90 protein-coding genes and 2 tRNA genes are annotated in these 106,943 nt (G+C 46.9%); 39 read left to right on the forward strand and 53 right to left on the reverse strand.

Annotated elements, in window-relative coordinates; translation table 11 throughout:
* Positions 1 to 17: 17 nt before the first annotated feature.
* The 5 genes from RIG68_RS27010 to RIG68_RS27030 are packed head-to-tail and all read right to left on the reverse strand — an operon-like array spanning position 18 to position 4,055.
* Positions 18 to 1,130 carry a serine hydrolase domain-containing protein gene (locus RIG68_RS27010; RefSeq protein ID WP_350129853.1) on the reverse strand — a complete coding sequence of 371 codons (1,113 nt, stop codon included), beginning with the start codon at positions 1,128 to 1,130 and terminating at the stop codon, positions 18 to 20.
* On the reverse strand, positions 1,130 to 1,747 hold the full coding sequence (locus RIG68_RS27015; protein WP_350074033.1) for a hypothetical protein: 618 nt from the start codon (positions 1,745 to 1,747) through the stop codon (positions 1,130 to 1,132). The genes RIG68_RS27010 and RIG68_RS27015 overlap by 1 nt, the downstream gene beginning before the upstream one ends.
* 32 nt (positions 1,748 to 1,779) lie before the next feature.
* Entirely contained in the window at positions 1,780 to 2,184 is a 405-nt protein-coding gene (locus RIG68_RS27020; protein ID WP_350129856.1) for a DUF2721 domain-containing protein, read from the reverse strand.
* 1 nt (position 2,185) lies between these two features.
* Positions 2,186 to 3,190 (reverse strand): oxygenase MpaB family protein, encoded by a 1,005-nt coding sequence (locus RIG68_RS27025; RefSeq protein WP_350129859.1) that lies wholly within the window; start codon positions 3,188 to 3,190, stop codon positions 2,186 to 2,188.
* 58 nt (positions 3,191 to 3,248) lie between these two features.
* Positions 3,249 to 4,055, reverse strand: a complete 807-nt coding sequence (locus RIG68_RS27030) for a hypothetical protein (protein WP_350074037.1) — start codon at positions 4,053 to 4,055, stop codon at positions 3,249 to 3,251.
* 463 nt (positions 4,056 to 4,518) lie between these two features.
* Between RIG68_RS27030 and RIG68_RS27035 the strand changes: the two genes are divergently transcribed.
* The 3 genes from RIG68_RS27035 (at position 4,519) to can (ending at position 7,272) form a co-directional block, all read left to right on the forward strand.
* Positions 4,519 to 4,962: a DUF2062 domain-containing protein gene (locus RIG68_RS27035; protein WP_193217759.1), complete on the forward strand. Its 444-nt coding sequence runs from the start codon at positions 4,519 to 4,521 to the stop codon at positions 4,960 to 4,962.
* A gap of 91 nt (positions 4,963 to 5,053) precedes the next feature.
* On the forward strand, positions 5,054 to 6,625 hold the full coding sequence (locus RIG68_RS27040; protein WP_350129862.1) for a SulP family inorganic anion transporter: 1,572 nt from the start codon (positions 5,054 to 5,056) through the stop codon (positions 6,623 to 6,625).
* A gap of 5 nt (positions 6,626 to 6,630) precedes the next feature.
* Complete coding sequence (gene can, locus RIG68_RS27045) at positions 6,631 to 7,272, forward strand: carbonate dehydratase (RefSeq protein ID WP_151996909.1); 642 nt, start codon at positions 6,631 to 6,633, stop codon at positions 7,270 to 7,272.
* Between the two features lie 204 nt (positions 7,273 to 7,476).
* Here the strand turns inward: can and RIG68_RS27050 are convergent, their stop codons facing one another.
* A complete protein-coding gene (locus RIG68_RS27050) occupies positions 7,477 to 7,740 on the reverse strand; it encodes a hypothetical protein (RefSeq protein WP_350129865.1) in 264 nt (87 codons plus the stop codon).
* A 237-nt stretch (positions 7,741 to 7,977) separates the two neighbouring features.
* Between RIG68_RS27050 and ggt the strand changes: the two genes are divergently transcribed.
* A complete protein-coding gene (ggt, locus tag RIG68_RS27055) occupies positions 7,978 to 9,684 on the forward strand; it encodes a gamma-glutamyltransferase (RefSeq protein WP_350129868.1) in 1,707 nt (568 codons plus the stop codon).
* Positions 9,685 to 9,708: 24 nt separating this feature from the next.
* Entirely contained in the window at positions 9,709 to 10,836 is a 1,128-nt protein-coding gene (locus tag RIG68_RS27060; protein ID WP_350129871.1) for a DmpA family aminopeptidase, read from the forward strand.
* A gap of 97 nt (positions 10,837 to 10,933) precedes the next feature.
* On the opposite strand, the gene RIG68_RS27065 is transcribed toward RIG68_RS27060, so the two are convergent.
* The 5 genes from RIG68_RS27065 to RIG68_RS27085 form a co-directional block, all read right to left on the reverse strand.
* Positions 10,934 to 13,123 (reverse strand): TonB-dependent receptor family protein, encoded by a 2,190-nt coding sequence (locus tag RIG68_RS27065; RefSeq protein WP_350129874.1) that lies wholly within the window; start codon positions 13,121 to 13,123, stop codon positions 10,934 to 10,936.
* A 98-nt stretch (positions 13,124 to 13,221) separates the two neighbouring features.
* Positions 13,222 to 14,763: a vanadium-dependent haloperoxidase gene (locus tag RIG68_RS27070; protein WP_350129877.1), complete on the reverse strand. Its 1,542-nt coding sequence runs from the start codon at positions 14,761 to 14,763 to the stop codon at positions 13,222 to 13,224.
* 18 nt (positions 14,764 to 14,781) lie between these two features.
* Positions 14,782 to 15,708, reverse strand: coding sequence for a transporter (locus RIG68_RS27075; RefSeq protein WP_350129879.1), 927 nt, complete (start codon positions 15,706 to 15,708; stop codon positions 14,782 to 14,784).
* Between the two features lie 209 nt (positions 15,709 to 15,917).
* Complete coding sequence (locus tag RIG68_RS27080; protein ID WP_350129882.1) at positions 15,918 to 17,054, reverse strand: transporter family protein; 1,137 nt, start codon at positions 17,052 to 17,054, stop codon at positions 15,918 to 15,920.
* A gap of 247 nt (positions 17,055 to 17,301) precedes the next feature.
* Positions 17,302 to 17,883, reverse strand: coding sequence for a hypothetical protein (locus tag RIG68_RS27085; RefSeq protein WP_350129884.1), 582 nt, complete (start codon positions 17,881 to 17,883; stop codon positions 17,302 to 17,304).
* A gap of 177 nt (positions 17,884 to 18,060) precedes the next feature.
* Between RIG68_RS27085 and RIG68_RS27090 the strand changes: the two genes are divergently transcribed.
* The 3 genes from RIG68_RS27090 to RIG68_RS27100 all read left to right on the forward strand — a co-directional run bounded on the left by RIG68_RS27090 (position 18,061) and on the right by RIG68_RS27100 (position 21,591).
* Positions 18,061 to 18,888, forward strand: a complete 828-nt coding sequence (locus RIG68_RS27090) for a VOC family protein (RefSeq protein ID WP_350129887.1) — start codon at positions 18,061 to 18,063, stop codon at positions 18,886 to 18,888.
* 57 nt (positions 18,889 to 18,945) lie between these two features.
* Positions 18,946 to 20,631, forward strand: coding sequence for an N-acyl-D-amino-acid deacylase family protein (locus RIG68_RS27095; RefSeq protein ID WP_350129888.1), 1,686 nt, complete (start codon positions 18,946 to 18,948; stop codon positions 20,629 to 20,631).
* 117 nt (positions 20,632 to 20,748) lie between these two features.
* Positions 20,749 to 21,591, forward strand: coding sequence for an SDR family NAD(P)-dependent oxidoreductase (locus tag RIG68_RS27100; protein WP_350129891.1), 843 nt, complete (start codon positions 20,749 to 20,751; stop codon positions 21,589 to 21,591).
* Here RIG68_RS27100 and RIG68_RS27105 read toward each other — a convergent pair.
* The 3 genes from RIG68_RS27105 to RIG68_RS27115 all read right to left on the reverse strand — a co-directional run bounded on the left by RIG68_RS27105 (position 21,588) and on the right by RIG68_RS27115 (position 24,879).
* Entirely contained in the window at positions 21,588 to 23,213 is a 1,626-nt protein-coding gene (locus RIG68_RS27105) for an OmpA family protein (RefSeq protein WP_350129894.1), read from the reverse strand. The two genes, RIG68_RS27100 and RIG68_RS27105, sit on opposite strands and share 4 nt — an antisense overlap.
* 133 nt (positions 23,214 to 23,346) lie before the next feature.
* Entirely contained in the window at positions 23,347 to 24,273 is a 927-nt protein-coding gene (locus tag RIG68_RS27110; protein ID WP_350129897.1) for a 2-hydroxyacid dehydrogenase, read from the reverse strand.
* 3 nt (positions 24,274 to 24,276) lie between these two features.
* Positions 24,277 to 24,879, reverse strand: coding sequence for a DNA-3-methyladenine glycosylase (locus RIG68_RS27115; RefSeq protein ID WP_350129900.1), 603 nt, complete (start codon positions 24,877 to 24,879; stop codon positions 24,277 to 24,279).
* An 89-nt stretch (positions 24,880 to 24,968) separates the two neighbouring features.
* Here RIG68_RS27115 and RIG68_RS27120 point away from each other — a divergent pair, with 89 nt between their 5' ends.
* From RIG68_RS27120 to RIG68_RS27140, 5 genes are all read left to right on the forward strand, one after another.
* On the forward strand, positions 24,969 to 25,790 hold the full coding sequence (locus RIG68_RS27120; protein ID WP_350129903.1) for a DUF2911 domain-containing protein: 822 nt from the start codon (positions 24,969 to 24,971) through the stop codon (positions 25,788 to 25,790).
* Between the two features lie 108 nt (positions 25,791 to 25,898).
* Positions 25,899 to 26,204: a hypothetical protein gene (locus RIG68_RS27125; RefSeq protein ID WP_350129906.1), complete on the forward strand. Its 306-nt coding sequence runs from the start codon at positions 25,899 to 25,901 to the stop codon at positions 26,202 to 26,204.
* Complete coding sequence (locus RIG68_RS27130) at positions 26,205 to 26,612, forward strand: GNAT family N-acetyltransferase (protein WP_350129909.1); 408 nt, start codon at positions 26,205 to 26,207, stop codon at positions 26,610 to 26,612.
* A gap of 67 nt (positions 26,613 to 26,679) precedes the next feature.
* Entirely contained in the window at positions 26,680 to 26,907 is a 228-nt protein-coding gene (locus tag RIG68_RS27135; RefSeq protein WP_350129912.1) for a type II toxin-antitoxin system HicB family antitoxin, read from the forward strand.
* A complete protein-coding gene (locus RIG68_RS27140) occupies positions 26,900 to 27,091 on the forward strand; it encodes a type II toxin-antitoxin system HicA family toxin (RefSeq protein ID WP_350129915.1) in 192 nt (63 codons plus the stop codon). Before RIG68_RS27135 ends, RIG68_RS27140 begins: the two co-directional genes overlap by 8 nt.
* A gap of 5 nt (positions 27,092 to 27,096) precedes the next feature.
* On the opposite strand, the gene RIG68_RS27145 is transcribed toward RIG68_RS27140, so the two are convergent.
* Both RIG68_RS27145 and RIG68_RS27150 read right to left on the reverse strand, forming a co-directional pair.
* Complete coding sequence (locus RIG68_RS27145; protein WP_350129918.1) at positions 27,097 to 28,302, reverse strand: hypothetical protein; 1,206 nt, start codon at positions 28,300 to 28,302, stop codon at positions 27,097 to 27,099.
* A 7-nt stretch (positions 28,303 to 28,309) separates the two neighbouring features.
* Positions 28,310 to 29,179 (reverse strand): DUF72 domain-containing protein, encoded by an 870-nt coding sequence (locus RIG68_RS27150; RefSeq protein ID WP_350129921.1) that lies wholly within the window; start codon positions 29,177 to 29,179, stop codon positions 28,310 to 28,312.
* A gap of 366 nt (positions 29,180 to 29,545) precedes the next feature.
* Between RIG68_RS27150 and RIG68_RS27155 the strand changes: the two genes are divergently transcribed.
* Both RIG68_RS27155 and RIG68_RS27160 read left to right on the forward strand, forming a co-directional pair.
* On the forward strand, positions 29,546 to 30,379 hold the full coding sequence (locus tag RIG68_RS27155) for an aldo/keto reductase (protein WP_350129924.1): 834 nt from the start codon (positions 29,546 to 29,548) through the stop codon (positions 30,377 to 30,379).
* Between the two features lie 202 nt (positions 30,380 to 30,581).
* Positions 30,582 to 33,461 (forward strand): calcium-translocating P-type ATPase, PMCA-type, encoded by a 2,880-nt coding sequence (locus tag RIG68_RS27160; RefSeq protein ID WP_350129926.1) that lies wholly within the window; start codon positions 30,582 to 30,584, stop codon positions 33,459 to 33,461.
* A 69-nt stretch (positions 33,462 to 33,530) separates the two neighbouring features.
* Here RIG68_RS27160 and RIG68_RS27165 read toward each other — a convergent pair whose 3' ends face one another.
* The 8 genes from RIG68_RS27165 to RIG68_RS27200 all read right to left on the reverse strand — a co-directional run bounded on the left by RIG68_RS27165 (position 33,531) and on the right by RIG68_RS27200 (position 45,884).
* Entirely contained in the window at positions 33,531 to 35,207 is a 1,677-nt protein-coding gene (locus tag RIG68_RS27165) for a carboxylesterase/lipase family protein (protein ID WP_350129928.1), read from the reverse strand.
* 114 nt (positions 35,208 to 35,321) lie between these two features.
* Complete coding sequence (locus tag RIG68_RS27170; RefSeq protein ID WP_350129931.1) at positions 35,322 to 37,496, reverse strand: NHL repeat-containing protein; 2,175 nt, start codon at positions 37,494 to 37,496, stop codon at positions 35,322 to 35,324.
* Positions 37,497 to 37,586: 90 nt separating this feature from the next.
* Positions 37,587 to 37,886: an AtuA-related protein gene (locus RIG68_RS27175; RefSeq protein WP_350129934.1), complete on the reverse strand. Its 300-nt coding sequence runs from the start codon at positions 37,884 to 37,886 to the stop codon at positions 37,587 to 37,589.
* Complete coding sequence (locus tag RIG68_RS27180; protein WP_350129935.1) at positions 37,883 to 39,205, reverse strand: acyclic terpene utilization AtuA family protein; 1,323 nt, start codon at positions 39,203 to 39,205, stop codon at positions 37,883 to 37,885. The genes RIG68_RS27175 and RIG68_RS27180 overlap by 4 nt, the downstream gene beginning before the upstream one ends.
* Before the next feature lie 3 nt (positions 39,206 to 39,208).
* Positions 39,209 to 40,498, reverse strand: coding sequence for a CitMHS family transporter (locus tag RIG68_RS27185; protein WP_350129938.1), 1,290 nt, complete (start codon positions 40,496 to 40,498; stop codon positions 39,209 to 39,211).
* A gap of 3 nt (positions 40,499 to 40,501) precedes the next feature.
* Positions 40,502 to 42,037, reverse strand: a complete 1,536-nt coding sequence (locus RIG68_RS27190; protein WP_502880713.1) for a carboxylesterase/lipase family protein — start codon at positions 42,035 to 42,037, stop codon at positions 40,502 to 40,504.
* Positions 42,038 to 42,042: 5 nt separating this feature from the next.
* Positions 42,043 to 42,909 (reverse strand): alpha/beta hydrolase, encoded by an 867-nt coding sequence (locus RIG68_RS27195; protein WP_350129941.1) that lies wholly within the window; start codon positions 42,907 to 42,909, stop codon positions 42,043 to 42,045.
* A gap of 137 nt (positions 42,910 to 43,046) precedes the next feature.
* Positions 43,047 to 45,884, reverse strand: a complete 2,838-nt coding sequence (locus tag RIG68_RS27200; protein ID WP_350129943.1) for a PQQ-dependent sugar dehydrogenase — start codon at positions 45,882 to 45,884, stop codon at positions 43,047 to 43,049.
* A 393-nt stretch (positions 45,885 to 46,277) separates the two neighbouring features.
* Here RIG68_RS27200 and RIG68_RS27205 point away from each other — a divergent pair, with 393 nt between their 5' ends.
* From RIG68_RS27205 to RIG68_RS27215, 3 genes are all read left to right on the forward strand, one after another.
* Positions 46,278 to 47,147: a dienelactone hydrolase family protein gene (locus tag RIG68_RS27205; protein ID WP_350129946.1), complete on the forward strand. Its 870-nt coding sequence runs from the start codon at positions 46,278 to 46,280 to the stop codon at positions 47,145 to 47,147.
* A gap of 114 nt (positions 47,148 to 47,261) precedes the next feature.
* Entirely contained in the window at positions 47,262 to 49,694 is a 2,433-nt protein-coding gene (locus RIG68_RS27210; protein WP_350129949.1) for a TonB-dependent receptor, read from the forward strand.
* 214 nt (positions 49,695 to 49,908) lie between these two features.
* Positions 49,909 to 50,796, forward strand: coding sequence for a dienelactone hydrolase family protein (locus tag RIG68_RS27215; protein WP_350129952.1), 888 nt, complete (start codon positions 49,909 to 49,911; stop codon positions 50,794 to 50,796).
* A gap of 58 nt (positions 50,797 to 50,854) precedes the next feature.
* Here RIG68_RS27215 and RIG68_RS27220 read toward each other — a convergent pair whose 3' ends face one another.
* Both RIG68_RS27220 and RIG68_RS27225 read right to left on the reverse strand, forming a co-directional pair.
* Positions 50,855 to 51,289 carry an SgcJ/EcaC family oxidoreductase gene (locus RIG68_RS27220; RefSeq protein ID WP_350129955.1) on the reverse strand — a complete coding sequence of 145 codons (435 nt, stop codon included), beginning with the start codon at positions 51,287 to 51,289 and terminating at the stop codon, positions 50,855 to 50,857.
* Positions 51,290 to 51,389: 100 nt separating this feature from the next.
* Positions 51,390 to 51,914, reverse strand: coding sequence for a DinB family protein (locus tag RIG68_RS27225; RefSeq protein ID WP_350129958.1), 525 nt, complete (start codon positions 51,912 to 51,914; stop codon positions 51,390 to 51,392).
* A 131-nt stretch (positions 51,915 to 52,045) separates the two neighbouring features.
* Here RIG68_RS27225 and RIG68_RS27230 point away from each other — a divergent pair, with 131 nt between their 5' ends.
* Positions 52,046 to 54,502 (forward strand): ABC transporter permease, encoded by a 2,457-nt coding sequence (locus RIG68_RS27230; protein ID WP_350129961.1) that lies wholly within the window; start codon positions 52,046 to 52,048, stop codon positions 54,500 to 54,502.
* 119 nt (positions 54,503 to 54,621) lie between these two features.
* Here RIG68_RS27230 and RIG68_RS27235 read toward each other — a convergent pair whose 3' ends face one another.
* Positions 54,622 to 55,545 (reverse strand): phosphatase PAP2 family protein, encoded by a 924-nt coding sequence (locus tag RIG68_RS27235; protein WP_350129964.1) that lies wholly within the window; start codon positions 55,543 to 55,545, stop codon positions 54,622 to 54,624.
* A 210-nt stretch (positions 55,546 to 55,755) separates the two neighbouring features.
* On the opposite strand from RIG68_RS27235, the gene RIG68_RS27240 reads away from it, so the two are divergent.
* From RIG68_RS27240 to RIG68_RS27265, 6 genes are all read left to right on the forward strand, one after another.
* Positions 55,756 to 56,415, forward strand: a complete 660-nt coding sequence (locus tag RIG68_RS27240; RefSeq protein ID WP_350129967.1) for a TetR/AcrR family transcriptional regulator — start codon at positions 55,756 to 55,758, stop codon at positions 56,413 to 56,415.
* A gap of 4 nt (positions 56,416 to 56,419) precedes the next feature.
* Positions 56,420 to 57,271, forward strand: coding sequence for an ABC transporter ATP-binding protein (locus RIG68_RS27245; protein ID WP_350129970.1), 852 nt, complete (start codon positions 56,420 to 56,422; stop codon positions 57,269 to 57,271).
* Complete coding sequence (locus RIG68_RS27250) at positions 57,268 to 57,966, forward strand: hypothetical protein (RefSeq protein ID WP_350129972.1); 699 nt, start codon at positions 57,268 to 57,270, stop codon at positions 57,964 to 57,966. The genes RIG68_RS27245 and RIG68_RS27250 overlap by 4 nt, the downstream gene beginning before the upstream one ends.
* A gap of 3 nt (positions 57,967 to 57,969) precedes the next feature.
* Entirely contained in the window at positions 57,970 to 58,680 is a 711-nt protein-coding gene (locus RIG68_RS27255; protein WP_350129974.1) for an Rv2686c family ABC transporter permease subunit, read from the forward strand.
* Positions 58,681 to 58,761: 81 nt separating this feature from the next.
* Positions 58,762 to 59,337, forward strand: a complete 576-nt coding sequence (sigZ, locus tag RIG68_RS27260) for an RNA polymerase sigma factor SigZ (protein WP_350129977.1) — start codon at positions 58,762 to 58,764, stop codon at positions 59,335 to 59,337.
* A 244-nt stretch (positions 59,338 to 59,581) separates the two neighbouring features.
* Positions 59,582 to 60,556, forward strand: a complete 975-nt coding sequence (locus RIG68_RS27265; RefSeq protein WP_350129980.1) for a sugar phosphate isomerase/epimerase family protein — start codon at positions 59,582 to 59,584, stop codon at positions 60,554 to 60,556.
* 75 nt (positions 60,557 to 60,631) lie between these two features.
* On the opposite strand, the gene RIG68_RS27270 is transcribed toward RIG68_RS27265, so the two are convergent.
* The 4 genes from RIG68_RS27270 to RIG68_RS27285 all read right to left on the reverse strand — a co-directional run bounded on the left by RIG68_RS27270 (position 60,632) and on the right by RIG68_RS27285 (position 69,309).
* On the reverse strand, positions 60,632 to 61,648 hold the full coding sequence (locus tag RIG68_RS27270; protein ID WP_350129983.1) for an aldo/keto reductase: 1,017 nt from the start codon (positions 61,646 to 61,648) through the stop codon (positions 60,632 to 60,634).
* Between the two features lie 171 nt (positions 61,649 to 61,819).
* Positions 61,820 to 66,052, reverse strand: coding sequence for a two-component regulator propeller domain-containing protein (locus tag RIG68_RS27275; protein ID WP_350129986.1), 4,233 nt, complete (start codon positions 66,050 to 66,052; stop codon positions 61,820 to 61,822).
* A 352-nt stretch (positions 66,053 to 66,404) separates the two neighbouring features.
* Entirely contained in the window at positions 66,405 to 67,928 is a 1,524-nt protein-coding gene (locus RIG68_RS27280) for a TolB family protein (protein WP_350129989.1), read from the reverse strand.
* Positions 67,929 to 68,397: 469 nt separating this feature from the next.
* A complete protein-coding gene (locus RIG68_RS27285; RefSeq protein ID WP_350129992.1) occupies positions 68,398 to 69,309 on the reverse strand; it encodes a sugar phosphate isomerase/epimerase family protein in 912 nt (303 codons plus the stop codon).
* A 149-nt stretch (positions 69,310 to 69,458) separates the two neighbouring features.
* On the opposite strand from RIG68_RS27285, the gene RIG68_RS27290 reads away from it, so the two are divergent.
* From RIG68_RS27290 to RIG68_RS27310, 5 genes are all read left to right on the forward strand, one after another.
* Positions 69,459 to 70,304, forward strand: coding sequence for a polysaccharide deacetylase family protein (locus tag RIG68_RS27290; RefSeq protein WP_350129995.1), 846 nt, complete (start codon positions 69,459 to 69,461; stop codon positions 70,302 to 70,304).
* Between the two features lie 64 nt (positions 70,305 to 70,368).
* Positions 70,369 to 71,943, forward strand: coding sequence for an aldehyde dehydrogenase (NADP(+)) (locus RIG68_RS27295; RefSeq protein ID WP_350129998.1), 1,575 nt, complete (start codon positions 70,369 to 70,371; stop codon positions 71,941 to 71,943).
* On the forward strand, positions 71,940 to 73,175 hold the full coding sequence (locus tag RIG68_RS27300) for a DUF6786 family protein (RefSeq protein ID WP_350130001.1): 1,236 nt from the start codon (positions 71,940 to 71,942) through the stop codon (positions 73,173 to 73,175). The genes RIG68_RS27295 and RIG68_RS27300 overlap by 4 nt, the downstream gene beginning before the upstream one ends.
* Positions 73,172 to 74,017 carry a fumarylacetoacetate hydrolase family protein gene (locus RIG68_RS27305; RefSeq protein ID WP_350130004.1) on the forward strand — a complete coding sequence of 282 codons (846 nt, stop codon included), beginning with the start codon at positions 73,172 to 73,174 and terminating at the stop codon, positions 74,015 to 74,017. Before RIG68_RS27300 ends, RIG68_RS27305 begins: the two co-directional genes overlap by 4 nt.
* Positions 74,018 to 74,155: 138 nt before the next feature.
* On the forward strand, positions 74,156 to 74,782 hold the full coding sequence (locus RIG68_RS27310) for a DUF2971 domain-containing protein (RefSeq protein ID WP_350130007.1): 627 nt from the start codon (positions 74,156 to 74,158) through the stop codon (positions 74,780 to 74,782).
* Between the two features lie 53 nt (positions 74,783 to 74,835).
* On the opposite strand, the gene arfB is transcribed toward RIG68_RS27310, so the two are convergent.
* The 8 genes from arfB to RIG68_RS27350 form a co-directional block, all read right to left on the reverse strand.
* Positions 74,836 to 75,246 (reverse strand): alternative ribosome rescue aminoacyl-tRNA hydrolase ArfB, encoded by a 411-nt coding sequence (arfB, locus tag RIG68_RS27315; protein WP_350130010.1) that lies wholly within the window; start codon positions 75,244 to 75,246, stop codon positions 74,836 to 74,838.
* Between the two features lie 11 nt (positions 75,247 to 75,257).
* Positions 75,258 to 75,947, reverse strand: a complete 690-nt coding sequence (locus tag RIG68_RS27320) for a 3-keto-disaccharide hydrolase (protein ID WP_350130013.1) — start codon at positions 75,945 to 75,947, stop codon at positions 75,258 to 75,260.
* 138 nt (positions 75,948 to 76,085) lie between these two features.
* The gene (locus tag RIG68_RS27325) at positions 76,086 to 76,373 is read right to left on the reverse strand and encodes an HPF/RaiA family ribosome-associated protein (RefSeq protein ID WP_350130016.1); all 288 of its coding nucleotides are present in this window, start codon (positions 76,371 to 76,373) and stop codon (positions 76,086 to 76,088) included.
* Between the two features lie 189 nt (positions 76,374 to 76,562).
* Entirely contained in the window at positions 76,563 to 76,757 is a 195-nt protein-coding gene (locus RIG68_RS27330; protein ID WP_350130019.1) for a hypothetical protein, read from the reverse strand.
* The gene (locus RIG68_RS27335; protein WP_350130021.1) at positions 76,747 to 78,138 is read right to left on the reverse strand and encodes a sigma-54-dependent transcriptional regulator; all 1,392 of its coding nucleotides are present in this window, start codon (positions 78,136 to 78,138) and stop codon (positions 76,747 to 76,749) included. The genes RIG68_RS27330 and RIG68_RS27335 overlap by 11 nt, the downstream gene beginning before the upstream one ends.
* 172 nt (positions 78,139 to 78,310) lie before the next feature.
* Positions 78,311 to 79,012: an energy transducer TonB gene (locus tag RIG68_RS27340; RefSeq protein WP_350130022.1), complete on the reverse strand. Its 702-nt coding sequence runs from the start codon at positions 79,010 to 79,012 to the stop codon at positions 78,311 to 78,313.
* 189 nt (positions 79,013 to 79,201) lie between these two features.
* Positions 79,202 to 79,588 (reverse strand): SpoIIAA family protein, encoded by a 387-nt coding sequence (locus RIG68_RS27345; RefSeq protein WP_350130024.1) that lies wholly within the window; start codon positions 79,586 to 79,588, stop codon positions 79,202 to 79,204.
* A 54-nt stretch (positions 79,589 to 79,642) separates the two neighbouring features.
* On the reverse strand, positions 79,643 to 79,945 hold the full coding sequence (locus RIG68_RS27350; RefSeq protein WP_350130026.1) for a sll1863 family stress response protein: 303 nt from the start codon (positions 79,943 to 79,945) through the stop codon (positions 79,643 to 79,645).
* 330 nt (positions 79,946 to 80,275) lie between these two features.
* Here RIG68_RS27350 and RIG68_RS27355 point away from each other — a divergent pair, with 330 nt between their 5' ends.
* The 5 genes from RIG68_RS27355 (at position 80,276) to RIG68_RS27375 (ending at position 87,049) form a co-directional block, all read left to right on the forward strand.
* Complete coding sequence (locus tag RIG68_RS27355) at positions 80,276 to 83,437, forward strand: PVC-type heme-binding CxxCH protein (protein ID WP_350130028.1); 3,162 nt, start codon at positions 80,276 to 80,278, stop codon at positions 83,435 to 83,437.
* Between the two features lie 106 nt (positions 83,438 to 83,543).
* Positions 83,544 to 84,428, forward strand: coding sequence for a sugar phosphate isomerase/epimerase family protein (locus RIG68_RS27360; protein WP_350130030.1), 885 nt, complete (start codon positions 83,544 to 83,546; stop codon positions 84,426 to 84,428).
* Complete coding sequence (locus RIG68_RS27365) at positions 84,425 to 85,594, forward strand: mandelate racemase/muconate lactonizing enzyme family protein (RefSeq protein ID WP_350130032.1); 1,170 nt, start codon at positions 84,425 to 84,427, stop codon at positions 85,592 to 85,594. Before RIG68_RS27360 ends, RIG68_RS27365 begins: the two co-directional genes overlap by 4 nt.
* Before the next feature lie 2 nt (positions 85,595 to 85,596).
* Positions 85,597 to 86,082 (forward strand): VOC family protein, encoded by a 486-nt coding sequence (locus RIG68_RS27370; RefSeq protein ID WP_350074125.1) that lies wholly within the window; start codon positions 85,597 to 85,599, stop codon positions 86,080 to 86,082.
* Positions 86,083 to 86,086: 4 nt separating this feature from the next.
* Positions 86,087 to 87,049, forward strand: coding sequence for a hydroxyacid dehydrogenase (locus RIG68_RS27375; RefSeq protein WP_350130034.1), 963 nt, complete (start codon positions 86,087 to 86,089; stop codon positions 87,047 to 87,049).
* A 41-nt stretch (positions 87,050 to 87,090) separates the two neighbouring features.
* Here RIG68_RS27375 and RIG68_RS27380 read toward each other — a convergent pair whose 3' ends face one another.
* The gene (locus tag RIG68_RS27380) at positions 87,091 to 87,795 is read right to left on the reverse strand and encodes a spheroidene monooxygenase (protein WP_350130036.1); all 705 of its coding nucleotides are present in this window, start codon (positions 87,793 to 87,795) and stop codon (positions 87,091 to 87,093) included.
* Between the two features lie 288 nt (positions 87,796 to 88,083).
* Between RIG68_RS27380 and RIG68_RS27385 the strand changes: the two genes are divergently transcribed.
* On the forward strand, positions 88,084 to 90,303 hold the full coding sequence (locus tag RIG68_RS27385) for a sensor histidine kinase (protein ID WP_350130037.1): 2,220 nt from the start codon (positions 88,084 to 88,086) through the stop codon (positions 90,301 to 90,303).
* 107 nt (positions 90,304 to 90,410) lie between these two features.
* On the opposite strand, the gene RIG68_RS27390 is transcribed toward RIG68_RS27385, so the two are convergent.
* The 5 genes from RIG68_RS27390 to RIG68_RS27410 all read right to left on the reverse strand — a co-directional run bounded on the left by RIG68_RS27390 (position 90,411) and on the right by RIG68_RS27410 (position 96,726).
* Entirely contained in the window at positions 90,411 to 91,412 is a 1,002-nt protein-coding gene (locus RIG68_RS27390) for an LLM class flavin-dependent oxidoreductase (protein ID WP_350130039.1), read from the reverse strand.
* 69 nt (positions 91,413 to 91,481) lie between these two features.
* The gene (locus RIG68_RS27395; RefSeq protein WP_350130041.1) at positions 91,482 to 93,140 is read right to left on the reverse strand and encodes a glycoside hydrolase family 28 protein; all 1,659 of its coding nucleotides are present in this window, start codon (positions 93,138 to 93,140) and stop codon (positions 91,482 to 91,484) included.
* Positions 93,141 to 93,377: 237 nt separating this feature from the next.
* Positions 93,378 to 93,450, reverse strand: a tRNA-Thr gene (locus tag RIG68_RS27400).
* 252 nt (positions 93,451 to 93,702) lie between these two features.
* Complete coding sequence (locus tag RIG68_RS27405) at positions 93,703 to 95,964, reverse strand: DUF349 domain-containing protein (protein ID WP_350130043.1); 2,262 nt, start codon at positions 95,962 to 95,964, stop codon at positions 93,703 to 93,705.
* Positions 95,965 to 96,147: 183 nt separating this feature from the next.
* The gene (locus RIG68_RS27410; protein ID WP_350069531.1) at positions 96,148 to 96,726 is read right to left on the reverse strand and encodes a YqgE/AlgH family protein; all 579 of its coding nucleotides are present in this window, start codon (positions 96,724 to 96,726) and stop codon (positions 96,148 to 96,150) included.
* Between the two features lie 208 nt (positions 96,727 to 96,934).
* Here RIG68_RS27410 and pdxH point away from each other — a divergent pair, with 208 nt between their 5' ends.
* Positions 96,935 to 97,576, forward strand: coding sequence for a pyridoxamine 5'-phosphate oxidase (gene pdxH / locus RIG68_RS27415; RefSeq protein ID WP_350130045.1), 642 nt, complete (start codon positions 96,935 to 96,937; stop codon positions 97,574 to 97,576).
* A gap of 20 nt (positions 97,577 to 97,596) precedes the next feature.
* On the opposite strand, the gene bshB1 is transcribed toward pdxH, so the two are convergent.
* The 8 genes from bshB1 to RIG68_RS27455 form a co-directional block, all read right to left on the reverse strand.
* The gene (bshB1, locus tag RIG68_RS27420; protein WP_350122452.1) at positions 97,597 to 98,313 is read right to left on the reverse strand and encodes a bacillithiol biosynthesis deacetylase BshB1; all 717 of its coding nucleotides are present in this window, start codon (positions 98,311 to 98,313) and stop codon (positions 97,597 to 97,599) included.
* The gene (locus RIG68_RS27425) at positions 98,314 to 99,345 is read right to left on the reverse strand and encodes a peptidoglycan DD-metalloendopeptidase family protein (RefSeq protein WP_151996973.1); all 1,032 of its coding nucleotides are present in this window, start codon (positions 99,343 to 99,345) and stop codon (positions 98,314 to 98,316) included.
* Between the two features lie 5 nt (positions 99,346 to 99,350).
* Positions 99,351 to 100,295: a thioredoxin-disulfide reductase gene (trxB, locus tag RIG68_RS27430; protein WP_151996974.1), complete on the reverse strand. Its 945-nt coding sequence runs from the start codon at positions 100,293 to 100,295 to the stop codon at positions 99,351 to 99,353.
* Between the two features lie 110 nt (positions 100,296 to 100,405).
* Positions 100,406 to 101,269, reverse strand: coding sequence for a sigma-70 family RNA polymerase sigma factor (locus RIG68_RS27435; RefSeq protein WP_151996975.1), 864 nt, complete (start codon positions 101,267 to 101,269; stop codon positions 100,406 to 100,408).
* Between the two features lie 95 nt (positions 101,270 to 101,364).
* Positions 101,365 to 103,515: a polyribonucleotide nucleotidyltransferase gene (gene pnp / locus RIG68_RS27440; protein ID WP_350069521.1), complete on the reverse strand. Its 2,151-nt coding sequence runs from the start codon at positions 103,513 to 103,515 to the stop codon at positions 101,365 to 101,367.
* 109 nt (positions 103,516 to 103,624) lie between these two features.
* On the reverse strand, positions 103,625 to 103,900 hold the full coding sequence (rpsO, locus tag RIG68_RS27445) for a 30S ribosomal protein S15 (protein WP_151996977.1): 276 nt from the start codon (positions 103,898 to 103,900) through the stop codon (positions 103,625 to 103,627).
* Between the two features lie 97 nt (positions 103,901 to 103,997).
* Complete coding sequence (locus tag RIG68_RS27450) at positions 103,998 to 105,737, reverse strand: LptF/LptG family permease (protein WP_350130047.1); 1,740 nt, start codon at positions 105,735 to 105,737, stop codon at positions 103,998 to 104,000.
* Positions 105,738 to 105,816: 79 nt separating this feature from the next.
* Positions 105,817 to 106,221: an START-like domain-containing protein gene (locus RIG68_RS27455; protein WP_350069516.1), complete on the reverse strand. Its 405-nt coding sequence runs from the start codon at positions 106,219 to 106,221 to the stop codon at positions 105,817 to 105,819.
* A 444-nt stretch (positions 106,222 to 106,665) separates the two neighbouring features.
* Here RIG68_RS27455 and RIG68_RS27460 point away from each other — a divergent pair.
* A tRNA-Met gene (locus RIG68_RS27460) sits at positions 106,666 to 106,739 on the forward strand.
* Between the two features lie 42 nt (positions 106,740 to 106,781).
* The coding region (locus RIG68_RS27465; RefSeq protein ID WP_350130053.1) for a GIY-YIG nuclease family protein at positions 106,782 to 106,943 on the forward strand (162 nt) is incomplete at its 3' end.

The raw sequence follows: 106,943 nt of genomic DNA on the forward strand, positions 1-106,943 counted from the left end.
CCTTGAGTTTAAAGACCCTAACTACCCCCAACTGGTTGTAGAGTGCTCAGCAAATAATTGGAGAGCACGTAGTAGCCTAAGTTAGTGCTGGTGGACGTTCTTCCGCTTGTCGTAAGCAAATAAACCATGTCGTATTCAGGCAATACAAACATATAGTGATCTTCGTCGCTGAGCGCATAAAAGGTTCTGTTCTCAGGAAAATAGACCGACCATGAGCTGTCATCAGAAAACCTCCACCATAAATACCCCATGTCCGAAAAGCTGGAAATTCGATGCTGAGTACTTGTCGACTCTTCTACCCAGCTGGCACTCACAATTCGTTGGCCGAGCCAGCTTCCATTGTTGAGCATAAGGTCTCCAATTTTTAACAAATCGAGCGGTTTTATGGCGAGCCCAAGTGAAAGGTCGCTCAACCCAACGTCATCTTTTCTCACCGTCCAATCGTTGATCTGCAGAGGTTTAAGTAGCCACTGATTGACAATCTCGTCGACGGAAATGCCGGTTGCAGACTCCAGCGCCTCAAGTATAATAAGGCTGCCCGCCGAATTCTGAGAAAACCTTTGACCCGGAATGCTCTCCATTGGTTTTTTAAGCAGAAACTCCACAGCACTTGGAGCCGTCTTTATCACATTCACATCATTGGACGAGGAGTTGACTCCTGACAGCGTTTCGTTCCACGAAAGCCCCGATTTCATTGTGAGAATATCCTTGAACCTGATTCTCTTTTTTAGTTGGTCAGCTTCGAAATACGACTGGCGTTCGGGCAAATATTTGTAAACAGAGTCCTCAACACTTTTAATAAAACCGCCGTCAATAGCAATACCTACCAGCAGAGAAACAATGATGTTACCCATACTTCCTATGCCCTGAAGCGAGTCTCTTGTGTAGAAACCATAGTAGTCTTCAAAAACCACCTTGTTGTCCTTCAAAACGAGCATACTGCCAATACCACCAAGGCGACCCGCATCAAAAAGGCTGTCTAATGCCAAAAGCAAAGGCTCATCGAAACCAGACACCCTTGGATCTTCGTAATCCCATGGTGAGTCATCGGGCCGTACGTCATCATTCCATTTGCAGCTCTGAGGAAGGAGCATGAAGACGGCGGCAATAAGAAGGTGGATTCGACGCATCAAAATAGTCCTATTTTAATCATGACATTCAATGTGAGTCCTGAGAAGTCATCATCGGATATTTCTGGGATATCCAATCCTTTGACCAATCGATAGCCTACCTCGCCATGCAAAATGGCAAAAGGAAGAAATTTGTAGTCGCAGCCAGCAGATGGCTGCACAAATAGCGCATAGTCTTCGAACATGTTATAGAAATTGTCCCGCCGTTCCCAAAACACCTTCCCCTGCCCCACTCTTGCATCAAATGTAAACTGAAAAGGCTTTTCCAAAGTTGTTTTGTATCCGGTCCACAAGCCTACATGGCTGTATTTCATACTGAATTCATTAGGGAAAATCAGTCTTTGATTGTAGTCTCCCATATAAACAGATCCGTAAGCTCCAACATGGTAGTGACCGTAGAACAAAAAGCCCAAACCACCGCCCAGATTAACACCGTTTGCCTGCCGGAGGTAGGCGGGTTCAACGTAGCCCGCAACCCAAACACCATATTTCCTTTCCGGTTTATTGATTTGCTTCGTTTGCAGTTTGACAGAATCAACAGCAAGCGAATCAACAGCCTGCGATAGTGCCTGCCATGTCGCTGCCATCATTATCAAAACAAAAAAGCCGATTTTCATAGTTTAGAAAACATGGTGACTCTGTTAACCCCTTATTCATCTTTCTCTAAGGTACTCAATTCAATGCTCAATGCCTTTGTAGATATTTGCGTCTCGTAAAATGAAAGCCCAAGAGAAACCAAAAGCAGAACGAGGCTAGCGACAAATAAGTAGTTTCCGAGTTGGCCATTGTGGAGGTATAAGAACAGAATCGAAAGCACACAACCCAGGAAGCTTAAAATACCGAACGCCTGCATGTTTCTGATGAGCAGAAGCCGCAAACGTAAGTTCTTAATTTGCTCCCGGATGGGCACGTTGTTTTCGCCGTGAGAATCAGCTTGTCTTTTGTGGAGCCCTCTGATCAGGCTGGCAATCGCTAAAAACCGGTTGGTATACGCCAGAAGCAACAAAGTGATGGCTGGAAACAACAATGCCGGAGTGCTTAGTTCTAGTTGCATATCACAAATTTACCCTGTCAATTTCTTGCCTTTGCCATTGAAAATTTCTCCCGATCAATTGCTGAATTTTGGTTAAGCTAACAAAAGATTTTGCAACTACCTTATCAAACGGAGCAGTTTCAATATTGAGTATTCGGCTGATCTCATCTCCAAGTAAATACTCCATAAGAGCGGAAACAGGTAAATTAACAGAGTTATTTCGCATTTCAACTTCTATATGCCTTCTAAGTGCGGTTGCTAGTTCAGTCCCCTCAACAGATTTAGCAAAGTGCCTTTTCACTATGTGCTTTTCCAGCGCCAACGCCTCCTTTGCACTACCCTTTAGTAGTTGTCTTTCAATCCCCAGCCACTGCCCTATCAGGTTCCAGTATTGTAAAAAGTCCTTACTTTCTGCGCCCTTTACGTCGACACCCAACTTTCGTAGCCCACGCAACACTATTAACGAGAACGCTAAGTTTGTTCCAGCCATGTCTTCCTGGTTAATTGGAAGTCCCCAACTGGCCTGCCAAAAAGGTTGATTCTTTATGTAATACCTGGTCAGTGCATGCATAAGCCTTACTTTGAGAATACTCCTGAAGCCCCTTCCATGGGCATCAAATGCTCCAGGCTCAGACACATCAATCACAAAGGAGCCGGTTTCGACTAGCCGCTTGCCCGGGGCTTCCCTAAGCCGTTTGGAGTGATACAAAACTTTAGCGCCGTTGGCGGCGGCATAGCAGTACGGAAGCGAATAGAGTCCCAGGCAGAGCAGAATCAGAGGTTGATGTTTGGAGAAAAATTCCTGAGCACTCTTTAAGTGCTTCGGCAGGCTATTTTGAGGTAGCGCCTCATTTTGATTGATGAAATTTATCAGCTCTTTGGGCCAGGTATCATCGGGCTGCTGGCTATTAAGAGAGAAGTTCTTCCATTTGCCCGACCCCCAAAGCTCAGGCATATCTCGTTGAATGACTTCAACAACAGCGTCGGCGGGAGGATCACCAGTGAGCCTAAATTTTTCTAAATCCATAAAAAAAGCATGCAGTTAACGGTATAACCCTGCATGCTTCCTATTAGTTAACTAAAGATCAAAAAGATTTTAACACTTTACATGAAGATCCATTCTTCACGAACGTATACTTTGCATTCTCGTATTTATAAAATTTCACACCCATCAGGAGAAATACGCCCACTTTTTCGGGAAGTCCTTTTGGGGGTACTATTGAAAGCTGGGCGGTAATCGGCTGGATAGCTATTTTTAAATCGGGAAACATGTTGCTTTCAAATGAATCGGTTAAGCCGTGGTGATCAGGATTGCACGGCCTGTAAGAAGCTTCCTCCTCATCGAAATAAAAATCTGAAATAGAGACCAACTTTGCTGTTAGTTTGAAATGAGTAGCTTCTGCCGGGAAGGAGATATTGCTTTGAGGGACAAAACCTGGGAAGTGGAGGATTACATGTCCCCGACCCTGCCCCGGATGGACAAAGTATTTCGGATAGAAAGTAGTGCCAAAAGGGAACTCCGGGTTGAATTCAAAGCCTTCTACCTGCTTGCCATATTTACTCGGCGTCAAGGGGCGTCGACCAGTCGGGCCATCAACACCTTTTACCAAGCCTCTGAATTTAGCTGTCAATTTTCCAGAGGAATAAGTTTCGCATATATCACCCAGATCGCCGGTCATAGTCATGCGCATGGTTCTGGCCATCATGCTGGCCACACCGAATTCCTTTTGATTGTTCCTAAGTTCCTGGTATGACTCTTTACTTTTGATGTCGCTGGCAGAAGGGCCTCCCTTTCTTGCTATGATTGTCCTTTCAACGCCACTTATCTTATATACTCTCCAATCTTTTGGGTTGTCAATTGCACTTTTCCTTAGCTCGAGGTTTTCATTCATCTTTTTGGTTGGTTACACAATTCTACACTGATTCCTAATACCTATAATGTAAATACCGCAAAATATTACTTTTCGAATAATCCGCTAACCAGGCCAGTCAGCTACCGATTGGAAATATTATCAAAAAAATAGCACACAAGCAAAGTTTGGTTAAAAAATATGATTCGCAATATGTAATAAAGCCAGTAGTCAACAAATTAACATGAATTATTTACCGTTTATTAAACTTGCATTCATCCAATACCCCTAGATTTACTCACCTCCTATTTAATTTAAAGTATTACTTTAAGTGTGAGCGTTATTCACTTTATTGATATTTTCAACAAAGATGTAACTTACTCACGAAGAGAATTCTTCTATCTTTTTTCCAGTCAGCCTCATGTAAGATTTAATGCAAAATCAAACAAAAACGAATCTCCGTTCCAGGCTAAAATTATTGGTAAGTACTTTTGTAACCGGAGGGATGGAACCTTCGAAGGTCTCCTTGTCAATCAGTCTTGGCTTTCTCTGGGGCGTCTTTCCACTAGTAGGCACTTCTACGATACTTTGCACCGCCAGTTCACTGTTCTTTAAGCTAAACATGGCTATTATTCAGGCAGTTAATTACATCGTTTATCCTATACAGTTGGCCCTTCTGCTTCCGTACTTTTACATCGGAGCGCCTTTCACCGGGTTTACCATCAACGGTTCGTCCATTGACAAAATTGGGGAGTTTTCTTTTTCACTCAATAGTCTGGCAGAAATTTCCGGAGATTTGCTTTTCATTGCGGTCAATATGCTTTTGGGATGGCTGCTATTGGCCCCTCTGGCATCTTTTATCATCTATTTGGTTTCAAAGCGAGTGTTGACAAGCAGGCAAAGTAAGGTCGGCGCAGTTGGCGACAACGATCACAACTCAAAAGGCTAATCAACCCCTTATCAAATCATTGCAACAAATTTTCTATATTTAAGTATTTCCTGTTGCATCTTTGCGTCATTAAAATCACAAACTCTAAACAATGTCCGATAAGAATTCTTTAAACTCAAGCCCTAACATCTTCGGGCACTTCAAATACGATGGCCCTGCCGGCCTGGTAGTTTTTCTTGTTGCTTTGCCCCTGTGTTTAGGTATTGCGCTCGCATCTGGAGCGCCGCTCTTTTCGGGTGTTATTGCTGGAATTGTTGGAGGCTTAGTGGTAGCCTCCTTCAGTGGCTCTCAACTAGCTGTCAGTGGCCCGGCTGCCGGCCTGACAATCATCGTTCTCAACGCTATAGATGACTTAGGTTCCTTCGAGTCGTTTCTTCTTGCAGTCGTCATTGCAGGCGCTATCCAGCTCTTGCTGGGCTTTCTCAAAGCTGGTGTTATTGGTAATTTCTTCCCTTCTGCAGTAATCAAAGGAATGCTTGCTGCTATAGGGCTTATATTGATACTGAAACAAATACCCCATGCTTTCGGCTACGATTCAGATCCTGAGGGTGATATTGAATTTTTCCAACCCGACGGACAAAACACCTTTACCGAGATTTTCACTGCCCTCGAAAATTTGAGTGTGGGAGCGATTGCTATCTGCCTTATTTCGCTGGCTATCATCCTTCTCTGGGACAGACCTGGTATCAAGAAAAAGGCATTCTTCTCTATCGTACCGGCACCGTTGGTGGTAGTACTCCTGGGAATAGGCGTTAATCATCTCTTCATCAAATTTCTTCCTGACATGGCTCTCGGTCAGAGCCATCTCGTTTCGTTGCCTATTATTGGTAATCTGAGTGAGTTTGCGAACGAACTCACGTTCCCGGATTTTAGCCAGCTTGGCAACCCCGAAATCTATGTCGTGGCCATTACCCTCGCCATTATTGCAAGTTTGGAAACTTTATTGAGTCTGGAAGCCACCGACAAACTCGATCCGTACAAAAGAGTTGCCCCTCAAAATCGTGAGCTCAAAGCACAGGGCATTGGCAATATGGTCTCGGGTCTCATAGGAGGTCTGCCTATTACAGCTGTTATTGTTAGAAGCTCCGCCAACATAGATTCGGGGGCACACACAAAAATGTCAGCAATTATCCATGGTGCTTTGCTCCTTCTTAGTGTGGTTGTTATTCCACATATCCTTAACCTGATACCGCTGGCTGCCCTTGCAGCTATATTAATAATGGTTGGCTTCAAACTGGCGAAGCCATCGTTGTTCAGGTCCATGTTTCAAAAGGGAATGGGGCAGTTCCTACCATTTGTTATTACAATCACAGCGATTCTGTTGTCAGATTTACTTATTGGCATCTCTATTGGAATGGCTATCGGCTTGTTCTTTGTGATCAAGAGCAATTTCCACGAAGCGATTATTGTCACTGAAGATCACGCTAACTATCTGGTGAAATTGAACAAAGATGTTACCTTTCTCAATAAGTCGGCCCTGAGAACCACCTTGCAAAATATTCCGAAGGGAGCCTATGTGATAATTGATGGCACCAAATCAATTTTTATCGACAACGACATATCTGAAGTTATTGAGGATTTCGTTGAAACATCAGAGAATAGAAACATAACGGTTGAACTAAAGAAGTCTTCGAATAGTTACAATCACTTATTTAAGAAATAGTACAAATGAAGCCTTACGAAAAACTGTTACTTGAAAATAAAGCATGGGCACGTGAACGTGTTCAATCCGACCCTAACTACTTTAACCATCTGTCTGAAATACAATCCCCGCAGTTTCTGTGGATTGGTTGTGCCGACTCCCGGGTGCCGGCCAACGAGATCACGAACACTGAACCAGGTGAGATGTTTGTTCACAGAAACATTGCCAATATGGTGGTGCACACTGACCTCAACATGTTGAGTGTTTTGCAGTATGCGGTTGAGCACCTCAAAGTCGATCACATTATTGTGACCGGCCACTACGGCTGTGGGGGGGTAAAAGCTGCCATGACCAACCAAGATTTTGGCCTGATCAATAAATGGTTGAGAAACATAAAAGAAGTGTATCGAATTCACAAAGAGGAAATAGATCAGCTACCCAATGAGGATAAAAAAGCAGACAGACTGGTGGAGCTTAATGTGATTGAACAAGTCCATAATTTAGCCAAAACGTCGATAGTGCAACACGCCTGGAAAAAGGAGCAGCGTCCGATGCTGCATGGGTGGGTATACGGATTGAAAGATGGCATTTTGAACGAAGTATTTAGGATGGATCCAAATACTCAGCTTGATCCCATCTACATGTTTGACTTTGATGACGTGAAATAAGTGTACAGAAAGGTATCACTTCTGAGGACCAGCATGTGGATGCTGGCTTTTTTTCTACTAGCACCCTCCTTTCAGGGATGCTCAAGCCATTCCTACAATATAAAAACTGTGAAGCCGAAAGTGCATCACCGCTATTACAATCCTAAAAAGGATAAACATAAAAGCAGGGTCAGGAAGGTTAAAATGAAATCGACCTAGTCGCTATTAATTGGTGCGATTGCTGGCAGTAGGCTTACCAGGGGTGTTTGATTCGCTCTTCGCAACGGCTTTCTTTCCACTATCCTCAGTGGTTGAGATTTTAGCCACTTTCACGGTGTCGTTGTTCTTCCACTGATAAAAGGTAGCTCCTCTAAATTCTCTTATTGGCGATGTGTAGTAGGCTTTTTTTGCACTCTTCTTGGGAGAAGGTGTGGCATTTACAAACCCGACCAACATTGAGAAAGAAATAACTAAAAAAACCTTTTTCACTTCGCTTTTACTTTTATTACTCTTCGAAGGTACGCATAAACCATGGCTATTGAAAGGCTCACTACCCTTATTACTACGACCAGGGCTATATATTCGATCAACCACCTGATTGGAAAGATCAACAAAGCTGAAAAACCTTACATGAATGATATTATTTTTCTGAAGTTACCCTTCTCCACAATCTGTCTTTGATTCTGCATTTCTTTTTTTACTTTGGAACTCAAAACCGTCAACTATATGAAAAGACTTACCAACCTGATCCTTATTGCTGTTCTATTGTACAGCTGCTCTCAAAAAGTAAATGAGCCTCAGCGGGTCATTGAGCGTGGACAGACGGCAAAAAATGGGATGGTCGTTTCAGCACACCCGCTGGCATCACAAGTGGGAGCTGATATACTTAAAAAAGGTGGTAATGCTGTGGACGCTGCCATTGCAGTACAGTTTGCCTTGGCTGTTGTTTATCCAGGGGCAGGTAATATCGGAGGTGGTGGTTTTATGGTTATCCGCCGAAACGACGGTTCAGTTGATGGCTTAGACTACAGAGAAGAAGCGCCTGCGGCGGCTTCGAGAAATATGTACCTCGATGAAAACGGAGAAGTTATCGAAAACCTGAGTTGGCTGGGGCACCTGGCCTCTGGCGTGCCAGGCTCGGTAGATGGGATGGTGAAGGCGCATGAAAAATATGGCAGCCTGAGCTGGGAAGAGTTGGTGCAGCCGTCTATTGACCTGGCAGCCAACGGCTTTGCTCTTACCGAAAAAGAAGCCGGCGGACTCAATCGGGGAAAAGACAATTTTATAAAGTACAATACCGTTAGTCCGGACTTTATTTTAAAGGACGGTGAGTGGATGGCAGGCGACACCATATTTTTGAAGGATCTCGCCAAAACGCTTTCGCTCATTCGTGATAAAAAAGAGGCAGGTTTCTACGAAGGCGAAACTGCCGATCTCATCGTAGCGGAAATGCAACGTGGAAAGGGCATCATTACGCTGGAAGATCTGAAAAACTATGAAGCTGTTTGGAGAACACCGGTAACTGGCTCCTACAAGGGGCACAAGATTATTTCTATGGCGCCTCCTTCCAGCGGCGGCATCGCATTGCTGCAGCTGCTACAGTCTGTAGAGCCCTACCCAATCAGTGAATGGGGCTGGAACACAACCAAAACGGTTCATTTGATCACTGAGGCCGAAAGACGTGTGTACGCTGATCGGGCGAAATATCTTGGAGATCCTGACTACTTCGATGTGCCTATGGCCGGACTGGTAGATCCTGCTTACAACAAAAAGCGAATGTCTTCCTTCAATCCTGACAAGGCCTCTTTATCCTCAGAAGTTACCGAAGGCAACCCTGTTGCTCTTTTAGAATCGGATCAGACCACACACTTTTCGGTAGTGGATGCTGAGGGCAACGCAGTATCTGTAACCACCACACTTAATGGAGGCTTCGGGAGTAAAGTGTTTGTGGCGGGTGCTGGCTTTTTGCTCAATAATGAAATGGACGACTTTAGCGTGAAACCTGGCTACGCCAACGCCTATGGCTTGGTGGGTGGTGAAGCCAATGCGATTGAGCCGGGTAAAAGGATGCTTAGCTCAATGACCCCTTCTATTGTTGAAAAAGAAGGGCAATTAATGATGGTGGTAGGTACGCCAGGCGGGTCTACCATTATTACTTCCGTATTTCAGACAATCCTCAATGTGGTTGACCACGGCATGGGCATGCAGGAAGCTGTGACTGCCAGAAGATTTCACCATCAGTGGCTACCCGACTTGATACTCACTGAAACCGATGCACTCACGTCTGAGATTACCTCTGAACTGGATAGCATGGGCCATCACTTCAGAGATACTGGAAATATTGGCAGGGTTGACGCCATTCTCGTGTTGCCTGACGGCATGCTGGAGGGCGGCGCCGATCCAAGGGGTGATGATACCGCTGTTGGCTACTAAGTACTTCATCCTCAAATAAATAGAATGAGTCGCCTGCTACTTCTACTCTTTTGCATGACTGCCCTGTTGGCTAACGCCAGACAACGAGCAGCTGAGGTAGGCGTGAAAATCGGTGTCTTGCCGAAGGGGGAATTCAATGCAATTACAGATGTGAACGGAGTAAGGGTTGGGCATTTCACCCTCATTGAAGGTGACAATGTCAGGACTGGAGTGACTTCTGTCCTACCCTATGATGGAAATATCTTTCAGTCGAAAGTACCAGCGGCTATTTACCTGGGTAACGCTTTTGGGAAACTAGCCGGATACACTCAGGTAAAAGAGCTTGGCAATATTGAAACGCCCATCCTGCTCACCAATACACTTGCGGTGGCAGATGCTTCCAAGGCGCTGGTAAAATACACTTTAGCATTGCCTGGTAATGAGAATGTAAGATCAGTGAATCCTGTTGTTGGAGAAACCAACGACAGCTACCTCAATGATATTCGCAGTTTTCCGCTCCAGCCAGAGCATTTTGCAGCGGCTATTCAGGCAGCAAAATCAGGAAAGGTTGAAGAAGGCAACGTAGGTGCTGGCACTGGCACAGTTTGCTTTGGGTACAAAGGTGGCATTGGCACCTCGAGTCGGAAACTCCCCGAAAGCTTAGGAGGATACACCGTGGGTGTGCTGGTGCAAACCAACTTTGGTGGTAACCTTACAATTGACGGCGAAGCCATTGATGAAATACTGGAGCAATACCCCTACAGGAAGCAAATCCTTGGCTCGGTGGACGGTTCGTGCATGATCGTGGTAGCCACTGATGCTCCGCTTGATGCACGAAACCTGGAGAGGCTTGCGAAAAGGGCTATTTTGGGGCTAGGAAGGACAGGTGGTATTGCATCCAATGGCAGCGGCGACTACGTGATAGCTTTCTCCACTGCTGAGGGACTGAGAGTTCCTTATGATTCCCCATCGCCTCTATTACAACAAAATGTGCTGACCAACGACAGCATGACGCCGCTATTTATGGGAGTTATTGAAGCAACGGAAGAAGCCATTGTGAATTCCCTTTGGGCCGCTACTACTATGACGGGATACCAAAACCATACCGTTGAAGCACTTCCAAAGGATAAGGTGATGGATTTGTTGAAAAAGGGAGGGAAAATCAAAAAATAGAGCAGAGGAAGAACGCCAAAAAAATGAAACTGGCCAAAAATCCGTTCTTCACTCCGCTTTGCACCAATGCCTCACCCTCTGGTGAGACCTCCCACTATTACAACTTCACTTGTAAAGTAACTGCGTAGTTTCTCCCATCAGATGTCCAAATACCTGGGCCAGGGTAGAACAATGGACGTTTGGTATAGTAGGTCTCGTTCAGCACATTGTTCAGGTTTGCTTTCAGGCTAACTTTCTCGTTCAAGTGTATGGTAGCATTGATATCCACCAGCTGGTAAGAAGGCACGAGGCCAACGGCTCCATTTGCGTCCGGTGTAACCGTGTTTTGCGGGTCGGCATAGTTTTCAGCCACATAGCTATAAAGCATTGAAAGTCTGATTGACTTCCAGGCCAGATTCAAGCCGTTGCGGCTGATCCAGGGCGGCACACTCTCTACCTGGTTCCCGCTGATGTCCACATTATCCGTCCCGAACCGAATAACGGCGTCTTGATAAGTAGCGTCCATGAATGATGTAGAGGTGAATACACTTACCTTCAGGTCCCTGCTGTTCACTACTGAAGCTTCAGCAAACAGCTCTATGCCCCTGGTAACTGAGTTTCCTATATTGGTTCTGAGAATTTCAAAAGATCCATCCACAGCCTGCTGGGCCAGGTTACCCATTCGATTGTTATAGACAATGCTGAAAAGGGAAGCATCCCATTTCAGTAATTTATGACTGCCCCGAAAGCCTATCTCCGCATTGCTTCCTGAAGCGTCCTTCAAGTCGTCATCCGATATTTCATAAACTGCCCCGGGGACTATATCCTTCAACACAACAGGTCTATACGACTGCGACCAGCCGCCATAGAATCCCATATTATTGCTGAGCCGGTAGTTAAAGCTTGAGCCAAATAAAGGAAACTTATGATTGACAGCATTGGGCAATTCTTCACCTGGATAATAGTTGGTTTCTCCTGACAGTTCGGTTCGGCCGGACTCAAGCCTGAGCCCTAAATTCCAGCTGAGCGCCGATGTCAATTGCGCTTTGTTTTCTGCAAAAAAAGCAATGTTACTCGTTTTGTAGCGCAGGTCTCTGCCCCATCCTTGCTCCACCAGAGAATAGTCGAAATCACTGCCAGTAGTTCCTTTTCCGTTTTGTCTCCTGTGAAGGTTGTTGTTCATATACTGCCCCCCTACCACAAGTGTGTTAGCGATAGTCGCCAGGTTATAGTCCTGCAAGAACCGTAATTCAGTGGTGTAGCTATGGTAGTTATCAATATCCACCTTCCGGTTGGCGTATGTTCCAGTGGAGAGGTCAATTGAATCAACCACAGTTGAAGGATTGTCGAACATTACACTACTCCTTTGCCCCAGGACTGCCGAAGAAAGCACCCGCAGCTTAGATCGCCTGGAAATATCCCAGTCGACAGTGACGGACGGCACGTGAATATCTGGGCTGTAGTAATTCCTACCCCTCGTAGACATTCTTGGGTTTGCGTGATACATGCTGTCGTTCAACTGGCCAGGAAGCTGATAAACGTATTTCGACCTTGCCCATTCGACACGTGCAGTGAGATTTCTGGTTGGAAAATAACGGAGGCCAATCGACTGCGCCTCATAATCGGTGTGCCCGTTCTCCCGATATCCGTCATTGACACGCCTGCTGGCATATGCATAGTACTCAACCTTGCCTACCCTCCCGCCAACGGAGTTAAATGTGCTGAGCAAGCCAAACGAACCGATGGTATTGCTTGTTTCTACGCTAATAGCTTTCGTCGAATCCGGCCTCTTCGTAATGTAATTAAGCATTCCTCCAAACTGCCCTCCATACTGAAGGGAACCTGTTCCCCTAACCAATTCAATTCGCTCAATCGATTCGAAAGGCATGCTAAAGTGACTTGCTGGGTACCCATACATGTCAGAATTGGTCAGTGCTCCATCCTTTCGGATATTGAACTCCCATCCACGATGGGCATCAAGTCCTCTTGTCGAAATATTTACCTGATTACCAGAGCCATCCATGTCGTACACGAACACTCCGGGAATTTTGGCAAATACCTGTCTGGATGTCTTCAGGGCTACCGTGGCATTCATCTCGTCCAGAGTGACCACCTCACTTTTCTTTCCTGAAAAGATGTAAGTACCCTGAACATCAGGAAGGCGGCCCAAATCCCTTTGGGCCTCGTCTTCGACTAATATCTCATTGAGTTCAATTACCTTTAGACTGTCTTCCTTTGTTCTAGTTTGCGCACTTAGAAGTTGTGAAATGCCAACAACAATTGCCAGACCTAATATTATACTTTTCATGTTTATTAAAAGTTTTTACTAAGACCCTGGAGTTTCCATGGCTATGCAGTTATACATTCGTCACACGAAACACCCTGTAAAGGCCGGTAGCTAAATAATCAATTTGCTCCATCGAGTTTTGCTCTTTCGATAGCATACTGAGCAACCTTCCTTCCCTGATCGGTACCAACCACAGCATCAAACCGGTAATGGATACCACCGTACACCCTGGAAATAGCTGCTTCCTCAGCCCATGTATTGACCAATTCAGCCTCCTGAGGGAAAATATACGCCAACACGGCGGCGGCGGCGGCAGAAAACACACTATGGCCCGAAGTGTAGCTTGGGAAATTTGGTGTTCCCGCTATGGTCTTATAGCCAGGAATCGTTTGAATCGGGCGTGGATAGTGATAGTAATACTTGGCATCCCAGCAACTGATTCCACCGTCCATAATGGCCATGTTCATATAGGCAAAAGTTCTTGCAGAGCGAATGGGATTTTGCTTGTATTTGATGATAAAATCCTTCGCAAAACGGTTCCAATGTCCCGGCGGTGTATAGGTTCCCAAGCCATCCTGCCAGAAATTGGCGATAGCCCGCCACTCGTCGGTCATGTTGTCGGCATAGTGTTTGAGTTCTTTCACATTTTCCTCAAACTCAGCTGAGCCCGGTGCGGGTGGAGCAATTGGCCGCACTTCCTCCACAGTAGGCACATTCCACATTTTCACTTGACCAAACAACGGAGTGAGCCCTACTGGTCGGGTGGGTAGTTCAAGGTTGTCCCATTGCCAGCCAAATCTGGCAAATGCAGCCGCTTTAATTGAGTCTGACACTGCTTTTGGTGCCTGAGCCTTTTTCATACCATCACCAGCGGCCCTTGCAAGTGCTACTTTAGCTACCTCCTCACCAATGTATTTGCCAGCATCTACGTCACTTTCTACGTTGATTCCAGCCCAAATCAAGCTCTGTAAGTGCTCCTCTGCCATGGCAGTCAGATATTCCTTTTCCAAAGGAAACATAGCTGAAAGAACATCTCTGGAGCTGGTTGCTATTACCGCCCCGTGCGACGGATACGATGGAAGACTGCTCTTTTCATAGGCGGGTGTAATCGCATTGTCGACATTGTATGGTGCCTCCCGATTGAAAGTGTACTTATAGTGCCAGGCTGTTATCAGTCCGTCGAACTGTGCCACACTCAGGTAAGCAAATGCCCTGCATGCATAAGGCGGATGGGCAAATGGAAACGCTGGAGGGCCATCAGGGCTTGCCGGATTGGGTAAAGTGTAAGTGTCGTCCTCGTTTGGCCCCGGAATGAGGTTATATTTGGCAACCAGTTCGAGGGCAATCTCATTCCAGCGAATGAGCGAGTTATTGGTCCAGTACTCCACTTTTTTACGTTGGTCAGCACTCAGGTTGGCTGAGGCAGACTTGAGATCCGTTAGCTCTGCCATATACTCATCCGAAGCAACATCTGAGGGAGCTTCAACAATAATCTGATCAGCAGCAGTTAGTAGGATAGGTGTCCACGATCCGGCTTCCTCATCAAGACCGGAGTAGGCGTAGTCAGTAAAGTTTGCCATGGTTGGCAGTTCATCGTCGCACGCAGTAATCGCCAACACCATGCAAAGGCTGGTAACTGCAATAGTTATATTCTTATTCATTGAGGTCGTTTTAAAGGTCTAGATTTTGAATTGGTAGGTGAGCCCAACACCGAAATTGTTTGACTTGGCTGTATTTTTTCCGCTTATTCTCTGGCTGTAGTATAGCAAAGCCCCCAGCCCTTTTGCAGCTTTGGGGTAATACTGAGCAGTCAATCCAACCTGACCAAAGTCAACTTTATTTGTGGGCTGTGCGGCATTGTACTTTCTGATGTCGTCGCCAGAGGTTGAAACCAGCCCCTGATAATTAGCTTCTACCTTGAGGGAATAATCCATCAGCCAGCTACCTACCACTGCCTGATAGTTCCATGCATCGGGCACGTCCATCAAAGCTGTATAGTAGCTGCCATTGTTGTAGTAGTAGTCTCTTTCGGCTTCCGTCTGCCCTCTCCATAAATGAGCTCCGGTTACCCTGGCATACATTCCCTTATCGAGTTGATAATGCACAATCGCCCTTGCTCCGAATTCCGGCGCTCCGAATCCCAGCGAATAGGGCATGTAGTCCGACAGGTAATTGCTCATTGGTGTCGAGAAGCTCACGGTACTCAGCAAAGCTAGTTTTCCAGCGCCCAGCTGTTTATTCATCAATTCTCCTTTGAGCGAAATCCCGATGTCCTGAAACCCTTTGGCTCCGGCAAACTTGCCACCATTTGGTTCGCTGGATTTCGTGTTTACGTAGGGCGTCGCCACGATGAGGTTCAGTTTGTCGTGTAGTCCTATAGCAATCATGGGCAAAACGGTGTTTCTCGTCACTGTTTCGATCGTTTGATTAACCCTTAAGAGGTCGCCCTCCCAGTAGTGATCAAAAGTGCTCATGTCGTAAATCAACGCTACACACGACTCTCTTTGTTTCATCATGATGGCGTCAGTCGGCGTTTGCGCTTTTACCTGCACAAGAGTGGCAACAAAGGCACACATGCCAAAAAGAATATATTTAATGGTTTTCATTAACTTCTAGATTAAAGTGATTAGGTAAAGGAATTTAAGACGCACTTATCCTTTCAAAAGTCGGCAACTCCCTATAAAGACACAGCATTACAGGCCACCGGATAGGGAAGTATTGACCATGGCATTTCCAACGTGCCTGTTTGGCACAACGAAGTTACCTCAGCCAAAAATGCTGTAGCTGTGTTTTGAAAGTAAGTGGCTGAAAAAAGTTAGTTTTGAGACCCCGTAAAGTCGTTTACATCAACAGTGTGCCTGGCCATTCCAAAACGATAAGTGAAACCGAAATTGATCAGGTAGTCAGCAAATGCCGCATCGCCGTTGACCAACTCCCCTGTTTCTTTGGTTCTTTGCTTGTCGGAAAAATTTTGCACCCTTGCTCTGTCTACAGCAATCGGCACAGTCAGGCTAAATGCCATGTTTCCAACGCCATAGTTGACGCCAGGCTCAAGTGACACTATATAACCGGGTCTTCTGAATCCCTCATCCCCTCCGATGAGGTCGCTAGCTGGAACACCCTCCAGTCTTGCTCCGCCATAGAGGCCAAGTCCCTGCACGGGAGTTACATACAAGGCACCCAGCCGGGCAGCGTACTGATCAGACACAGATAATTCCGATGCAGAACCCCGGAAATTAGTTGTCGAATATTTCTCCCTGGGATTCACCATGTAGTACAACAGGGCGCTCACCACCAGCTTCTCTGAAATGTTGTGGTAAGCCTGAGACTCGAAAGTTATTCCAACACCACCATCACCGGGTTGTATCGATTGATCCAGGCCGGAAGTGATCACCTGATCCCTGTTAGGCCCCTGGTTGTAGAATTTTCCCTTTGCCCGGTAATTCCCAGAAGGAAGCTTCATGCCTAAACCAAGTGAAATATTGGATCCAGCATGAGTAGCAGGATCGAGCAGCCAGTAGCTGGCACCAAATCTTATATCCGCCAGCCCGCTTGAATAAGTAAAATGCCTGTCGCCGAGGCCATTGGGTGGGTTTCCGCCATGCTCGTACATCGACGACCTGGCGTGATTAACGAAAGGAAGAACAAAATTTACTGACAGACGGTCTGAAATGCCGTAGGCAACCAGAAAGTCGAGGAAATAAGAATCGTTTATTACCTCTGTCCCATTTTCGACACGCTCAGTTTCTTCATGCTTACCACGAAAGTGCTTATATGAATGGAAATACCTGAAATTGGTTGCGGCATTCCACTGTCCTTTGCCCAGCACGGCCCCACCGCCAACGTTGACACCGGCTCCTGACCTAACTGCGATACAGCCCTGAGAAAAGGCTTCACTGATACCTATAAACAGGCAAATGAGTACTATATATTTAGTAAAAGTAAATTTCATTTTGAGATGATTTTAGTGAAAGAAAAAGTATTGGATAGACCAATTCTGAAAAGTCCTGCTAGTTACCTCTTGCTATCATCGACACCACAAAGCTTTACCTGAAAACCTGCCAGCAACTTACTGAAGCACCAAACAACTATAAACAACCTCGTTTGTAGGAAACCAGCTAAAGTTTCACAGCAAATGATTGATTTGTCGGTGATGAAGAAATAACGAGATGAAAGTTCAGAATCGGTCTGATTCTGTCTTAAACTAAAATATTCCTGGGAGGAGGACTCTGAATCGAAAGATAAAAAATGTAACTGGAGACAATGTAGCCGGTGTTCTCTACGGAATAGAAACTACCGTAGGAACCCCTTTCCATTGCCACTTTCGAAATCATGTAATCTTTGGAAAGCGATTTTGAAAGGTCAACCTGTTTAGTTGTAGAGGCATCCGGCGCTGTGAAAGTACTCACATAGTCCTCAATGGCTTCATGCAGCTTTTGCTGGTTGTAGTCGGGAAGGCAAACGATGTACAGGGTATCCCCTGCATATTTTTGTTTGACCAATCTATAGTACTTTCCTTCTACCTCTATGAGCCCGTCAACTCTTTCATAGTTGGCCTGATCAGGCATGTAGGCAAGAGACACAGCTACCTTAAACTCAACTAGCTCATCTTCATTGAAGTTATCCGAATCAAGGTCGCTAACTACCTGTTGTTCAAGGTTATATTTCAGCCCCATGAACACACCGTAAAATCCGATGATGTTCAAAAGGAACAGAAAAAGAAGCGATATGGCGGTGATCCGACGCAATGAAGTAGGTATACTTTTCCGAAATGTATGCATTTAGGTGAATTATCCCAAACCCACCCTAAAGGAATAATTTATTATATTTCGAAGGCATATCTGCAACCAACCGTAAGTTCATAAGTACTTTAAGCATTACACATCGGTCTGATTGTTCAGCCTATGTGGAACATGTGAATAGTTTTTCTTTCAAAAACTTAAACTTTTCCAACATATATGAGCTTACCATTCGATCACCTTGTGATTAAAGTCGATAACTTAGAAAAAGCCACGCAAACGTTCACCGCCAGTGGCTTCGTAGTAACAAAAGGGGGGATTCACAAGGGGGGATTCTCTGAAAATGCATTAGTGATGTTCAAAGACGGAAGTTTTCTGGAGCTGCTGTCGATCAGAAAAGGCTTCAAACCATTTCTTTTGAAGCTGTATTCGAAAACCCGGGCTTTCAGGTCTCTCAAGTACTCAAAGAAATGGGGACTTTTTCACAGGTTCTACGACAGGGCTCTTTCGCTGCCTGAAGGAGTGACCGACTTCTGCCTTTTGTCGGCTGATATTAAAGCAGATTTGGTAAGGATAAACGACGGGGGTCTTTTTGTCACCAAACCAATGGCAGCGGCCAGGAAGAGGCCAGATGGAAAAAAGATCACCTGGCAAATGGCATCGACCCTCCTCACTGAGCTTCCCTTTATTCGGGGGCCCTATTCTACTCCCTCAACTCCTGCCGAGGAAGCCACAACGCATAAAAATGGCGTTACCGGTATAAAATCAATTACTCTTCTGGCGCTTGATTTTAAGGAAATGATGCGCAACCTGACCACCCTGCTAGGCCAGGAGCCCCAACAGAATACGGCTGAAGAAGACAAAGAGGCCAGATATATTATTGGTTCAACTGCCCTCATTTTAAAGAAATCGTCGGAGAATGATGCGCTCATCAAAAAATTGAGAAGCAAGGGCTTGGGGGTGTTCGGAATCGAGTGGGAATTTGGTACAAGTGGTTCGCAAGTAGATTTCGATTTTTCTAACTTACATGGATTAGTAGTGCTTTAGTACAGCAGCCGTTTTTTTAGCTTAAAGGGTTGGCTGACGAAGACAAACCAACCTTAAATGAAGAGATTAACTTACCTCCTGCCCCTACTTGGGGCGATCATTTCATGTTCTTCGCCTGATTACGATGTGATTATCCGCAACGGCATTATCTATGACGGCTCGGGCAGTGCTCCTATTAGTGCCGACCTGGGTATCAAAGCAGATACGATTGCGTTCATAGGCGACTTAAAGGACAAGTCGGGAGCTGCCGAAATTGATGCCGAAGGCAAGGCTGTGAGCCCTGGCTTTATCAACATGCTGAGCTGGGCAACCGAAAGCATCATTACCGACCCCAGGTCAATGAGTGACATCAGGCAGGGAGTTACCCTTGAAGTATTTGGTGAGGGTGTATCTATGGGGCCCCTGAGTGATAAAATGAAGGCAGACTGGGTCAAGAATGCGGAAGAAGAAACTGATATCACCCCAGAATGGACTACACTCGGAGAGTATCTGGAGTATTTAGAAACGAGTGGAGTGACACCTAATGTGGCCTCCTTCATAGGCGCTACTACCGTTCGCATTCACACAGTTGACTATGACAACCGTCCACCAACTGAGGTAGAATTAGACAGCATGCGGTTGCTGGTAAAACAGGGTATGGAAGAAGGCGCTTTGGGTATCGGTTCATCTCTGATTTATGCTCCGGCCTTTTACGCCAGCACTGAGGAGCTGATAGAACTGTGCAAGGTGGCTGCTCCCTATGGTGGCCGGTACATCACCCACATGCGCAGCGAAGGCAACCAGCTCCTGGAAGCGGTTGACGAAACAATCAGGATCGCCAGGGAAGCTGGCCTACCTGCCGAAATTTACCACCTCAAGGTTGCCGGCACCGATAATTGGTGGAAAATGGATACACTTCTTTCCATGATAGAAGGGGCAAGAGCTGAGGGCATTCAGTTGACTACGGACATGTATACCTACACAGCTGGTGCCACCGGGCTCGATGCTTCCATGCCGCCCTGGGTGCAGGAAGGTGGCCCGGAGAAATGGAGAGAGCGTTTGCAGAATCCTGATGTTAGAAAGAAGGTGATCGAGGAAATGAGAACTGCCACCAATGAATGGGAAAACCTGCTGCTATCTGCCGGTTCACCGGAACGGGTTGTGCTGCTTGGCTTCAAGAACGATTCGCTGAAGCCAATCTACACAGGAAAGACATTGGCCGAAGCCGCTGCTATTCATGGTAAGTCTACAGAGGAAACTGCCATCGATTTGGTGATAGCCGATGAGACCCGGGTGGGCACGGCCTACTTCATGATGTCGGAAGAAAACGTTAAACGCCAGATTCAATTACCATACATGAGTTTTTGCTCTGACGCTGGATCAGTGATGCCTGAGGGCAAAGTATTGGAGTCGAGCACTCACCCACGCACCTACGGCAATTTTGCCCGACTATTGGGCAAGTATGTGAGAGAGGAGAAAGTGATTTCTCTGGAAGAGGCCATCAGAAAGCTATCTTCGATGCCAGCCGAAAACATGGGCATAAGAAAAAGAGGCAGACTTGAGCCAGGCTACTATGCTGATGTGGTGATTTTTGACCCAGCGACGATTCAGGATCACGCAACCTTCGAAAACCCTCATCAGCTTTCAACTGGCGTCACAGACGTTTGGGTGAATGGCGTGCAGGTACTTAGCAACAGTGAGCATACAGGAAGCTTTCCCGGAAGAGCAGTAAGAGGCCCTGGATGGGTAGGTTACAAAGACTGATCCGGGAGTGGATGACATTCGGTTGCAAAGTAACGTGCGAAAAAAAGATATAATCAACCGGCAATTTTACTTGCTACAGTTATTCCCTTATCTTAATGAAACTATACTGACCTGACCATGAAAACTGTAGTTATTACGGGTGCCACCGCCGGAATTGGCTTTGAGACCGCCAAACAATTGGCTCAAATGGGATACAGGGTTATTCACCTTGCCCGGAATAAAGACAAAGCCAGAAAAGCTGACAGCCTTATCAAAGCTGCCGCTGGCCACGAGAATGTTCACCATATTGTGGCTGATTTGGCCGATCTCCATTCGATCCAGGAAGCTGCTGGCAAAATCAAAGATATCTCCCACAGAATTGATGCGCTTATCAACAACGCTGGTGGTGTTATAGATGCAGATGATCGCAGTAAAGATGGCATTGAAATGAACTTTACAGTCAATCATCTTGGGCACTTCTATCTCACCAATCTTTTGCTCAATGAACTGCTGGCTTCCAAGGCAAGAGTCATCAATGTGAGTTCAGAGGCCCACAAAATTGGGTACCTGAATATTGAGAAGATAAAGGAGAATAAAGGTCTAACACCTGGCTTTAAAGGATATGGCGATGCCAAACTATGTAATCTGTTGTTCACTAAATCACTTCATGAACAATACAGTGACCGTGGGCTTACCGCCTTCTCGGTTCATCCAGGCGTTGTAAAAACCAATTTCGGTCATAACATGAAAGGTTTTGTGAGTGGCGTTATCAAATTTGCGCAGCTCTTCATGATCACACCTTCCAAAGGAGCTTCCACTTCGGTTTATCTGGCCACGAAAGAAGGAATTGAAAAAAATAGCGGTGGTTATTTCAAATCGAGGCGTTTAACCACTCCTTCCACCCAGGCCACAAGCGACGAAAACGCCGCGAATCTTTGGGCGCTAAGTGAACAAATGATAAAGGAAGCCCTGGAAAATTAGTTACCCTTCACAACAGTGAACTCAACTCTTCTGTTGAGCTTTCGAGTGTCCTCCGACGCATTGGATGCGATAGGTTTGGTTGGCCCAAAGCCTTGGCCAGTCAATCGGCTCTTGTCGACTCCTTTGCTAACCAGGTAATCTATCACAGTCTGCACCCTGCTTTCCGACAATTCGATGTTGGGTTTAATAGGCCCCTGGTTGTCGGTATGACCTGAAATGAGTATTTCCACCTCCGGGTTGTCTTCCATCATTTTCCTTACCCTTTCAAGGTCTGCCTCTGAGCCCTTGATCATATTGGCTGTGCTCTGCTCGAAAAGCACATGTGAAAGCGTTACCGTGTTGCCGACAGATAGTGGCTGCAATAACACTGTCTCGTTGATTTCCTTTCCATCAAATGTTTCGGCTACCAACTGTTCCTCCAGATACCCCTTGGAGGAAACTGTGAGGGCATAAGAATGGCCATTCTCCAGAGCAAAACTAAACGTTCCATCACTACCTGATTGGTAATTGGTATTATAATCCGACGTTTGCCCAGTGACTGCTATGTCTACAGACAGCGTTCCAAGTGTCTTGGCATCTCTCACGATTCCGGAAACCTGAGTGGTGGCCACTGTTGGGGCTGTCACTGTCGGCACAAGTTCAGGATCGACAGACGGTTTAACAACGGCACCAATGAGCGGCGTTTGTGGAATAGTATCCAGCCTTTGAGCTACTATGTCTGACTTGATTTTCACTCTTTTGATATCGCTGTAACCCTCTGAGTTCTGCGTGCTGGTGAGGTAAGCGAAATCGCCCCCCGGCTGAAACGAAAACGATAGCTCGGTACCAACAGTATTGACTTTGTCCCCGAGGCTTACAGGCTCCGACCAGTTTCTCCAGGAATCGTCAAGCCTTTCTGAATAGAACAGGTCTCTTCCTCCCTGCCCGGCAATCCCATTGGAAGCAAAAATCAGTGTTTTATAGTCTTCTGCTAAGAACGGAGTATTTTCCTGAAAGGCAGTATTGAGCATAAAGCCAAGGTTCCGGGGCGATGAGTAGCTGCCGTCTGATTCCCTGAAGCATACATAAAGGTCTTCTGTACCATAGCCGCCGGGTGCTTCTATCGAAAGCAGCAAAACCGTTCCGTCCGCTGTCACCCAGCCACTTTGATGACTGCTCTTGTTATTGAAGTACTTAACGTTCAACCTTTCCGGCTCCGTCCAGTTGCCGCCGTTTCTACGGCTGGTAGCTACGGCTTTTCTGAGTATCCCGTCTTTGTCTTTGTAGTCAGTGGAAAGATACATCAGGTTGCCGCCATCAGTAAAACCTATGATAGCATTGAGTCCGTCGCTATTCAATGGTGTGCCCAGATTTTGCGCCGGGAGCCAGCCTCCCGAAGCCGACTGCTCGCTCATCCAGATATCTCCCTTATCTCCTTTGCCTCCCACATTAGCGGGGTGTTGAACTCTGGTAAAGAACAACTTTGTGCCAGAAGGGTGCATCACAGGGTTTTCTTCAAATGAAGGGGAATTGATATTATTTCCCACTGTCTCCTGACCATCATAAACGGTTAGGTTTTGGGCGTTGACTAACACGGAACAAAACAGAAAGGCGGCAGCAATAAAAAGCGCTAAATACTTCATTAAACAGGATTTTCGGCAAAGTTAATAGAATAACGAACAATCGTGCCCGGATAAGGCAATCGGTATGGCGAAAATTGGGTGAGCGGTCGGGTGAAGATACCTTCGAAGCATGTTTACAAGCCAGACATCAAACCTAGTATCCTCGATCCCTGTCAATTGTATTCTTCAACGGCTGTCCCTCCATCATGGCTTTATAATTAGCCACAATCTGGGGAGCCGCTGCCCCAGGATTGGTGATGCTGGCTATATGTGGAGTAATGAACACTTTTGGATGGCCCCAAATTGGGTGATCCGTTTGAAGCGGTTCCTTTTCGAAAACATCCAGAAAGGCACCCGACAGCGTTCCGTTGTCAATGGCCCCGATGATATCATCTGTTACCTGATGATGGCCCCGGGCGGCATTGATCAGATAGGTGCCCCGGTTCATGCCCTCAAAAAACTTTTTGTTCAGGACGCCCTTAGTTTCCGGTGTAGCTGGCAACAAGCACACCAACACATTTATTTCCCTGAGAAAAGCACTTAGCTCACCTTCACCGGCGAAGCACTGAATTCCATCAACCTTCTTACGGCTATTCGCATATCCAAATACATCGAACCCGAGGGCTTTCAGCTTCCTGCCGGCATCCTGGCCCAGTACACCGAAGCCCATGATGCCTATCCGGCAATCGACTTCAGGCGGCGATGGCTGATCCCAAATGTGTGCTTTTTTATCGGCGAGGTATTTCTCAAACCGCCGATGATGATACAAAACCGCAGAAACGATATAGTTGCTCATCGAGAAGCTTAGGCCCTCATCGACAATGCGAACCACGGGCACACTGTCAGGCAGCTCCGGATCCTTGAGTACATGATCAACCCCTGCCCCCATGGAGCAAATAAGCTTGAGATTAGGAAAAGCTGTCAGCGACCCGGTCGGGTGGCCCCACACGACTGCGCAGGTTACTTCCGATTGGTCTCCAGTCTCAGGCCAAATTCTAACATCAAGGCTTTCATCTGCGTTATTGAATTCCCTGATCCACCGGCTTAAGTCCCTGTTTGGCGCAATAATTACTATCGACATAGACTATTTTCTGCTTATAAATGGGTTATCCTTTATATAAAAGCGCCACGGTTTCAGTGCATCTTCACCGGCGTAATCGACCCCTATTCTGGTCGTGGCAACTATTTCTTTCTCCGTCACGACAATTCCTCTTTCTTCCAGCCAGATAGAAGGCCCTAAAAGTGACTCCCCTGTGTTCGCAACTTTAATACCAAGGGCCTCACCTACCGTTCCGGGGCCAGCTGATATTCTCTTGAGTGACGTCTTTCTCCGCCGTTCCATCATTTTTTGTGCACCTTCGAGCGGCTCCACTGCCCTGATCAACACAGCGTCGGCATTGCCCTCAACGTTTGTTACCACATTGACCATGTGGTGGATTCCATAACAAAGATAAACGTAGGCCACTCCCCCTTCCTGAAACATCACTTCTGTGCGGCTCGTTTTTCCAAACCGGCAGGCATGGCAGGCCATGTCGTTTACACCACTGTAGGCCTCTGTTTCAACAATCATTCCGGCAGTCAATTCTCCATCAAAAAAAGTGCACAAGACCCTTCCCAGCAAATTCTTCGCCACGGGCACCACATCATTTCCCACATAAAAGTCTTTTGAGAGCGGTTTCGCTGGCATTTCGATCCTTGTTGTTTACCTGCTGAATATTAATCCATAACTTCGGCTGGACAATACAAAACAACGTTCAAACAAACCTTCATCAAAATATGAGAAACATTTTCGCACTTGCGGTGGCTTTGATTTTTACCGGACTGTCATCACATGCACAAATCAGTACGCCGGCGGCGAGCCCGTCCTGTAGTATCACCCAACAAATAGGATTAACGAATCTGTCGTTGGAGTATTCAAGACCAAGCGCCAGGGGGAGAGCGATTTTTGGCGACTTGCTGCCCTATGGTGTTGAATGGAGAACAGGTGCCAACTCACCTACTACCCTTACATTCGACAAGCCAGTAATGATCAGAGGACAGGAACTGGCAGCGGGAAGCTATGTGATTTCCTCAGTGCCTGGCAAAACAGAATGGACGGTCACGTTCTCGCAAAACGACCAAAAGGTGATGAGTCTCAAAATAATGCCCGTTGCCTACCCTGCTCACGTGGAAACATTGAGCATCCAGTTTGAGAAGATCACCGAGACTTCAGCCGACCTTCAAATTCTCTGGGAAAAGACACTGATCTCGATCCCGATGGCGTTCAAGACGGACGAGCAGGTAATGGCGCAAATTGAAAGTTTTGCTAAAAATCCCGAAGCAAGCCTGGCCAACTCTTACTACCAGGCCGCCAGCTACTATCTCAACACTGGCCGAGACCTGAACAAAGCATTAGAGTGGGTTAATAAGGCCATCGCTGTAAACGACGGGTTTTTCTGGCAGCACAGAACCAAGGCGCTCATCCTCGCTGGCCTGGGCAAATACAAAGAGGCTATTGCGTCAGCACAAGTGAGTACTGAGAAATCAAAAGTCGCTGGCAATGCTGACTATCCAAGGCTCAACGACAAGTCGATTGCCGAATGGCAGACTAAGAAATAATTGAAAAAGGTCGCAAGGATGTCAAATGATCTCTTTGCGACCTTAAAATCACTGCCAATCGAACTTTTAGTCTTTAAAGACTGCTTTCATATTATCAAATGACACACTATGGCACTGACTAAAGACAGTTATCTACCTGTTCCCTGGGATTTCAGAGAGGTGATGGACGAAGTAAGAAAGCAGGAAAAAGATGGCGTGATATATTACTTCACTACTGAACCGGAAATGGAAACGGCTGAAGGAAAAATTTCAGATATCATTGAGACACCCGAAGGCGAATTCCTGCTCACTTCCAAGGGTCATAAGGTGCGGTTGGATAAGATCGTCACTCTTTACGGTAAGCCAGGGCCGTCTTTCCATATCTACGATGGTTACTCCAATGTCTGTCTGAATACCCACAAAGACAATTGCTGATTGGAAATAAGAAAGATCAAAGCTGAAGACACATGGCCAGTCCGGCACAGGGTAATGTGGCCCGACCAACCCTTTGACTTTGTGAAAGTGGATGAAGACCACGAAGGCATCCATTATGGTCTTTTTGTTGACGATGAGTTGGTATCCATCGTTTCACTCTTCCTCAAAGATGGCAAAGCACAGTTCAGGAAGTTCGCTACCGAAGTTGAACATCAGGGAAGAGGCTATGGCACTTTCCTGCTCAACTACCTTTTGAAGGAAACCAAAGGTCTTCGTGTATCATCCATTTGGTGCAATGCCAGAACAGAGAAAGCCGGATACTATGAAAGGTTCGGATTTCTGAAAACGAACGCTACCTCTACGAAGGGCGGCATCGAGTTTGTGGTGATGGAGAAAGTGTTTGCTTAGGGTGCCCGGCTTTATGTCTTTTTTGAATTAATTGATACTATATTGTAGAAAGCAAAGCAAAAAAATAATGAAAGTGCTTAATTATCGAATTTTACTGAGAGAGGAGCCGGAAGGTGGGTTTACGGTACTTGTCCCAAGTCTCGAAGGTTGTATAACTTATGGTGAAACCCTCGATGAAGCAAAAAAAAATGCCAGAGAGGCGATAGAGCTCTATATAGAGTCATTGGAGGCTGATGGTACACCGATCCCATCAGATAATTTCCTAGAATATACTCTCCAGATAGAGCATGCCTGATTACAGCTCAAATGGCATTATAAAAAAGCTACTTGAAGTCGGCTTTACTCTCGATAGAGTAAAAGGTAGCCACCATATCTACAAGAATAGAGAGGGAAGACGTGTGGTTGTTCCGCATCCCAAAAAAGACTTACCCAAAGGCACTTTCAATTCTATTTTGAAGCAAGCCGGGCTCCAAAAATAGAGGTTTTAAATTTGAACACCCCTTTTCTCCCCATGCCTCCAGCCATTAATAATACCGACAGTATGGGCCATCAGTTGAGTTGGTGAAGTGTTCAATGGCAATGTTCTGTTGACATGCATATTCCGCTGTGCTGGCCCTGGTTTTGGAATCAACTCTTCACTGAAATTGGAAATCTTAAAATCGGGTAACAAACTAACACAGGAACCTGCCAGGTAGCTGGGCAATAGCATGTTGCTGCCATGCACGCCAATACAAACATGGGAAGCCGCATACACTCTCAACCATCTTTCTTCCTGTGCGGCAAACTCGGCATAGTCCAGTCTCTCATCTCTCAAATAAGGCAATGAAAGAGTCCTTCCAATGCCAATTGCCTGTACTTCTACATCAAGCTGCCTTCGAAGCTTCTTTACAAACGACCTTAGATAACTTTTTTGTCTCAGAGCAAAATACCACTTCATCTTACGAAGCCAGCCAAATTTGATGCAGGCCAGATAAAAAAACGAGTCGAAACGGCTTCGAAGCCAAAACCTGTCCTCACGAAGGATCAACGTCACCCTGAAAGGCCTGGTCTTCAATGCCTTGAAGTCAAAAGGCTGTATTTTGGTAAGTCGAGTGAAATCGAACTCTTCCAGCGGCAGATCCATCCGCACGTGCGCTAGCTCAAACGTTTGTAACCGTTCAAGCTGGCTTGTCACAAATTCATGAAAGCCTCCGATTTTGAAATCCAGCACATTAAACGGTGCTCTAACCAACCATATTTCAGACACTGAATCGGGGACAAGGTGCCTGAACGCCGGATGAATAATTACTACGGTGTCTTTTTCTGGATTATTTTCGAGCTCTAGCACATAAGCCAGCTTGTACAGGCAATGGCCATAACAGCCGTCAAGGCAATTGACAAGGATCACCGGTTTTGAGACGTGCTTGAGCACCTCTACTTCAAAGCTAGCTCCTGCTTTTGACGGAGATTTCACTGCCCGGATAAAAAGCTCAACCAGCCATTTGGGCGCTGAGCGGGTTGATGCATCGGGCTCCTCACTTTCGTTTAGCTTGACCGGATTGTTCACAAAATGTCCGGAGGGAAAGGCTTCGAGCCCATCCTCATGTCTGACTGCCACATAGTTTCCCCAAAATAACAAAGGCTTCCTGGCGACACCTATGGAAGGGCCGTCATCGATCAGGTAAATAGGAGAAGTCTGTGTAGAAGGCAACTGGCAGCTAGTCGTTCAACGTTTTCGGCACCGTCAAGCTTGTTCCCAATTGCTCATTCATCTTCTTGATAAAATAAGCAGACAGCAAAGGTGACTCCAATTCAATATTTTGATGGATAAAGAAGTAAAGCTTTTCCAACCCTTGCTCCTTCCAAGCCTTTATCCGCACGAGCCAGTCATCAAGCCTCGGGTAATCAGTGGGATGATTGGCGCCCACATAGCGAACAAATGCATGGGGGGTAGTTAGTCGCATGTGCATCATATCTCTTCTTCCGGCGGTATCCACCAGCACATTGGCTACCCCCTTGTCTTCCAGCAACTGGTAGAATTTTTCAGCTGAAGCAGAGTCGGTAAACCAGTCTTCGTTGCGCACTTCAATAGCCAGCGGAATCACTTTCGGAAACTCATCGATGAACTTGATGACCCTGTCGAAATCCTTTGGTTTGAAGTTGTCGTGCATTTGCAAAAATACCATTCCGAGCTTTTCTTCCAGGCCACTGATGGCATCACAATACTCATCCACTACCTGTTTCGTATCTATCAATCTCTTAAAATGGCTGATGGAGTTCGTAAGCTTGGGGAAGAACTTAAAGTCATCAGGCGTTTTCTCCTTCCACTTCAGCACCTGATCCTTTTTTGGAGAGTTATAAAAAGTAGCATTCAGCTCTATACTATTAAACTGTGTGCTGTAATAGCTCAGCTCGTCTTTTGTACCTTTTGGATAGAAGTTTTTCAAATCAGTCTTGTTCCACTTCGCACAACCTACAAAGGCCTCAAAACTGCCGTTTCCTTTGGAGAGCACTTTAGCAGTATCAGGATGATCAGAGGGAATTGTAAAGTCAATAATACCGGGGTCAGGAACGGAACCGAATTTCATTTATTTGAACGTTTAATTGAGCATCCAATATACGCAACTCTTCATTTTCAAAGGAAGTATTTCAGTCAATTGATTATACAGCTTACTACAACATCGTAACAGTCCGCTTCAAATCGATAGTTGCAGCGAGGAGAATTGCCGATACTTGTACAGGACGATTGGTAGTGCAATATCCTCTTACATTCAAGTCCATATATTTCATTTGTTAATCAAAACCCGCAGGCAGTTTGTCTGTGGGTTTTTCAGGTCTGAAAGACGTATGGCACAGCACTTCGATCCATCTCATTAGCATAATAACCCCCTCTTTGGTAACTTTTGAGGCAATTTGGCTGTTGCCATCCAAAAATGAACCTTCAATAAACGTCGATGACAATCACAGATATAAGAGGCACTGTTAAGCTGAACAATGGCATCCAAATGCCCTACTTCGGCCTTGGTGTGTTTAAAACCAAAGACGGGAAAGAGGTAGTTGACTCCATAAATCATGCAGTAGAGGCTGGGTACCGGCTCATAGACACTGCTGCGCTCTATGGAAATGAGCGTGGGGTTGGCGATGCTGTAAGAGCATTAGGCATCCCCAGAAAAGACATATTTGTTACCAGTAAGGTATGGAACAGTGAACAGGGTTATGAACCTACGCTGAAAGCGTTTGACCACTCGATCAAGAGATTAGGGCTTGATTATGTTGATCTTTTTCTGATCCACTGGCCTGTCAAAGGAAAGTACAAGGAAACCTGGAGAGCGCTCGAAAAATTACTGAACGAGGGCTATATACGTTCCATTGGCGTGAGCAATTTTCTCCAACACCACCTCGAAGACCTGATGACCAGCTCATCAACTGTTCCTGCTGTTAATCAAATCGAATTTCATCCACATCTGGTTCAGCAGAATCTTCTTGACTTTTGTGCGGACAAAAATATTCAAGTGGAGGCGTGGAGTCCGTTGATGCAAGGGGGCGTGTTCAAAATTGACGCCCTTAAGCAACTGGCAGAGAAATACAATAAAACCATAGCTCAGGTGGTTTTGAGGTGGAATCTTCAAAAGGGTGTGGCCACCATCCCCAAAAGTGTAACCCCGGCAAGAATTAGCGAAAATGCAGCCATTTTTGACTTTAACATAGGCCCGGAAGATATGGTCGTTATAGACCACTTGGATATGCATCATCGGGTTGGCGCCGATCCCGACAACTTTAGCTTCTGACAAGTTTCCCTGTTCTCAAAAGATCACCTCCAATCGTGTATTTTTCCACTGGCAAATATTCTTTTACGAAGAACTCTCTTAAAATCCAATGATGCCTGTTTGAAAAAATATGTTGAAATTTACGGAGTGTAGACTACCCTTTGATCATTATACCATGGTTTGATGTGTGAACCATAGGCGCTAACATTTGTAATGTTATACTATGGAGAACAAGAAGCATTTCGTCGGCCTGACGGACGAACAAGTTCAGGAAAGCAGGAAAAAGTATGGCAATAACTTACTGACTCCGCCTGAAAGGGATCCGCTGTGGAAGCTTTTTTTGGAGAAGTTTGAGGATCCCATCATTAGAATACTCCTCATTGCCGCCTTCCTATCCCTCATTATTTCTGTTGTTCATAACGACTACGCTGAAACGATAGGCATTTTCTGTGCGATATTTCTGGCTACCGGAGTCGCTTTTTGGTTCGAAATGGACGCCAACAAAAAGTTTGACATCCTCAACAAGGTCAACGATCAGGAGCTGATCAAGGTCATTAGAAATGGTAAAATTGGGGAGGTGCCCAAGACAGACGTCGTCGTTGGCGATATCATCGTGCTGGAAACCGGAGAGGAAGTTCCCGCCGATGGAGAATTGCTGGAAGCCGTTTCACTCCAAATAGATGAGTCGACGCTTACCGGCGAGCCACTCATAGACAAAACAACCAATCCAGCTCACTTTCACTCGGATTCCACTTATCCATCCAATTGGGTGATGAGGGGCACCAAGGTCATTGACGGGCACGCCACGGTGGAGGTTAAAAAAGTAGGAGACGCCACAGAGTTTGGTCAGGTAGCCAAGAAAGCCACCGAAATGACGAAGGAAGACACTCCTTTGAACAAACAGCTGGATCGGCTGGCCAAGCTCATTGGAGTAGTTGGGTTTATTCTGGCGGTGCTTACCTTTTCTGTTCTTTTCGCCAAGGACATGTTTTTTGGAGCTACCGAGGTTCCGTTGGTACAGCTTGGATCAGCAGGAATCGTCATTATAGCGATAATGGTGATTTTGGTGAAAGTTTGGCTACCTATTGTGTACGATGGTATTCAGCTGATGGGCTATGACAAAGAAGTGCCGAACAGCGTTGAGAACGGAAGCTGGTTTCGTTGGCTGGCTTATGGCCTGGTGACTTTTGCGATTCTGCTCGGTATTGGTTTCGCTGCCGGATTAGATGTAACCAGCGCTGATTCATGGGCCTCGATCGACCTGGCGAAAATCATTCTACAGCATTTCATGGTGGCAGTTACACTTATAGTCGTGGCAGTTCCTGAAGGTCTTCCAATGAGCGTTACGCTAAGCCTTGCCATGAGCATGCGGCGCATGCTGAAAACCAACAACCTGGTGCGGAAAATGCACGCCACCGAAACTATGGGGGCCACCACAGTCATTTGCACTGATAAAACAGGTACGCTCACGCAAAATCAGATGACCATTTACCAAACTGATTTCTTTGGCTTAAGAGACCAACAACCAAAGGAAAATAGTAACGCAGCCAATCTGATTAAAGAAAGTATTTCTGCCAACACAACCGCCCATCTCGACCACTCTAACCCTGACAAGAGCAAGTCACTTGGCAACCCCACGGAAGCAGCGCTGCTTTTCTGGTTGCACAAAAATGATATCGACTACCTTGAACTAAGAGAAAAGGCTGAAGTCATCGAACAATTGACGTTTTCTACAGAACGCAAGTACATGGCTACGCTCGTTGAGTCGCCTACTCTTGGAAAAAAGGTGCTGTATGTGAAAGGGGCTCCGGAAATTGTGATGTCCAAATGCAAAGATGTAGCCTCTGATGCCACGCCAAGGCTAATCAAAGAAGTAAAGAGTGATGTAGACAATAAGCTTATTGAGTATCAGGGCAAGGCGATGCGAACACTGGGCTTTGCCTACAAAATAATAGAGGATGAAACGCCAGCCAGTATCAAAGACCTGGCTGACTTCGACTTGACATTCCTCGGTATTGTGGCCATTTCCGACCCGGTGCGGGAAGAGGTACCCAGTGCTGTGAAAGATTGCCACAATGCAGGCATTGATGTAAAGATAGTTACCGGTGACACCCCCGGAACTGCCAAAGAAATTGGCAAGCAGATCGGAGTCTGGAACGACGGCGATACCGATCTTCAAATAATCACTGGTTTAGAATTCGCTGCCCTGAGCGACGAAGAGGCACTTAAAAGAGTACAAGCGCTGAAAATCATGTGCCGTGCAAGGCCTTCTGATAAGCAAAGGCTGGTGCAGTTGCTGCAACAAACTGGCTCAGTGGTGGCTGTTACCGGCGATGGCACGAACGATGCCCCTGCATTGAACTATGCCCATGTAGGGCTTTCTATGGGATCAGGCACCTCCGTCGCTAAGGAGGCCAGCGATATTACACTGCTCGACGACTCATTCAACAGCATCGCCACAGCGGTTATGTGGGGCCGATCCCTTTATCAGAATATTCAACGGTTTATCCTGTTTCAGCTTACCATCAACGTAGCTGCCCTATCAATTGTGTTTCTCGGCTCACTCATGGGCTTTGAGTTGCCGCTTACCGTCACCCAAATGCTTTGGGTCAACCTGATCATGGACACCTTTGCCGCAGCAGCCCTGGCCTCGCTCCCACCCGATCACAATGTGATGAAGAGTAAGCCCCGCCATCCGGATGATTTTATCATTACACCTGTCATGAGCAAAAACATATTGTTCGTGGGGTTCTCGTTTGTCGTGCTGTTAGTAGGAATGCTTTTCTACTTTACCAAAACAGATGGTGAAATCAGCGCCTACCACTTGTCTGTTTTCTTCACTGTGTTTGTGATGCTGCAATTCTGGAACCTGTTCAACGCTAAGGCGTATGCAACTGGCAAATCTGCCTTCCATGAGTTGGATAAAGGGGTTGGCTTTATCATCGTGGGTATTCTGATCGTCGTGGGGCAGTTTATGATCGTCGAGTTTGGCGGAGAAGTCTTCAGAACGGTACCTATCTCGCTGAAGGACTGGGGAATCATCATAGCTGCTACCTCACCAGTGCTCTGGATAGGAGAAATATCCAGGCTTATCAAAAAGTAAGTTTCGGGGTACATAAAAAAAGCCGGATTTCACCGGCTTTTTTTCATCATACTCTAACACAATAAATTCTTAGGCGGGTAAGGCTTCTCTGGCGGCTCTGTCTGGGTCGTTTTTCAATTCACAGGTGTCGTTAAGCACCATCGTTTCTCCATTCTCTTTGCTGTAGGCAGCCCAAGTCGGCAAGGCTCCAGCATTAGGATCGCCGGTGCGCATGAACGAGAGCAATGAAGCCGACATCTTCTCCGACAGCTTCCTTGGCCTGCTGCCACCTCCGGTATGTGTATACATTCTGTCAGTATTGGCGTACCAGAAACAAATGTCGATACAGTGGAAGGCCCTCATGCGGCCATCGTACAGTTGGGGCTCCCAGCCAAACCAGGCCAGGTAGACAGGCGCCTGCTGGCCAGCCTTGGCATTGGACGTGTTGATGGCTCCCTGCCGGTTGGAAACAGCAAGTGCCCATACTTCAGCCGGTTTTGCCTCCGGAAAATTCGCCTTGTAGGCGTTGACTACTTTTTCGGCATCATCACCAAATCGTGGCTTTAGCTTTTCAACTACCCCGGCAAAATCAATCGCTTCAAGCTCAGGACTTGTGCGGGTAGGTGACCACTCATGAAAAGTAGTGCATACCATCAAAGGCATGTTGGCGGCCGCTCCGTTGGGGTCGCTGAAAAACTCATCGGCTGGCAGATGAACACCATCAGCCACAGGACCGAAGCCCCCTCTGCCGCTTCCGGAATTCAGGTTGTCTTTTCTGGCTTTGTCCATGGCCCTGTTGGCAATGTCCAGGTATTCTCGCCACGGAATTTCCTGTATCTTGTCAAGTGTGGCGGGTGTGAGCCCAGCCTCCTTCATTACATACTCGCCCAACTTCCGGGAATAGCTTTGGTCAACACCTTTGAGCATGGACCCACTCAGCGCCACTCCTTTGTGCACCAGTGGCTGAGCGGCCGGCATGGCCATGACACCCGTGACCTTGGCACCACCGCCCGACTGCCCCATGATGGTAACATTGCCAGGATCGCCTCCAAAGTTAGCAATATTGTCTCGTACCCATTCCAGAGAAGCGATGATATCCAACATGCCCACATTGCCGGAAGAAGCATATTTCTCTCCACCTACACCCGAGAAGTCGGTAAACCCAATGGGCCCCAGGCGGTGGTTGATGGATACAAATACGACGTCTCCTTTTTTGCTGAAGTTTTCTCCGTGATAACCATCCTGTTCGATACCATTGCCGTTGGTAAAGCCGCCGCCATGCAGCCACACCATCACAGGACGCTTTTTGGCGTCAGTGGCTGGCGTCCACACATTGAGGCGCAGGCAGTCCTCGCTGACATCGTCGTAGTTCCAATGATCGGCAAACGAGTAGTGCACGTTGGCGTAGCGATTGTTCATGATTTGAGGAGCGGTATTACCCCACCAAATCGTTGGTTTCACGTCCGTCCAGGGTTCAGGTTTCTGCGGTGGCATAAAACGGTTTTTGCCAGCCGTATCTGCTCCGTAAGGCACACCCAGGTAGGTATAGACGCCATTCAGTATATAGCCTCTTACTTTTCCTGATGTGGTATTGGCTACCGCAATATCGTCGCCGATAAATAAAAATTGTTCGTCGTTTTTTGGCTCCTCAGCCGTTGCCTTATTGGCATTGGCATTACAGGAAGTAAGGGGCATAGCTGCAGCTAAGCCTAAGCTAGCTGTTCCAAGCCCCATTTTTTGGATAAAGTCTCTTCTTTTGGTGTTCATAGTAGGTATGTCTTTTCGTTTACTTTGCTCATTAAGTTACCTAATCCGGATGATTGTTCAATGTGTCGAACTGACGTATTACATAAATGGAAAAGGAGGTATCTGCTGATACTTTTACTTTGCCAATGGATCCGGCCGCATTTGAAACTTGAACACCTTGCTGGTGGTGCCCTTGCCGCCTTCCATATGAAAAGGCGTTCGGGTACTGATGGTAGCCCACACTCCTCTTCCTTTCCACCCAGCTTCGGGGTCGTCGATTCTGCCGTCCATCCATTTGGTAAAAAAGCCCAGTGGATATGGAACCCTCAAACGCACAAACTCACCATCTTTCAGTGCTAACAAGGCCTCTGACTCATTGCCCGTATTGATAGGTATATTTTCTCCCATCCCCAGTGTGTTGAACTGATCCACCCAGGTGTAGTAGCTGGCTTCTGCACTTCCTGATGCATCTATGTTTGAGAATTGAGGTAATGGTTCAGTGTAAAAAGTCCACCCTTCGGCGCAATGCTGACCGGTTGCCTCCGGGCCATTGAGCGGTGCCTGGCATTTACGGCGGTCAAAGCTAGCAAGGTGACCGCTGGCCAATGCTACCCAGGCTACTCCATTCCTATCAACATCCATACCTCGGGGCGAAAAGCCTTCTACAGGTTCTCCCGACTCTTTCAGAGGTAGCTCATAGTATTCCACCAATGCTGTTTCCGGCGGGTTGGTGCCCGGATCAAGGCGTACTACTGCCCCGGGGTATCCAAGCGAAGAGCCCCAAACCGATCCGTCAGGGGCTGGAGACACAGCATAGAGGCCTTTAGTGATGCGCTTGTCTTTTTTTGGGTCAACGAGTTGATCCGGCTCTACGTAATTGTCACGCTTGCCATTGCCGTTGGTATCCAGAATGAGTGCCGTCCAACCTTGCGACGACGCCTCATCTCCAGTTTCACGATATTTTTTTGTATTTAACCATCCTATCACCTGACCTCCTCCACTCGTCCATAGTGTGTGGTTGGCATCTTCGGCAAACATCAAATGGTGGGTACTGAAACAAGTCCTTATGGTAGTATATTTCTCAGTCTCTGGATCATACAACCCAAGATGGCGGTAAGAGCGATCCACCGGAAACAATCTGGCCGATGGGTGATCCGACCCCGCTTTGCAGAAATCAGGATTCTCCGGCAGCCCTACATTGGCAGTGATCCATACTTTGCCCAACTCGTCCATCATAGGATTGTGCACGTTGGTTTTGCTGTCCCAAATGGCTTCATCACCCCAATAAACCGATGGCTCCAGCACTTCACCCGACACAGACTGTGTTTCTGGATCCCTTACTGTAAGAGGCACCTGCCCGGTTGTGCTGGTCATAGGATCAAGTACGGGCAAATAGTCGGTACTCAACTCGGTGGCTCCGTAAAGCTTTCCGTTGGGGTTGATCGTCGGATCCCGCCTGTCGGTTGACACCAGGTCATGCATGTAGGCTTTGGGGTCGGCCCAATCCCATTGGCTGATCACCACGTTTCTCTCCATGCCTTGGGGACGTGCGGGTGCTTCAGGCACTTCGCCCGCAGCGATACGGTCTGTCCAGTCGGCGAACATCTTTAGGGTTCCTTCAGGCCCCATTCGATGATAGGAAGAAACCATGCTGGATCCTGCCTGGCCTGACCGCAATCGCCTCGCCCAGGCATCTACTGAGGACGGAAAAGTCCCCAAATCCGGATGAACTTCACGGGTGCCCTTGCTGCCCAACTGATGGCATGCAAGGCAAGTACCCGACTTGACGCTTGCCAGGTACTGCGCTTGTGTGAGCATACTTTTGGCTATGCCGTTTCCTTCAGGGCCAGTTCCAGGGAATTCACTTTTTACCGGCGGTTGAAGTAGTGAAAACCAATAGCCACCCGGGTAATAGGCAGCTGCAGCTTTGGCATCCGGCGCTGAGACGGCCTCTAAATCAATTGAAGAACCGGGCTTTCCCTCCTTTTTCGGTGAATCTATAAGCCCATAGCCCCTTACCCAAATGGAATAGTTAGCGTCGGGCAGGTCAGGCATCAGGTATCGTCCCTGATCATCGGTTACAACAATTTTGGCGAAGCGGGTGGGTAGATCAAACGTCTCTGCTATCACCCACACGCCCGCCTCTGGCCCGCCGGGGCCTGTAACAATGCCGCCGATGTCATCGGCGTCGACACCAGTCGCCACTTTATCCGACTGACAGGCGCTGTAAATTCCAGAAAGAAAGAATAGAACGGCAATGGTGCTGTAAGCAGACTTCTTGCCGCAGAGGGAGATTTTGAGCTGGTTCATGAGTAAGTAGGTTGGCACTTACTAAAGATAACCAGCTGACTAATAAGGGCAAAGTGTTTGAATTGATTTGTGAAGAACGGAAAATGAGACTTAAATCTCCATTTCCAACAAAGCACTACTGAGGCTCTTCCCATGTGCATCAAGTGCAAGAGAAGTGGTGACACCGCTGAGCAATGCCTTTTCGCAGACAAAGAGCAACGACGAAACGTTGGGCATTTCATACCGGATAATTTTACCGTTTACAATCCCTTCCATATGTTTGCTCACCGCCTGCACCGTTACTTTCTCGCAAAGCATCGGGTAGTCCGTCTCGTCGTAGGGTATCAGAGAAAGCGTGGAAGTATTTCCCTTGTCACCCGCCCGGCTGTGCGCTATGTCGTATAATTTCATATTTCTTTTACAGTTACCTGTGGAACAATCCGGCCTCTGTCCATTAAAACCGACACAATGCCCACAATCTCATTGACGTATTTTCTGGCCCCACCACCTCCCGCCGGGCCATTAGTGTACAAGGCCTCGACCTCCTCACCCACCAGTGCAGCTATTTCCATCTTTTGTGCTTTGCCGGCCACTCTTAATCTCACTTCAGCCGGCTCATTCTGTTGATCAAAAGCATCTCTAAAAATAGCATTCGACCCGACAATATCTACTCTAAGATCGTCCATTCGATCTTTTAGCCGCTCTTCTACAATTTGTCCTGCGAGCTTAGCCTTTTGATGCGCATTGGTGCCAGCATACGAAATTTCTCCCTCGCCCAGCCAAAATGCCTGGTATCCTACGCTCACCTTAAAAGTAGCAGGCTTTGCCATGCCACCGCCACCAGAAACATGAACCCTGTTTTTACCAATTTCCTTTAGCTTCACGCTGGTAAAGTCGGCAATCACATCTGGCGTGTAGTACCCATGAGGATTCACCACTTCGTAGAGGAGTTGCTCTTTGGCTGTCATCAGATTAACAGCACCACCAGTACCCTCCACTTTACTAATGGTGGCTGAGCCATCAGCATCTACATCAGCGAACGGGAAGCCCAGGTGGGCCGGATTGGGCACATCTTTTTTACCCGGATCCATAAAATAGCCCCCGGTGATTTGTCCTGCACACTCAAGCAGATGGCCAATTACTGTTCCTTTTCCTAATATGTCATAATCGTCCGTTTTCCAGCCAAATTCATGCACCATCGGCCCCAGAAACAGCGATGGATCGGCCACTCTGCCAGTAATAATAATGTCAGCACCGGATTGCAAGGCAGGAAGGATGGCGTCTATGCCCATATAAGCATTGGCTGAGATGAGAGAGCCGGATTCTGTGAGAGGCCGCCCAGATTCCATGGCACGCTGCCCCGGGTCTATTTGCGCAAAAACGTCGTCGCCAGTTACCGCTGCCACCTTTACTGACAGGTGGAGCTCCTTTGCTATTTCCAGCACTCGGTCGGCTGCAGCCAGCGGGTTGGCTGCACCCATATTTGTGATCAACCTTACTTTGCTTTTAACCAAATGTGGCAGCAGCAACCTCATCCTCCGCTCGAGCAGCGGGTCATATCCTTTGGCAAGGTCGGCTTGTTTTCGCTTCTGAGCAAGCGCTATTGTTCTCTCGGCCAGGCATTCCAATACCAGATAGTCGAGCTCGCCTTTTTCTGCCAGCACAACTGCCGGTTCCAACCTGTCGCCAGAAAACCCTGCTCCACCACCGATTCTTATCTTTTTCTTCATCGATTAAAAACTTATGGCTCCAATGAGCACAGACATTGTTAGCATAATCATTGTGACTAAAAAAGCCCACGGAATGGTTTTGCGTTGATGGTCACCTAAGTCCACCCCTGTGAGACCAATCAACAGAAAGGTAGCGCCTGTTAGCGGGCTTACAGGAAAGCCGGTAGTCATTTGCCCCATAATGGCTGCCCTGGCTACTTCGATGGCCTCACCATTGAAATGCTCGGCGGTGGTTCCCAGCAGGGGTAACACTCCGAAATAGAAGGAATCGGGGTCGAACAATAAACTGGCAGGCATGCTGACCACCCCTGTTATCAATGCCAGGTGATTGCCTATACCGGATGGAATATAATTGACGGCTGTTGCAGCCATGGCTTCTATCATGCCCGACCCCTTCAAAATGCCGGTAAAGCATCCGGCAGCAAACAAAATGCTGGCCATTAACAAAGCTGCTTTTGCATGGGCATCAATTCTCTCTCTTTGCTCCTTAAGGTTGGGATAATTCACCGTGATGGCTATGACAAAAGCGATCATGAAAATAATATGAGGTGGTGCAATGGCAGCAATGAGCGTAGTAATGGAAATGATGATCAACGCCATATTCAGCCAGATTAATTTCGGTCGATGGAGGCTGATGTCCTTTTCGGTCACAACCGTCGAATCACTGACCTGTCCTTGCTCATTCACCCAGCTTCTCTCCTTCATTCCCAGATACCAGGCAATTCCCAGTACAGCCAGCAATCCGCAAATGACCGGAATTAAAATGGGATTGAATAACTCTGTCACCTGTACTTCCAATGCTGAAGCAGCCCTGATGGTCGGCCCTCCCCAGGGTAAAATATTCATGGTTCCAGCAGACAGGGCAACCACCGTGGCCAGCGTCGTTCTTTTCATGCCCATGGCGTCATAAAGAGGCAACATGGCAGGCACTGTCACAAGAAAGGTGACTGCACCCGAACCGTCGAGGTGGACGATCATGGCGAGGACTGCAGTCACCACCGTAATCCGTGCCGGATCGTTACCAGCGGCTTTCAAGAGCCGTTTGATTACCGGTTCAAAAGTGCCGGCGTCCATCAGAATGCCGAAAAACAAAATAGCAAAGATGAACATCACCGCTGTGGTAGAAATCGTTTTGACACCATCTGTGATGTAGGTGACAATCTCAGTAGTAAAGCCGCCAATAAGCGCCGTGGCAATAGGCACAATGATGAGTGCCACCACCGGAGACAGTTTCTTGCTCATCACCAAAAAAAGCAAAAGCACTATGGTCAAAAGGCCGAGGAATGCCAGCATCGGTTATTTAGTTGCAGATAAAATGGCCGCCATCGTATCCAACGCTTCGCCGCCGGGGATCGGTTTTGCTTCAACTCTAGTTCCCAATAGCATCACTTGTTTGGCGTCCGGCTTGTAAATGGGCCATTCAGGCAAGTCCTTTCCATTGGGATTGCCGGTTTTAACAAAATTAGCCCAGTAACTGGACATCGTTGCTTCGAGCTCCCGGTCTACGGCCTCCCATGGACGATCCACAAACTCCAGGTTGTCGTAGGCATAGGGTACCTCCCCAGTGTGAAATGCACCATATTTAGCATACTCACCGGTGCCCGGCACTTTTCGAGTGAACCGGTACACATACACCTTAGTTTTTCCTTGTTTTGCCTGTACATTGGCCCATGCGTAGTTTTGGAAGCCAAAGATCATGTCACGTGAAAGATTGAGTTGTGATTGGGACGCCTCCGCATCATCAGACGCCGGGTAGTAGGTCAGTACTTTCCCGGCATTGTCGCCATACTGTTGGCTGATTTGTGCTTTGAAGTCGCTTGCATTTTTTACAGGCCCAAAAAGCAGGCCTTCGTCCTGGTTCCAACCGGTGAGCAAATCGACGGGGTTTTGTTTACCTACGCCAAAAATATCGGCAATGTGCTGAGGAAGTACGTAGCCGTCTATGATCGGGCCCCTGATCCCGAGCTGGCCCTTCATGAGCTCTTGTGGCGAGAATTTCCTTAGGTCTGCCAATCCCGCTGCGCCGACAGACTTCGCAAAGGCAACTCCAGCCTCTTCCGCTGGCGCCAGGCTCGGCTGATTCCTGCCAAAATTGGCTCCGCTTTCGGCAATTGCCTTAGTGAACAGCCCCTTTGCGAGAGGTGTTGCCACCATGCAGTTGACACTCATAGACCCGGCCGATTGGCCGGCTATGGTCACGTTCGCAGGATCGCCCCCAAACGCAGCAATATTCTCCTTCACCCACTTCAAAGCAGCTACCTGATCCATCAGTCCATAGTTGCCGGAGGCTTTATTTGGCGACTCCTTCGTCAGTTCGGGGTGGGCAAGAAAACCAAAAATGCCTACACGATAGTTGATACTAACAAACACAATTCCTTTTCTGGCCATGGCTTCTCCGTCGTAAATAGGCACGCCGCTGCCCCCGCTTTGGAAGCCTCCGCCGTAAATCCAAACCAACACTGGTAGTTTCTCTTTGGAGGACTTGGCCGCAGTCCAAACGTTGAGGTAGAGACAATCTTCACCGATAGGTTCATCAGGGATCAGGAACTCTTTGCTCCACATACTGAACGGCACCGGCTTGCCTTGCATAGGACTTGCGCCAAACGAGGTACATTCTTTTACTCCCTCCCACGGTTTTACAGGCTGAGGAGCCTTCCAACGCAAATCAACGACGGGCGGCGCAGCAAAAGGGATGCCTTTGTAGCTGACAACTTGACCATCGGATGTAGCGATTCCAGCTACTTTTCCTGAATTGATCTGAACAACCTGTTTTGCTGTTAGCATGGACGAGCCAAACAGCAGGGAACAAAGGATATAAAAAACCTTTTTCATATTACTTACTTGACGTACGAACCGTTTTGTTTCAAGACCTTGCTGAAAAATAGCACATGGTAGGGAAGTGAGTTTTGCCAATATTCCCAGGAATGCCCACCTGGCCTCTCAGAATAATCGTGTGGCGTTTGGTTGAAAACAAGCCTGCGATGCAATTCCCGATTAGGCTCAATAAGAAAGTCGTCGACGCCGCAATCAAAAACAAGGCTCACTCCGTTTGTTTTCATTTTGTCGGCATAGCTAAGCACCGACGCACTGATATATTCTTCGGTATTGGCTTCCAAAGGCCCTAAAATCTCGGCAAATGCTTTTTTCACCCCTTCGGTAGGCTCCGGTGGCAGCTTCCAGCCTCCCATGTCGGGGTTCAATGCTCCACTCATACTCCCGGCAGCACAATATAAATCGGGGTGTCTCGATGAAAGGTAAAGCGCTCCATAACCGCCCATCGATAAACCGGTTATCACACGGCCTTCCTTTTTCGCTATCGTCCGGTAGGTTTTGTCTATTTTCTCTATCACCTCCTTTGTCAAATACGTCTCAAACTGACTATCCTTTATCACTTTACTGTCGAGGTAATAGCTAAAGGCCTCTCCTTCAGGCATCGCAATGATCAGATTATATTGGTCAGCCAAGCGTTGTACAAGTCCCTTCTCGGGCGTTTTTAAAATCCAGTCATCGAAGTGACCAAAACCTCCGTGCAAAAGATACAATACGGGATAGGCAACTTTGCTTTGAGTGTAGGATGTCGGGAGCACAACAACTGCTTTGTACGACTTGCCCATCACCGCACTGGGAATCTCAAGGGTGTCTACTTGAGCGGCAATTGTAAGTAAAGGACTAAGCAAAAAAATCAAAACAACAAATCTGAACATAGGATGAATGTCTAAGAGTTTAAGTAACTAAACATACCTTAATTTTTTAATGTGTCAAAGGAACATAATGAATGCTTTAACTAAAAAGCCTCAGTCCGGCTGGACTGAGGCTTTTAAAAAGAAGCTTGCCGAAGGACTTACATTCCTGCGTTCAAAGGCTCAGCCTCTTCATTCAGAAACAGAATTTCCGAGATCTGAACCAATACCTGATCAGACGTTGCTTTGTCGCTTTTGAAGACAAAATAAACGTCATGTTTGCCTTCTGTTGGCTGAATTTTTGCCTGTGCCTGCGAGTTTCTCTTTCTTCTCCAGGTCACCATGTCTTCCCCTTCCGCAGGTCTGCCAAACCCAACATTTTTCTGACTTACGGTGTTAGTAGTACCTAACAACGCACCGGTTGGCGAGTCAAGATGCACTTCTACATAACCTCCGGCTGCACTTACCCTTGGAGAAGCCACTACAAACAGATCAATCTGCTTGATGCCGGTGAGATCGATGCCTTTGTAGCCTATGTAAGAACCGCTACCCACCATGTTGAACGTAGTACCTGGCGTGGTCAGCAAATTCACCCCTTTTCTGATTTCTGCCAGCTGAGGATCCAATGAAGGGTTTCTGAGTGCTACAAAGTCATCACCTGAAAGTGGCCCTACCGTGCCTGCGCCTTTGTCGGCATAGGAAGCTCTCAGCAAGTATCCGCCCTGTCCATCTTCACCTTCCGGCACGCTGGGGGTAACGGTGCCTGCCAGCGGAAGCGATTCCACCGTTGGCTTGGTCTCTAACATATTCAGAATAAACATCACCATTCTTTTGGCATCAGCCTGGCTCAGCTGTGGGTGAGCACTCATGGCATGTTCGCCCCACACCCCACTGCCGCCGTTGATCACCTTGCCTACCAACATATTGATATTGGCATCGGTTTTAGGATATTTGGCGGCCACGGCATTGTAAGCAGGGCCAATAGAAGCTTGCTCGTACTGGTGGCACGACTTACAATCGCTGGTTTCAATCAGGTTCTTGCCAATGTTCAAGGCGGCCATCGACTCAGCGCCACGCTGCTTTGAGGCCATTTCTATCGGGTCGTAACCAGAAGGGACGTAGTCAAATGTAATGGCGACTTCATTGGGCTTGATGGTGCCGTCGGCACTGCTCCCATCTTCTTTGTCGGTAACTGTGACGGCATAAGCGAGTGACTTCTCGCCGAAATAGAAGCTCTTGTTGGCTGCTTGGAGGTCGATGGATACTGCTGGCGGCTCATTGCCTGCCACTACTTCCATCGAACCCCTGTTCTTCTCCCCTTTAGTGTCCGTTACAGTCAGGCTCACCTGATAAGTCCCTGCTTGCTCAAAATCGAATGAAGGATTGGCGTCGGTCAGCGTTTGATTGACACCGCCATCTGATACTACCTTCCACTCATAGGTCAATTTTCCCTGATCGTAATCGTCGTAATCGGTTGTGCCTTCAGATGACAGCTGAGCTGTAAAAGGTACAGCGCCTGCAGTTTTATCAATTGAGGCGGCCACAATTGGCTTTCTGTTGCCCGCATTGTATTCGATTTTAACGATTCTTGAGTTGGAATTGCCCCTAAACCAGGCACTGCCATACTCCAATACATAAAGGTCGCCGCTAGGGCCGAAGTCCATATCGATGGCACTGACAAAGCTCTCGTTGGGCAGGAAGCGCTCCATGGATTGGTAGTTGCCATTTTCATCCATGGTTACTGACATGATCCAGCCACGCATAAATTCTACGATCAGCCATTTTCCTTCGAAGTAAGAAGGGAAAGGCCTTGGTGCACCGGCAAAGTCAGCTTTGCGGAAAACAGGGCCACCAGTAGCACTACGCCCTGCTGTTCCCACCAAAGGGAATGTCTCCGACGGGCCGTATGGGTAGTAGATGAAAGCCGGCACCACCGGCGTAGGCAGTTCTTTCAATCCCGTATTGTTTACCGACTCGTTGACAGGATGGTTCACATCAAAAGGCTCTCCGTAAGTGTCAGTCGCCAAATCATGGCGATTGTAAGCCCTATTGTTAGCAATAAAATACGGCCAGCCAAAAAAGCCCGGGCCTTTGGCCTGGTTGAACTCATCGTAGCCTTTTGGCCCCCAAACGGAGTCCACAGAGGCATCCGGCCCAACTTCTCCCCAGTAAAGGTAGCCTGTTTTGCTGTCCAAAGTCGGTCTCCACGGGTTTCTGTGGCCCATGGTGTATATCTCCGGCCTGGTTTTTTCTGTACCCGGAGGAAACAGGTTGCCTTCAGGAATTGTATAACTTCCGTCGGCTTCGGGATGAATGCGAAGGATTTTGCCTCTAAGGTCGTTGGTGTTTCCCGGTGCACGCTGATCATCTGAGCTTTCCATGCCGGGGCGTTCGTCAAGATTGGAAGACCCCGTTCTTGGGTTCACCGTGTTGTTTCCGACGGTCAGAAAGAGGTTCCCCTCCTTGTCGAAAACCATCCCACCGCCGGTGTGGCAGCATTCCTCTCTTTGGGTAGGCACTTCAAGCACCACCTTTTTGGTTGATGCGTAAAGCGAGTCGCCTCTCAGTTCCCAGCGGGCCAGCACGTGTTTCGGCGTGTCGGGATCGGCATAATACATGTAAATCCAGGAATTTTCTTTGTAGTTGGGGTGAGCTATTACGCCCATCAGGCCTTCCTCAGCCTCCCTAACTCTTCCTTCCTTGTTGGTGTATTTTGTGTTCACCGGAAGGGTTGCCACCAGGGTTACTTCACCGGTGTTTTCATCCAATATTTTCACACCCCCTTTTCTTTCCACAAACAGCACACGGCTGTTGGGAAGGAAGGTCATTTCCATTGGTTCATCCATCCCTTCCGTCAGCACCACTTTGGTAAAGCGGTTGTCTTCAGGTGGTTCGTTGGTGTTTTGGGTTTCTGTTTGCTTGCACGATTGCACAAGCACCAGGATTGCAGCCACCCAGGCCAAAGCTGACCGGCTTGTTGTTTTTAAAGTAAGCGCCATGTAAACGAGGTATATTGTTTTATTTATTGTCAGTTCCGCCGACTGTATAAACACTGATGCGACAGTTGCCTATCATGATCCGGCAGAACTTTATGATGGAAAGGTCATGAAAAGAGAAATGAAAGTCTAAGAAGAATAGAAAATCCGGTAGAATATCAGGATAAACTATCGGATTTTGACGTCGACTTAGTTTTGGTAAAAGTAATTCTTTGTGTCAAAACGTCACAATAGACGCCGTCACTCTTCCTGATGATGACAACTTTTTACAACGGTTCGTGTAAAAATTAGTCAAAACCACCATTTCAAATCCGATCTTTATGATAATTGCGCAGTGTGCACCAGGCGTTGGGCCACCACGACGACGCAACCCCAAACTACTTAAACGATTTCCCCATGGTGAAGCTTTTATTTACCACGAGTATCGCAATTACTAGTCTCATCAGTTACTTGTTTGCGCCTGTTGAAACGAAGACAGAGAAGCCAATTACGTTGTGCTATACCGCTTCATCGGACGATAGCATGGCTTCTTTTGCCACCGATCCGGCTTTCGTTGCCTTGCACCCTGCTCCACTCTCCCTTCAATACGACGCCATGGGAGAGAAAGTGACTTTCAAAGCACCTGATGGCACAGACGCAACGGGCTACCTTGTGAAAGCAAAGAAGAAGTCTGACAAATGGCTTTTTGTTTATCAGGAGTGGTGGGGCCTGAACGACTACATCCGCAGACAATCGGATACGTTTTACAACGACCTGAACGGAGACGTGAATGTGCTTGCGCTTGATCTTTATGACGGCAAGGTGACCGATGTGCCCGCCGAAGCAGGCAAGCTGGTGCAAGGCGCTCAGGAAGCTCGCCTGGAAGCCATCATCAAAGGTGGCCTGGCCTATGTGGGGCCCAAAGCTAAAATTGCCAATGTCGGCTGGTGCTTTGGTGGCGGCTGGTCGCTCCGGTCAGGACTGCTTGGAGGCAAGCAAACCGTTGGCACCGTTATGTACTATGGAATGCCTGTGAGGGATGTGGAAAAGCTGAAGCAGCTCAGCGGAGACGTGCTCGGCGTATTTGCCACCGAGGAGAGAATTTCTAAAGAAGTGGTTGAAGAGTTTGCCGCCAATATGAAGGCTGCCAACAAAACCCTGATGTATAAAATATACCCGGGCGTTCATGGTTTTGCCAACCCGAGCAATCCGAAGTACGACGAAGAATCGTCGAAACAGGCCTACGAAAAAGCCATTAGTTACCTGAAAGAAAGATTCAAAATATAATCATCGTTGCCGGGCCGGAGCTTTGATCTCTGGCCTGGACTTTACTCGTTCTTTTGGTAGAAAATTACCGTCTAACAATCATTACTACACACCGCCGACTACCATTTTCAGCTCATGAATTATAATTCTTCTGCATTTTACTATCGCCCAATTTTTAGTCTGTTTTTTCTGCTAGCTCTTTCAACAAGTACACTTTTTGCCCAGGGTGGAAAGAAAGTGAATATCAAGGGAAAGGTAGTCGACAGCCAATCGGGGGAAGCGATGAGTTTTGCTTCCATCCGCCTCTTTGGGCCGGACGATCAGTTTGTTGGGGGAAATGTAACTGACGACAAAGGGAATTTTGTTGTCGAGGTGCCGTCGGGTAGCTACTACGCTCTTGTGGAGTTCATGGGGTACGAAGCGCATCGCACCGGGAGTTTCCAGGCATCATCTAATACCGACATCGGCACCGTGCAGCTCAGTGCTTCGTCCAGCACCCTGGAAGAAGTGGAAGTAAGGGCTGAGAAAAGTACCATGGAGCTTTCGCTCGATAAAAAGATCTTTAACGTGGGGCAAGACCTGGCCAATGCCGGAGGAACGGCTTCTGACCTGCTGACCAATATCCCCTCTATTGCCGTCGACCCTGAGGGCAACGTAAAGCTGCGGGGCAGCGACAATGTGATGATATTGATTGATGGCAAACCTTCCGGACTGGTGAGCCTCAAAGGTGCCAGCGGTTTGCAGCAGATGCAGGCCAGCATGGTCGACAAAGTGGAGATCATTACCAACCCTTCGGCCAGGTACCAGGCAGAGGGCATGGCTGGCATTATCAACATCGTGCTAAAGAAAGATCGCAACCAGGGTTTCAACGGCTCCTTTCAGGGAATCACGGGCTATCCTTACAACTTTGGAGGTGCTGCCAACCTGAACTATCGCCACAAAAAAATCAATTGGTTTGTTAACTACGGCATTGCCTGGCGCAAGCAGCCCAATGTGGCCTCTCTCTATCAGGAGGTCTATTCAGGCGACACCACCTTCATTTCAAGACAGGACAGAGATGGCCACCTGAAGGGATTCAATAATAATATTCAGGGTGGGCTCGACTTTTTCTTTAGTGAAAAAAGCATCCTTACGGCGTCGTATCTGTTTACACGTAGCGATGGCAATCGAATAACTGACCTCACCTACAGGGATTATCTCAATGACGAAAACAATTACCTTGGCTACACGGCTCGCCGGCAAAATGAAAACGAAGCGGAACCCAACTCAGAGACTACGCTCACCTGGGAAAAATCTTTCGAGGAAAAAGGTCACAAGCTACTCACTACCCTAAAGTACATCGACTACTGGGAAAGATCGGATCAAATTTTTACGCAGCGATCTTACGACGAGAATAACGTCGCCATAGATGGCTCAAACCAGAAACAACATGCGTTGAACGATGAGTTTGAAAAGCAATACCTGCTTCAGCTTGACTATACCAAGCCTATTGGCAAGGAAGGTAAGTTCGAAACGGGGCTTAGGAGCAGCCTCCGGAACATGGAAAACAATTATGTGGTGACCAACGTGGACGAGGCTGGTGTCGAAACTGTGGATCCTGATCTGAAAAACATCTTTTTGTACGATGAGAATATCCAGGCAGCCTACGCCATTCTCGGTAACAAGAGCAATAAGTTCACCTACCAGGCCGGGCTTAGGGTAGAGTATACTGATGTGAGAACGAGGCTGGTGGAAACTAACGAACAAAACCCAAGAGACTACCTCAACTTCTTCCCTAGTGCTCACCTTACTTATACAGTTGCCAACCAAAACTCGTTTCAGTTGAGCTATAGCCGCCGGATCAGGCGACCTTTTTATAATGACCTGAGCCCTTTTGTGACCCTGGCCGATGGCAGGAACTTCTTTAGTGGCAACCCCGATCTGGATCCTGAATATACCGATGCCTACGAGATAGGGCACCTGAAGTATTTTGAAAAAGGCTCCTTAACGTCTTCGTTTTACTATAGAGACTCCAAAGAGACGATAGACCGCATCAGGGTGGTGGACGATCAGGGGAATGCCCGGACGCTGCCCCAAAACCTCATCGGCCAAAAGTCGTTCGGCCTTGAGTTTACCAGCGACTACAACCCGTACGACTGGTGGAAGCTGGATCTCAACTTCAACTTCTTTCACGCTGAAATTGACGGCACCAACATCATTGATACCTACAAACCCACCACCTACAGTTGGTTTGCCCGCCAAACCTCCCGTTTCACCTTGCCTGGCAACCTCGACATACAGCTAAGAGGCAACTTTGAAGCACCACAAAAAACAACACAAGGCACTCGCAAAGCCCTGGCGTATATCGACCTGTCGTTCGCCAAGGAAGTGCTGAAAGGCAACGGCACGCTGAACCTCAATATCATGGACGTGTTCAACAGCCGGGTAAGTCGTTACACTACCGAGGGCCCCAACTTCTTCACCGAGGGAAGCAGCCAGTTCCGGAGAAGGCAGGTGAACCTGACCCTGAACTACCGCATCAGGCAGTCGAAGTCGGCCAGGAGGAAATACGTGATTGATGAGGGGTGATGCAGTAGTAGCAGGTAAGTAGTAATCGGTAGTTGGTTGGCTTACCCTTCTCGGTCATAGCGTTTGCATATATTTAAATTACAGAAGACCATGGGCACCAGATTTGGCGCACAAAGGCGATAGCACTGTTCTGGTGGGTGTCTTCACTCGCCAGCTTCTATGATCAAAGCCCAATAAACCTTATATTGTCTACCATTCACCTACAACTACAAACATGAACGAAATAAAAAAGGAAGACATCAAGCAGGAAGTATTTGACTTGTACGACTACTATGTGCACAACAAGATCGACCGCAGGGAATTTGTCGAGAAAATATCCTTCTATGCAGTGGGCGGCCTAACGGTGCCTGCCATGCTCAACTTTTTGATGCCCAAGTACCAGCAAACCCTACAGGTGCCTGTCGATGACCCAAGGTTGAAGACAGAAACCGTGGGCTACGATTCCCCCAAAGGAGCCGGTAAAATGCAGGGGCAGCTTTCGAGGCCTGTAAAGGCTAAAGGCAAACTTCCTGGCATTGTAGTAGTACACGAAAACAGGGGGCTCAATCCTCACATTGCGGATGTAGGCCGCAGGGCGGCACTGGAAGGCTTTGTCTCTATTTCTCCTGATGCGCTCTTTCCTTTGGGTGGCTACCCAGGCAACGATGACGATGGCAGAGAACTTCAGCGCAAAAGAGATCGTGACGAAATGCTGGAAGACTTTGTCGGTGCCTATGATTACCTGAAAAGTCACCCTGAGTGCAATGGCAAAATCGGCGTGGTGGGCTTTTGCTTCGGTGGCTGGATTTCTAACATGATGGCCGTGAAGATTCCGACACTAAATGCTTCTGTGCCTTTCTACGGCGGACAACCAACTGCGGAAGAAACAGCGCAGATCAAAGCGTCTATGCTTATACAATATGCAGGTTTAGATACCCGAGTGAATGAAGGCTGGCCTGCTTACGAAACAGCCTTGAAAGCCAACAAAGTGGACTACCAGGTATACATATACCCTGATGTGAACCACGGCTTCCACAACGACTCAACACCGAGGTATGACAAGGAGGCCGCTGTGCTGGCCTGGGGACGGACGGTGGAGTTTTTTAAGAAGAAGTTGGGGTGAGAGAAGACGGAAGGCCGCAGACACAAGTTAGAAGAAATGGCTGCGTCAGACTAAGGCGCTACTGGGCTGGCAGCATATTCCTAATTGCTGAAATCCGCCATTTGCCTTTTTGCTTCACTACCACAAATGTGCTCCACATTTTCCGCTCTGAACCATCAGGGTTCTTTATCTCGTAACGACAATCGGCAATAGCACTTTCTGAGCCCAGGTATCGGATTTTGTCAATGGTAAGCGTGCGGGAGCCGGGATTACTGGTCGAGCTGCGCATCATGCCATCAATGGCCACCCGAATGCCCATTCGCCATTCGCCGTTAGACACCAGCTGATCAATATCCTTGGTAAGGATGTTCTTCAGCAGCACAGTGTCTTTGGTTTCCCTCGCCTCGGAGTATTGATCAATGAGCCTGGTGATTGCCTTGTCATTTTCAGTAGCCTGCCCAGAGGCAAACTGAAATAGGAACACGCATAGAACGGCTAACAAAGGAGCTTTCATTGTCTTCTATTTGGTAAGTAAAGTCAATTTAAGCATTTAACTGTAAAACCATTCCCTCGGCAAGAACTACCGGCGCAAGGCCCGGCGGTGAAGACGAGCACTACGATTGCATAACCCTCAGGTATTCCACCCACGGCCCCACTTCGGCTTTGTATTGTTTGGCCATTACTCGCACAATCTGGCCAATATGATTCAAATCGTGAGCGACCCAGGTCGCCAGCAGCTGTGCCAGCGTTACCTCACCAAAAGCCGGATGGATGCCTGTTTTAGCAAGGTCATCGTCGCTAATCCCCATCGCACGAAGCCGCTCGATATTGCTCCTACGTAGCGTGCTGAACTCCTGCAAACGCTGCCGCAGCGTCTTCTTCCCGCTTTCTCCCATTTGAGCGAAGCGGTCAAATGGTTGGAAATGCTTATCCGCCCCTGGCGAGTGAATAATTTCAGCCCTGGGAATCCAGTCCGTTTTCTCCCCGTGAATCAGGTGCCCAACTACATCGTAGGCACTCCAACTCTCCCCTCCTTCATTGGTGGAGATCCAGTCGGCTGAGAGGCCATCCAACAAAGTATTGAGCACCCCTGGTGTGCGTTCCAGCACTTCAATCGCTTTTTCCAGATCAAATTTCATGTTCCGAATGTGTTTTGTCAAATGTGCAGGCGAGGTTCCTTTCAATCAATACGTCGCTATCATTTATCTCAAATTTCAGGAATTTTAACCTATATTGAGCAAAGGCCCCTGCCAATATTTACCTCTCACCAATGCTTGGAAGAAATCTGGTCATCGCCTGGCGGCATTTACGTAAAGACAAAGTAACTACTGGCATTAACCTGTTAGGAATGGTGATTGGTGTGACCGCCTGCCTTCTTACCTACCTCATTATTCTGGCCGAGCTTAGTTATGACACCTTTCATAAAGACAGAAGCCGCATCTTCAGGGTAGTTAGCTCATTACAAATGCCATCGGCAGCGGTGCAGCCTGTAGCCAACATTCCCTACCCGGCTGCTGCCATCATCAGCATGGAATTTGACAGCGTAGAAAGTGTCGCCGTGTTTATGACATTCTATGGCAAGGTGGCTATTCCCTTCGAAGACCAGGAATTGATCGTATCCGAGTTACCCGACATTAATGAAGACGTATCGGATATCATCATGACGCAACCCAGCTATTTCGATATCTTCCAATACGAGTGGTTAGCTGGTGAAAAAGACAGCGCTCTGCAAAAACCTTTTCAGCTTGTACTAACAGAGAGTAAAGCACGTCGATATTTTGGAGGCATTCCGGCAAGTAAAATATTAGGGCGAGAAGTTGTTTACAATGACTCTTTGCGAACCACAGTAGTTGGCGTTGTAAGAGACTGGAAGCAAAATACCGACTTCATTTTTAACGACTTCATTTCCTTTGAGACGATCAATAAAACCAGCCTGGGAAGAAGATTCCATCTCAATAGCTGGCAAGCCCCGAATCGGTTTAGCCAAACGTTTGTGAAATTGAAAAAGGGAGCCAGTGCTGCTTCTTTTGAGCACAAGCTGGCGGCGCTGATTGATCAACACACAGAAGCTAATATCGAAAGTGCCAGGCTACAGCCACTGGCTGGCATCCATTTCGACGAGACCTACAGAGACATGTACTCCAGCAAGGCTCGCCTGCCACTGCTTTACACACTCAATGCCATTGCCCTGTTTATTCTTGGGCTGGCGATCATCAATTACATCAACCTGTCCACTGCTCAATCGTTTAGCGGGTCGATAGAAGTTGGCATCAGGCGGATGCTTGGAGGTCAAAGGAGTACATTAATCATCCAGTTTCTGTTGGAAACATTTCTTCTTACCAGTATGGCCGTTTTGCTGGCCCTACTGCTGGTGGAACCGGCCCTGGGGCTAATTGCCAGCTATGTTCCGGAAAAAATTGGACTAGACCTGCTCACACCGTCAGCCAGCCTTGGCGTGTTGGGATTGACCGTTGTCACCTCTCTCCTCGCTGGTTTTTACCCTGCCCTGGTGGCTACGGGCTACTCGCCACTTGTCGGCCTGGGCAAGCAAAAACTTCCAGTAAAATCAAAAAGGGATTCTTTCAGAAAAGTACTGATAGTCATTCAGTTCACCATTTCCATAGTGCTAATTAATTGTTCATTGGTTATCAACCAGCAAATTTTCTTTTTGCTCACTCAAGACCTGGGGGTCAATCAGCACAACATTATCAACTTCAACCTCCCTGGTTTCGGCTATGCTGTAGAGGGTCAGGAAATATATGATAAGGTCAAAGAAAGCCCTGTTGTGGAAATGGCGAGCCGCAACATGGGCCCTCCTATGGAAAAAGATCATAGAAATGTAATCCTGACTTCTGTCGATCAAAAGACTTCCGTTCAGGCTGAGCTGCTGTCCGGCGACGAGCACTATATAGACCTCTTTGAGATCAAAATGATCGCCGGCCGAAATTTTGAGGTGAATAACCGGGATTCCCTGACAGAATTTGTTCTCAACGAGTCGGCTGTCCGTGAGTTGGGCTTTGACAAACCAGGAGATGCGCTTGGCGAGCGTGTGGCATGCGACCTGGGCGTTGGGGGAGGGCGCAGAGCAGGCCAGATTGTAGGCATAGTGGCCGATTTTCATAGCAGGCCACTGAAAGACCCTATTAATCCCGTTTTATTTATTCCTTCCAACCGCAACCCGAGGACGATAAGTGTAAAGGTTTCTGCCATTAATAGCCAAGAAGAATATGATGCCGTCATCCAAGAGCTAAGCAACGTTTGGCAGGAACAATACCCTGGCCAGCAATTCCGCTACAGCTTGCTCGACAGAGAAGTGTTCGGTTACTACGACTGGGAGTTCAATACTGCCCAGATTATCGGGGCAGCTACCATTATATCGATTTTCGTTTCATGTATAGGTCTATTTGGTCTGGCTACCTTCACCACCCGGCGGCGTACCAAGGAGATTGGCATTCGCAAAGTAGTAGGGGCATCGGTTGCCAACATTGTGATGATGCTGTCACGTGAGTTTCTTATCCTCATTGCAATTGCCATCGTCTTTGCCTCACCCATTGCCTGGGTGGTTATGACTACCTGGCTGAAGTTCTTTGCTTATCACACCAGCTTTCCTTTATGGACTTTCGTCATTTCCGGGCTTCTCGCATTAGTCATTTCGCTGCTTACCATAGCTTCCCATGCCATAAAAGTAGCCCGCAAAAGCCCTGTCAATAGCTTGCGTTTTGAGTAATTACGAAGGTGGCTAGCAGTTGCAAAAGTGACTATACGGCCAAATCATATTCCGAATCGCTGAAATTCGCCAATTGCCTGTTTACTTTCCCACTCTTGTCATTGGGATAAACTAAAGCGCTAAAAATTCCTTGCCCTCACCCTCGTCCATTCTTCTTTGGCTTTGGCAAAATCTTCCCTGAACTCTGCCGATTCAAAAAGTTTGTTCACAAGCTGTCTAGCCAATAGTCTGGAGGCCTCCGAGTCACTTGGGTAATGCACCCCAATCCTTTCTCTTGAATGGGCCATGTCCAGTGCATCTTTAATAAACACATCCTTGAATTCGGGGGCAAGCTCAGAAAAAAGATAGGCATTCACATAAGAATTGGCAGCATGACCACTCGGATAAGCTGGCCAATTGGTTTCTTCGAGGTTTTTCAATTTTGGTTCAAGTTTGTAGGGCCGTATCCTGGCAAATTCTATCTTATACTTCCAGATATAAAAGCTGGCATCGGCCCATACATTTGAAACAAGCTGGGTGGTAGCCGGAAGCGAATCGGCAGTGAACCAGGTACCGATGGAGCGACCAATAAAATATAAATTCCGTCGCATTCGGGGGTATTCTTTGTCACCCGGCTTATACGAATGACTGAACCAAACAGTGGCCATATAAAGACAGATGTCCATGTCTTCCTTAAAACGCTGCTCCTGCAACGCCAGCAAATAGTCTATCTCTTTTCTTGTTTGTTCAGAGCTGTTGGCGGGGTAAGCTTTGATTTCAAAACTTTCATTCTCAGTGAGATAATAAGGTTTCCGGCTCTTTGCCCGCTGTAGGTCTTTGTCCGTCAGCGGATATTTCAACCGGTCGATCTCCTCCCCGCTCTCTGACGGCTGCGCATCGAATTTCGAAATGCTTTTGTAGTGACCCCGAACCGGGTCGGGTTGTTTTTCTTTGTACAATTCACTCCCAGCTCCAGTGAGCGGCTGAGCAACCAACGTCGCAACGGAAATAGTCAACATCAGAAAGAAGGCACTGCCTGTTCTCCAGAAATAAATGTGGTTCATAGTGTAGTTTTTTTGTTTGGAGACGAGGCACTTTATGAAAAGACGCTTCCCGGTTAAAAAAATCTGCAGTTGCCCCTATTCCGATCTCGTCTGGCAAGGTCAAAAAAATCCGGCTTACCCTAACCACAGAAAAAAATATCTATAAAAATGACCGGCTAGTCATAATAATTGACTACAATTGTGACTGCATGGTCATAATTAGTCAATACAATGCCAAAAGCCACTTTTAACAAACTGAAGCCAGATAAGAGAAAGCAGTTCACAGACGCCTTTCTCCGTGAATTTGCCCTTCACAGTTATGACGAAGCCTCATTGACTTCTGTGGTATCGGAGCTTGGAATCGCCAAGGGCAGTGTTTACCAGTACTTTAATGACAAGCTCGACCTGTTTACCTTTCTGGTTGGCGAAGGTGCGGCTGTGAAGGCAAACTATATTGGCCATTTGAAAAGAACCGACTTCCCCGACTTTTGGCTCTATTTTCGGGCGTTATATGAACGTGGTGTAAAGTTTGACCTTGAGAATCCTTTGCAAAGCCATTTTCTCCACAAGCTGGTCGACAACATCAACTCTCCTTCTATCCAACACCTATACAAAAACATGCTAGATCAAACCGTGACTGTCTTTGAAAAAATGGTCGAAAGCGAGATAGCAATAGGGAAGTTCAGAAGGGATATCCCTGCCAAAACTCAGGGTTTCTTCCTTTACAAAGCAAGTCTTGCTATTAACGACCAATTACTGGCACTAGGAGAAATTGACCCGAAAAAAAGTATTGAGAAAGGCCTGCCTGTTTTTCATAAAAAGGAAGAGGTGTTGCTCCGAACTGTAGATCAGTACATAGAAATCTTGAAAGCTGCTTTAGACAAAAGATGAAACGATGATAGAGGTAAAAAAACTTGAGTTCACGTATCCGGGTAACGATACCCCAACATTGAAACAACTCAGCTTCGAAATAAAGAGAGGTGAGATCTTCGGTTTTCTCGGCCCGTCAGGGGCTGGCAAAAGCACTGCGCAGAAAATACTTTACAAGACTCTCAACGGCTACAAAGGTGAGGTGATCATAGACGGCAAAGACGTGAACAGCTGGGATCAGTCCTACTTCGAGAATATTGGAGTGGGTTTTGAGCTGCCTAATCACTATTTGAAGCTTACAGGAAAAGAGAACCTGGCTCTGTTTGCTTCCTTCTACCGTAAAAACAAGCCGGCTGACCTTCTGCATTTGTTTGAAATGGTAGGCCTTGAGAAGGACATGGACAAGGCTGTGGAAACCTACTCGAAAGGCATGAAAATGCGCCTGAATTTTATCAGAGCGATCCAACACGATCCGGACATCCTCTACTTTGACGAGCCCACCTCCGGCCTCGATCCGGTAAATGCGCAGATTATAAGAAAACATATTATGAGGTTGAAAGAGGCTGGAAAAACCATCTTCATCACCACACATAGCATGCACACCGCAGATGAGCTTTGTGACAGGGTGGGGTTTATTGTGGATGGCGAACTGCGGATCACCGACACACCCGAAAGGCTGAAAGCAAAGTACGGTAAACAGGCGGTGGAAGTGCAGCTAGCAGATGGCCAAATGCAGGAATTTCCCCTGGCTGGCCTTGGTGAGAATGCTGGCTTTACTTCCTTCATCAGGCTTGGCGAGGTAAACAAAATTCACACCCTGGAGGCAAGCCTGGAAGAGGTTTTTATTAAGGTAACCGGAAAACCTTTGAAAGCATGATAGCACTCGGCCAGCAGCTCAAATGGCAATTCATTCTGCTGCAAAAAAACAACATCATTGGCATTAGCCTTGGCGTCACGCTTGTCTATGGGATAGTGCTCTATTTCTTGAGATCATGGGGAAGTCTGAACGAGCTACTCGTGTTCCTCGTGCTCAACGACCCGTCAGTCATAGGCTATTTCTTTATCGCACTGGCCATTTACACCGAAAGAAAGCACCAAATTCTCCCTGCAATCTTCGTTTCGCCTATCAATTTGCATCACTACCTTCTTTCAAAAGTCCTTTCTCTGTCCATTGTCGGCCTGGTCTGTTCTCTTGGGCTCGCCTTTTCAGTAAAAGGATTCTCTTTCGATATTCTCTCATACGCTATCGGGGCTTTTTCCATCTGCGTGCTATCCGCTTTATTAGGTATTGCCATGCTGACCTTTGCCGATGAGTTTCTCAATTTTGCCATGCTGTCTATTCCAGTATTCATGGTCTTTGTCAATTTGCCAGTACTCAACTACCTGGGCGCTGTTGATCTCGGCTCAATAGTTAATATTTTCCCAGTGCAGGCAAGTCTTTCACTCATTGCCGATTCACTGGTGGACAGCACCCACCCAACAGCGTTATCGTTCCTCCCGGTAATCATCTGGCCTCCGCTATTCTACCTGTTGGCTTTCCGCCTGTTCAACAAAAAATTGATCCACCACTAAGTTATGAAGACAGTTATTAAGCTCGCCGTCACAGATTTTAAGCTCATTTTCAGGAGTCCCTCTTTGCGTGGCTTTCTGGTGTTGCCAATTCTACTTTATGTGCTCATTGTTTGGTTTGTACCAGGCCTCGTTGAAAAATATGACTTTCTTACCCCCTATTTACCAGTATTTTTGGTGATTGGAGTAATCGAAAACACGCAGACATTTTGCTTCATTAGCAGCATGGTGCTGATTGATGAGAAGGAAACCGAAGTCGCCAGACTTTATGGCGTAGTGCCGCTTACTCATATCCAATACCTTTTTTCGAGAATGCTTATCCCCTTTCTGTTCACCGTTTTGCTAAATGTCGGTCTGCTGGCGGTACAGCCCTTCTATCCGATCCACTGGGTGGCTAACCTGACCATCTCACTATTAACAGCTTGTGTGGTGCCAGTGTATGTTTTGGGCATCAATGCGCTTGTGAAAAACAGAATGGAAGGACTGATTTACATCAAAGCTTTTAACATAGTCGTTCTGGTGCCTGTGGCAGCTTTTTTTCTCCCCCTACATTTTAGTCCGGCTTTCGGCATCTTCCCTACGCACTGGATCTTCCAAAGTATAGCCAATGTTACTGCAGGTCTGCCGATTGTTGGCGTTATCACTATCGGCTCCACTTATTTCTTGTTGTTGTTGATCTTTGTGTCAAAAGCCTTTTTGAAAAAACACTTTATTTAAGTGCACATTGTTTGAAAAATTTACCAGAGAATAGCGTCTTTTTTTCTATTGCATCGTCTATATTAAATGAACACAACCGACATGCACACTACCGAATTCATCTGGACATCCTTTCATAAAGAGCTACAAGCATTTATCAGGCACTCGCTGAAAGACGAAATGGCAAGTGACGATGTGTTGCAGGATGTCTTTGTAAAAATCCACACCAGGCGGCATACACTGAAAGATGAGGGAAAACTGGTGAGCTGGGTGTGGCAAATCACACGAAACACGGTGCTGGATCATTTCAGGACAAAAAAGCAATTCACCGAGCTGCCTGGCGACCTCGTATTGCAGCAAGAGGAGAATCCATTCAATGCCACGTTTGCCCAATGCATGTCACCTTTTATTCACAATCTTTCTCCGCAGCACAAAGAAGCCATTAAAAAAGTAGATATTGAGGGGATGCCACAAAAACAGTTTGCTGAGCAGGAGGGCATTAGTTACACAGCCGCCAAATCGAGGGTGCAGAGAGCCAGGCTTCGCCTGAAAGACTTGTTTTTGGAATGCTGCGCTATTCCAGCCGACAAGTATGGCAATATCCTGGATATGATCCCTCAAAAAAATTGTCGCTGCAAGGAGCGTCCTTCTCCCCATGTCCTCGTCTCTTCTATGTAAACAAACATATACTATTATGGGAGACGATTGTTGTGGTGGAGGTTGCTGCGGAGGCGGTAGCTCTACAGGATGCTGCTAATCTGAAATGACAGCATATCGAAAATGAAGGAGGCCGGGAGGTCTCCTTTTTTGTTTGAAACTAAGGTATATCAGGTTTCAGTCAATGTTCAGTGCGTTTGGCCAAATCCCGAATAATTAGATAAGCGGCTTACCCTGATCCCGTCAAATATTTTAAATTAGCTAAATGAAAACACCTACTTACTCCCGCCGCAGTGCACTTAAATATCTTGGCGGCACCGCCGGCCTCATGGCATTGCCGTCCGTTGGATTTAGCAGCCCCACTACATCTCTCATTGAAGACAGCGCCACCGGCATGCTGAAGAGTGCCGCAGGCGACTTCATTCCCTGCCTCAACATGGCCACGATCATGGGGCAAAACCTGGGCTTTGTGAAGGAACTCGAAACAGCGTCCAAAGGCGGCTTCCGGGCTGTAGAAATATGGATTCCTACCCTGCAGAAGTACCTCGATGGTGGTGGGACGATCAAAGAAGCGGCCAAAATCATCAAAGACCTTGGAATCAGTGTTGAAAATACCATTGGTTTTGCGCAGTGGATAGTGGACGACGAAGCTACCCGAAGCAAAGGATTGGAGCAGTTGAAAAAAGAAATGGATATGCTGGCTCAGTTAGGCTGCAAACGTATTGCAGCACCACCGTCGGGTGCCACGGCCGAGGCGGGCCTCGATTTGTACAAAGCAGCCGAGCGGTATCGAACCATTCTGGAAATGGGAGATCAGTCGGGCGTTGTTCCTCAACTGGAGATTTGGGGGCATTCCAAAAACCTTCACAAGCTCAGCCAGGCATTGTTTGTGGCTGCAGAGTCGGGCCACGCATCTGCGTGTATCAACCTGGATATCTTCCACTTGTACAAAGGAGGTTCCAGCTACGACACGCTGCAAATAGCCAATCCACTGTCAGTTCAGGTGCTGCATGTGAATGACTACACCAACATTCCGAGGGATGTTGTGAAAGACGCAGACAGGATTTACCCCGGGGAAGGATTAGCTCCAACAAAGAAGATACTTCAGGCATTTCAGTCGCCAAAGAGGCCGCTGATTCTGTCTTTAGAAGTCTTCAATAAAGAATATTGGGCGCAGGATGCCCTTGAAGTATGTAAGACAGGGTTGGCGAAAGTGAAGGCAATTGCCCAGGGACTCTGATACAGGCCAATTTTATTGCAATTCAAAGAGTAGAAGCCACTTCCCAAGACTTGTTGGGAAGTGGCTTCGCAAGTTTTAGGCAGTCAAAATTGCTTTCACTTTCTTCACCTCTTCCGCAGAGAACGAAGTATTCTCCAACGTCTTGGCATTGTCGACCAGTTGTTCAATTTTGCTTACTCCAACAAGTACCGACGTCACGGCTTTGTTGTGAAGCAGCCAGGCAATGGCCATTTGCGACAATGACTGTCCCCTCTCCTGCGCTACTTTGTTCAGTTCTTTGATCTTGGGGAGGTTTTTCTCCACCGTTTCCTTTTCCAGGTAGGTCATGCCCTGCCCTGCCCTCGAATCGGCTGGAATACCATTCAGGTACTTGTTGCTCAGCATGCCCTGCTCCAGTGGGCTAAACGCAATGCAGCCCACTCCACCCTCAGTCAGCACATCCAGCAAACCATCCTCCACCCAACGGTCGAGCATCGAATAACGAGCCTGGTGAATCAGGCAAGGTGTGCCAAGGTCTTTCAAAATGGCAATGGCTTTTTTGGCTTCCGCCGCAGGGTAGTTGGATATACCCACGTATAAGGCTCTTCCCGAGCGAACAATAAAGTCAAGGGCACCCATGGTCTCTTCCAGCGGTGTATGTGGATCAGGCCGGTGGTGGTAGAACAGATCAACATAGTCGAGGTTCATTCGCTTAAGGCTCTGATCAAGGCTATTGACCAGGTATTTACGTGAGCCAAAGTTACCGTAAGGGCCAGGCCACATGTCGTACCCAGCCTTGCTGGAAATAAACAGCTCGTGGCGATAGGGCCTGAAGTCGTCATTATACATACGGCCAAAGTTGGTTTCTGCTGAGCCAAACGGAGGGCCGTAGTTATTAGCAAGGTCAAAATGAATGATGCCCATATCGAACGCCTTGCGAAGCAAAAGTTGAGCGTTGAGCAGATTGTCTTTGTGGCCGAAATTGTGCCATAGGCCCAACGAAATCTCAGGAAGAAGAATGCCACTCTTACCTGAGCGCCGATACTTCATTGTTTTGTATCTGCTCTCGCTGGGTAGGTAAGTGGTCAATCCTGATTTGTCATGTATTTCCATAAGTATCTAGTGTGTTTATATTTTTAACATGGCCAGAGGCCACAACGCTTTTCTCTGTATAAAACTCTCGGTTAAAGGTAAACTGCCGTACCGAAAAGTGGTAGCCCTTCATCAAGAATGTTCCTATTCCATGGTCTGTCCCCCGGCAGACTTTGCCAGTCGTTGAGTAGGTCAAGAGTCACGAGCCTCGCTCTCAACCTCAGGCTTGTCGCCAGCAAACTGGCTGGCATACTCCGAGGGGCTGACACCAAAATATTTTTTGAACCGGTTTCTGAAGTATTGCAGGTCATTGAAGCCCACGGCGTAGGTAATTTCCGAAACGGTCAGTTGGTTCTGCTTAAGCATTTGGGCAGCCCGTTTCAATCGAATAGTTCGGATAAACTCAACGGCTGTTTGGCCCGTTAGCGCCTTCACCTTTCGGTAAAAGTGCATTCTGCTCATGGCCACCTCTCTACCCAGATCCTCCACCCTGAACTCCGAATCACCAATATTGTCTTCGATGGTTTTCAACACCTTTTTCATGAAAACTTCATCCAGAGGAGTAATGGTAATCTCTTTAGGCTCCAACACCAGCTTCCTGCTGCCCATGAAACGCTCCCTCATCAGCTCCCTCGTCTTGATCAGGTTGCGTACCCTTATCTCCAAAAACCTGGAATCGAAAGGTTTGGTGATGTAGTCATCGGCCCCTGTTTCCAGGCCAGTGAGTTTATCCTCCAAATCAGCCTTGGCTGTGAGCAGTATCACTGGCACATGACTTATCCGACTGTCGGTTTTTACCAAATGACACATTTCCACTCCATCCATCAATGGCATCATGATGTCAGAAATGATAAGATCCGGCACCAGCTCTATACATTTCTCCAACCCAATTTTGCCATTTGGAGCGTCAATAAACTCATAGCTATGCTCCAGACTTTCTTTCATGTAGGTGCGCAAGTCTGCATTGTCCTCCACTATCAGTACCAGCGGTTTGCCTTCCTTGGGGTCGGTCTTCACAATAGCAGTCTCTCCAGTGCTTTGCTTGTCTCTTTCTTCCAACTCTTCCACCACATGACCGATGCTCACGGCTCCGACCTTTTCTGGCTCCACAATTTCACTGTCCTGCAAATGCGCTTTACCCATAGGGATGAGCACTTTGAAGCACGAGCCCTCACCAAGCGTACTTTTTACTGATATCCTGCCCCTGTGCAGCTCCACAAGCTCCCTGGTAAGCGAAAGGCCTATGCCAGTCCCCTCCTGGTCAACGTGATGGTCAATATCTGCCTGATAGAACCTGTCAAAAACTGATTGCAGATGTTCCTTTGGAATTCCCACGCCACAGTCTTTGACTGTGATTTGCACAAACTCCCCGCCTGCTTCACTGTCAGTCATTTCCATCGAAATTCGGCTCACATTGAGCGAAATTTCACCCTCACTGGTAAACTTGAAGGCGTTGGATAGCAGATTCGTTACAATCTTTTCAACTTTATCATGATCGATATATGCTTCCAGAGGAGCGTTCGGATGGTTGTAGGAATAGGAAAGCTTTTTTTGGGTGGCGTAAGACGAAAAAGACGCTGCGATTGGCTTTAAAAACTCGACTACGTCCGTTCGGCTCGCTTCCAGCTTCATGCTGCCACTGCCCAGCTTTGACAAGTCGAGCAGCTGATTGATCAATCTTAGCAACCTCTCTCCGCTCCTGATCATTACGCCGTACTGTTTCCTTACGTCGCCACGAAAGGCACCTGAGTACATCGACTTTAGTGGGCTTAGCATCAAAGTGAGCGGGGTCCTGAATTCGTGAGAGATGTTAGCAAAAAAGTTGGACTTCATAGCATCCATCTCTTGCATTTTGGTCAGCTCCATGTGCTCGAGCCTCAAATCGCTTTTGAGTCTTTCTCTGTAGATAAGCACTTGTCGATACCATAGAAGCAGCCCAATCCCAATGCATACATACACAGCATAGGCCCACCAGGTAGCCCACCACGGGGGTGTTACTATTATTCTCAACGAAGCCCCTTCTTCATTCCAAAGACCATCATTATTGGAAGCCTTTACCCTAAAAACATAGTCGCCGTGAGGCACCTTGGTGTAGCTGGCAGTGCGCTGAGTGCCAGCCTCGTGCCAGTGCTCATCATATCCTTCCAGCATATAAGAGTAGCTGTTTTTAAATGCCTGAGAATAGTTAAGCGCCGCAAATTCAAAGCTAAATTCGTTTTGGTGATAGGTCAGTGTTATTTCTTTTGTATCGATAATGTTTTGTGCCAAAACTGAGCCTTTTGCTCCCGGCCTCACTTCTTCATTGTATATCCAAAAGCTGGTGATGTACACGGGTGGTATGTGTGGATTCTCCTTTACCTCTCCCGGATAGAATGAATTAAAACCATTTACCCCGCCAAAAAAGAATTCGCCGGACTGGCTTTTCAAATAGGCGCCCCTCACAAACTCCTGCTCCTGTAGCCCGTCTGCGGTGCTATAGTTTTTGAAGCTCCTACTTTCAGGATCGAATTCACTGATTCCCTGATTGGTGCTGATCCAAAACTTGCCCCGCTCATCTTCCAAAATTCCGTTGACTACATTATCGGCAAGCCCATCATTTTTTCGAAAAGTTTCGAAGGTTCCTTTTTCGTAGTCAAACTTGTTAAGGCCTGCCCAGGTGCTGACCCATAGGGTGCCTTTGGTGTCCTCATAAATAGCGTTTACCACATTGCTGCTGAGGGTGGTAGAGTCCTTGGGGTTGTTGGTGTAGGTTTTAAAAACCGGCTCTCCATCGCCAGCAAACGTCATTTGTAAAAGGCCTCCTCCTTCAGTTCCAATCCAGATGTTATCCCGACTGTCTTCAAACATCGTAAATACCCTGTTGTGACTCAAAGATTCAGGGTCATCAGGATTCACTTCGTAATGCAAAAATCTGCCCGTCTTCCTATCAAACAGATCCAGCCCTTCATAGAATGCACCCACCCACAGTCTACGCCGACTGTCTTCAAAAATCGAAAACACATAGTTGGATCCTATGCTTGAAGCATCTTCTGGATCACTTTCAAATCGCTGAAAGGTGCCTGTTTTTTTATCAAACCTATTGAGTCCGCCCTCCCAGGTGCCTGCCCAAAGATCTCCGTAGCTATCGATCTCTAAAGAAATGACGGAATTACTCCCGATGCTTTTGGGGTCATTGATGTCGTGCACATAGCTTTTTACCTGATTGGTTTTCCTGTTAAAATGGTTGAGACCTCCGCCGTCGGTACCTATCCACAGGTTGCCTTCCTTGTCTTCCACAAAGCAGATGATGTCATTGTTGGCCAGGCTATGCCCACCGGATGGCGGCAAAATATGGTGAATGAACTTTGTCTGATACTGATCCCATTTATTCAAACCCCTGTTGCGGGCAGCCAGCCACATGGTGCCAATATTGTCTTTGTAAACTGCCCAAATCGAGTTAGCACCTACACTTGTTGGGTCGAGTGGATTGGGCCAAAAATTGGAAAACTGCCCGGTTTGTCTGTCATAGATCGACAATCCACCGTTTTCCATTCCAAGCCAAAGCCGGTTGTAGTTGTCTTCGCTGATGCTAAGCACAATGTTGTGCACCAGGCCCGTTGGATCTACAATATTGGGCATCACTCTTTGAAACTCCACGCCATTGTCTTTTGGTACCAGGCGGTTCATACCTTCTCGTGTACCAATCCAAATCTGGCCGTCACTGTCTTTCACAAATGAGTTCAGGTAATTGCTGGAAAGGCTCTTTACATTGCCCGGCTCATGTCGGTGGTGAATAAACCTTTGCCCCCCAATATCAAATCTGTCGAGCCCGCCACCATACGTCGCCACCCAAATATTGCCATAGTTGTCTTCATAGATCGCACTTATATGGTTGTTGGCTAAACTGAGGGGGTCTTTCGCATCATTCTTAAAATGCTCGAAAGATTTTGAATCAGCATATATCACATTTAATCCGCCCCCTTCGGTGCCAATCCACACGTTGTCACGGCTATCGATAAAAAGATCAGTCACCCAATTATCAGAGAGGCTCTCCGGGTCATTGGATTTGGATTGGAAACGGGTGAAGTTGTCGGAGTTTCTGTTGTAGAGATTCAGCCCAGCGTCCATTGTCCCCACCCAAATATTGCCTTCCTTGTCTTCAGCCATGCAGTTTACAAAGCTGCTGCTCAGCGAGGTGCTGTCTCCATGGATATACTCATATACCTTAAACTCGATTCCATCATATTTATTCAGCCCGTTTCGGGTTCCAAACCACAAGAAGCCATGCTGATCCTGGATGATGCTCGTTACTGACTTTTCTGAAAGACCGTCAGTCAGCTGTTCAAACTTAATATTGCTCGTCAGCGCAGAGTTGTTTTGGGCGTTGGCCCATTTGGTCGCAACCTGACACAAAGCAATCAAAACGAAATACCTTATCCACCCCATTCTCTTCAATATTGCTATCGTTATTGAAAAATTCGCCACTCTGTAAAGATCAGGAAAAATCCAGACCCATAAAGGCACCTTTTTTTAAAACATTTATAATATCCCCAATAAAAGCATCACTTCAAGTGCTTTTTTCAGAAGGTTACAAATACCGTGGTCTTTTGAAAGAAGTGTAGGCAAGTTTGGGTAATGCAATAGTTTACTTTGTATTGAGTATATTATGTATCAATGTAGAGAAACAAAAATGCCCGGAAACTAGCCGGGCACTTTTGTTAACGACATTTTATGTTTACCAAACTTACTACTAGCGCATTGTAGCTGATGAATTTACAATTTCACCGAACTGCGATGCTTACTTTTTTCCTGAGTTACTCACGAAAGCCACTGATTTACTATCGGGCGACCACGATGGTGTATTGATAGTACCCTGCCCTCCGTACATGTAGGCAAGTACCTTTGACTGCCCACCGGCTACCGCCATAATTTTCAGCTCAACTCTTTTGTACGGTGGGTGGTCATTCACAGGAATCGTTGGAGGAAACGAAATGTAAAGTATCCACTTCCCGTCAGGGGAAATGTGAGGGAACCAGTCGTTGTTGTCGTCGAACGTAAGCTGTTCCTGTCCCGTGCCGTCGGCCTTCATGCGCCAAAGCTGCATAGTACCCGACTGCGACCCGTTGTAATAAATGTATTTACCATCTGGGGAGTACTCGCATCCGTCGACATGGCCATAAGTGAAATTGGTTAGCTGAGTTTCTACCTTTGTCTTAATATTGGCTTTGTAGATATTGTAGCCTTTTGTTTCACCCCGTTGTGCCACATATACCACCTCTTTGTTATTGGGAGCCCATCCATGAAAGTAAGAGGGCGTTTTTTCGGTAACCAGATCCGGAATTCCACCGGTCAACGGCAGCACATACACAGTCGACCCACCACCGGGCAACCCGTCTCTGTGGCTGCTTACCGCCAGCATTTTACCATCAAAGGAAATGCCGTGGTCATTGTTGTTGCGCTTTAGATCGCCAGTATTTAGCTGCTGAGGCTCTCCGCCAGTGAGCGGAATAGTATAAATAGAACCATCCATGTTAAAAAGAAGCTCCCTGCCATCGGGCATCCAATTGGGTGCCTCGAAGCCCTTTTCCTTTTCGTAAATCACGGTTCTTTTACCATCAGCTATTGTCATTGTCTCCAGGCGGGCACCGAGCCAGCCCTCTCTATAAGGATTGTAAGTGGCTGGCAGCGGCTTGTCTATTCTTACATTCCATGCTATTCCTTCCTCTACTACGTCTGGGTTGTGCGAGCCCACGAAAATGCCGGCAAACACCTCATCAGGCATATCCGGCATCATGTGTGAGCCAATCAACTGAAGTGGCTCCCCGAAATGGGCGGCCCTCATGATCAACTCCTTACCAGAGCGTTCAAGTTGGATGGTTGTATAATTACTTTTCGGCGGAAAAATCTCATCCTGAGGATCTCGCATAAACGCTCCTCGTAACTCCCTCCATTGTAGCACCGTTAGTCCGTCGCCATGAAGAGTGGCGCTGACATGGGCCGCACTCTCATCCAACGATTCTCTCACCATCCAACCAATTTTACGATGGGGATCAACTCCGTCGCCATTGAAACCAAAGTTGGCTGTCAAGATAAAGTCTCCTTTTAGTTTTTGGTGGGCAAAGTGAAACTCGTCCCTTTCAAACCAAATATTGTACCCTGCACCTTTGATAAAATAGGTTTGGGTTTGTTCGTCGTAGGTAGCTCCGCCTTTCTTATTTGGGTTGCCAACATCCACGTGGTCAGAAAATATTCCGACGGGACTTTGGGCGTTTGTCATGCCAAGTGAAAGCAAAAAGCTTAATAGTAGTAGCCTAATTTTCATGGTGTTGTTCTTAAAATTTATTGCCAGGCAGATCTGGAGTGGCTAACGAAATGTCCTCGGTAGTCAAGAACACCTTTGCTCTGCTCTGGTAAAGGTGGATACAATTCGGTCAACGAGTGGATGCCGGATGTAACAATGTAACTGGACATTTTATTTTCTAGGAAGCAGGTCAGCGAAGGCTAAGTTGACACCAATGCCCGGGCAAAGCTATTTGTAACTTTCCCAAGTGGTAAAAAGCCCTAAACCACGTTAAGCTTTTTTACCTAAAAAGAATATATCCACATTTAGATATGAAAGGGCTTCCTCTCCGGCTTGGTTTACGAAAAGGCGGTGTTGGGTGTAAACGAACAAGAACCATAAACGAGTATAAATACATCGAAAGAGGGCGGTAATTACCCGCCCCTTTTTCTTTTGATGGCTGGCGTTAGCGGATTATGGTATTTGGAAGGGAAAAGTGAGTTTGCCAGACTTAGGTTGACAAAACTTTATTTAGCTTATCGTATAGCGCTTTTACTTTCTGCTTTGGGTCACCGGTGCCAAGTGTTTCGATGGGTAAATAACCTTTGTAGCTCGATGCTTTAATAATGTCCACCAGCCTTTTCAGGTCTGTCTCCACTTCTTCGCCGTTTTCAAAAATGAGCTCTTTGATTTGCCAGTTGACAGCATAAGGAATAGTCTTCTCAATTTCCTCGTAGGGGTCTCCTACCCGGTAACTGCCTGTGTCCAAAATAAGCCCGAACCACTCTGAGTCGATCATATCCATAATCCTGGTCACGTGCTCGGCCGTTTTGATAAAGTCGTTATGGTTTTGAATGGCCACTGTGACGCCAAACTTCTTGCCATGATCAATACATTCCTGGATATCTTTCACCATCCAGGCGGCAACGTTGTTCCATGAAAACCCGTCGGGCACTTTAGCACCTGCAAAAATCCTGATCACAGGAGCCCCGAGCTTAGCGGCAGCTTCAATCCAATTTTTTACCAGCTTTATTTCTTCCTTTCTTTTTTCAGGATCGGCCAGCGTAAAATCGTTGCGAACACCGGTGCCACTTATGTCCAACCCCAACCGAAAAGCGTGCCTCTTGATCTCAAACAGGTAGTCATCTGGCGGCACATTGGGGTAGCCTTTGAAATAGTAAGCAGTAATATCCACAGCCGCAAAACCAACTTCTGAACAGTACTCCAGCATATCGTGTACATCCATACTGCCATCGGTAAGGGGTGCATTGAAAGAAAACGCATTGAGGCTGATTTTCAACTGGGAAGCTTTTGCAGACATGCCTGCAATATGCTGTGCCACAAGCGTTGGCGTTGAAGCAAAGTTCACTGCCGATAACGCAGATAGGCCTAGTGCACCCTTCAAAAGCTGTCTTCTTTTCATGCTATTTATCATGGCTGGGGTATTCATCAATGAGCTACTCACACTTTTGTTCATCAGCGCATTCTCTAAATTAATAAACTTCCATTATTTTACACCTCATTAATACTTTATCTTAGCATTACTTATTTCTAAACCTACCAAAACTGAGCATGATCAGATTATTTCAACCAGCGTTGCTTTTTCTTCTTTTTACCGGCAGCATCCACCTTTCAGCGCAGCGCCTTATTGTTCGTGGAGACGACATGGGATTCTCTCATAGTGGCAATGAAGCGTTGATAAAGACGTTTAAGGAGGGAATAGAAACATCAATCGAAGTGATTGTTCCATCGCCATGGTTTCCTGAAGCCGTTAAAATGCTGGCAGAAAACCCTGGTATTGACGTCGGCATTCATCTGGTGCTCACCAGCGAGTGGGACAATGTGAAATGGCAGCCACTGACCGATGCACCAAGCCTTCGGGACAAGGATGGTTATTTCTACCCGATGATATGGCCGAACAAAAACTATCCTGGGCAAGCCGTGCTGGAAAACGAATTCAGCCTCGATGACATTGAAAAAGAATGGAGAGCACAAATTGAGTTGGCAAAAAAAATGATTCCGAGGCTCAGTCACATCTCGGGCCATATGGGCTGCACAAACCTGAACGATGACACAGCCGCCATTGCCAAAAAGCTGGCTATAGAATATGATATCGATATTGATACGCAGCAATTGGGCGTGCAGGGTGCCAGGTACGACGGGGATCATGCTACACTCGCAGAAAAGAAAGAAAGCTTCAGTAAAATGCTCAACAAGCTGGAAAAGGGCAAAACCTACATGTTTGTAGAACATCCGGGCATCGACACGCCGGAACTGAGGGCTATTTCTCACATTGGTTATGAGAACGTGGCCGAAGACCGCCAGGGTGTAACCGACCTATGGATAGACGAAGACATCAAGGCACTCATTAAGAAAAAGGGCATTCAGCTAATTAGCTACAAAGACCTTGTGAAATAGAGAGGGGTAGAATGCCTCATTAGTTTTAATTAATTTTACTTACGAAAGACACCATCAATTATTCATGCAATTAACAGGAAAGAATTTAGTCGGAAATAAACTATCAAGTCTCAATCCCCAAAGCTTCAAAGGACACGGCGGGCACTCAGGCATCGCATTCCACGAAGCAACAGTCGGAGAAGTCGATCAGGCTGTAAACATTGCCCATAAGGCTTTTGGCAGCTACAAAAACACATCGGGCGTAGAAAGAGCGATTTTCCTTGAGCGCATCGCTCAGCTAATCGACGAAAACAAGAGCGAATTAGTAGCCCTCGCCATGACGGAGTCACGACTGCCTGAGGGAAGACTCATGGGAGAAACAGGACGTACTACAGGCCAGTTGAAGCTGTTTGCGTCTCTTCTTAGAGAAGGCTCGTGGGTCAACGCCATGATCGACCCGGCCATTCCTGACCGCCAGCCACTGCCTAAACCTGACGTGCGCCAAATGCAAAGGCCACTTGGCCCGGTGGCTGTTTTTGGTGCCAGCAATTTTCCGTTTGCATTTTCCACCGCTGGCGGCGACACTGCCTCAGCACTTGCTGCAGGCTGCCCAGTTGTGTGCAAAGCACATCCGGGTCATCCGGCTACTTCCGAGTTGGTGGCATCTCTCATTATACAAGCAGGTAACGACACCGGCATGCCGGAAGGCGTTTTCTCCCTGGTACAAGGCGAGGGATATGAAGCGAGCGTTCACCTGGTTTCTCATCAGGCGATAAAAGCAGTAGGTTTTACCGGCTCGCTTGGCGGAGGCAGAGCCCTCTTCAATGCTGCCGCCAAACGAAACGAACCCATCCCGGTTTATGCTGAAATGGGCAGTGTGAATCCTGTGTTTGTGTTGCCAGAAATATTGGAAAAAGAGGCCACTTCACTTGGGCAGAAGCTAGCTGGCTCTAACCTAATGGGTGCCGGGCAATTCTGCACCAACCCTGGTGTGATTGTGGCCGTAAAGTCGAAGGCACAGGAGCAATTTACTGAAGCCTTCAAAACAGCCCTTGAGGCCGCCTCTGCGGACAATATGCTCACCAACAAAGTATTTGACGGCTACTGTAGCAATCTCAGCACCATGGCTTCGCTACGTGGCGTAACACAGCTCGTCGGCGACTTAACTGCAAAAGAAGGTGTTGCTGCTATCCCACACATGTTTCAGGTAGAAGCAAGTGCATTTATCAACAATGTGGCGCTACAGGAAGAAGTGTTTGGCCCGAGTTCTTTACATGTAGTGGCCGACAGCGAAGCACAAATGCAGCAAGTGGCTGATATCCTTCATGGGCAGCTTACAGCAAGCGTTTGGGGCACAGAAAAGGACATAAAGGGGCACTCAGAGCTGATAGGAACACTTGAAAGCAAAGCCGGCAGAGTAATCTTCAACGCACCTCCTACAGGTGTGGAAGTAACCTATGCCATGGTGCATGGTGGCCCCTACCCGGCTACCACCGACAGCAGGTCTACGTCGGTAGGCACCAACGCTATTTATCGTTTCACAAGAGCAGTGTGCTATCAGGGTTATCACCAGGCATTGCTGCCTGAGGCGCTGCAAGATGCAAATCCATTGTCCATCACAAGAAAAGTAAACGGGCAGTTTACCGATAAAGCGCTATGAAAAAGCTCCTTCCCTGCCTCATTGGTCTCTGGGCCCTGGCAGGGTGCAGCCAAACAACTAATGAAAACAAGGAAAAAGCGATGCCAGCTAAGGGTACCTATGCTTACGATTCTGCTTTTCTGAAAGCCAACACGTCCTCGGTTTACGAACTAAAATCGTCCGACGGACAGGCAAGGGTGCTGCTTTCTGCTGACTATCAGGGGCGGGTAATGACCAGCACTGCCACTGGCGCTTCTGGTAACAGCTACGGCTGGCTCAACTACGACCTGATTGAAGCTGGCGAATGGAACAAGCAATTCAATCCCGTCGGTGGGGAGGAACGTTTTTGGCTGGGGCCGGAAGGTGGTCAGTTCTCGGTCTACTTTGAAGCTACAGATTCCTTCGAAATCGACAACTGGCAGGTGCCCGCCATCATTGACACGGTGGCCTACCCTGTTGTTTCGGCTGCAAAAGATGAAGTAATCTTCGGAATTGAAGCGAGCGTCACCAACTATAGCGGAACCGTATTTGACCTGGCCATCGAGCGAAGTGTTCGGTTGTTACCGAAAGAAGCACTGGCCACCAGCCTGGGTGTCACCTGGGGAGAAAGCCTCAATTGGGTGGCTTATGAAACGACGAACAGCATTACCAACAAGGGCAATGAACAGTGGAAAAAAGAGACTGGACTGCTGTCGATCTGGCTGTTAGGCATGATGACGCCATCACCTGAAACCATGGTGATTATTCCTTTCAAGCCGACCGAAGGAGCAAAAGACCATATCACTGATGACTATTTCGGAGAAATACCGCCGGAAAGGCTAACAGTAACGGACAGCGTGATCTATTTCCAGTGCGACGGTCTTTACCGGAGTAAACTTGGGTTGTCGCCTGTCATTGCCAAGCCAATGGCCGCCAGTTTCGACTTTGCAAAGAATATTCTGACCATCATCAAGTTTCCGGTCGAGCCAAACGGCACCTATGTAAACTCAAAATGGGAAATGCAGGATGAGCCTTACAAGGGCGACGTCGTAAACTCTTACAATGATGGCCCAATGGCCGATGGCTCGCAAATGGGGCCTTTTTACGAAATAGAGTCTTCGTCACCAGCCAAAGAACTGGCGCCCGGCGAAGCGCAAGAACACAAGCAACTGACCTGTCATTTCGAAGGAGAATTCGAAAGCCTCAATCAACTATCTAAAAGCCTTTTGGGCGTTGACTTAACTGAAATAAAAAGCAAGAAAACAACCCTATGAAACTCTTTAAAACTTCCAACCGAATCATTGCTGAATACGAAGGCCAATCTTACCAAATTTCAGAGAGCTGGGATCACGCTGTAAACCACAGCAAGCTGCATGATCATTTGGTGAAATTGGTCAAATCTGCCAAACCTCTTGACTCAGGCATAAAAAAAGACTGGCTCAAAGACGGGTTGAGCGCACCGATTGGCAGCCAGGAAGTATGGGCCTCAGGAGTTACTTACCTCCGAAGCAGAGATGCCAGAATGGAAGAAAGTAAAACCGGTGGCGGCTCTGATTTCTATCAGAAAGTGTATGAAGCAGACAGGCCGGAGCTCTTCTTTAAGTCGCTGGCCCACCGGGTAGTTGGGCATGGAGGAGAAGTATATATCAGAAAGGATTCGACCTGGAATGTACCTGAGCCTGAGCTCACCCTTTTCATCAACTCCAAAGGCGAAATTCAGGGCTACACCGTTGGCAATGACATGAGCAGCCGCAGCATCGAGGGAGAAAATCCACTTTATTTACCTCAAGCCAAGTCGTACGAAAAAGCCTGCGCACTGGGCCCTTGTCTTTACGTACCTAAAGCGCCTATTTCGCTGGATACCAATATTGTGATTTCTATCAAAAGAGGTGGCAACGAGGTCTTTCACGAAGAAATTCAGCTCAACAGAATGAAACGTAAGTTTGACGAGTTGGTGGAATACCTATACAGAGCTTGTCACTTTGCCTATGGCGCCTACCTGATGACTGGCACGGGCATCATCCCTCCCAATGAATTTACGCTGGAGCCGAAAGACGTGGTGAGCATCAGCATTGATGGCATCGGGACGCTTGAGAATGTGGTTGGGGTGATTTAGCTAATTGGTAAATTTTATAAACTGTACTAAATATCCGATTAATCAGTTAAAGTGGTTCTTTATAAGTACTTTCCATTCAATGAAAACACGATCAAATCACTCATTAACAGGGGTTTGTGGTGCGGATATGCCGACGTAATGAATGATCCATTTGATTGTCTAAGAATTTTAGACAGACCCTATTCTGATAGTGAGTTGGACAGTTTTAAGGGATTTGCAGAGCTTTCCCCCTTCCTGAAACGCTATGTCGATGTTTCAAACGACGTCCTAAGAGAACATCTAAATGATATAAGACGGCAGCATATCAGAAGATGGGCATTCTGTGCACTTTCTGAGTCTCCAGATAATATTCTGATGTGGTCACATTATGCGAATGCTCATCGGGGCATAGTTATCGGTTATGAATTCGAAAACCTCGGTAACAGAATGACTTTCCAGAAAGTAAAGTACCAAGATTATCTTGATGAATTTAACTGGCTGGAATTCGGTAGGTTTATGGATGGAGAAGAAGGCTTTGGATCTAAAATTTTAGAAGACTTGTCACTTAAGCTTAAGGAATGGGAGTATGAAAAAGAATGGAGGATATGGGCAAACGGTGAGGGCTATTATTATTATAGCAAAAATGAAATCAAGGAAGTCTATTTTGGCATTAACTGCCAAAAAGATACAAAGATGCTTGTAGCCAGGATAATGGAATTGCCCGAGGATGTCAAAATATATGAAATGGATACTCGGCGGAAACCCTTCAGACTTGTTGCAGATTAAAGTTGACACTAATCAAGTATTAAAGAGCACCGTCACACTCCATGTTTTTTGTGCTACTCCCTCCGCCACTTCTTCTTCTCACTTAGCTTTTTCTTGGCATCTATGCGTCTCTGCACTGCTGCCTTACCGGGTTTCGTAGGTTTACGGGCTTTCTTTCTCTCAAAGGCCTGTTGTATCAGCGAGGAAAGCTTTCTTATTACTTCCTCTTTGTTTTTCAGTTGAGAGCGGCTTTCATGCGAGCTAAGCAACAGTTCACCTTCTTTCGTTAGTTTGTTGGCCAGCTTGCTGAGAAGAATGGCCTTTTGTTCGTCGCCAATTACTATCGACTCTTTAATGCCCCACCGCAAAGTCACCTTCGTGCTAACCTTGTTCACATGCTGGCCACCTGGCCCTCCGCCAGTGGTCGCCGAAAAAACCAGTTCCGAAAGGATGTCTTGTATAGTCGGGGAGGAAGGATAACTCATTGCATTTTGGATTACTCGCTTAGCTTTTCGATGGGTTGAAGTGTCACTTTTTGGAACTCTACCTCTGAGCCTTCGGCCTGCAGTGCAATCTGGCCTTCGCTTGCCGTGCAGTCGTACCCATGGTTCACAAGGTCATCATTCACCCACACTTTGATTTCTCTACCAAGGCATTCAACGACCATTTTGTTCCATTCACCCACCGCATTTTCTGACCCGTCGGTCAAATTAACTATGCGGCGCAGCATGCCTTCTGAAGTTCCCCACTTGGCTGGATCCCCTCTCCTTGCTTCCATATTATCTACCTTAATATCCTCTCTGATGCACCAGAAGTCACCGGCATTTTCATGCATCAGCTGTGCTTCGATCGACTTGGGGAACATATCGTAGAGCAGGCGTGGCGTTGAAGCATGTAAAATCACACCACAGTTGCCCGGCTCGCCTGCAAATCGGTACTGTACCTCCAGCCTGTAATTGGAGTAAATCTTATCAGTGATAATATGCCCCTGCGGTGCTGCGAGGCTCACCAGCATGCCGTTTCTAACAATGAACGGGCTGGGCACCGTGTCGTTGTTGTCCATGGCAGGCACATCGATATGCCAGCCAGTAAAGTCTACGCCGTTGAAAAGGCTAACAGGTTCATTCTCTTTTTTGGAACAGGCAAAAAAGAAAACAATGGCTAAAAGGATTAAGGTTTGCTTCATGCTTGCATTTTTTTTCAAAGTAGCCCCATTTAGGGCACATTCAAAAATATAAAAGGAAAGTCAATACCCGGATAAAAATAAAAGCAAGGCTTCGTAAACCTTGCTTTTATTTGGGACGCTAATGGTCAGAAATACTCTTTAAGCATCCTTCCATCGCTTTAATTGGTGTTTAATTGCATCTACACACTGAGTAACTGCTTCTTCGAATGAATCGGCATGCTTAGAAGCAAAAAGATCATTTCCAGGTAAAGAAACCTTGATTTCGCAAACCTTATTCTCTTTGTTATCAAACTTATCAAGTTTAAGAAACACCCGGCTCTCAACGATCTGATCGCTAAGGGTTTCAAGCTTTTCAACATGCAACTTCACAAAATCAGTCAGTGAGTCTTTTGCGTTAAAATTAGGGGTTTCAATGATCGTTTTCATAGCATAACTATTTTAAGGGACATTTTCGGAGCCTTTGTGTCTCCGTTCGAAAGCCAAGATATCAGAGGCTTCCCGGTTCAAATATGACACGATTTAACGAGACTGATGATTAATGTCACCTGGTTTTCGGAATTAATTTTTGGGCACAAAAATTCTTCGGGCTACTTGCCTTCCCGGGCACGACAAAGCTCATCTTGCCCTGCTGACCGAAGTCAGTGCCCCAGCAAGGTAGTTATGTGGTAACTTGATGAGCAATTGACTAATTGTGGATATGACAACAGGAAAAGCAGATCTGTCCAGCTTCCACTCCACACCATCTTTGGCCATCCATATTGCACCGTCTTCAATATCTACGGAGGGGGATAGAATATTCTCAATTTCCACGCATTTCGGTGTCTATGTTGTAAGCTGCAAGCTTATTGTAGAGTGTTTTTCTATCGACCTGCAACAGCTCAGCGGTTTTCGTTTTGTTGAAGTCAGTCTTCCTTAAAACCTCCAGGATTGCCCCTCGCTCGGCTCTTTCAGCCACTTCTTTCAAGCTAATTTGTACATCACTATTCAACAGCACATCGCCGCAAAAATCTTTATCTACCTCAGTATGTGATATTTCTACAGGCAAACATGGATCGTCTACCAGGCTGCATTCACAAATAAGTACAGCTCTTTTGACTACATTCTTGAGCTCTCTGAGGTTGCCGTGCCAATGATAGGATATTAGTTTCCTCAGAGTGGAGACTTGAAAACCTTCCACATTCTTGTTTAACTGTTGGTTGGCCATTTTCAAAAAGTAGGCAGCGAAAACTTCAGTATCTTGCGGCCTCTCTCTCAATGGCACCAACTCTATTTTAAACTCATTCAATCGATAAAAAACATCTTCCCTGAAATCACCCGACTTTACCGCAGTTTTCAGGTCCTCATTGGTGGCTACCAACAGTCGGATATCTACAGGTACCTCAGTAGTGCCACCTACTCTTCTAACCACCTTCTCCTGCAGTACTCTCAACAATTGCATTTGATTGTCATAGCTAAGGTTTCCTATTTCATCCAAAAACAGCGTACCACCATTGGCTCGTTCAAAGCAGCCTTTTTTCCCGGCAATGGCTCCTGTGTATGCTCCTTTCACGTGTCCAAACAGTTCGCTGGCAGCTAGCTCATTGGGTATAGCCCCACAGTCGATAGGCACGAACGGCTGATGACGCCTGTCGCTCCTTTCATGAATAGACCGGGCGACATACTCCTTCCCCGTCCCTGTTTCGCCACAGATAATTACCGACATATTTGTCGGTGCAATTAGGTTTATATGCTTCTGAACTAACTGCGACTGATAGCTTGGAGCAATAATGTACTGATCTTCAGTTTGCTTTTTACCGATACGAGTTCCGTTCCTTCTCCCCGGCTGCCGCTTACTTTTGGCCAGGGCATCTCTGATAGTTAAAAGAAGTTCATCGGGAAACAGAGGTTTGGTCACATAATCGAACGCTCCTTTTTTTACCGCATCAACAGCCACCCGGATGTTTGAGTAAGAAGTGCAAATAATTACTTGAATGAGTGGGTCTATCACCTTCACTTTTTGCAAAAGGTCGATACCCGACTGATCAGATAGTTTGAAGTCGCAAATAACAAGATCGACAGACTTGCCTTTCAACGAGGCTATTGCCTCACTTCCACTGCTCGTAGTGCAAACATCAAACTCTTTTTTTTTAAGAAATTTCTTTAGGTGAACGTTGATATTTTCGTCACCATCTACAATCATTATTCTCTCCATGGCAGAAAGTTTTCAAGCTCAAATAAGGGGGACTAGCTATATATACTAATGAAAAAAAGCTGCATACAGTTCAGGTTAAAGCTGGCTTTCCAGTCTAAAATACTAAAATAAGCCCGACGGTTACCCGCCGGGCTTATTCTACATTCTAGCTGATTAGGAAGGCTGCCAATAATTAGTAGGGTGGGATAAAATAGGGGCTTTCAAGCTTAAATTGAACTGGTAACACCACCAGTTGGGATACTGGTATGCCTCCAATTTTGGCTGGTTCCCATTGCCCGGATGTCGACTTCACGGCCGCTTTTGCCTCTTTTTTCATGTCATCAACTACCCAGTCAAATGATGTATCAAGATCCTCGTCAGCCACAACATGGCCAATATTACCACGACTGTCCACGACAAATTTCACGAACACAAGCCCCTCAATACCATTTTCCTTCGCATCTTCAGGGTACGTCAAATTCCTTTGCAAGCTGGCATAAAAATCGTCAAAACCTTTCTTAGGCTTTGGTTCCGTTTCAGCCGCATAATACACTCCAACCCTATTGCTCAGGTTGAAAATATCCTTTTTCAATTTTTCTAATTCGGTCAAATACACTTCTAACTGAGTCTTGTCTTTTTCAACAGGCATTCCGGTTATCGTTATGCTACTGACCTCATCACCATCATGAATGTATTGGTAGGTCGTACCTGGATACAAATCCATGATGCCGTAAACATTCATATAAAGCGACTCAATTTTATCCTGAGTCTTTTCTATTTCATCGTAGTGCTTTGTTTGCGCAAACGCTGATTGCGATACACAAAGTGTGAAAAAAGCAATCAGTGTCCCACATGCAGAAGCACTAAGCCTTTTTGTTATTCCTTGCATTTTCATAATTTTCTTAAGTTTAAATTCAACAATTATTTTGCTATCACTTGATAGCAAAAAAGTCTTTACCAGAATCTCTGAAGCCTGGAAAACTTCTGTATCATTTTCCCCAGGCCTGAAGTATTTGGGAAGTTTCTTTGAAATTCATTCTTTAGTTGCCTAAAGACGAGATGATTCCGAATTTCGCTGTAGCAATCACCCCTGCTTCAGCCAGGCGATGGCATCCTCTTCCTGTTCGAAAGGGAAAACTTGCTCGTCGATCCCTGGCAGCAGTTTGTCTTCTACATTAGCCACAACGGCCAGCCACTGTTTGTCAGTCACCCACGCAATTCTATTAACCTGAGACAAAAACTCCTGAAGGCTTGTTAATGCAAACTTTAGACCTTCCCATAGTGCGTCCAATGTTACGCCCTGAATAGACGAAACCCTGATACACAAACTGACACCTTCTGAAGTTTCCATTTCACTCAACACCTTTCGCATCGTATTGATAAATGATACTTTGTCAACTTTACCGTCTACTTCAAAGGTCAAAATACCAGCCTCATTAAGTAGTGTCCTATCTTCAATATGCGTTATCATTTTTCTATCTTCTATTGGAAAACTATCTAGTGCCTTCTGAATTTCGGAACAAGTTCAACCCAATGCGTTTTTCACTGAATCTGCCAGGTGATAGACTTTCGCTTCGGCTTTCTTCAAGACATTATCAGTTTGCGATTTCAGCTCGTCCCAGTTCTGCCGTGTAGCGTTAGCAACCTCTCTGTATTTTTCATCTATTCTCCTCTTTTCTTCTTTGATTTCGTTGATGGTAGACTGCAACTGAAGCTTGCCTTCGTCTGAAGCGCTAGCCATTTTATCTTCCATCTTTTTAATCTCCTTTTCAGTATTTCTGGCTAGGTTTTTCAAATTCTCTTTCAGTTCGTTTTGTTTCGGTAGCATACTTTTTGATTTTTTGATATTCGCTACTATTAGGGGCCAAAATCATTCCAAGGGATGGAAAGTGGCCTGCAATAAGATTAAAGGGGGTTTTTAATTGGCTTTGTGGAATCTACTCCACACTAATATTTGCAGAGCAGGCAATTGCTTCCACACCTAGCGTTTGCAAAACTTCAGATCGTTTAGCATTCAGGCGGCACTTCCTACCCCTCCTGTAAATTGCCCCCAATAAGTTGGCTGAAAAGTAATGTGCTTTAGTAAAATCGGTTAATTTAGCCGGACATACCCTCGTTGGGTATTTGACTATTTCGTTGCATACTATACTCTTAAACTATGACCTACAAGTTGGCAATAGCATTCCTGAAAGCTATCATCGCACCACTGTCTTTTGTCCTGCTATTTAGCTTTGGTTGCCAGCCCGAAAAGCCCTATCTGAAAATATCGCAGGGAGCACATATTAGTCTTATTGGCAACAACCTTTGCTCCCGGATGATGAACTACGGGTATTTTGAAACTGAAATGCAGCTCAGATACCCAGACTCTGAGTTATACATCAGAAACATGTGCGACGGCGGTGACACACCCGGGTTCCGACCCCATTCCGGCCGGGTTTCGCCCTGGGCATTTCCGGGAGCTGAAAAGTTTCAAACGGATTTGGCTCAGAACTCTGGTAGCGAAGGGCATTTCGAAACGCCGGACGAATGGCTTGCCCGGCACAAAACTGATATTATCATTGCCTGCTTTGGTTTTTCTGAATCCTATGCGGGGCCTGAAGGTGTCGATAATTTCAAGGCAGAACTTTCGGCCTTCATTGAGCACACTTTTTCCCAAAAATATAACGATTCCATTCCACCTCAACTGGTGCTGGTGTCGCCCATCGCCTTTCAGGATCTTTCCGATAAATACGACCTTCCCAACGGAGATCAGGAAAACAGAAACCTCAGTCTCTATGCAAATGCCATCAAGGAAGTGGCCCTGCAATATCAGGTGCTGTTTGTCGACGCTTTTGGGCCAACGCAACAATGGTTTGCTGAACAGCAATTGACAATAGATGGATTGCAACTCAATGATGAAGGCTACCAAAAATTTTCGAAGCTATTGGCAGATGAAACCTTTGGAAAAAAGGAAGTTGAAAACGAGAACCTGCGAGCATTCGTAAAAGAAGCAGTGCTTGAAAAAAACTGGTTTTGGCACAACGACTACAAAGTCCCCAACGGCGTCCATGTATTTGGCAGAAGGTACCGTCCGTTTGGCAATGAAAACTACCCCGAAGAGTTGATCAAGGTTCGGCAAATGACGGGCATAAGGGACACAGCTATTTGGAAAACCCTTAAAGGTGAATCGTACGACCTGGCGGCTGCAGATGCAAAAACGCAAAAGCTGACGCCGATTGAAACGAACTACACACTCACCGACAATGTGCGGTATCTGTATGGCGATGAGCTCATGAGTCATTTCAAAATGGCGTCTGGTTACAAAATTGAACTATTTGCCTCGGAAGAAGACTTTCCTGAGCTGGCCAACCCTTCTCAGATTTCCTTTGACAACAAAGGTCGGCTTTGGGTGGCTGTAATGCCCACCTACCCGCACTATAAGCCTGGCGACGCAAGGCCCGACGATAAGCTCATTATTCTTGAGGACACCGATGGCGACTTTAAGGCCGACAAGGTGACTGTGTTTGCGGATAAATTACACATCCCGGCTGGCTTCGAATTTGCCCCCGAAGGCGTTTACATCTCGCAGGGCACTAACCTGAAGCTGTATACCGACACCGATGGCGACGACAAAGCCGACAAAGTCGAGATCGTCCTAAGTGGCTTCGATGACCACGACACTCACCACGTGATCAGCGCCTTCAGTGCGGATCCCTCCGGCGCTATTTATATGGGCGAAGGAGTCTTTTTGCATACAAATGTGGAAACGCCCTATGGCACGGTGAGAGCTACTAATGGAGGTTTTTATCGCTACAACCCGCAAAGAAAACGACTCGAAAGAACGGCTCAGCTTTCCATTCCAAATCCCTGGGGCATTGCCTTCGACGAATGGGGGCAAAATTTCTTCGCTCACACCTCCGGGCCCGATGTTAACTGGATGATGCCTGGCTCGATCAAGTCAAAATATGGACTGGCTAACCCAGGATCGAGAAACCTGATTGAAGACAAGCACAGGGTGCGCCCCACTTCCGGGCTGGAGTTCGTTTACAGCAGGCACTTTCCTGATGAAGTGCAGGGCGACATGCTGATCAATAATACCATTGGATTTCTCGGTACCAAAATGCACCAGGTGATCGACGACGGTACTGGTTTCAAAACCAAACACAGGCTTGACCTTGTCGTCAGTGACGACCCCAATTTCCGCCCGGTGGACATGGAATTTGCGCCGGATGGCTCGCTTTATCTCGCCGACTGGCACAATGTGCTGGTGGGCCACATGCAGCACAACGCCCGTGATCCCCTTCGTGACCATGTGCATGGCAAAATTTACCGCATCACCTACCCTTCCCGGCCACTAGTAACTCCCGCCAAGGTCGACGGAGCAAGCATAGAAGAATTGCTCGATAACCTGAAGCTGCCTGAATACCGCAGCCGCTACAGAAGCAGAAGAGAGTTGAGAGAAAGAGAAACTGAGAAGGTACTGGCCGCCATCGACAAATGGACAAATGAGTTGGATAAAACAGACCCAAATTATGAGCGATTCCTGCTTGAGGGGTTATGGGCATCGTGGGGAATGAATGCCATCGACCTCAAGCTATTGAGAACGTTGTTAAAGGCTGACGATTATAAAGTAAGAACAGCCGCCGTTCGGGTGCTTCGCTACACTGGGCACCAGGTGTCTGAGCAGGCTGGCTTGCTGAAAATGGCTGCCGCTGATGAAAACAGCAGGGTTCGCCTGGAAGCCATTGTGGCCGCTTCGTGGCTGGATGACGATGCAGCCAGAGAGATTCTGGCAATAGCTGCCCAGAAACCCCTGGATGACTGGATGGAAAAGCCGTACCAGGCCATATTAGATCACATGGTGCCTTACAAGCCCGAAATCGCTGGCAACGAGCTGGTGCCACCAATGTTGTCGAAGGAAGAACAACAGTTATTCCTTGCGGGAAAGGAAATTTACATGAGAGATGGCTACTGCAGCACCTGCCATCAGCCTGACGGAAAAGGGCTGGACGCTGCCGGATTCCCTCCTTTGTCAGGTAACGAGTGGGTGCAGGGCAGCGAAGAGCGACTCATCAAAATCACGTTAAAGGGATTGTATGGCCCGATAACGGTGGCCGGAAAAGACTACCCCGGCCAGGTGCCAATGACACCGTTCGGCGGACTGCTGAATGATCAGGAAATAGCCGCCGTGCTTACCTACGTAAGAAGCTCGTTCGGAAATCTTGCCGACGCTGTTACTACAGAAACAGTCAAGCAGGTGCGGGAGTCTTCTAAAGACAAATCTGGGTTCTATACTCCGGAGGAATTGTTAAAAGAGCATCCACACGAAAATGACAAGTAAATGACCTAACGAGCCAATTTGTGAAATGAGTAAACTCAATACGTTGAATTATTAATTAAGCGCTGGCGGTTGACCAGTCGACTACAAAACACAATACTTACAAACAATGAAGATTTCGATACACAACTGGATGCGGGCAGAAACCATTGAGGAAACCGTCAACCGGATAGCAAAACTGGGCTACGACAGCCTTGAAATTCAGGGAAGCCCCGAACTGTACGACACAAAAAAGGTAAAACGGCTGCTGGATGATGCAGGCATCAGTTGCTGGGGTTCTGTCACGCTAATGTTAGAGCAGCGCAATCTCCTGGCCAAAGACAAAAAGCAAAGAGCTGACTCTGTGCAATATGTAAAAGACGTTGTAAGAATGGTGGCCGAGCTCGATGGCCACATGGTATCAGTGGTACCTTCAACAGTTGGGAAGATCTTACCGGAAGGCAAACCCGAAGAAGACTGGAAATACGCCGTTGATAGCATGAAGCAGGTATATGAGTATGCTGAAAGTGTCGGCATTCTGCTTGGAATAGAGCCCATCAACCGTTTTGAGACCTATTTCATCAACCGTGGCGACCAGGCGCTGGCGCTGGCCAAAGAAGTTGGCCCCAAGTGCGGCGTTTGCCTCGACACCTTCCATATGAACATTGAGGAAGATGAAATCCTCCCAGCTATTCGTCGTGCTAAAGGAAATCTTATCGGCTTCCATGTGGCTGACAACAACAGAATGGCTCCCGGCATGGGCAAACTGGATTGGGGGAGCATCGTCAAAACACTGGGAGAAATTGGTTACGACGATGTGCTTTCGGTGGAGTTTTGCTCCCCGCTCGACAGAACACCGGCCAACCCTTACCCCAATTCTATTGACGAATCGCCCAAAGGATTGAGTCCAGAGCAAAAAAAGTTTCTCGAAGACCATGGCAGCTCAGCCGTAACCGACGAATTCTACACCATGCTCACCAAAAAATCCATCGAAACGCTCAGACCATTGATATGAAAATAAAAAACGTTGAAGCCTTCTGGCTTCGTTGCCCGATACCACCAGCCAAGCAGCACCGTTCAGATTACGGTCTGCTCACTGAATTCGACATGACCCTCGTGGTTGTCACAACAGAAAGTGGCTTGCAAGGCTTTGGCGAAGCCAAGGCCGCTGTAGGCTCATCAGGTTCCTGTGCCTCCATCGTCAGTTGTGTAGAAAATGAGTTGAAGCCTATTTTAGTAGGCCAGGACGTTCGCAACATCTCCCGCCTCTGGGAAATGATCTACAACGGCACCCGTGACCACTATGCACTAGACAGGGGCCGTAAGTTTCCCATTCTTGGGCGCCGTGGCCTGACAGTCTCAGCCATGAGCGGTGTCGACACAGCTCTTTGGGACATAAAGGGAAAAATGCTGGGTGTACCGGTTGTTGAGTTACTAGGCGGAGCCTGTCGTGACAGCATGCCTGCTTATGCCAGTGGTGGCTGGGCAGGTGCTGACAAAATAGGCGAGCAACTGCTGAGCTACACGGCAAAAGGCTTCAAAGGAGTCAAAATGCGGGTCGGCATCATGGACAATACCGTACACGAAAGCATCAAGCGGGTAAAGGCTGCCAGAGAAGCACTCGGCGATAGCATCAAACTCATGACAGATGCCCATGGCACCTTCAGTGTGCCAGAAGCAAAGCAGTTCTGCCGGGGCGTGGAAGACTGCAACCTCTACTGGTTCGAGGAGCCCATTAGTCCCGACAACAAAGTGGGAACAGCTGAGGTAAGGGCTTCTACCGCCATTCCCATAGCCGCCGGAGAAAGCGAATACACTGTGTTTGACGTGCGTGATCTGATCGACCTCAGAGCGCTGGATGTAGTGCAGCCCGACTCTGCCATCATTGGCGGCATTACAGAGGCCATGAGAACCGCCCATTTGGCCAATACCTATCAACTTGAACTGGCTCCTCACTGCTGGGGATCAGCGTTTTCATTCATGGCCGGGGTGAACGTTGCCTTTGCAGCACCTGCAGCGACGATCATTGAGTTTTCACTCGGAGGAAATCCGATGATGTACGACCTGGTAGAAGAAAACATTGAGGCCATTGATGGTCAAATAGCGGCCCCAACAGCCCCTGGCCTGGGCCTCACTCCCAACTGGGATTTTGTAAAAGAGTTTAAACAAACCGTTCGATAATCATGGCAAAAGCAATTGGAATTAACCACGTAGCGCTGGTTGTAAAAAATCTGGAGGAAACCAGCAAATTCTACGAAGAAGAGCTGGGACTGGAAGTCATTCCGGCTTTCTTGTTCGACTACCCTACCGCCTTTTTCAAAATCAACGCCACGCAGCAGCTTCACCTCACTGAATGGGAAGATGAACATTCATTCCGTGGGCATGTTTGTATGCAAGTGGATGATATCAACAAGATCTTCTGGCGCATGAAAGAGCTGGGGGTAATAGATACTTCCCCCTGGGGCAAAGTGCGCCAACTCCCAGATGGGCCCATTCAGATGTTTGTTCGTGACCCATCAGGCAACCTGGTAGAGCTTTCTTCGCCTCCAGGCTTTGCTATCGACCCGAAGATTTTTGAGGACGAGCTGTTCCAGGCAGGCATTTATGTTTCCGGCAGAAATGACTTCAGAGGATACAAATCAAAAGACGCCACGCTTTACCACAAATAACCGTATGCACAATATCCTTCTACTGGAAACCGTGGCCGATGATGCCCTGGAGATTCTTCAAAAGGCTGCCGATGTCAATATTCTGGCTGCTTATGAGCCGGGCTTTGACTTGTCGACTATTTCAAATCATCAGGTCGATGCCATAGTTACCAGAGGCAAGGGCCAGGTCAACCCAAAGTTAATGGATGCTTGTCCGGCCCTGAAGGTAGCGGGCCGCTGTGGTGTGGGACTCGATAATCTGGACGTCGCCTATGCAACCTCCAAAGGTATCAAGATAGTGAATGCGCCAGGATCCAATGCCCAAACAATCGCAGAGCACACCATGTCACTGATGATGATGATGCAAAGAAACCTTTTCAGGTCAGTGGCGGAAGTAAAAGCGGGCAACTGGGGCTGGCGCAATCAGTTTGAGGGCGACGAGATTTACGGCAAAACGCTGGGCATACTGGGGTTGGGTAATATCGGCAAGAAAGTAGCTGCCATGGCCACCGCCTTTGGTATGAAGGTGATTTACTGGGATCAGGCAGAAGCGGCGAACGTGCCCTACACCTTCAAATCATTTGAAGAGGTAATTACCGAGGCAGATGTCATCACACTTCATGTGCCTCTTTTGCCTGAAACAAAGGAGCTCATCAATGCGGCAACATTGCAGAAGATGAAAAAAAGTGCCTTGCTGATCAACACTGCCCGTGGGCCGATCATTGATCAGCAAGCTCTATACGAGGCGCTGAAGAACGGAACTATCGCTGGCTTTGCTGCTGATGTGTTAACAGAAGAACCTCCAGCTAAAGATGAACCTTTGCTCACACTTCCCAATGCGCTTATTACCGCTCATGTGGGTAGCCTTACCAGCCGAACCTATACCAAAATGTGCGTCGATACTGTGAACAATGTGCTGGCCATTGTGAGAGGGCAGCAGCCAATGGAGGGATGCGTTTTTAATAGGAAGGAGTTGGCCGACAGGTAAATCGGTCAGGCGACACTATTAATTTCAAGAAAGACTTTTCCTTATAAAAGGTGTTCAAGCGGGCGACGTCCCTCCCATGTACCTTCCGAGCGAATGGGCTGAAACCTGGCAAATAACTCTTCCCTGTACCATTTTAATGTCTTTGTCTTCGCAATGGCCACTCGATGGTGCTCACTTTCATAGGCGAATCGTCGAAGCGAAGCCTCATCCGCCCAAACGCTATAGGTAGCCATCTGCACGATCGGCAGCTCTCCCATTCCTTTTGTGTAAACAAGCCCACTGTTAGCCTTCAAATCCTTTTGGGAAACAGGTACATATCGCCAGAAATCAAGAAGCTTTTGCCATTTGATGGTTGCACGGGTGATGGCGATCACAGGACCAGACGACTCGGAACTGGGAGTTGGTTCAAATGGGTTAACCCCACTCCAACGACCATGAGAACTGGTATTCACCATGTAGGTTGTCCACACCTCGCTGGCACGCCCCCAATAACGATCAACGATCTGTGACCTGGCAAAGAATGCGTTAGCATCATCTTCACTTCGCCAAACCTGCAAAAGAATGTAGGTGGAAAAATCGGGAAAAGCATTGAAACTATCACCACGGCCAGTTCCCATGAGTTTGTAAAACGTATTGCCTTCTACGATGGAAAGCTGGCGGTGAGCCAACTGCATCATTGAAAGAGCCCAAAACTTATCTGAAAAACCCTTGAACCTAAAACATGTGATGGTTGTGACCTGTGACATGGCATCATAACATGTCGTATACGAATAATGTTAAGACAACAAAGTGTGATTTGAACAAGTCTATCTGGTCGATCAACCTATTTATTCAACGGTACAAAAGCGATATGACTCCAGACTGTGCTGCCATATCCGAAACTCTTAAGCGTTGCGATTGAACTCTTATGCATAAGTATCAATTACTTTGTGTCGGTTGCCAGAATTATTCCCTTATATTTGTCTCTCCTCCAGCTCGTTGAAAAGCTTATCCCTCATTCTTAGCTTTTTCTCTACCAGATACTTTTCTTTCTTATGTCGCCGTCGAGAACTGTTGGGATTTTTTTCTTTGTATCTTTTTTATTGACGACCATTGACGCCGTCGGCTGGCAGCAAGTTACCCCTGTGGTAAATTTTGGCAGAGAAGCAGATCGTTCCGGGGGTGCAGTAGCTGCAATTGAAATCGATAATCAGGGTTTAATGTATTTTGGTACTTCCAGAGGTGTGGTCGTTTATGATGGCGAATCGTGGCAGGAGATAGACCTTGGTGGAAAAGGAAACACCCGTAGCATTAATTACGACAGTCTTACTGATAGAATATATATTGGCGGTACCAAGCATTTCGGCTACCTGAAAAGAGACAGAGCCACTCGCTTTTCATACGTCGATTTGTCAACACAAATCTCAGAGAGCCACCCATTCAAAGAAGTATGGCAAATTTTCCTATTCAACAACGAGATCTACTTCATGACTCGGGAAGGACGTTTTGTCTACACCGCCGATTCAGTCAGCTATAGAAACTTTCCTGAATCTTACTTCTTTCGTGTAGGGTCAACTGTTTACTTATCTGAAACAAACGGAGCACTGAGCATATTTGAGAATACGGAACTTTTACAAAACTGGAATCAAAGCTCACACTCAAAAAGTCCTGCCTTTCAGGTGCTTCCACTGGACGAACAAAGGCATTTAATACTCTATCCGGATTCACCCCCACTTGTCAGAAATTTGGTAGATGGAAGTATTGCCGTCTACGACCAACCCCTTGCTTCTCTAATAACTAAGCATTGGTTGTACAATGCCGTCAGCCTTTCGAACAACTTACTGGCTATTGCCACCTGGACAGACGGTGTGTTTATTACTGACGAAAAAGGACAGGTCATTCGCAAGTTCACAACCGAGGATCGACTCATGTCAAATGAAGTTTACGAAATGAAGAAGGGGCCACAGGGAAATCTGTGGCTAGCCACGTCGTATGGCATCTCGATGATCTATATGACAAAGGCGTTCCCCAACACAGTATTCGAACGCATTAATCCGTTTCCAACGCAAATTTCGTCGTTCGTATACGATTATGACTCAATTGCATACACCACACAAAAGTATGATACAGCCAAACTTTCCAAACCTGCAACTATAATAAAGATCAACTTTAGCAACCCGGGAGCCGATTACTACACGCCTCAGACCTACCAATACCGACTGTTCAACTATGACACAGCCTGGTATCCAACAACCGAGCCAATGGCCGTTTTTGACAACCTGCCAAACGGAAAATATGTCTTTCAGGTAAAGGATGCGAGCAGCAATTTGCAGCCAGCTGAACTCGTCATCATTGTAGCGGTGCCTCTGCTGGCCTTTATAAAAGGGCCATTGGGGTATGCATTTATAGCTATGGTAGTTCTCGGACTAACCATCGTGGGTATTATATACAGGGCAAAGCGCATGCGCAAAAACCTGGCCACACTGGTAGCAAAAAAAACAGAAGAGGTGACCAGGCACGAGCAACAACTACTCCGCAGCAACCGTGAACTGATGGCAGTGAACGAGGAACTGGATACCTTTCTTTACCGGTCGTCGCACGATCTCATTGCTCCGGTAAAATCCATCAGAGGCCTTCTTTACCTCCTAAAGGCGTCTAAAGATGATCTCCCTCAATATTTGGATTTGATGGAAAACCGAATTTTGAGATTAGAAAACACCTTGTTAGAAATCAATAGTTATGTAAAAAACAGCAAGAATGAGCCACTATCAACAAGCATTCAACTTCACGGATTAGTAAATGAAGTCTGGGCAGATATCGAATTTGTTGAGCATGCGGAAAAGCTCACTTTTAGTAATGAAGTTGACAGTCGTTTAGAAATAACATCCGATCCTAATCTATGGAAAATGATCATTCACAATCTCCTGATCAACGCTATAAAATACCACGACGGTCGTAAGGAAAGGCCTTTCGTGCGTGTTTGGCATACAATTGAAAATGGTGTATTTACCTTAAAAGTAGAAGATAACGGACAGGGAATAGCGTCGGAATTGTTGCCCCGGGTATATGACATGTTCTTCCGGGCAAATGAAAGTTCAAAAGGGTCGGGTCTTGGGCTCTTTTTGGTTAAAAAAATGGTCGACAAGTTGGGCGGAACGATCAATATAGAGTCAGAATACGCCAAAGGAACGCTGGTATCGGTCAGTTCGTCTACCCTTTCCTTCAAGGTTAATGAAGCCAAAAAGAGGTCAAAACCGACAACTCACCTACTGTAAGGCAACAATGTAGAACGTTAGCTGCCTACAGCAGATGATGAAGGGCTGTTCGGAGAGCAGAGGCTTCAGAAATCTAATATGGGAACTATGTTGTCTATTACCATTTGCTACATCGCCCTCATCAATTCTGCAAAAAGCTCATACGACCTTAGCCGATCTTGAGGGCTATACATATGGCTGGCAACCATAATTTCGTTTACTCCAGTCTTTTGCAGAAAATCGATGGTCTTTTCTTTCACCGTCTCTTTGCTACCCACAAAGGCATACTGTAGAAACCGCTGGAAAGCAGGCTCGCTCATAAATGCTTTCATTTGAGGTTCCAATGGCGCAGGTGGTCTCAACTGATCACGTTTGTTTGTCAGTATGCCTAACACCATCCTCACCAGCGATGACGCCAGCAGCTCGGCTTGCTCATCGGTGTCGGCGGCAACCACATTGACGCAGGCAATTGTATAGGGCTCCTGAAGCGCATCCGAGGGCTGAAATTCGTTGTAGTAGACATTGAGTGCCTCAAAAAGGTGTGTAGGAGCAAAATGGCTGGCAAAGGCATAAGGAAGCCCTTTTCTGGCCGCAAGGTGGGCACTATCTGTGCTGGAGCCCAAAATGTACAAAGGCACATCCACCCCTTCAGCTACGTAGGCCCTCACCTTTTCATCTGCGTTGCCATCAGCGAAATATTGCTGTATCTCTCCTACTTCCTCAGGAAACCGGTAAGCAGCGTGCATTCGCTCCCGGCGAATGGCGTATGCTGTTTCCTGGTCGGTACCAGGCGCTCGGCCGAGACCAAGGTCAATTCTATGAGGAAATAATGACCCCAGCGTACCAAACTGTTCCGCCACAATAAGCGGCGCATGGTTTGGCAGCATGATTCCACCCGAACCAACCCTGATACTTTTTGTTCCACCAGCAATATGACCTATAAGCACTGGCGTTGCTGAACTGGCTATACTGACCATGTTGTGGTGCTCAGCCAGCCAAAAGCGGGTGTATCCCCACATTTCAGCATGTTGTGCCAACAACAAACTGTTTTTAAAAACCTCGCCTGTAGATGATCCCGCAGGCACCGACGCTAACTCCAGGATGGAGTAAGGCACTTTTCCTTTCTTCATATTCACACCAGACCAATTGTATCAATAGGCAAATGAAAAAAGGGTTGGGATGGTTCACATGATGAGCTACTATTTCATTTTAACGGCTTTCGAATCAACACCCTCCCCGATCAGCATTTGTTTAGCCGGGCTGGAAAAGTCTGCTTTTAAAAAAGTCAGGTGATTAGTTTTGGCACCCTGAATGGACAATGGCTTTCCCTCGCCAGACACCACTTTGAATCCCGAGAAGGTAAGGTTATGTGAATTGTAGATGGTGAAGGGGTTTCCCTCTGTTACCACGACAGTGACATCCTTGAAACTCATTCCATCAGCATCAATGACAGAAACGCCCTTTTTGCCTGACAGATAAACATTGTCAAGATTCACATTTTTAAGATTCATTTCAGGTAGACCCTGAAAGAAGCCAGCCACACCAGAATTGACCGATCGGATATTCTTCATGTAAATGTCTTTGAATGAAGGAGTTTCCTCTGTTACCGGCACGGGCGTGTCGTCGATCTCTGGCGCCTCCTGATCGTCCTCCAAAATGGGTGACTGCCCACCATAAAAAAGATTGAAGCGAATAGGCTCGGCGGCAATATCGTACATATCAATGTCGGAGATGTAGACGTTCTCCACCACGCCACCACGTCCCCTGGTGCTTTTGAATCGCAAGCCACAGTCAGTACCAATGAAGGTGCATTTTGATACATGCACGTTCTTTACCCCACCCGACATTTCACTACCAACGGTAAACCCACCATGACCATGATAAACGATGTTATTGAACACCACCAGGTTTTCGGTAGGGATTCCCCGCTTTCTGCCATCAACATCTTTTCCTGATTTGATGCAAATGGCGTCATCACCCACATCAAACGAATTGTTGTACACCCAGGTGTTTTTACACGATTCGATGTCAATACCATCACCGTTTTGCGAATACCACGGGTTACGCACAGTCAGATTCCTTACAATCAGGTTCTCGCACATGAGAGGATGTATGTTCCAGGCGGGTGAGTTTTGAAAAGTCGGACCATCGAGCATTACATTCCTGGAGTTCCGAATGCTGATCATCACCGGTCTCAAAAAGTCTTTGTACTCCTTCAGTTCATCCATTGATGCGTTGTCCGGCACATTGAAATTACTGGTCGCCTCCACTCCTTTCTGAAAGCTTTCTGAAGGATACCACGTGTCGCCATCGTCGCTTACCAGTCCGCCGCCGGCCACGATCTCCTTCCACTGCTGGCTCGAGACTTTGCTTCTTTTCACTAGCCGCCAGGCATCCCCGTTGCCATCGATAACACCTTTTCCAGTGATAGAGATGTTTTCCACCTCAAGAGCATTGATCGGCGATATGCATCTGTAGGTATCAAGTCCTTCAAAGCTCGTGGCCACTATGGGGTACAGCGTTTTGTCGTCCGAAAAAAGAATAAGGGCTCCTTCCTCCACGTGTAAATTGAGGTTGCTTTTAAGCGTGATCGGCCCTGTCAGCCAAATACCTCTCGGAACCACCAGGTGTCCCCCTCCTTTGCTCACAATTGCCTCAATTGCTTTTGCAAAGGCGTCGGTATTGAGTGTAGCTCCGTCAGGCATACCACCAAAATCCAGCAGACTCACCCGATAGTTCGGAATAACTGGCTCTGTCATTTTGGGCATGTCGAATTCGAGCTTTGGAAAAGGAGTAGCCCCCTGGCCTGACACAAGATGGGAAATGAAGAAGAAAAGACTGGCTATTTTCAGTTTCATAAGTTCAATCGATTAAAATCATGTTGGAGAGGTTTGTAATCAACAAGCGCAAAAAAGTAACTATCATGTACTTGCTCATGGTTGCAAGTACATGAAAAGAAAATGCTGTGCCTGATACAAACAGCTCCGGGTAAAGACGAATTTAGGGGCGAAGTCACCCACAAGCGGCTGCACCGAAACGGAGAAGAATATAAACAAAAAAGCACCAATAGCGAACTATCAGTGCTTTCAAAAAAGAGCCCCCTGCCGGGATCGAACCAGCGACCTACTGATTACAAGTCAGTTGCTCTACCAGCTGAGCTAAGGAGGCTTCTCTCCATTTATGTTTCCTTATTCTACTGCGACCCTCCGATTTCAAGCAGTTGCTCTATCGGACGCCGAACCGCAGCTAAGCTAAGGAGGCTTCTCTCCATTTATGTTTCCTTATTCTACTGCGACCCTCCGATTTCAAGCAGTTGCTCTATCGGACGCCGAACCGCAGCTGAGCTAAGGAGGCATTCCTTATTTGGGACTGCAAAACTAATCGGCTGATTAATTATTGCAAACACTTATTGTGATTTTTTTAAGAGGTTTCGTGAATCACCTTGAGTTGCTCTTTCAAACCATCCAGTTCCTCTTCTGCTTTAACGATTTTTTCATCAAAGTCGGCCTTCAGCTTATCAGCTTTTCTGGACGATGCTAGGAATTCCAGGTTGTTTCTCCAAACGGCTATGTCGTTCTCCAGCGTCGCAATCTGGCGCCTGACCTGTCCCTCCTTCTGGTAGATTTTGCGCTCACCATGTGGTTCACCCTTGATCTTACCCACCTGCATGGCTGTCTTGAACTTACGCTGTTCATCCTCGGGCAGTGACTCCGCCGCCTTGTTGAGAGCGTCTATGGCCTCCTGATATTTTTTCTGGATGGTCTTCATCGCATTTCTCGGCACGAAACCAATCTGGCTGAACTTCTCCTGAAAGCCACTGATAACATCCAGATCGAGACTTTTCTCACCTGCCAGTTTTAGCAGCTGCTCGCAAATTTCTTCTTTCTTTTTCAGGTTGTCATAGTACTCCTTCTCTGCTCCCTTGCTCTGCGAACGCTTCCTTTCAAAGAAATGATCACATGCAGCCTTGAACTTATGGAAGATCTCCTCCTTTACTTTTTCGGGCACAGGCCCCACCTCTCTCCACTGCTGCTGCAATTGCTTGAGCTGATTCGCAGCTGAATCCCATTCCTCGCTATCTTTTAGTGCATCGGCTTTTGCCACCAGCTCTTCCTTTAGCTTCAGGTTTTCATGGCGCTTTCCTTCCAGGGTCTTGAAGAACCCGCTTTTGTTGCTAAAGAAAGTTTTGAATGCCCCCCAGAATCTCTTATTTATCTTCTTGGCGCTTTCCTTAGGCACACCGCCAACAGCTTCCCATCTCTTTTGAAGCTCCAGCACCTCCTTCGTCTTCTTGTTCCACTCATTGATCTTGTCAGAAGTGAATGCCACAAATGTTTCAGCCTCCTCACATAGCTTTGTCTTGACCTCCATATTGGCCTTCAACTCAACCTTCAGTTCATCCACCATTTCACGGCGCTTGGAATAGATGAGGTCAGAAGCAGCCTTAAAACGTTGCCAAATCTCTTCCTGAGATTCCTTTGGTACCGGTCCAAGATGTTTGAACTCTTCGTGAAGAACATTCAACTCTTTTACAGCATGTTTGATGTTCTCTTCTTTGGTCAAAGCTTCCGCCTTGTCGCAGAGCTCAAGTTTTGATTCGAGGTTTTTCTTCCTGTCGAGTTCCTTTAGCTCAAAATAAATGCTTCTGTTATCGTAGAAGCGATCAATGAGGGCATTGTAGTTGGCCCAAAGGGTTTTTGCGTACTTGCCGGGCACCTGGCCAATCACCTTCCATTCATCCTGAATTTTCTTCAGGGCTGTAATGGAGGTCGTATTTTCCTCGCCATCAACTAAATGGCGAAGCTTCTCCAGAACATCTATCTTTTTCTTGTAGTTTTCTTCTTTTTGCTGCTCCAGATTCTGAAAAAGCTTGTGCTTTTTCTCACGGAACAATTTGTAATTCTCTTCGAAACGATAGGCAAAATCATTTAACCTAAACTCAAACGAATCTTCTTCTCCCCCATCTGCCAGGTATTTTTTCAGCGCTTCTTCCTTATCATGGGCGACCATTTCATCGTGAACTGACTTTAGCTCTCTGACTATCCGATCTGCCTTGCGCACGTCGTCCCAGTGAAGTACCTCGGTAAACTTGTCTACAAGCTGCTCAGGCGAATAATGGCTATAATCCTCAGCTTCTTCATGCTCCTCGTTGTCTTCCTCCTCTTCCGCCTCGTCATCGCCTGAAGCATCAGCCGCCTCGGCTACTACCTTAGGCTCTTCTTTCTTCTCTTTTTTGTCATCAGAGGCTTCTTCGCCAGCAACAGCTTCCTGTTTTGATTCAGGCGTTGGCTCTTTGCTTTGTGTTCCTGCCTCCACTTGCGCCGGTTCTTCGGCCTCCGTCGCATCCTTTGCGGTTTCCTCCGACTTCATTTCTTCTACAGAGGCAACTTCGGACTTCAACTGGCTTTCTTCCGCTTCAGGTACCACAGCTTCATCAGCGCTAACCGATGCTGGTGTAGCCTCAGCAACAACTTCTGCTGGAGGTTGCTCAGCTTCATCAGGTACTGCGGGTACTTCGGCGGCAGGGGTTTCAGCTTCTGGTTTTTTCTTTCCGTCTTCATCACGGACATCTACCGATGGTTGAGAGTCGTTGCTGGTAACGCTATCATCGGAAGTCACTTCCTTTGGAGCAGCGTTGCTCAACTTCTCATCACCTTCAGACACTTCTTTCTCATTGTTCATCGTGCGCTCCTTGATCAGGTTCTATAGTCTCTGCAATTTAATAATATTAATTCATGTGTCTAATATTTGATTTTATTGCATTGACAATTGGATTTGGACAAAACTATGTTGTAGATATGGTTTAAACGAGATTTTATTCCTCCGGCCAATTTTGGCTCTTCATATTGCAATCCTCTGGCAGGTCTAATTAAGCCTTGGATCCGCAGGGAAATTAGAAAATGCTCTGAATTTTCCGCCCATGTCTTTGAGCACCTGCCTCCAGAGTTCTTCGTGTGAATACTCAAAAATATACTGCAGGGCTGTTTTCTTATTTACAATCCAGCTATTGGTGTCCAACTCTTCCGAAAGCTGCCCTGCTCCCCACCCTGAATAGCCAATGAAAAACCTTACCTCATCAGCAGTAACCAACCCCGCACTCATCAATTCCATCAACTTCTCAAAATCACCTCCCCAATAAATTCCTCTGGCAATTTCTCGTCCCTCCTCCATCAAATGTGGCGAGCAATGCACAAAATGAAGCGTATCCTGCTGAACTGGCCCTCCAATAAACAGCGGAATTTCATCGTCAGGCGCACCCTCAATCACCTCTGCCAATGACAGCTCCGAAAGCCTGTTAAGAACGAAACCAATTGAACCACTTACATCGTGCTCACAAAGTAAGATCACCGATCTCTCAAAATTTGGATCTGAGAGGTAGGGCTCTGAGATAAGTAAGTCTCCTTTATTGGGATTCACCCTTTTAAATGCGTCGAAATGTTCCATTCGGTTTATTCAAAGTCCTTTTGACTACTCCTTTGTTTAAAAGACAACAAGTGCCACCTGTACACCCAAGAACTGTTCAAATTGAAAACAACTAATGCTCGTTGTTGCCTTACTTAGCTGCTTGACCACATTGCATATATAACATAATAATAGCCAAATTGTAAGGGCTATTTATAAATTTGAGTCGGATTTGAAAAATACTGAAGCAATGAATATCGCAGATTTGAGAGAAGAATATTCCAGGCAAGTTTTGAACGAAGAGGCAGTAGAGAAAGACCCGCTGCTGCAATTCAACAAGTGGTTTCAGGAAGCACTTGATGTAAAAGTGAAAGAACCGAACGCCATGACCTTGTCCACAGTTTCTGCTGATGGACAGCCACATGGGAGAATCGTGCTTCTGAAAGGGCTGGAAGATGGCGCTTTTCAATTCTTCACTAACTACGAAAGCCACAAGGGCAGAGAGCTTACGCAAAACAACCGAGCATCTCTGACGTTTTTTTGGGCCGACCTTGAGCGACAGGTGCGTATTGAGGGTAGGGTAACGAAGCTAACCGAGGCAGTGTCGTCCAGGTATTATCACTCAAGGCCTTTAGGTAGCCAAATAGGCGCCTGGGTAAGCTTGCAGAGCGAGTCGATACCCGACCGGGCATTTTTGGAAAAGAAGACAGAAGATTTCAAAATGAAATTTAGTGGACTGGCAGAAATACCAAAACCTGACTACTGGGGTGGTTATGGACTGGTGCCGGCGTTGATTGAATTTTGGCAAGGTCGCCCGAGCAGGCTGCACGACAGGATAGTCTTCAAAAAAGGTGCAGACGGCTCCTGGGGAACCGAGCGCCTTTCCCCCTGATGGAGGCTAAAAGCGACTTACTATTGTAAATGAAACAGGTCTTTCACTCCCAAGTGGCGCTCAACTGTAAAACCTTCCCCATAGGCAGCCCCAATTGAGTGCCCGAGCTCTTTCCCCCTGCTTTCAAGCATCTTCATAAAGTCCGGAGACGAAATGAATGTGCTCGGCTCTTTGCTGGCAGGGTCGTAAAATTGTGATTTAAAGCACCTGATCGCAAGCATTTTCTTTTCCCAAGCAGCCGATACATCGACAATAAAATCGGGCATAATAAAGTTGCTTTGGATATAGTGATATATATTTTTTGCCCTCCACGGTTGCTGAGGGTTGCCATCAATACGGGTTTCCACCATTCTAAGACCCGATACAAAGCTTGCTTCAGATACCAGGCTGGAGGCCCTGCCATGATCAGGATGGCGGTCACGAATGGCGTTTGCTAAAATGACTTCCGGTTGGTATTTCCGTATCATCTTCACCACCTCAAGCTTATGGAGCTCGTCTACGGTAAAAAACCCATCACGAAACCCCAGGTTCTCCCTGATATGAATACCCATCACTTTACTTGCTTCAGCGGCTTCAGCGGCTCTTAGTTCGGGTGTGCCCCTTGTGCCAAGCTCCCCTCTGGTAAGGTCAACAATGCCGACTTTTTTCCCCATCTCAACGTGAGAAATAAGCGTTCCTGCACAAGCAAGTTCGGCGTCGTCGGGATGCGCCGTAAAGACAAGTATGTCGAGTTTCATTTAGTTAATCCGAAGTCGCTGACCTACCCGTATCACCGAGTTCCGGGAAATGCCATTGAGCCTGCAAAGCTTCGTCACTGAGACGCCATACCTGCTGCCGATGCCACTAAGCGTGTCACCACTCCTCACCCGGTGTACGATCACCTTGTTGGCCTCCTCAAGATAGGCGAAAGATGCTTTCGTGAGTGTATACTTCTGGTCTATCAGACAATTTGTGTCAAAATCAAAAAACTCTTTGGGGTCGATGGCATTGCCCTGGTACCTCACCTCAAAGTGAAGGTGTGGACCGCTGCTTCTTCCGGTACTTCCGCCCCAGCCTACCAAATCTCCAGCTTTGATTTCGTCTCCGACATTCACCAGGCGCTTGGACAAATGCCCGTAGAGGGTTTCCACACCATTATAGTGCCTCACAAGTACATAGTTGCCGTAGCCAGGCCTATCGTAGTTGGCCATTCGCACTACGCCATCAAAAGCGACTTTCACAGAGTCGCCTGTAGTAAGTCTCAAATCCACTCCATAATGCCAGCGATACCTGCGCAAGCCGAAGTCAGACGTAATCACCGACTTCTTCAAGGGATTTTCCCAAACCAACCCTACCTCCGGGTAAAACAATGTCAGCTCAGTAGTGTCTTTGTAATCCAGGCCGTTGAATTTGTAAGGGTTGACTCTCTGTGAGTCCCAAATATTGTAGTAGTCTTCAGCAGAAAGCCATACCGAGTCGAGTGATAGCTTGTCAGAAACAGCCACTTCATGGCCATAGGAAAGTACCAATGGAGGGGTGGCGGGACCTCCTTCAGCGGGTGGCGCCATTGCTTCCGCCTCCGCTATCATCATGCTGTCCAGAAAATCAAAATCCACCTTAAAGATGTTATCAGCAAACAAAATCAGTGGTGGAGAAGGTATTGGAGCCGGGGCTTCTCTTTTCTTAAAAGAGAAAAAGCTTTTGACCCACGATTTGCTTTCCTGCGCTCGTGATTCAAAAGCTAATAATATTACTACCCAGGCCGCTAGTAGTAAACTTTTCTTAATCATGGCTGCTAAGATACGGCCAATTCTTTCTCCGCCAAAAATCTTTCTGCATCCAATGCGCCCATACATCCACTACCGGCTGCCGTCACGGCCTGTCTGTAGATATGGTCCTGAGCATCTCCGGTTACAAAAACGCCCTCTATGTTCGTTCTGGATGAGCCTGGAACTGTCTTTATATAACCATTTTCGTCCATATCAAGCCATTCCTTAAAAATGTCCGTATTGGGTTTATGTCCAATAGCCACAAAAAATCCTCCGACTTTAAGCTCAGTCTTCTCTCCTGTTTGAGTATTTACCACTCTCACACCAGTTACTTCCTTATCACCAAGCACTTCCTCTGTTTCCGTATTCCAGAGAATTTCTATGTTTTTGGCATTTTTAACCCTCTGCTGCATGATCACAGAAGCCCGCATCTCATCTCTTCGCACGATCATATACACCTTGCTACATATCTTCGAAAGGTAGCTGGCCTCTTCAGCAGCTGTGTCTCCGGCCCCCACAATTGCTACGTCCTGGCCACGGAAAAAGAAGCCATCACAGACTGCGCAGGCAGACACACCATGACCGTTCAGTCTCTGCTCTGACGGGAGGTTCAACCACTTGGCTGACGCACCAGTTGATACAATCACTGCTTCGGCGGTTATCTCATGTGTTTCATCTACAATTACCTTGTGTGGATACGAAGAAAAGTCTACAGACGTAGCGAGTCCATAGCGAATCTCAGTTCCAAATCGCTCAGCCTGCTTTTGAAAGTCTGTCATCATCTGGGGGCCCATGATCCCATCAGGATATCCCGGGTAGTTCTCTACGTCAGTTGTAATCGTTAACTGACCGCCTGGCTGGCCGCCAGTATACAAAACCGGCTTCAGACCAGCACGGGCAGCGTATATAGCTGCAGTGTATCCTGCTGGGCCTGAACCAATAATCAAAACTTTAACTTCTTCTTTTGTCATCTCGAAATATTATTTGCTATCAACTGTAACACCAATTTAAACGCAAAAGATCATTTGGCGTTAACGAAAAAAGGTCTCCTTTGAGACCTTTGCTAATTTTTCTGAGCTTACTACCCGAGGTACGGCTTAAGGGCCTTACTGCGGGATGTATGCCTCAGTCTTCTAATGGCTTTCTCCTTGATCTGACGAACTCTTTCCCTGGTCAGATTGAACTTCTCGCCTATTTCCTCCAGCGTCATGGCATGCTCACCATTGAGTCCAAAATAAAGGGAAATAACATCTGCCTCTCTGGTTGTAAGCGTAGAAAGCGCTCTCTGTACTTCTTTGCGAAGGGAGTCGTTGATAAGGCCTGAATCAGGAGTCTCCTCCATGTCGTTTTCCAGCACATCCAGCAAGCTGTTCTCTTCGCCCTGAACAAACGGCGCATCCATCGATACGTGACGACCGGAAATTTTCATGGTGTCCACAACCTCACTGGTAGATACCTCCAATACTTCGGCAAGTTCATCCGGAGATGGCTCACGCTCGTATTTTTGCTCAAGCTCAGAAAAGGTCTTAGAAATCTTATTCAACGATCCAACCCTGTTCAAGGGGAGGCGTACAATCCTTGACTGCTCGGCCAATGCCTGAAGAATCGACTGCCGAATCCACCAAACCGCATAAGAGATAAACTTAAAACCTCTCGTTTCGTCAAATCTTTGGGCAGCCTTGATAAGTCCCAGGTTTCCTTCGTTAATCAAATCACCCAGCGAAAGTCCCTGGTTTTGGTATTGTTTGGCTACTGACACCACAAATCGAAGGTTGGCTTTGGTCAGTTTCTCCAAAGCCATTTGGTCTCCTTCTCTTATCCGTTTAGCTAGTGTTACTTCTTCATCGGGGGTAAGCAGGTCTACTTTACCTATTTCCTGGAGATACTTGTCAAGCGACTGACTCTCCCGATTGGTGATCTGCTTACTTATCTTTAACTGTCTCATTCAATATCTGACTTTTTAAAGCCTAATAGACTAAACAATAATATAAAAAGGTAAAGTTCCTTTCTCTAATGTTCCCGCTTTTTTTTTGACAAATGTTAGTTGCTTGTTTCCTGGTTTCGCTCAGGCCGAGGTATCAAAACCTTTCTTGACAGTCTATATTTACCGGTTTTCTTATCTACTTCAGTCAATTTTACTTTTATTTCCTCACCTACCTCGAGAATACCGTCTAGTTTTTCAATTTTCTCCCACTTGATTTCAGAGATATGTAGAAGGCCATCTTTGCCCGGCATAAACTCTACAAACGCACCAAATGGCATAATTGACTTCACTTTTCCGTCGTAAACTTCACCAACCACCGGCACGGCGACAATAGCGTTTACACGCTTCACAGCCTTGTCCATCGACTCCTGATCATTGGCGAAAATGCTCACAACGCCTCCAGTAGCAATTTCTTCGATGATAACGGTAGCTCCTGTTTCCTTCTGAATTTCCTGAACAATTTTTCCACCAGGCCCGATCACCGCACCGATCATTTCCCGTTCGATATTGATCTTCACGGATCTTGGCGCATGAGGTTTCAAATCTGCATTTGGAGTCGACAAAGTTTTCTCGATTTCATCCATTATATGCAAACGACCAGCCTTTGCCTGATTAAGTGCCTCTTCAAGCACCTGATAAGAAAGTCCGTCTACCTTGATATCCATCTGGCAGGCAGTGATCCCTTTGCGGGTTCCGGTCACTTTGAAGTCCATGTCTCCCAGGTGATCCTCGTCACCAAGGATGTCGGAAAGAATGGCGTATTTGCCAGTCTTGCTGTCAGAGATCATCCCCATAGCGATGCCTGTAACGGGCGCTTTGATTTTAATACCAGCGTCCATCAGTGCCAGTGTGCCTGCACAAACGGTCGCCATTGACGAAGAACCGTTTGATTCCAGAACGTCAGACACAATACGAATAGTGTAAGGGTTTTCTTCTTCAGGCGGCAAAACCTGCTTAAGCGCCCTCATGGCCAGGTTACCGTGACCAACTTCTCTACGTCCAGGACCTCTGTTAGGCTTTACTTCACCAGTTGAAAATGCCGGGAAGTTGTAATGAAGGATAAACTTATTGAACCCTTTCATCAAAGCAGAATCAATCATCTGCTCATCCAGCTTTGTACCAAGAGTGACGGACGCAAGAGCCTGCGTTTCGCCTCTTGTGAAAATAGCTGAACCATGGGCTCCGGGAAGGTAGTTTACCTCACTCCAGATATATCTTATTTCATCAAGGTTACGTCCATCAAGACGTTTTCTTGAGTCGAGAACGAAGTTACGAACGGCTTCCTTCTCAATATCGTGGTAGTATCTTTTGATAAGGTCCTTGTCAATAGCTTCTTTTTGTTCGTCGGTGAAAGCCTCCACATACTCATCCACGATGGCGGCGAACTGCTCTTTGCGATCAGACTTAGAGGGCATCTGCTTGGCAGCAACTTTATAACATTTGTCATAAAGTTTGTCGTGCATGTCCTTTTTTAAAGTCTCATCGTTGTTCTCGTGATTGTAGGTGCGCTTCACAGTTTTGCCAGCAGCTGCTTCCAGCTCCTTCTGCACCTGGCAATGTATTTTGATTGTGTCGTGAGCAATTTTTAATGCTTCAAGCATTTCTGCCTCAGATACTTCTTTCGATTCCCCTTCGACCATCAGAATATTGTCGTAAGATGCGGCGACAACAAGGTCGAGTGTAGCAGTCTTAGCTTGCGCCGCAGTGGGACTAACCACATACTGACCGTCAATTTTGGCAACTCTCACTTCAGAGATTGGTCCACCAAAGGGTATATCGGAAACAGCCAGCGCCGATGAGGCGGCAAGAGCGGCCAAAGCATCGGGCATTACATCGTCACCCGCCGAGATCAATGAAATGGCGATCTGCGTTTCTGCGTGGTAATCGTCAGGGAAAAGTGGACGAATGGCCCTGTCTACAAGTCTTGAAATGAGTATTTCGTAGTCTGACAGTCTACCTTCTCTTTTTAGAAAGCCGCCAGGGATTTTACCTGCTGCTGCAAATTTCTCCTGGTAGTCTACAGACATCGGAAGGAAATCCACTCCTTCTTTTGCGTCTTTGTTGGAAACTACTGTGGCCAGTAGCATTGTGTTGCCCATTTTGACCACCACTGAACCATCCGCTTGCTTAGCTAATTTTCCAGTCTCAATTGTAATCTCTCTGCCGTCAGCAAGGGTTATGGTTTTTGTAATGACGCTTGGATACATAAATATTAGTTAACGTATAAAAAGTAAATCAAATTTTAATTTCGATTGTTTCAGATAAGGGGAAAATAAAAAGAGGGAATCCGTTTTATGAATCCCCTCCCTGAACTTTTTACTTTCTGAGATTCAGTTCAGCTACAATTGCTCTATACCTCGTAATGTCTACCTTAACCAGGTAATCCAATAATCTTCTTCTTTTACCTACCAGCTTCAACAGCCCCAAACGAGAAGAGTGATCCTTCTTGTTGATTTTGAGGTGTTCTGTAAGGTGATTGATGCGGAAGGTGAATAACGAAATCTGAGACTCCGGTGAACCGGTATCTGTCTTAGATTTTAACCGACCATGATTCTCGAAGAGCTCTTGCTTCTTGTCTGTTGATAAATACATGCTTAGCTAAAATAAATTATATGAATTGAAATTAATGTGCAAAGGTAGAGAGAAGCTTATTGAAATACAAAACTCTGTATAAAATATCCTGACAGGTTTATTCTCCTTCTGATTGATCTGACAAGGCTTTTTCGGTTGTTGGAGCCGGGCTTTTCCTCTGCACGAAAGAGGCCCATTTTTTCTTTAGTCGATCAATGAAAATAATGTAAACATCCGCATCAAAAAGCCGTGAGTCGTTGCGGGCCTGTCGCAGGAAAAAAACGCCGAAGGGCATCAGTATCATATTGGGCATCCAGGCGGCAACAGCGCCGTCGAGCAAGCCCTCCCTGGCGTACTTTTCGCTCATGATGCTCACTACGTAGAATATAATGAAAAACCCTATGGACAAAATCACTGGCAAACCAAAACCTCCTTTTTTGATGATGGAGCCTAATGGTGCTCCTATAAAAAACATGACCAGGCAGCTAAAGGCCAGAGCCACCTTTTTGTGCTTTTCGATAATGTGGCGATATATCTCCGAGTTGAGGTTTTCAATTCTGGTAGCCTGATTGGCAAGGTTAGTCTTAATGTACCTGGCCTTTACCAAGGCGTCATTCACTGCCCGGGTTCTCCTGCTATTGTCGGCAAAATATTTTTCGAAAGTGATCGTATCTCTGGCTGCCTTTTTTCTTTTTATCACCGCTTCCTTAGCCGCTCTAATACTATCCGCCTTCGTCTGCTCCTCAATTTTGGCCTGCCTCTTCGCCAAAGCTTCAACAGCAGACTCCCTCGCAATGCGGGTGCCAGCCGGGATATTCTCTGCGTTTGGAGATAAAATACTGTCTTCTACAGTGATTTTGACCTCCCCCTGCGACACCGCCACAGCTTCTCTTTCCTTGCTTGTGACAGCTCTTATGGAGTCAATTCTCCTTTGTCTTCTTTCCTTTAGGTGGTAGTCGTACATTCCATCCGCATTGTTGAGCAGATTAACTCTAACGTCGGTGACTACACCCTGCATAGAGTCAATATCATGGGCAAGCTCGCCCATGTCTTTCATGAGTCTGTTGCCAGCAAAAAGTTCCTGCTTTGTTCGATTGAGGTCAAAAGACGCCAGGCTTAATACCATCTTCATTTCGCTGAACTCGTTCCTTGCCAGGTCGTTCACTCCTCCAAAGCTGGCTGTCCGGTTAAACTCATTTTGGCGTGACTCCTGGTAAGAATTACCATCATAGAGTTCAAAAACGAGGTAGCGATCATTGAGAATGGTGTACATTCTGCATGAGTCGGCCACAGTAACGCTATTGTTGCCCATTTCTCTGGTGTGATCGTAAATAATCACGTCTTTCATCGACACACCATCAGGGAATTTCTGATTGACTTTGATGCTATAGTTGGGAATGCCATTGTAAAACTGGCCTTCCCGTATGTCCAGCGATGGCTTTTTTTGCCTGATGTCATAAAGCAGGCTGTAGGCATTGATATTGGCTTCAGGCACAATAAAGTTGTTGTTCATAAAGGCCAAAACCACTAAAAATAAGACAGCGATAAAAAGCGGTCTGAGCGTTCGGACCAGGGAAATACCTGCTGACTTGATGGCGGTTAGCTCGAAGTGCTCTCCCAGGTTTCCAAAAGTCATGAGGGACGACAGCAGAATGGCTAACGGCAAAGCCACCTGTGACATATTGATGCTGAAGTAAAAGATAAGCTCGGCAAAAACGCTAAATCCAAGATCCTTTCCCACGAAATCGTCGAAGTATTTGAGCATGTATTGCACAAGCAAGATGAACACCACAACCAAAAAGGTGAGGAAAAAAGGGCCGAAAAATGATTTTAATATGAGTTTATCAAGTTTCTTCATGCCTGCGGAAAAGTGCTTAGCAGATTAAGGTGCAAGCAGCACCCGTTAACTAACCGCAAAAGTAGGCAAAAAGTATTCCTTAACCACCGACTATTTCTTTTAGCGTATGGATCATTGACTCCCATAAATCTTCCAATTCCTCAAGGTCATCCATATCAGAATAATCTGTGATCTTAAGGTAGGTCGACTGCGTCATTTCGTTTTCTTCGAGCTTCATCTCCACGTAATTGGGGTCGTCATTCTCTTCCGTGCCCTCAAAAACGAACTTTACAAGGCTATTGGCCCGGTGTGAGGTCATCTTAGCTTTGTTTTTCTCTCCGTCCCAAATGAATATGTAGTCCTTGTCCTCATTGATGTTTACATCGTCGGCAAACCACTGCGCCAACCCACTTGCTGAACTCACATATGGAAAAAGCATTTTTTTCGATGCCCGGAATTCAAACTCTGCTATATACTTGTAGTTACCCATATCGAACTTCTTCAAAAGTGCCTTAATGTATTAAAAATAAAATTGATGTGAACATAATTTATTTTTTAATAGTCAAATGGGCTGCTTAAGTACTGCGATTCGAGCCAACGGGAGGCTCTTTCACTCCTGTCTATATGTTCTTCCCCAATAAAAGTTGAAGGTTAAGGTTGGCAATTAGAAAACAATCTTCATACATTTGCACTCCCATTTTTGGGAGATTGGTGCTGGAGTGACTCATCCCGATGTTTATCGGGACTACCCGGCCGGGATAGAGCGCAGGATTCATATCCGCTAGCTAGCGGACGACAGTTCGACACTGCAAAGAAGATATTTGAAGTAATTGATATGGCGGGGTAGCTCAGATGACCTACCCGGCCGGGATAGAGCGCAGGATTCATATCCGCTAGCTATCGGACAGCAGTTTGATACTGCGAAAAAGATATTTGAAGTAATTGATTTGGCGGGGTAGCTCAGATGGTTAGAGCGCAGGATTCATAACCCTGAGGTCGGCAGTTCGATCCTGCTCCCCGCTACAGTAAGAAAGCAGCTCAAAAGGCTGCTTTTACTTTTTCGTCTTGTTTACAGTCTACGCCCTACATAGCGCCAAGTTCAATAAGATTTATATCGGCTACTCGTCCGATATGGAGAATCGACTAGATGCCCACAACATCTATCAAACTAAGGGCTATACTTTCCGGTATCGTCCATGGGTTGTTGTTCATACAGAATGCTATCCA

It is taken from the genome of Imperialibacter sp., from assembly GCF_040222385.1.
Lineage (GTDB): Bacteria > Bacteroidota > Bacteroidia > Cytophagales > Cyclobacteriaceae > Imperialibacter.

Bases quoted from the DNA above. Each gene is read 5' to 3' on its own strand.
- RIG68_RS27215 (WP_350129952.1), top strand. From the start codon at position 49,909: ATGAACGAAATAAAAAAGGAAGACATCAAGCAGGAAGTATTTGACTTG.
- RIG68_RS27210 (WP_350129949.1), top strand. From the start codon at position 47,262: ATGAATTATAATTCTTCTGCATTTTACTATCGCCCAATTTTTAGTCTG.
- RIG68_RS27015 (WP_350074033.1), bottom strand. From the start codon at position 1,747: ATGAAAATCGGCTTTTTTGTTTTGATAATGATGGCAGCGACATGGCAG.
- RIG68_RS27240 (WP_350129967.1), top strand. From the start codon at position 55,756: ATGCCAAAAGCCACTTTTAACAAACTGAAGCCAGATAAGAGAAAGCAG.
- RIG68_RS27290 (WP_350129995.1), top strand. From the start codon at position 69,459: ATGATCAGATTATTTCAACCAGCGTTGCTTTTTCTTCTTTTTACCGGC.
- arfB (WP_350130010.1), bottom strand. From the start codon at position 75,246: ATGAGTTATCCTTCCTCCCCGACTATACAAGACATCCTTTCGGAACTG.
- RIG68_RS27325 (WP_350130016.1), bottom strand. From the start codon at position 76,373: ATGAAAACGATCATTGAAACCCCTAATTTTAACGCAAAAGACTCACTG.
- RIG68_RS27250 (WP_350129972.1), top strand. From the start codon at position 57,268: ATGATAGCACTCGGCCAGCAGCTCAAATGGCAATTCATTCTGCTGCAA.
- RIG68_RS27170 (WP_350129931.1), bottom strand. From the start codon at position 37,496: ATGAACCAGCTCAAAATCTCCCTCTGCGGCAAGAAGTCTGCTTACAGC.
- RIG68_RS27100 (WP_350129891.1), top strand. From the start codon at position 20,749: ATGAAAACTGTAGTTATTACGGGTGCCACCGCCGGAATTGGCTTTGAG.
- RIG68_RS27295 (WP_350129998.1), top strand. From the start codon at position 70,369: ATGCAATTAACAGGAAAGAATTTAGTCGGAAATAAACTATCAAGTCTC.
- RIG68_RS27225 (WP_350129958.1), bottom strand. From the start codon at position 51,914: ATGAAATTTGATCTGGAAAAAGCGATTGAAGTGCTGGAACGCACACCA.
- RIG68_RS27085 (WP_350129884.1), bottom strand. From the start codon at position 17,883: ATGCATACATTTCGGAAAAGTATACCTACTTCATTGCGTCGGATCACC.
- RIG68_RS27090 (WP_350129887.1), top strand. From the start codon at position 18,061: ATGAGCTTACCATTCGATCACCTTGTGATTAAAGTCGATAACTTAGAA.
- RIG68_RS27075 (WP_350129879.1), bottom strand. From the start codon at position 15,708: ATGAAAACCATTAAATATATTCTTTTTGGCATGTGTGCCTTTGTTGCC.
- sigZ (WP_350129977.1), top strand. From the start codon at position 58,762: ATGCACACTACCGAATTCATCTGGACATCCTTTCATAAAGAGCTACAA.
- RIG68_RS27270 (WP_350129983.1), bottom strand. From the start codon at position 61,648: ATGGAAATACATGACAAATCAGGATTGACCACTTACCTACCCAGCGAG.
- RIG68_RS27395 (WP_350130041.1), bottom strand. From the start codon at position 93,140: ATGAAACTGAAAATAGCCAGTCTTTTCTTCTTCATTTCCCATCTTGTG.
- RIG68_RS27350 (WP_350130026.1), bottom strand. From the start codon at position 79,945: ATGCTACCGAAACAAAACGAACTGAAAGAGAATTTGAAAAACCTAGCC.
- RIG68_RS27040 (WP_350129862.1), top strand. From the start codon at position 5,054: ATGTCCGATAAGAATTCTTTAAACTCAAGCCCTAACATCTTCGGGCAC.
- trxB (WP_151996974.1), bottom strand. From the start codon at position 100,295: ATGACAAAAGAAGAAGTTAAAGTTTTGATTATTGGTTCAGGCCCAGCA.
- RIG68_RS27110 (WP_350129897.1), bottom strand. From the start codon at position 24,273: ATGTCGATAGTAATTATTGCGCCAAACAGGGACTTAAGCCGGTGGATC.
- RIG68_RS27195 (WP_350129941.1), bottom strand. From the start codon at position 42,909: ATGTTCAGATTTGTTGTTTTGATTTTTTTGCTTAGTCCTTTACTTACA.
- RIG68_RS27365 (WP_350130032.1), top strand. From the start codon at position 84,425: ATGAAAATAAAAAACGTTGAAGCCTTCTGGCTTCGTTGCCCGATACCA.
- RIG68_RS27165 (WP_350129928.1), bottom strand. From the start codon at position 35,207: ATGAACACCAAAAGAAGAGACTTTATCCAAAAAATGGGGCTTGGAACA.
- RIG68_RS27175 (WP_350129934.1), bottom strand. From the start codon at position 37,886: ATGAAATTATACGACATAGCGCACAGCCGGGCGGGTGACAAGGGAAAT.
- RIG68_RS27425 (WP_151996973.1), bottom strand. From the start codon at position 99,345: ATGATTAAGAAAAGTTTACTACTAGCGGCCTGGGTAGTAATATTATTA.
- RIG68_RS27205 (WP_350129946.1), top strand. From the start codon at position 46,278: ATGGTGAAGCTTTTATTTACCACGAGTATCGCAATTACTAGTCTCATC.
- RIG68_RS27375 (WP_350130034.1), top strand. From the start codon at position 86,087: ATGCACAATATCCTTCTACTGGAAACCGTGGCCGATGATGCCCTGGAG.
- RIG68_RS27345 (WP_350130024.1), bottom strand. From the start codon at position 79,588: ATGATAACGCATATTGAAGATAGGACACTACTTAATGAGGCTGGTATT.
- RIG68_RS27185 (WP_350129938.1), bottom strand. From the start codon at position 40,498: ATGCTGGCATTCCTCGGCCTTTTGACCATAGTGCTTTTGCTTTTTTTG.
- RIG68_RS27120 (WP_350129903.1), top strand. From the start codon at position 24,969: ATGAGAAACATTTTCGCACTTGCGGTGGCTTTGATTTTTACCGGACTG.
- RIG68_RS27190 (WP_502880713.1), bottom strand. From the start codon at position 42,037: ATGAAAAAGGTTTTTTATATCCTTTGTTCCCTGCTGTTTGGCTCGTCC.
- RIG68_RS27030 (WP_350074037.1), bottom strand. From the start codon at position 4,055: ATGAATGAAAACCTCGAGCTAAGGAAAAGTGCAATTGACAACCCAAAA.
- RIG68_RS27245 (WP_350129970.1), top strand. From the start codon at position 56,420: ATGATAGAGGTAAAAAAACTTGAGTTCACGTATCCGGGTAACGATACC.
- RIG68_RS27255 (WP_350129974.1), top strand. From the start codon at position 57,970: ATGAAGACAGTTATTAAGCTCGCCGTCACAGATTTTAAGCTCATTTTC.
- RIG68_RS27320 (WP_350130013.1), bottom strand. From the start codon at position 75,947: ATGAAGCAAACCTTAATCCTTTTAGCCATTGTTTTCTTTTTTGCCTGT.
- RIG68_RS27280 (WP_350129989.1), bottom strand. From the start codon at position 67,928: ATGAAAATTAGGCTACTACTATTAAGCTTTTTGCTTTCACTTGGCATG.
- RIG68_RS27305 (WP_350130004.1), top strand. From the start codon at position 73,172: ATGAAACTCTTTAAAACTTCCAACCGAATCATTGCTGAATACGAAGGC.
- ggt (WP_350129868.1), top strand. From the start codon at position 7,978: ATGAAAAGACTTACCAACCTGATCCTTATTGCTGTTCTATTGTACAGC.
- RIG68_RS27435 (WP_151996975.1), bottom strand. From the start codon at position 101,269: ATGAGACAGTTAAAGATAAGTAAGCAGATCACCAATCGGGAGAGTCAG.
- RIG68_RS27125 (WP_350129906.1), top strand. From the start codon at position 25,899: ATGGCACTGACTAAAGACAGTTATCTACCTGTTCCCTGGGATTTCAGA.
- RIG68_RS27450 (WP_350130047.1), bottom strand. From the start codon at position 105,737: ATGAAGAAACTTGATAAACTCATATTAAAATCATTTTTCGGCCCTTTT.
- pdxH (WP_350130045.1), top strand. From the start codon at position 96,935: ATGAATATCGCAGATTTGAGAGAAGAATATTCCAGGCAAGTTTTGAAC.
- RIG68_RS27355 (WP_350130028.1), top strand. From the start codon at position 80,276: ATGACCTACAAGTTGGCAATAGCATTCCTGAAAGCTATCATCGCACCA.
- bshB1 (WP_350122452.1), bottom strand. From the start codon at position 98,313: ATGAAACTCGACATACTTGTCTTTACGGCGCATCCCGACGACGCCGAA.
- RIG68_RS27160 (WP_350129926.1), top strand. From the start codon at position 30,582: ATGGAGAACAAGAAGCATTTCGTCGGCCTGACGGACGAACAAGTTCAG.
- RIG68_RS27235 (WP_350129964.1), bottom strand. From the start codon at position 55,545: ATGAACCACATTTATTTCTGGAGAACAGGCAGTGCCTTCTTTCTGATG.
- RIG68_RS27140 (WP_350129915.1), top strand. From the start codon at position 26,900: ATGCCTGATTACAGCTCAAATGGCATTATAAAAAAGCTACTTGAAGTC.
- RIG68_RS27310 (WP_350130007.1), top strand. From the start codon at position 74,156: ATGAATGATCCATTTGATTGTCTAAGAATTTTAGACAGACCCTATTCT.
- RIG68_RS27385 (WP_350130037.1), top strand. From the start codon at position 88,084: ATGTCGCCGTCGAGAACTGTTGGGATTTTTTTCTTTGTATCTTTTTTA.
- rpsO (WP_151996977.1), bottom strand. From the start codon at position 103,900: ATGTATTTATCAACAGACAAGAAGCAAGAGCTCTTCGAGAATCATGGT.
- RIG68_RS27080 (WP_350129882.1), bottom strand. From the start codon at position 17,054: ATGAAATTTACTTTTACTAAATATATAGTACTCATTTGCCTGTTTATA.
- RIG68_RS27230 (WP_350129961.1), top strand. From the start codon at position 52,046: ATGCTTGGAAGAAATCTGGTCATCGCCTGGCGGCATTTACGTAAAGAC.
- RIG68_RS27095 (WP_350129888.1), top strand. From the start codon at position 18,946: ATGAAGAGATTAACTTACCTCCTGCCCCTACTTGGGGCGATCATTTCA.
- RIG68_RS27200 (WP_350129943.1), bottom strand. From the start codon at position 45,884: ATGGCGCTTACTTTAAAAACAACAAGCCGGTCAGCTTTGGCCTGGGTG.
- RIG68_RS27370 (WP_350074125.1), top strand. From the start codon at position 85,597: ATGGCAAAAGCAATTGGAATTAACCACGTAGCGCTGGTTGTAAAAAAT.
- RIG68_RS27340 (WP_350130022.1), bottom strand. From the start codon at position 79,012: ATGAAAATGCAAGGAATAACAAAAAGGCTTAGTGCTTCTGCATGTGGG.
- RIG68_RS27180 (WP_350129935.1), bottom strand. From the start codon at position 39,205: ATGAAGAAAAAGATAAGAATCGGTGGTGGAGCAGGGTTTTCTGGCGAC.
- pnp (WP_350069521.1), bottom strand. From the start codon at position 103,515: ATGTATCCAAGCGTCATTACAAAAACCATAACCCTTGCTGACGGCAGA.
- RIG68_RS27025 (WP_350129859.1), bottom strand. From the start codon at position 3,190: ATGGATTTAGAAAAATTTAGGCTCACTGGTGATCCTCCCGCCGACGCT.
- RIG68_RS27405 (WP_350130043.1), bottom strand. From the start codon at position 95,964: ATGAACAATGAGAAAGAAGTGTCTGAAGGTGATGAGAAGTTGAGCAAC.
- RIG68_RS27155 (WP_350129924.1), top strand. From the start codon at position 29,546: ATGACAATCACAGATATAAGAGGCACTGTTAAGCTGAACAATGGCATC.
- RIG68_RS27010 (WP_350129853.1), bottom strand. From the start codon at position 1,130: ATGCGTCGAATCCACCTTCTTATTGCCGCCGTCTTCATGCTCCTTCCT.
- RIG68_RS27135 (WP_350129912.1), top strand. From the start codon at position 26,680: ATGAAAGTGCTTAATTATCGAATTTTACTGAGAGAGGAGCCGGAAGGT.
- RIG68_RS27220 (WP_350129955.1), bottom strand. From the start codon at position 51,289: ATGAAAGCTCCTTTGTTAGCCGTTCTATGCGTGTTCCTATTTCAGTTT.
- RIG68_RS27285 (WP_350129992.1), bottom strand. From the start codon at position 69,309: ATGAAAAGAAGACAGCTTTTGAAGGGTGCACTAGGCCTATCTGCGTTA.
- RIG68_RS27150 (WP_350129921.1), bottom strand. From the start codon at position 29,179: ATGAAATTCGGTTCCGTTCCTGACCCCGGTATTATTGACTTTACAATT.
- RIG68_RS27020 (WP_350129856.1), bottom strand. From the start codon at position 2,184: ATGCAACTAGAACTAAGCACTCCGGCATTGTTGTTTCCAGCCATCACT.
- RIG68_RS27380 (WP_350130036.1), bottom strand. From the start codon at position 87,795: ATGTCACAGGTCACAACCATCACATGTTTTAGGTTCAAGGGTTTTTCA.
- RIG68_RS27065 (WP_350129874.1), bottom strand. From the start codon at position 13,123: ATGAAAAGTATAATATTAGGTCTGGCAATTGTTGTTGGCATTTCACAA.
- RIG68_RS27035 (WP_193217759.1), top strand. From the start codon at position 4,519: ATGGAACCTTCGAAGGTCTCCTTGTCAATCAGTCTTGGCTTTCTCTGG.
- RIG68_RS27115 (WP_350129900.1), bottom strand. From the start codon at position 24,879: ATGCCAGCGAAACCGCTCTCAAAAGACTTTTATGTGGGAAATGATGTG.
- RIG68_RS27060 (WP_350129871.1), top strand. From the start codon at position 9,709: ATGAGTCGCCTGCTACTTCTACTCTTTTGCATGACTGCCCTGTTGGCT.
- RIG68_RS27360 (WP_350130030.1), top strand. From the start codon at position 83,544: ATGAAGATTTCGATACACAACTGGATGCGGGCAGAAACCATTGAGGAA.
- RIG68_RS27265 (WP_350129980.1), top strand. From the start codon at position 59,582: ATGAAAACACCTACTTACTCCCGCCGCAGTGCACTTAAATATCTTGGC.
- RIG68_RS27300 (WP_350130001.1), top strand. From the start codon at position 71,940: ATGAAAAAGCTCCTTCCCTGCCTCATTGGTCTCTGGGCCCTGGCAGGG.
- RIG68_RS27335 (WP_350130021.1), bottom strand. From the start codon at position 78,138: ATGGAGAGAATAATGATTGTAGATGGTGACGAAAATATCAACGTTCAC.
- RIG68_RS27410 (WP_350069531.1), bottom strand. From the start codon at position 96,726: ATGGAACATTTCGACGCATTTAAAAGGGTGAATCCCAATAAAGGAGAC.
- RIG68_RS27070 (WP_350129877.1), bottom strand. From the start codon at position 14,763: ATGAATAAGAATATAACTATTGCAGTTACCAGCCTTTGCATGGTGTTG.
- RIG68_RS27390 (WP_350130039.1), bottom strand. From the start codon at position 91,412: ATGAAGAAAGGAAAAGTGCCTTACTCCATCCTGGAGTTAGCGTCGGTG.
- can (WP_151996909.1), top strand. From the start codon at position 6,631: ATGAAGCCTTACGAAAAACTGTTACTTGAAAATAAAGCATGGGCACGT.
- RIG68_RS27105 (WP_350129894.1), bottom strand. From the start codon at position 23,213: ATGAAGTATTTAGCGCTTTTTATTGCTGCCGCCTTTCTGTTTTGTTCC.
- RIG68_RS27275 (WP_350129986.1), bottom strand. From the start codon at position 66,052: ATGGGGTGGATAAGGTATTTCGTTTTGATTGCTTTGTGTCAGGTTGCG.